General features: G+C 58.0%; 116 protein-coding genes, 3 tRNA genes and 5 pseudogenes (1 of these 124 running past the window's edge). 79 read left to right on the top strand and 45 right to left on the bottom strand.

The window, feature by feature from the left end:
- The 7 genes from A1WC_RS28315 to gstA form a co-directional block, all read left to right on the top strand.
- Positions 1-222: hypothetical protein (locus A1WC_RS28315; protein WP_016161194.1), on the top strand; the 222-nt coding region annotated here is incomplete at its 5' end.
- Positions 223-1275, top strand: a complete 1053-nt coding sequence (gene rsxD, locus A1WC_RS11560; RefSeq protein ID WP_012968049.1) for an electron transport complex subunit RsxD — start codon at positions 223-225, stop codon at positions 1273-1275. It begins immediately after the preceding gene.
- A gap of 10 nt (positions 1276-1285) precedes the next feature.
- Positions 1286-1906 carry an electron transport complex subunit RsxG gene (rsxG, locus tag A1WC_RS11555; protein WP_032691405.1) on the top strand — a complete coding sequence of 207 codons (621 nt, stop codon included), beginning with the start codon at positions 1286-1288 and terminating at the stop codon, positions 1904-1906.
- Positions 1907-1908: 2 nt separating this feature from the next.
- Positions 1909-2607 (top strand): electron transport complex subunit E, encoded by a 699-nt coding sequence (locus A1WC_RS11550; RefSeq protein ID WP_008804642.1) that lies wholly within the window; start codon positions 1909-1911, stop codon positions 2605-2607.
- A gap of 1 nt (position 2608) precedes the next feature.
- Positions 2609-3244 carry an endonuclease III gene (gene nth / locus A1WC_RS11545; RefSeq protein WP_008804641.1) on the top strand — a complete coding sequence of 212 codons (636 nt, stop codon included), beginning with the start codon at positions 2609-2611 and terminating at the stop codon, positions 3242-3244.
- A 601-nt stretch (positions 3245-3845) separates the two neighbouring features.
- Positions 3846-5351, top strand: coding sequence for a dipeptide/tripeptide permease DtpA (dtpA, locus tag A1WC_RS11540; protein ID WP_012968048.1), 1506 nt, complete (start codon positions 3846-3848; stop codon positions 5349-5351).
- 110 nt (positions 5352-5461) lie between these two features.
- Complete coding sequence (gstA, locus tag A1WC_RS11535; protein ID WP_016161195.1) at positions 5462-6067, top strand: glutathione transferase GstA; 606 nt, start codon at positions 5462-5464, stop codon at positions 6065-6067.
- A 42-nt stretch (positions 6068-6109) separates the two neighbouring features.
- Here gstA and pdxY read toward each other — a convergent pair whose 3' ends face one another.
- The 5 genes from pdxY to anmK all read right to left on the bottom strand — a co-directional run bounded on the left by pdxY (position 6110) and on the right by anmK (position 10684).
- Complete coding sequence (gene pdxY / locus A1WC_RS11530; RefSeq protein ID WP_016161196.1) at positions 6110-6970, bottom strand: pyridoxal kinase PdxY; 861 nt, start codon at positions 6968-6970, stop codon at positions 6110-6112.
- 60 nt (positions 6971-7030) lie between these two features.
- On the bottom strand, positions 7031-8305 hold the full coding sequence (gene tyrS / locus A1WC_RS11525) for a tyrosine--tRNA ligase (protein WP_012968045.1): 1275 nt from the start codon (positions 8303-8305) through the stop codon (positions 7031-7033).
- A gap of 124 nt (positions 8306-8429) precedes the next feature.
- Positions 8430-9086, bottom strand: coding sequence for a pyridoxamine 5'-phosphate oxidase (gene pdxH / locus A1WC_RS11520; RefSeq protein WP_032691199.1), 657 nt, complete (start codon positions 9084-9086; stop codon positions 8430-8432).
- 57 nt (positions 9087-9143) lie between these two features.
- Positions 9144-9467, bottom strand: coding sequence for a C-type lysozyme inhibitor (mliC, locus tag A1WC_RS11515; protein ID WP_032691200.1), 324 nt, complete (start codon positions 9465-9467; stop codon positions 9144-9146).
- 92 nt (positions 9468-9559) lie between these two features.
- Positions 9560-10684: an anhydro-N-acetylmuramic acid kinase gene (gene anmK / locus A1WC_RS11510; RefSeq protein ID WP_008804634.1), complete on the bottom strand. Its 1125-nt coding sequence runs from the start codon at positions 10682-10684 to the stop codon at positions 9560-9562.
- Positions 10685-10952: 268 nt separating this feature from the next.
- Here anmK and slyB point away from each other — a divergent pair, with 268 nt between their 5' ends.
- On the top strand, positions 10953-11420 hold the full coding sequence (slyB, locus tag A1WC_RS11505; protein WP_008804633.1) for an outer membrane lipoprotein SlyB: 468 nt from the start codon (positions 10953-10955) through the stop codon (positions 11418-11420).
- Positions 11421-11641: 221 nt separating this feature from the next.
- Positions 11642-13003, top strand: coding sequence for a GGDEF domain-containing protein (locus A1WC_RS11500; RefSeq protein WP_016161199.1), 1362 nt, complete (start codon positions 11642-11644; stop codon positions 13001-13003).
- 36 nt (positions 13004-13039) lie between these two features.
- On the opposite strand, the gene slyA is transcribed toward A1WC_RS11500, so the two are convergent.
- Complete coding sequence (gene slyA / locus A1WC_RS11495) at positions 13040-13480, bottom strand: transcriptional regulator SlyA (protein WP_008804631.1); 441 nt, start codon at positions 13478-13480, stop codon at positions 13040-13042.
- A 172-nt stretch (positions 13481-13652) separates the two neighbouring features.
- Here slyA and A1WC_RS11490 point away from each other — a divergent pair, with 172 nt between their 5' ends.
- The 3 genes and pseudogenes from A1WC_RS11490 (at position 13653) to A1WC_RS0125170 (ending at position 16827) form a co-directional block, all read left to right on the top strand.
- Positions 13653-13889: a DUF1656 domain-containing protein gene (locus A1WC_RS11490; RefSeq protein WP_004143834.1), complete on the top strand. Its 237-nt coding sequence runs from the start codon at positions 13653-13655 to the stop codon at positions 13887-13889.
- Positions 13890-13899: 10 nt separating this feature from the next.
- Complete coding sequence (locus A1WC_RS11485) at positions 13900-14796, top strand: HlyD family secretion protein (protein ID WP_016161200.1); 897 nt, start codon at positions 13900-13902, stop codon at positions 14794-14796.
- Positions 14796-16827: pseudogene (locus A1WC_RS0125170) on the top strand (FUSC family protein). Before A1WC_RS11485 ends, A1WC_RS0125170 begins: the two are co-directional and overlap by 1 nt.
- Here A1WC_RS0125170 and sodC read toward each other — a convergent pair.
- From sodC to A1WC_RS11470, 3 genes are all read right to left on the bottom strand, one after another.
- On the bottom strand, positions 16820-17341 hold the full coding sequence (sodC, locus tag A1WC_RS11480; protein WP_008804628.1) for a superoxide dismutase [Cu-Zn] SodC: 522 nt from the start codon (positions 17339-17341) through the stop codon (positions 16820-16822). The pseudogene A1WC_RS0125170 and the gene sodC sit on opposite strands and share 8 nt — an antisense overlap.
- Before the next feature lie 69 nt (positions 17342-17410).
- The gene (locus tag A1WC_RS11475; protein ID WP_008804627.1) at positions 17411-18307 is read right to left on the bottom strand and encodes an aldo/keto reductase; all 897 of its coding nucleotides are present in this window, start codon (positions 18305-18307) and stop codon (positions 17411-17413) included.
- Positions 18308-18355: 48 nt separating this feature from the next.
- On the bottom strand, positions 18356-18598 hold the full coding sequence (locus tag A1WC_RS11470) for a DUF1289 domain-containing protein (RefSeq protein ID WP_008804626.1): 243 nt from the start codon (positions 18596-18598) through the stop codon (positions 18356-18358).
- Between the two features lie 139 nt (positions 18599-18737).
- On the opposite strand from A1WC_RS11470, the gene A1WC_RS11465 reads away from it, so the two are divergent.
- The 5 genes from A1WC_RS11465 to rnt all read left to right on the top strand — a co-directional run bounded on the left by A1WC_RS11465 (position 18738) and on the right by rnt (position 22859).
- Positions 18738-19337: a TetR/AcrR family transcriptional regulator gene (locus A1WC_RS11465; RefSeq protein WP_016161203.1), complete on the top strand. Its 600-nt coding sequence runs from the start codon at positions 18738-18740 to the stop codon at positions 19335-19337.
- A 53-nt stretch (positions 19338-19390) separates the two neighbouring features.
- Positions 19391-20488 carry an alkene reductase gene (locus A1WC_RS11460; protein ID WP_012968038.1) on the top strand — a complete coding sequence of 366 codons (1098 nt, stop codon included), beginning with the start codon at positions 19391-19393 and terminating at the stop codon, positions 20486-20488.
- 65 nt (positions 20489-20553) lie between these two features.
- Positions 20554-21600: an IS481 family transposase gene (locus A1WC_RS11455; protein WP_016161204.1), complete on the top strand. Its 1047-nt coding sequence runs from the start codon at positions 20554-20556 to the stop codon at positions 21598-21600.
- Positions 21601-21666: 66 nt separating this feature from the next.
- On the top strand, positions 21667-22074 hold the full coding sequence (gene gloA, locus A1WC_RS11450) for a lactoylglutathione lyase (RefSeq protein ID WP_002907764.1): 408 nt from the start codon (positions 21667-21669) through the stop codon (positions 22072-22074).
- 137 nt (positions 22075-22211) lie between these two features.
- Positions 22212-22859 carry a ribonuclease T gene (gene rnt, locus A1WC_RS11445; RefSeq protein WP_008804623.1) on the top strand — a complete coding sequence of 216 codons (648 nt, stop codon included), beginning with the start codon at positions 22212-22214 and terminating at the stop codon, positions 22857-22859.
- Positions 22860-22906: 47 nt separating this feature from the next.
- Here the strand turns inward: rnt and A1WC_RS11440 are convergent, their stop codons facing one another.
- Positions 22907-23254, bottom strand: coding sequence for a Grx4 family monothiol glutaredoxin (locus A1WC_RS11440; protein WP_002907768.1), 348 nt, complete (start codon positions 23252-23254; stop codon positions 22907-22909).
- Positions 23255-23594: 340 nt separating this feature from the next.
- Here A1WC_RS11440 and A1WC_RS11435 point away from each other — a divergent pair, with 340 nt between their 5' ends.
- Positions 23595-24467, top strand: coding sequence for a C40 family peptidase (locus A1WC_RS11435; protein WP_012968037.1), 873 nt, complete (start codon positions 23595-23597; stop codon positions 24465-24467).
- Here the strand turns inward: A1WC_RS11435 and A1WC_RS11430 are convergent.
- On the bottom strand, positions 24422-24907 hold the full coding sequence (locus tag A1WC_RS11430) for a helix-turn-helix domain-containing protein (RefSeq protein ID WP_008804621.1): 486 nt from the start codon (positions 24905-24907) through the stop codon (positions 24422-24424). The two genes, A1WC_RS11435 and A1WC_RS11430, sit on opposite strands and share 46 nt — an antisense overlap.
- Before the next feature lie 482 nt (positions 24908-25389).
- Between A1WC_RS11430 and sodB the strand changes: the two genes are divergently transcribed.
- Complete coding sequence (gene sodB, locus A1WC_RS11425) at positions 25390-25971, top strand: superoxide dismutase [Fe] (RefSeq protein WP_002907771.1); 582 nt, start codon at positions 25390-25392, stop codon at positions 25969-25971.
- 62 nt (positions 25972-26033) lie between these two features.
- Here sodB and A1WC_RS11420 read toward each other — a convergent pair whose 3' ends face one another.
- Together A1WC_RS11420 and A1WC_RS27500 are read right to left on the bottom strand one after the other, a co-directional pair.
- Positions 26034-27200 (bottom strand): MFS transporter, encoded by a 1167-nt coding sequence (locus tag A1WC_RS11420; RefSeq protein ID WP_016161205.1) that lies wholly within the window; start codon positions 27198-27200, stop codon positions 26034-26036.
- Positions 27201-27367: 167 nt separating this feature from the next.
- Positions 27368-27460 (bottom strand): YnhF family membrane protein, encoded by a 93-nt coding sequence (locus A1WC_RS27500; RefSeq protein WP_012968036.1) that lies wholly within the window; start codon positions 27458-27460, stop codon positions 27368-27370.
- Positions 27461-27752: 292 nt separating this feature from the next.
- Between A1WC_RS27500 and purR the strand changes: the two genes are divergently transcribed.
- Positions 27753-28778 (top strand): HTH-type transcriptional repressor PurR, encoded by a 1026-nt coding sequence (gene purR, locus A1WC_RS11410; RefSeq protein WP_004202888.1) that lies wholly within the window; start codon positions 27753-27755, stop codon positions 28776-28778.
- 19 nt (positions 28779-28797) lie between these two features.
- Here the strand turns inward: purR and punR are convergent, their stop codons facing one another.
- Positions 28798-29709, bottom strand: a complete 912-nt coding sequence (gene punR, locus A1WC_RS11405) for a DNA-binding transcriptional activator PunR (RefSeq protein ID WP_012541515.1) — start codon at positions 29707-29709, stop codon at positions 28798-28800.
- Positions 29710-29821: 112 nt separating this feature from the next.
- Here punR and punC point away from each other — a divergent pair, with 112 nt between their 5' ends.
- Complete coding sequence (gene punC, locus A1WC_RS11400) at positions 29822-31003, top strand: purine nucleoside transporter PunC (protein WP_012541514.1); 1182 nt, start codon at positions 29822-29824, stop codon at positions 31001-31003.
- Between the two features lie 293 nt (positions 31004-31296).
- Positions 31297-32445 (top strand): cyclopropane fatty acyl phospholipid synthase, encoded by a 1149-nt coding sequence (cfa, locus tag A1WC_RS11395; protein WP_008804616.1) that lies wholly within the window; start codon positions 31297-31299, stop codon positions 32443-32445.
- 35 nt (positions 32446-32480) lie between these two features.
- Here cfa and A1WC_RS11390 read toward each other — a convergent pair whose 3' ends face one another.
- Positions 32481-33116: a riboflavin synthase gene (locus tag A1WC_RS11390; RefSeq protein ID WP_012541513.1), complete on the bottom strand. Its 636-nt coding sequence runs from the start codon at positions 33114-33116 to the stop codon at positions 32481-32483.
- Positions 33117-33345: 229 nt separating this feature from the next.
- Here A1WC_RS11390 and mdtK point away from each other — a divergent pair, with 229 nt between their 5' ends.
- A complete protein-coding gene (gene mdtK / locus A1WC_RS11385) occupies positions 33346-34719 on the top strand; it encodes an MdtK family multidrug efflux MATE transporter (RefSeq protein WP_016161206.1) in 1374 nt (457 codons plus the stop codon).
- A gap of 177 nt (positions 34720-34896) precedes the next feature.
- Positions 34897-35292: pseudogene (gene asr, locus A1WC_RS27230) on the top strand (acid resistance repetitive basic protein Asr); the annotation flags it as partial.
- A gap of 312 nt (positions 35293-35604) precedes the next feature.
- Here asr and A1WC_RS11380 read toward each other — a convergent pair.
- Complete coding sequence (locus tag A1WC_RS11380) at positions 35605-36183, bottom strand: TIGR00730 family Rossman fold protein (protein WP_008804612.1); 579 nt, start codon at positions 36181-36183, stop codon at positions 35605-35607.
- Between the two features lie 255 nt (positions 36184-36438).
- Here A1WC_RS11380 and A1WC_RS11375 point away from each other — a divergent pair.
- The 3 genes from A1WC_RS11375 (at position 36439) to A1WC_RS11365 (ending at position 36677) form a co-directional block, all read left to right on the top strand.
- A tRNA-Val gene (locus tag A1WC_RS11375) sits at positions 36439-36515 on the top strand.
- 4 nt (positions 36516-36519) lie between these two features.
- Positions 36520-36596 (top strand) — tRNA-Val (locus A1WC_RS11370).
- A gap of 4 nt (positions 36597-36600) precedes the next feature.
- Positions 36601-36677: transfer RNA gene (locus A1WC_RS11365), tRNA-Val, on the top strand.
- A 1310-nt stretch (positions 36678-37987) separates the two neighbouring features.
- Here A1WC_RS11365 and A1WC_RS11360 read toward each other — a convergent pair.
- Complete coding sequence (locus tag A1WC_RS11360) at positions 37988-38740, bottom strand: SDR family oxidoreductase (protein WP_016161208.1); 753 nt, start codon at positions 38738-38740, stop codon at positions 37988-37990.
- A 98-nt stretch (positions 38741-38838) separates the two neighbouring features.
- On the opposite strand from A1WC_RS11360, the gene A1WC_RS11355 reads away from it, so the two are divergent.
- Positions 38839-39765 (top strand): AraC family transcriptional regulator, encoded by a 927-nt coding sequence (locus tag A1WC_RS11355; RefSeq protein WP_016161209.1) that lies wholly within the window; start codon positions 38839-38841, stop codon positions 39763-39765.
- On the opposite strand, the gene A1WC_RS11350 is transcribed toward A1WC_RS11355, so the two are convergent.
- The gene (locus tag A1WC_RS11350; RefSeq protein WP_016161210.1) at positions 39762-40646 is read right to left on the bottom strand and encodes a LysR substrate-binding domain-containing protein; all 885 of its coding nucleotides are present in this window, start codon (positions 40644-40646) and stop codon (positions 39762-39764) included. The genes A1WC_RS11355 and A1WC_RS11350 overlap by 4 nt on opposite strands.
- 156 nt (positions 40647-40802) lie before the next feature.
- Between A1WC_RS11350 and A1WC_RS11345 the strand changes: the two genes are divergently transcribed.
- Both A1WC_RS11345 and A1WC_RS11340 read left to right on the top strand, forming a co-directional pair.
- Positions 40803-41318: a hypothetical protein gene (locus A1WC_RS11345; protein ID WP_016161211.1), complete on the top strand. Its 516-nt coding sequence runs from the start codon at positions 40803-40805 to the stop codon at positions 41316-41318.
- Between the two features lie 7 nt (positions 41319-41325).
- Positions 41326-42162 (top strand): MBL fold metallo-hydrolase, encoded by an 837-nt coding sequence (locus tag A1WC_RS11340; RefSeq protein ID WP_016161212.1) that lies wholly within the window; start codon positions 41326-41328, stop codon positions 42160-42162.
- Positions 42163-42233: 71 nt separating this feature from the next.
- On the opposite strand, the gene A1WC_RS27950 is transcribed toward A1WC_RS11340, so the two are convergent.
- A complete protein-coding gene (locus A1WC_RS27950; protein WP_012541503.1) occupies positions 42234-42383 on the bottom strand; it encodes a hypothetical protein in 150 nt (49 codons plus the stop codon).
- Positions 42384-42784: 401 nt separating this feature from the next.
- Here A1WC_RS27950 and A1WC_RS11335 point away from each other — a divergent pair, with 401 nt between their 5' ends.
- The 4 genes from A1WC_RS11335 to A1WC_RS11320 all read left to right on the top strand — a co-directional run bounded on the left by A1WC_RS11335 (position 42785) and on the right by A1WC_RS11320 (position 45446).
- A complete protein-coding gene (locus A1WC_RS11335; protein ID WP_012968028.1) occupies positions 42785-43219 on the top strand; it encodes a winged helix-turn-helix domain-containing protein in 435 nt (144 codons plus the stop codon).
- Positions 43220-43264: 45 nt separating this feature from the next.
- A complete protein-coding gene (locus A1WC_RS11330; RefSeq protein WP_016161213.1) occupies positions 43265-43981 on the top strand; it encodes a hypothetical protein in 717 nt (238 codons plus the stop codon).
- A gap of 84 nt (positions 43982-44065) precedes the next feature.
- The gene (locus A1WC_RS11325; RefSeq protein WP_004202908.1) at positions 44066-44275 is read left to right on the top strand and encodes a YdgH/BhsA/McbA-like domain containing protein; all 210 of its coding nucleotides are present in this window, start codon (positions 44066-44068) and stop codon (positions 44273-44275) included.
- Positions 44276-44429: 154 nt separating this feature from the next.
- Entirely contained in the window at positions 44430-45446 is a 1017-nt protein-coding gene (locus tag A1WC_RS11320; protein WP_016161214.1) for a zinc-dependent alcohol dehydrogenase family protein, read from the top strand.
- A gap of 36 nt (positions 45447-45482) precedes the next feature.
- Here A1WC_RS11320 and A1WC_RS11315 read toward each other — a convergent pair whose 3' ends face one another.
- On the bottom strand, positions 45483-46118 hold the full coding sequence (locus tag A1WC_RS11315) for a carbonic anhydrase (protein ID WP_008804599.1): 636 nt from the start codon (positions 46116-46118) through the stop codon (positions 45483-45485).
- Positions 46119-46367: 249 nt separating this feature from the next.
- Here A1WC_RS11315 and A1WC_RS11310 point away from each other — a divergent pair, with 249 nt between their 5' ends.
- Complete coding sequence (locus A1WC_RS11310) at positions 46368-46997, top strand: LysE family translocator (RefSeq protein ID WP_008804598.1); 630 nt, start codon at positions 46368-46370, stop codon at positions 46995-46997.
- Between the two features lie 4 nt (positions 46998-47001).
- On the opposite strand, the gene A1WC_RS11305 is transcribed toward A1WC_RS11310, so the two are convergent.
- Positions 47002-47772, bottom strand: a complete 771-nt coding sequence (locus tag A1WC_RS11305; protein WP_016161215.1) for a DeoR/GlpR family DNA-binding transcription regulator — start codon at positions 47770-47772, stop codon at positions 47002-47004.
- A gap of 90 nt (positions 47773-47862) precedes the next feature.
- Between A1WC_RS11305 and A1WC_RS11300 the strand changes: the two genes are divergently transcribed.
- The 13 genes from A1WC_RS11300 (at position 47863) to A1WC_RS11240 (ending at position 60290) form a co-directional block, all read left to right on the top strand.
- Complete coding sequence (locus A1WC_RS11300) at positions 47863-48246, top strand: VOC family protein (protein ID WP_016161216.1); 384 nt, start codon at positions 47863-47865, stop codon at positions 48244-48246.
- Positions 48247-48277: 31 nt separating this feature from the next.
- Positions 48278-48961 (top strand): CatA-like O-acetyltransferase, family 1, encoded by a 684-nt coding sequence (locus A1WC_RS11295; RefSeq protein WP_016161217.1) that lies wholly within the window; start codon positions 48278-48280, stop codon positions 48959-48961.
- Positions 48962-49231: 270 nt separating this feature from the next.
- The gene (locus tag A1WC_RS11290) at positions 49232-50458 is read left to right on the top strand and encodes an SfnB family sulfur acquisition oxidoreductase (RefSeq protein WP_008804594.1); all 1227 of its coding nucleotides are present in this window, start codon (positions 49232-49234) and stop codon (positions 50456-50458) included.
- Position 50459: 1 nt separating this feature from the next.
- Positions 50460-51134 carry a methionine ABC transporter permease gene (locus tag A1WC_RS11285; protein WP_008804593.1) on the top strand — a complete coding sequence of 225 codons (675 nt, stop codon included), beginning with the start codon at positions 50460-50462 and terminating at the stop codon, positions 51132-51134.
- 32 nt (positions 51135-51166) lie between these two features.
- Positions 51167-51943, top strand: coding sequence for a MetQ/NlpA family ABC transporter substrate-binding protein (locus tag A1WC_RS11280; RefSeq protein ID WP_008804592.1), 777 nt, complete (start codon positions 51167-51169; stop codon positions 51941-51943).
- Between the two features lie 52 nt (positions 51944-51995).
- Complete coding sequence (locus A1WC_RS11275) at positions 51996-53039, top strand: methionine ABC transporter ATP-binding protein (protein WP_016161218.1); 1044 nt, start codon at positions 51996-51998, stop codon at positions 53037-53039.
- A 148-nt stretch (positions 53040-53187) separates the two neighbouring features.
- Positions 53188-54924, top strand: a complete 1737-nt coding sequence (locus A1WC_RS11270; RefSeq protein ID WP_016161219.1) for an ABC transporter substrate-binding protein — start codon at positions 53188-53190, stop codon at positions 54922-54924.
- A 12-nt stretch (positions 54925-54936) separates the two neighbouring features.
- Complete coding sequence (locus A1WC_RS11265; RefSeq protein WP_008804589.1) at positions 54937-55896, top strand: ABC transporter permease; 960 nt, start codon at positions 54937-54939, stop codon at positions 55894-55896.
- Entirely contained in the window at positions 55893-56843 is a 951-nt protein-coding gene (opp4C, locus tag A1WC_RS11260; protein ID WP_012541495.1) for an oligopeptide ABC transporter permease, read from the top strand. Before A1WC_RS11265 ends, opp4C begins: the two co-directional genes overlap by 4 nt.
- Complete coding sequence (locus tag A1WC_RS11255) at positions 56840-57820, top strand: ABC transporter ATP-binding protein (protein WP_008804587.1); 981 nt, start codon at positions 56840-56842, stop codon at positions 57818-57820. The genes opp4C and A1WC_RS11255 overlap by 4 nt, the downstream gene beginning before the upstream one ends.
- Positions 57817-58788 (top strand): ABC transporter ATP-binding protein, encoded by a 972-nt coding sequence (locus A1WC_RS11250; RefSeq protein ID WP_008804586.1) that lies wholly within the window; start codon positions 57817-57819, stop codon positions 58786-58788. Before A1WC_RS11255 ends, A1WC_RS11250 begins: the two co-directional genes overlap by 4 nt.
- A gap of 377 nt (positions 58789-59165) precedes the next feature.
- Complete coding sequence (locus A1WC_RS11245; RefSeq protein WP_008804585.1) at positions 59166-59684, top strand: anti-virulence regulator CigR family protein; 519 nt, start codon at positions 59166-59168, stop codon at positions 59682-59684.
- A 117-nt stretch (positions 59685-59801) separates the two neighbouring features.
- On the top strand, positions 59802-60290 hold the full coding sequence (locus A1WC_RS11240) for a DinB family protein (protein WP_016161220.1): 489 nt from the start codon (positions 59802-59804) through the stop codon (positions 60288-60290).
- A 36-nt stretch (positions 60291-60326) separates the two neighbouring features.
- Here the strand turns inward: A1WC_RS11240 and A1WC_RS28175 are convergent.
- The 3 genes and pseudogenes from A1WC_RS28175 to A1WC_RS11230 all read right to left on the bottom strand — a co-directional run bounded on the left by A1WC_RS28175 (position 60327) and on the right by A1WC_RS11230 (position 63053).
- Positions 60327-60582: pseudogene (locus tag A1WC_RS28175) on the bottom strand (transcriptional regulator).
- 681 nt (positions 60583-61263) lie between these two features.
- Positions 61264-61377: pseudogene (locus tag A1WC_RS28180) on the bottom strand (LuxR family transcriptional regulator); the annotation flags it as partial.
- A gap of 143 nt (positions 61378-61520) precedes the next feature.
- Positions 61521-63053, bottom strand: a complete 1533-nt coding sequence (locus tag A1WC_RS11230; protein WP_016161222.1) for an MFS transporter — start codon at positions 63051-63053, stop codon at positions 61521-61523.
- Between the two features lie 116 nt (positions 63054-63169).
- On the opposite strand from A1WC_RS11230, the gene A1WC_RS11225 reads away from it, so the two are divergent.
- Positions 63170-64087, top strand: a complete 918-nt coding sequence (locus tag A1WC_RS11225; RefSeq protein WP_016161223.1) for a LysR family transcriptional regulator — start codon at positions 63170-63172, stop codon at positions 64085-64087.
- A gap of 61 nt (positions 64088-64148) precedes the next feature.
- On the opposite strand, the gene A1WC_RS11220 is transcribed toward A1WC_RS11225, so the two are convergent.
- Both A1WC_RS11220 and A1WC_RS11215 read right to left on the bottom strand, forming a co-directional pair.
- The gene (locus A1WC_RS11220; RefSeq protein WP_008804580.1) at positions 64149-65675 is read right to left on the bottom strand and encodes an APC family permease; all 1527 of its coding nucleotides are present in this window, start codon (positions 65673-65675) and stop codon (positions 64149-64151) included.
- 14 nt (positions 65676-65689) lie between these two features.
- A complete protein-coding gene (locus A1WC_RS11215; RefSeq protein WP_004898667.1) occupies positions 65690-66460 on the bottom strand; it encodes an SDR family oxidoreductase in 771 nt (256 codons plus the stop codon).
- A gap of 428 nt (positions 66461-66888) precedes the next feature.
- Here A1WC_RS11215 and A1WC_RS11210 point away from each other — a divergent pair, with 428 nt between their 5' ends.
- The 3 genes from A1WC_RS11210 (at position 66889) to A1WC_RS11200 (ending at position 70146) form a co-directional block, all read left to right on the top strand.
- A complete protein-coding gene (locus tag A1WC_RS11210) occupies positions 66889-67944 on the top strand; it encodes a phosphotransferase enzyme family protein (RefSeq protein WP_227667618.1) in 1056 nt (351 codons plus the stop codon).
- On the top strand, positions 67934-69271 hold the full coding sequence (locus A1WC_RS11205; protein ID WP_016161225.1) for an aspartate aminotransferase family protein: 1338 nt from the start codon (positions 67934-67936) through the stop codon (positions 69269-69271). Before A1WC_RS11210 ends, A1WC_RS11205 begins: the two co-directional genes overlap by 11 nt.
- Before the next feature lie 92 nt (positions 69272-69363).
- Complete coding sequence (locus A1WC_RS11200; RefSeq protein WP_004898673.1) at positions 69364-70146, top strand: DeoR/GlpR family DNA-binding transcription regulator; 783 nt, start codon at positions 69364-69366, stop codon at positions 70144-70146.
- Between the two features lie 15 nt (positions 70147-70161).
- Here the strand turns inward: A1WC_RS11200 and A1WC_RS11195 are convergent, their stop codons facing one another.
- The 4 genes from A1WC_RS11195 to A1WC_RS11180 form a co-directional block, all read right to left on the bottom strand.
- The gene (locus A1WC_RS11195; protein WP_016161226.1) at positions 70162-71151 is read right to left on the bottom strand and encodes an isopenicillin N synthase family dioxygenase; all 990 of its coding nucleotides are present in this window, start codon (positions 71149-71151) and stop codon (positions 70162-70164) included.
- A 20-nt stretch (positions 71152-71171) separates the two neighbouring features.
- Positions 71172-72590 (bottom strand): amidohydrolase family protein, encoded by a 1419-nt coding sequence (locus A1WC_RS11190; protein ID WP_008804574.1) that lies wholly within the window; start codon positions 72588-72590, stop codon positions 71172-71174.
- Positions 72591-72601: 11 nt separating this feature from the next.
- Positions 72602-73591, bottom strand: coding sequence for an ABC transporter substrate-binding protein (locus A1WC_RS11185; RefSeq protein WP_016161227.1), 990 nt, complete (start codon positions 73589-73591; stop codon positions 72602-72604).
- A 294-nt stretch (positions 73592-73885) separates the two neighbouring features.
- Positions 73886-74785, bottom strand: a complete 900-nt coding sequence (locus A1WC_RS11180) for a LysR family transcriptional regulator (protein ID WP_004202952.1) — start codon at positions 74783-74785, stop codon at positions 73886-73888.
- Between the two features lie 207 nt (positions 74786-74992).
- Here A1WC_RS11180 and A1WC_RS11175 point away from each other — a divergent pair, with 207 nt between their 5' ends.
- From A1WC_RS11175 to A1WC_RS11125, 11 genes are all read left to right on the top strand, one after another.
- Positions 74993-75961 carry a PDR/VanB family oxidoreductase gene (locus A1WC_RS11175; RefSeq protein WP_016161228.1) on the top strand — a complete coding sequence of 323 codons (969 nt, stop codon included), beginning with the start codon at positions 74993-74995 and terminating at the stop codon, positions 75959-75961.
- Positions 75962-75972: 11 nt separating this feature from the next.
- Entirely contained in the window at positions 75973-77256 is a 1284-nt protein-coding gene (locus A1WC_RS11170; protein ID WP_016161229.1) for an amidohydrolase family protein, read from the top strand.
- On the top strand, positions 77246-77725 hold the full coding sequence (locus A1WC_RS11165; protein WP_016161230.1) for a RidA family protein: 480 nt from the start codon (positions 77246-77248) through the stop codon (positions 77723-77725). Before A1WC_RS11170 ends, A1WC_RS11165 begins: the two co-directional genes overlap by 11 nt.
- A complete protein-coding gene (locus A1WC_RS11160) occupies positions 77722-78603 on the top strand; it encodes a creatininase family protein (RefSeq protein ID WP_016161231.1) in 882 nt (293 codons plus the stop codon). The genes A1WC_RS11165 and A1WC_RS11160 overlap by 4 nt, the downstream gene beginning before the upstream one ends.
- Positions 78603-79586 carry an ABC transporter substrate-binding protein gene (locus A1WC_RS11155; RefSeq protein ID WP_016161232.1) on the top strand — a complete coding sequence of 328 codons (984 nt, stop codon included), beginning with the start codon at positions 78603-78605 and terminating at the stop codon, positions 79584-79586. The genes A1WC_RS11160 and A1WC_RS11155 overlap by 1 nt, the downstream gene beginning before the upstream one ends.
- Positions 79583-80413, top strand: coding sequence for an ABC transporter ATP-binding protein (locus A1WC_RS11150; protein WP_004175785.1), 831 nt, complete (start codon positions 79583-79585; stop codon positions 80411-80413). The genes A1WC_RS11155 and A1WC_RS11150 overlap by 4 nt, the downstream gene beginning before the upstream one ends.
- Before the next feature lies 1 nt (position 80414).
- Positions 80415-81230, top strand: coding sequence for an ABC transporter permease (locus tag A1WC_RS11145; protein WP_004175779.1), 816 nt, complete (start codon positions 80415-80417; stop codon positions 81228-81230).
- 26 nt (positions 81231-81256) lie between these two features.
- Positions 81257-82678: an FAD-binding oxidoreductase gene (locus A1WC_RS11140; protein WP_016161233.1), complete on the top strand. Its 1422-nt coding sequence runs from the start codon at positions 81257-81259 to the stop codon at positions 82676-82678.
- A gap of 384 nt (positions 82679-83062) precedes the next feature.
- Complete coding sequence (locus A1WC_RS11135; RefSeq protein WP_008804564.1) at positions 83063-83539, top strand: hypothetical protein; 477 nt, start codon at positions 83063-83065, stop codon at positions 83537-83539.
- A 1-nt stretch (position 83540) separates the two neighbouring features.
- Positions 83541-83969, top strand: coding sequence for a hypothetical protein (locus tag A1WC_RS11130; protein ID WP_016161234.1), 429 nt, complete (start codon positions 83541-83543; stop codon positions 83967-83969).
- 32 nt (positions 83970-84001) lie between these two features.
- On the top strand, positions 84002-84304 hold the full coding sequence (locus tag A1WC_RS11125; RefSeq protein ID WP_051975541.1) for a hypothetical protein: 303 nt from the start codon (positions 84002-84004) through the stop codon (positions 84302-84304).
- A gap of 90 nt (positions 84305-84394) precedes the next feature.
- On the opposite strand, the gene chrA is transcribed toward A1WC_RS11125, so the two are convergent.
- From chrA to A1WC_RS11105, 4 genes are all read right to left on the bottom strand, one after another.
- Positions 84395-85762, bottom strand: a complete 1368-nt coding sequence (gene chrA, locus A1WC_RS11120) for a chromate efflux transporter (RefSeq protein ID WP_016161235.1) — start codon at positions 85760-85762, stop codon at positions 84395-84397.
- Positions 85731-86690 (bottom strand): chromate resistance protein ChrB domain-containing protein, encoded by a 960-nt coding sequence (locus A1WC_RS11115; RefSeq protein WP_016161236.1) that lies wholly within the window; start codon positions 86688-86690, stop codon positions 85731-85733. The genes chrA and A1WC_RS11115 overlap by 32 nt, the downstream gene beginning before the upstream one ends.
- A 128-nt stretch (positions 86691-86818) precedes the next feature.
- Positions 86819-88012: an MFS transporter gene (locus tag A1WC_RS11110; RefSeq protein ID WP_223168491.1), complete on the bottom strand. Its 1194-nt coding sequence runs from the start codon at positions 88010-88012 to the stop codon at positions 86819-86821.
- Between the two features lie 186 nt (positions 88013-88198).
- Complete coding sequence (locus A1WC_RS11105) at positions 88199-88447, bottom strand: tautomerase family protein (protein WP_004175772.1); 249 nt, start codon at positions 88445-88447, stop codon at positions 88199-88201.
- Between the two features lie 60 nt (positions 88448-88507).
- On the opposite strand from A1WC_RS11105, the gene A1WC_RS11100 reads away from it, so the two are divergent.
- Positions 88508-88969, top strand: a complete 462-nt coding sequence (locus tag A1WC_RS11100; protein WP_009307678.1) for a winged helix-turn-helix transcriptional regulator — start codon at positions 88508-88510, stop codon at positions 88967-88969.
- Between the two features lie 177 nt (positions 88970-89146).
- A complete protein-coding gene (locus A1WC_RS11095; RefSeq protein ID WP_016161238.1) occupies positions 89147-90364 on the top strand; it encodes an MFS transporter in 1218 nt (405 codons plus the stop codon).
- Positions 90365-90446: 82 nt separating this feature from the next.
- On the opposite strand, the gene A1WC_RS11090 is transcribed toward A1WC_RS11095, so the two are convergent.
- Positions 90447-91355: a DUF535 family protein gene (locus A1WC_RS11090; RefSeq protein WP_016161239.1), complete on the bottom strand. Its 909-nt coding sequence runs from the start codon at positions 91353-91355 to the stop codon at positions 90447-90449.
- Between the two features lie 290 nt (positions 91356-91645).
- On the opposite strand from A1WC_RS11090, the gene A1WC_RS27240 reads away from it, so the two are divergent.
- Positions 91646-91786, top strand: a complete 141-nt coding sequence (locus A1WC_RS27240; RefSeq protein ID WP_002908189.1) for a hypothetical protein — start codon at positions 91646-91648, stop codon at positions 91784-91786.
- Between the two features lie 48 nt (positions 91787-91834).
- Here A1WC_RS27240 and A1WC_RS11085 read toward each other — a convergent pair whose 3' ends face one another.
- Positions 91835-92725: a LysR family transcriptional regulator gene (locus A1WC_RS11085; protein ID WP_012541468.1), complete on the bottom strand. Its 891-nt coding sequence runs from the start codon at positions 92723-92725 to the stop codon at positions 91835-91837.
- 140 nt (positions 92726-92865) lie between these two features.
- On the opposite strand from A1WC_RS11085, the gene A1WC_RS11080 reads away from it, so the two are divergent.
- The 6 genes from A1WC_RS11080 to A1WC_RS11055 are packed head-to-tail and all read left to right on the top strand — an operon-like array spanning position 92866 to position 98590.
- Positions 92866-93573, top strand: coding sequence for a CoA transferase subunit A (locus tag A1WC_RS11080; RefSeq protein ID WP_016161241.1), 708 nt, complete (start codon positions 92866-92868; stop codon positions 93571-93573).
- 1 nt (position 93574) lies between these two features.
- On the top strand, positions 93575-94231 hold the full coding sequence (locus A1WC_RS11075; protein WP_008804553.1) for a CoA transferase subunit B: 657 nt from the start codon (positions 93575-93577) through the stop codon (positions 94229-94231).
- Positions 94232-94240: 9 nt separating this feature from the next.
- A complete protein-coding gene (locus A1WC_RS11070) occupies positions 94241-95422 on the top strand; it encodes an acetyl-CoA C-acetyltransferase (RefSeq protein ID WP_016161242.1) in 1182 nt (393 codons plus the stop codon).
- Between the two features lie 11 nt (positions 95423-95433).
- Positions 95434-96357 (top strand): 3-hydroxyacyl-CoA dehydrogenase family protein, encoded by a 924-nt coding sequence (locus tag A1WC_RS11065; protein WP_012541464.1) that lies wholly within the window; start codon positions 95434-95436, stop codon positions 96355-96357.
- Between the two features lie 44 nt (positions 96358-96401).
- A complete protein-coding gene (locus tag A1WC_RS11060) occupies positions 96402-97796 on the top strand; it encodes a GntP family permease (RefSeq protein ID WP_196531753.1) in 1395 nt (464 codons plus the stop codon).
- A gap of 23 nt (positions 97797-97819) precedes the next feature.
- Positions 97820-98590 (top strand): 3-hydroxybutyrate dehydrogenase, encoded by a 771-nt coding sequence (locus A1WC_RS11055; RefSeq protein ID WP_016161243.1) that lies wholly within the window; start codon positions 97820-97822, stop codon positions 98588-98590.
- 19 nt (positions 98591-98609) lie between these two features.
- On the opposite strand, the gene A1WC_RS11050 is transcribed toward A1WC_RS11055, so the two are convergent.
- The gene (locus A1WC_RS11050; RefSeq protein WP_008804549.1) at positions 98610-99482 is read right to left on the bottom strand and encodes a LysR family transcriptional regulator; all 873 of its coding nucleotides are present in this window, start codon (positions 99480-99482) and stop codon (positions 98610-98612) included.
- 106 nt (positions 99483-99588) lie between these two features.
- Between A1WC_RS11050 and budA the strand changes: the two genes are divergently transcribed.
- The 3 genes from budA to A1WC_RS11035 are packed head-to-tail and all read left to right on the top strand — an operon-like array spanning position 99589 to position 102851.
- A complete protein-coding gene (gene budA, locus A1WC_RS11045; protein WP_008804548.1) occupies positions 99589-100368 on the top strand; it encodes an acetolactate decarboxylase in 780 nt (259 codons plus the stop codon).
- A gap of 9 nt (positions 100369-100377) precedes the next feature.
- Positions 100378-102057 (top strand): acetolactate synthase AlsS, encoded by a 1680-nt coding sequence (gene alsS, locus A1WC_RS11040; protein ID WP_016161244.1) that lies wholly within the window; start codon positions 100378-100380, stop codon positions 102055-102057.
- 23 nt (positions 102058-102080) lie between these two features.
- The gene (locus A1WC_RS11035; RefSeq protein ID WP_008804546.1) at positions 102081-102851 is read left to right on the top strand and encodes a (S)-acetoin forming diacetyl reductase; all 771 of its coding nucleotides are present in this window, start codon (positions 102081-102083) and stop codon (positions 102849-102851) included.
- A gap of 95 nt (positions 102852-102946) precedes the next feature.
- Here A1WC_RS11035 and sfnG read toward each other — a convergent pair whose 3' ends face one another.
- Positions 102947-104074 (bottom strand): dimethylsulfone monooxygenase SfnG, encoded by a 1128-nt coding sequence (gene sfnG / locus A1WC_RS11030; protein WP_012541461.1) that lies wholly within the window; start codon positions 104072-104074, stop codon positions 102947-102949.
- A gap of 669 nt (positions 104075-104743) precedes the next feature.
- Positions 104744-105610, bottom strand: coding sequence for a LysR family transcriptional regulator (locus A1WC_RS11025; protein WP_016161245.1), 867 nt, complete (start codon positions 105608-105610; stop codon positions 104744-104746).
- A 107-nt stretch (positions 105611-105717) separates the two neighbouring features.
- On the opposite strand from A1WC_RS11025, the gene A1WC_RS11020 reads away from it, so the two are divergent.
- Complete coding sequence (locus A1WC_RS11020; RefSeq protein ID WP_016161246.1) at positions 105718-106698, top strand: quinone oxidoreductase family protein; 981 nt, start codon at positions 105718-105720, stop codon at positions 106696-106698.
- Between the two features lie 375 nt (positions 106699-107073).
- Here A1WC_RS11020 and A1WC_RS11015 read toward each other — a convergent pair whose 3' ends face one another.
- From A1WC_RS11015 to A1WC_RS11000, 4 genes and pseudogenes are all read right to left on the bottom strand, one after another.
- On the bottom strand, positions 107074-108111 hold the full coding sequence (locus A1WC_RS11015) for a S66 family peptidase (RefSeq protein ID WP_016161248.1): 1038 nt from the start codon (positions 108109-108111) through the stop codon (positions 107074-107076).
- Between the two features lie 178 nt (positions 108112-108289).
- On the bottom strand, positions 108290-108652 hold the full coding sequence (locus A1WC_RS11010) for a TonB family protein (protein ID WP_016161249.1): 363 nt from the start codon (positions 108650-108652) through the stop codon (positions 108290-108292).
- Between the two features lie 195 nt (positions 108653-108847).
- Positions 108848-109348 (bottom strand): annotated as a pseudogene (locus A1WC_RS11005) (dihydrodipicolinate synthase family protein); the annotation flags it as partial.
- 47 nt (positions 109349-109395) lie between these two features.
- Positions 109396-110091, bottom strand: coding sequence for a B3/4 domain-containing protein (locus A1WC_RS11000; protein WP_012967971.1), 696 nt, complete (start codon positions 110089-110091; stop codon positions 109396-109398).
- 43 nt (positions 110092-110134) lie between these two features.
- Here A1WC_RS11000 and A1WC_RS10995 point away from each other — a divergent pair, with 43 nt between their 5' ends.
- The 3 genes from A1WC_RS10995 to A1WC_RS10985 all read left to right on the top strand — a co-directional run bounded on the left by A1WC_RS10995 (position 110135) and on the right by A1WC_RS10985 (position 111805).
- Positions 110135-110737 (top strand): helix-turn-helix domain-containing protein, encoded by a 603-nt coding sequence (locus tag A1WC_RS10995; RefSeq protein ID WP_004175741.1) that lies wholly within the window; start codon positions 110135-110137, stop codon positions 110735-110737.
- Positions 110738-110799: 62 nt separating this feature from the next.
- The gene (locus A1WC_RS10990) at positions 110800-111261 is read left to right on the top strand and encodes a GNAT family N-acetyltransferase (RefSeq protein WP_016161251.1); all 462 of its coding nucleotides are present in this window, start codon (positions 110800-110802) and stop codon (positions 111259-111261) included.
- A 25-nt stretch (positions 111262-111286) separates the two neighbouring features.
- The gene (locus tag A1WC_RS10985) at positions 111287-111805 is read left to right on the top strand and encodes a GNAT family N-acetyltransferase (protein ID WP_016161252.1); all 519 of its coding nucleotides are present in this window, start codon (positions 111287-111289) and stop codon (positions 111803-111805) included.
- A 265-nt stretch (positions 111806-112070) separates the two neighbouring features.
- On the opposite strand, the gene ccmI is transcribed toward A1WC_RS10985, so the two are convergent.
- Both ccmI and A1WC_RS10975 read right to left on the bottom strand, forming a co-directional pair.
- Positions 112071-112913 (bottom strand): c-type cytochrome biogenesis protein CcmI, encoded by an 843-nt coding sequence (gene ccmI / locus A1WC_RS10980; RefSeq protein WP_016161253.1) that lies wholly within the window; start codon positions 112911-112913, stop codon positions 112071-112073.
- On the bottom strand, positions 112910-113303 hold the 3' portion of the coding sequence (locus tag A1WC_RS10975; protein ID WP_014599186.1) for a cytochrome c-type biogenesis protein. 53 nt of this gene lie beyond the right edge of the window; the window shows 394 of its 447 coding nt (coding positions 54-447); its start codon lies beyond the right edge, outside the window; its stop codon occupies positions 112910-112912. The genes ccmI and A1WC_RS10975 overlap by 4 nt, the downstream gene beginning before the upstream one ends.

Below are 113303 nucleotides of genomic sequence, written 5' to 3' on the forward strand. Positions count from 1 at the left end.
GCGCCGGTGGAAGCCCCGGTAGCCGAGCCGGTCGACCCGCGTAAAGCCGCGGTGGAAGCCGCCATCGCCCGCGCCAAAGCGCGCAAAGCCGAACAGCAGGCCGCACAACCGGATCTCGCGTCAGCCGCAGCCAATGACGACCCACGCAAAGCGGCCGTCGCCGCGGCGATCGCCCGCGTTCAGGCGCGTAAAGCAACACAGCAGGCAGTTAACGAGGAATAAATGGTTTTCAGAATCGCAAGCTCCCCCTATACCCATAACCAGCGGCAGACCTCGCGTATTATGCTGCTGGTGCTGCTCGCCGCCGTGCCTGGCATTGTGGTCCAGACCTGGTTTTTCGGCTGGGGTACCGTACTGCAGATTGTCCTCGCCGCATTGACGGCCTGGGCAACGGAAGCCGCTATTCTCAAACTGCGCAAACAGCATATTGTGGCGACCCTGAAGGACAACTCCGCCCTGCTCACTGGCCTGTTGCTGGCGGTGAGTATTCCACCGCTGGCCCCCTGGTGGATGGTGGTGCTCGGCACTGCCTTTGCCGTGGTGATCGCCAAGCAGCTGTACGGTGGATTAGGCCATAACCCCTTCAACCCGGCGATGATCGGCTACGTCGTGCTGTTGATTTCATTCCCGGTACAGATGACCTCCTGGCTGCCTTCATATGAAATTGCCGCCCAGGTTCCGGCGTTCAGCGATGTGCTGCAGATGATCTTCACCGGGCATACCGCCGCCGGGGGCGACATGGCCAGCCTGCGACTGGGTATCGACGGCATCAGCCAGGCCACCCCGCTGGATACCTTTAAAACCTCTCTGCATGCCGGGCATAGCGTCCAGCAGGTGCTGCAATTGCCGGTTTACGGTGGCGTACTGGCGGGCCTCGGCTGGCAGTGGGTGAATATCGCCTGGCTGGCGGGCGGTCTGTTCCTGCTGTGGCAGAAAGCGATCCGCTGGCATATTCCGGTCAGCTTTCTCGTTAGCCTTGGGCTGTGTGCCACCCTCGGCTGGTTATTCTCGCCGCAAAGCCTGGCGTCGCCGCAGATGCATTTGTTCTCTGGCGCCACCATGCTCGGTGCTTTCTTTATTCTGACCGACCCGGTGACGGCTTCAACAACCAACCGCGGCCGCCTGATCTTCGGCGCCCTCGCCGGCCTGCTGGTGTGGCTTATTCGCAGCTTCGGCGGTTACCCGGATGGCGTGGCATTTGCCGTTCTGCTGGCGAATATTACCGTGCCGCTGATCGATTATTACACGCGCCCGCGCGTGTACGGCCACCGTTGAGAGAGCGATGATGTTAAAAACGATGCGAAAACACGGCGTCACGCTGGCGCTGTTTGCCGCCGGATCCACCGGGCTGACGGCGGCGATCAATGAACTGACGAAAAGCACTATCGATCAGCAGGCGGCCCTGCAGCAGAAAGCGTTATTTGATCAGGTCTTACCCGCCGACCGCTATAATAACGATCTGCTCAAGAGCTGCTATCTGGTCAGCGCCCCGGCGCTGGGCAAAGGCCAGCATAAAGTGTGGATAGCCAAAAATAACGACCAGCCGATCGGCGCGGTGATGGAAGCCACCGCGCCAGATGGCTATTCCGGGGCAATACAGCTGTTGGTTGCTGCCGATTTTAGCGGCACGGTCCTCGGCACCCGCGTGACCGAGCATCATGAAACGCCGGGCCTGGGCGATAAAATCGAGCTTCGCCTGTCGGACTGGATCACCCATTTTGCCGGGAAAGTCATCCACGGTCAGGGCGACAGCCATTGGGCGGTCAAAAAAGATGGCGGCGATTTTGATCAGTTCACCGGCGCCACCATCACCCCCCGGGCGGTGGTCAATGCCGTTAAGCGCGCAGGGCTGTATGCACAAACGCTGCCTGCGCAACTTCCTGAATTCACCGCCTGTGGAGAATGACCATGAGCGAAGTTAAAGACGTCATCGTCCAGGGCCTGTGGAAAAATAACTCCGCCCTGGTTCAGCTGTTAGGGATGTGCCCTCTGCTGGCGGTCACCTCGACCGCCACCAACGCCCTCGGGCTGGGTCTGGCGACCACCCTGGTGCTAACCTTAACCAACCTGACCATCTCCAGCCTGCGCCGCTGGACGCCGGCGGAGATCCGGATCCCCATCTACGTGATGATCATCGCCTCGGTGGTGAGCGTCGTGCAGATGCTGATCAACGCCTATGCCTTCGGCCTCTATCAGTCGCTGGGGATTTTCATCCCGCTTATTGTGACCAACTGCATCGTGGTCGGCCGCGCCGAAGCCTTTGCCGCCAAAAAAGGGCCGGCGCTGTCGGCACTGGATGGCTTTTCTATCGGCATGGGCGCCACCTGCGCGATGTTTGTGTTGGGCTCCCTGCGCGAGATCCTTGGCAATGGCACCCTGTTTGACGGCGCCGACAGCCTGCTTGGTAGTTGGGCAAAGGTGCTGCGCATCGAGGTTTTCCATACGGATACCCCCTTCCTGCTGGCTATGCTGCCGCCAGGCGCCTTTATTGGCCTCGGCATGATGCTGGCGGTAAAATACCTCATCGATGAACGTAGCAAGCAGCGGAAGGCGCAAGCGGCCCGGGCCGTTTCTGTCGCCCCGTCTGACGTGACAGGGAAAGCGTAACATGAACAAAGCCAAACGCCTGGCGATCCTCACCAGGCTACGGGAAAACGATCCCCATCCCACTACCGAACTGCATTTCAGTTCGCCGTTCGAGTTGCTGATTGCCGTTCTGCTTTCTGCGCAGGCCACCGATGTCAGCGTCAACAAAGCGACAGCCAAACTCTATCCGGTGGCCAATACGCCCGCAGCGATGCTGGCGCTGGGGGTGGATGGGGTGAAATCGTATATCAAGACTATCGGCCTGTTTAACAGCAAAGCGGAAAACGTCATCAAAACCTGCCGCATCCTGCTGGAGCAGCACAACGGCGAGGTGCCGGAAGACAGAGCGGCGCTGGAGGCGCTGCCCGGCGTGGGCCGTAAAACCGCCAACGTGGTACTAAATACCGCCTTTGGCTGGCCGACCATCGCCGTGGACACGCACATCTTCCGCGTCTGCAATCGGACGCAATTCGCCCCTGGCAAGAACGTTGAGCAGGTGGAAGAGAAGCTTCTGAAGGTGGTCCCCGCCGAGTTTAAGGTCGACTGTCATCACTGGTTGATCCTGCATGGACGTTATACCTGCATTGCCCGCAAACCGCGCTGCGGCTCCTGCCTGATTGAAGACCTCTGCGAATTTAAAGAGAAAGTCTACGCCTGATCCCTTCTTCTGAGCCATAACTTAACCCTGAGTTATGGCTCAAATTTGTGCATTTAACCCGCCGTTAACACCAGAAAATGTCTCTTATGATGGGTAATAATCCGGCTATATAACGAACAATCAGTGCTTTCATTTTTTCTCGATGCAAAATTTCTATACATTTGTGATCGAGATCATGCTCGCAACTTTATGTTGATTACATGTTGTGAAAATGAAAACAAATGTCAGGCAATACAACGATTGAGCAAAGATTACCAGGATAATAGACCATTAATTTTTAGGATAATGGACCATATCACTACTCATGAGGTCAATCAGTAGAATATATCGCCTTTTTAACGAAATCAGACTGATGAAAAAGATAAAAATAGCAATCATAACGAAACGGTGAAATTTAACTCTGGATAACATTCATATGTCCGGAGCATTATGCCACCCACATTATGTGTAACAGTTTATTACAAAGGCCTTGCCTGATGCGCCAGGATAGTGAACATTACCTGCCGTTTTCCCTCCCAAAATAACTATAAAGGCGGCGGTCCAACGAGATTGCGCCCCGAACACCCCCCAGTAAATATGGGATGTAAAAAAAGAGGTATATGTGTCTACTGCAAACAATAAACCAGCAGAAAGCGTGAGTCTGAACGCTTTCAAACAACCACGCGCGTTCTATCTCATTTTCTCGATCGAGTTATGGGAGCGTTTTGGTTATTACGGCCTGCAAGGGATCATGGCCGTTTACCTGGTAAAACAGCTGGGTATGTCGGAAGCGGATTCCATTACTCTGTTCTCCTCCTTTAGCGCGCTGGTCTATGGTCTGGTTGCTATTGGCGGCTGGCTGGGCGATAAAGTGCTGGGCACCAAACGTGTCATCATGCTGGGCGCTATCGTGCTGGCCATCGGCTATGCGCTGGTGGCCTGGTCCGGCCATGATGCTGCCATCGTCTATATGGGTATGGCGACCATCGCCGTCGGTAACGGTCTGTTCAAAGCCAACCCGTCCTCCCTGCTTTCTACCTGCTATGACAAAAACGATCCCCGTCTGGACGGTGCATTCACCATGTACTACATGTCCATCAACATCGGTTCGTTCTTCTCGATGCTGGCAACCCCGTGGCTGGCCGCTCGCTTCGGCTGGAGCGTGGCGTTTGCCCTCAGCGTGGTGGGGATGGTGATCACGATTATTAACTTTGCCTTCTGCCAGAAATGGGTAAAACAGTACGGTTCGAAACCGGACTTTGCCCCGGTACACATGGGCAAACTGCTGGCGACCATCGCTGGCGTGGTGGTGCTGGTCGCCATCGCCACCTGGCTGCTGCACAATCAGGGCATCGCACGTATGGTGCTGGGCGTCGTCGCACTGGGTATCGTCGTGATTTTCGCCAAAGAAACCATCGGTCTGAAAGGTGCCGCGCGTCGTAAAATGATCGTCGCCTTCCTGCTGATGGTAGAAGCGATTGTCTTCTTCGTGCTGTACAGCCAGATGCCAACCTCTCTGAACTTCTTCGCGATTCGTAACGTTGAGCACTCGATCCTCGGTCTCGCCTTCGAGCCGGAACAGTATCAGGCGCTGAACCCGTTCTGGATCATGATTGGTAGCCCTATTCTGGCAGCCATTTATAACAAGATGGGCGACCGCCTGCCGATGCCGCACAAGTTCGCTATCGGCATGGTACTGTGCTCCGGCGCGTTCCTCGTCCTGCCTTTAGGGGCGAAGTTCGCCAGCGACGCCGGCATCGTCTCGGTTAACTGGCTCATTCTGAGCTACGCGCTGCAGTCTATTGGTGAGCTGATGATTTCCGGCCTCGGCCTGGCGATGGTCGCTCAGCTGGTTCCGCAGCGTCTGATGGGCTTCATTATGGGCAGCTGGTTCCTCACTACCGCCGGCGCGGCGATCATCGCCGGGAAAATCGCCAACCTGATGGCGGTGCCGGAAAACGTCACCGATCCGCTGGTGTCGCTGGAAGTGTACGGCCACGTGTTCCTGCAGATTGGTATCGTCACCGCGGTTATCGCCGCCCTGATGCTGCTCACGGCGCCGAAGCTGAACCGTATGACTCAGGACGACAGCGCGGACCTGAAAGCACGCGAAACCGCGGCAGCCTGACGCCGCAGGGAAAACCAATTATTTTTAAGCCGCTAACGTTAGGTTAGCGGCTTTTTTTTTACCCCTGGCGGGACTAACATACAGAAAACTGCAGCCACGAGGAGTTACGCATGAAACTGTTCTACAAACCCGGCGCCTGTTCCCTGGCCTCGCATATCGCCCTGCGCGAAAGCGGCCTGGATTTCACGTTGCAGAGCGTGGACCTGGCCAAAAAACGGCTGGAAAACGGGGATGATTATCTGCTGATCAACCCGAAAGGTCAGGTGCCGGCGTTGCTGCTGGATGATGACATCCTGCTCACTGAGGGCGTGGCTATTATGCAGTACATCGCCGATCAGGTGCCGGACCGCCATCTGCTGGCGCCAGTGGGCTCCATTGCCCGCTACCAGACCCTGGAGTGGCTGAATTACGTGGCCACCGAGCTGCATAAAGGCTTTACCCCGCTGTTCCGCCCGGATACCCCGGAAGACTATAAGCCTGTCGCGCGGGCGTTGCTCGAGAAGAAACTGCAGTATGTTGATGAGTCGCTGGAAGATAAACAGTGGCTGACCGGCCATCGCTTTACTATCGCCGATGGCTATCTGTTCACCGTGCTGCGCTGGGGCTATGGCATAAAACTGGATATGGCTGCCTATGGTCATATCGACAGCTGGATGGCGCAGGTGGCAGCGCGTCCGGCGGTGGCGGCCGCACTGGCGGCTGAAGGCTTAAAATAAGGCCTGAACCTGCCCGGCGGACCGTCGGGCAGGCCCGGGGAGTTACAGCCGGGTGGCGCTGAAGCAGTGATCCGGTACGGCAATGCGATCCTGCGCCGCCACCACCTGCAGTTCATACTCTTGCATGTTTTTGGTGGTGAGCATGATCTCGTACACCGCGGCGGTAACGTGCTCAAGCGCATCGCGCAGGCTGGCACCCTGCAGCAGTTTCACCAGCAGCAGTCCACTGGTCACATCGCCGACGCCAACCGGCTGACGCAGGCCAAAATCCACCAGCGGCCGACTGATATGCCAGGCTTCTTCGGCCGTCACCAGCAGCATCTCAAAACGATCCATGCTCAGACCAGCGCGGGAAAGATGCTTAACCAACACCACCTCCGGCCCCTGGGCAATCAGCTCCCGCGCAGCAGCTACCGCCTCGCTGACGCTGGTGACCGGATGACCGCACAGGATCTCCAGCTCAACCAGATTCGGCGCAATAATATCGCTGGCCGGCAGCGCATAACGCACGTGGAATTCCGCCACGCCGGGCGCGACGATGCACCCTTTCTCCGGATGGCCCATCACCGGGTCACAAAAGTACTTCGCCGCCGGATTGGCCGCTTTCACCTGACGCACGATACCGAGGATATGCTCGCCCTGTTCAGCGGAACCGAGATAGCCGCTCAGTACCGCATCGCAGGTCTGCAGCTTGTCGATGTCGGCAATGCCCTGGACGATCTCCGTCAGGTGCGAAGGCGGCATCACGCAACCGGTCCATTTACCGTATTGCGTATGGTTGGAGAACTGAACGGTATTCAGGGGCCAGACATTGGCGCCCAGACGGCGCATCGGAAACTCGGCGGCACTGTTGCCGGCGTGGCCAAACACAACGTGAGACTGAATGGCGAGGATGTTCTTCATTTTCTTACCACAACCCTAAAAAGAAAAAGGGCGTGGTTTCCCACGCCCTGGTTTTATTTTTTATTTCCAGCAGACCAGGCAGTAATTCTTTTTACCGCGACGCAGTAAGGTGTAGCGGCCGAACAGACGGTCGCTGTCGCTGAATACATATTCCGGGTCGGCCTGTTTTTCACCGTTGATGGTCACCGCGTTCGAGGCAACGGTTTTACGCGCCTGACCGCGGGACGGCTGCAGCTCGGAATCCACCAGCGCCTGCAGGAGATCGGCACCTTTTTCCATTTCGATCATCGGCACGCCATCCTGCGCCAGTTGTTCGAAATCTGCTTCGCTCAGGTCGCTCAGGTTACCGTTGAACAGGCTTTCGGTAATGCGCTTCGCCGCTTCCAGGCCTTCTTCGCCGTGGACCAGGCGCGTCACCTGCTCAGCCAGCACGTACTGGGCGCGCGGCGCTTTACCGCTGTTTTTGTCTTCTTCTTCCAGAGCATTGATCTCCGCCATGTCCATAAAGGTGAAGAACTTGAGGAAGCGATAGACATCAGCATCCGCGGTGTTGATCCAGAACTGGTAGAATTTGTACGGACTGGTTTTCTTCGGATCCAGCCACACGGCGCCGCCTTCGGTTTTACCGAATTTGGTGCCGTCTGCTTTGGTGATCAGCGGAACCGTCAGGCCAAACACCTGGTTCTGGTGCAGGCGACGGGTCAGATCGATACCGGAGGTGATGTTGCCCCACTGGTCGGAGCCGCCGATCTGCAGCGCTACGCCGTGCAGCTTGTTCAGGCAGGCAAAGTCGTACCCTTGCAGCAGGTTGTAGGAGAACTCGGTAAAGGAGATACCCTGATCGTCACGATTCAGACGCTGCTTCACCGCTTCTTTGTTGATCATCTGGTTAACAGAGAAGTGTTTGCCGATATCGCGCAGGAAGGTCAGCACGTTCATGCTGCCAAACCAGTCATAGTTGTTCGCCGCGATCGCCGAGTTGTCGCCACAGTCAAAATCAAGGAACGGGGCCACCTGTTTGCGGATTTTATCCACCCACTCCTGCACGGTATCCTCGGTATTTAGCTTACGCTCAGCGGCTTTAAAGCTTGGGTCGCCAATCAGACCGGTTGCGCCGCCCACCAGCGCTACAGGTTTATGACCTGCCTGCTGGAAGCGTTTCAGGCATAACAATGGAACAAGATGCCCCAAATGCAAGCTGTCAGCGGTAGGATCGAAGCCGCAATAGAGCGCGATCGGGCCTTGCGCCAGTCGCTCTGCTAACGCTTCCTCGTCCGTCACCTGGGCTACTAGCCCCCGCTCTTGCAATTGTTTAATCAAGTTACTGCTTGCCATCAAATTCTCCATGTATAAACGACTGCACCTCTGCCGGTACACGACTTTTCGCCAGATGCGAAAAGTACATAGAATAAAGCGCCGGCCCTTTCAGCGCCAGCGCTTCGATAACTAATTTCGGCGTTTACGGTGCCAGGCGGTCTATTTTCCAGGCGCCATTATCACGCTGGTATAAAAAGCGGTCATGCAGCCGATGTTCGCCCCCCTGCCAGAACTCCATCTGCTCGACGCTGACGCGGAATCCGCCCCAGAAACTCGGCAGCGGCACTTCCCCCTGCTGGAATTTCTGCTTCAGCTCGAGGAATTTGCTCTCCAGGATCCCGCGGGCGGAAATGCGACTGGACTGCTGGGAGACCCAGGCGCCGATTTGGCTATCGCGCGGACGGCTGTGGAAATATTTGACCACCTCCAGCGTCGACAAGCGCTCCGCTTTGCCGAACACCATCACCTGGCGCTCCAGCATATGCCACGGAAACAGCAGGCTCACCTGGGGATTTTTTTCAATCTGATGGGCTTTGCGGCTGCCAAGGTTGGTATAAAACACCAGCCCTTTTTCATCGTAATGCTTCAGCAGCACAATACGCTGGTAAGGTTGGCCGCGCTCATCAACGGTAGCAACCACCATCGCGGTCGGGTCTGCGAGTTTCGCGTCACAGGCCTGACGCAGCCAGCGTTCAAACAGCGGCAGGGGTTCAGCAGGAAGATCGTGGCGACGCAAACCGCCACGGGTATATTCACGGCGCAAGTGCGCGATTTGCTGGAGTTCGTCGTTATCAGACATGGCCATTGAGGATGTAGTCATAAGGTGGCGTTATTGTGCGCCCCCCCGACAGAAATCTCAACGTTTGGCCGTCTGCAGCTGACAGTTATCGAGGATGATGCGATCGCGTTTATAGACGGTAGCGGTATCGCCCTTCGACCAGAAGACGTAGACGCCGTCGGTGTAGCGCGCCCCCGAAGCCGACAGCCCCTCAGCCAGGTTCAGTTGCTGATTATCATAGATAAAACTCACCTGTTGGCGGGTGTTATTGCGATGGACCGTTAACGGTTTCTGGTCGCATTGATACTCCAGCGTGTCCGTCTGCATCCGCTCGACAAACTGGTTGTAGTAGCTACAGCCCGCCAGCATAAAAGGTACAACTGCGATAAGAATTTTTTTCATTCGTTTGCCTTCGACTTTCCCGGTCACGGAGGGCACTCCGCCCTCCGCTTAACTTGTCCAGTTTACCGGTCGCGCCGTGTTTAAGATTTCAGTTAACTCCGATTCTGCGGCGGGTTAGCCGGGAAAATGGCGCCCAGCACCGTGGCTTCGCTGGCGCCGGTCACTGAGGGAAGATTACCCGGCAGCCCAGCCAGCGTGCGCCAGGCCAGCCAGGCAAAGGCCAGCGCCTCCATATCATCGCCGCTGATCCCCGCCTCATCGGTGGTGGAGACTTCGGTTCCCGGCAGCAGTGCCGCCAGGCGCGCCATTAACAAGGGGTTACGCGCGCCGCCGCCGCACACTAACAAACGCTCGCAGCCGCCGCTTAACAATACCTGCTCACTGATGGTCACAGCGGTTAATTCCGCCAGCGTGGCCTGCACATCCTGCCCACGCAGTCCCGAATAACGGGCCAGATGTTTTTCCAGCCAACCGTAATTGAAATATTCACGACCGGTGCTTTTCGGCGCCGGTAAAGCAAACCACGGATCGCTCAGCATGTCCTGCAGCAGCGGCAGCAGCACTTTACCTTCGCTGGCCCACTGGGCATCCTTATCATACGGTTTACCCTGCTGACGCCAGATCCAGGCGTCCAGCAACATATTTCCCGGCCCGGTATCATAGCCGCGCACCGGCTGCCCCGGCACCAGCAGCGACACGTTGGCGATGCCACCGATATTCAGCACCATCCGCCGTTCAATGGGATGCGCCAGCAGCGCATGATGAAATGCCGGGACCAACGGCGCCCCCTGCCCGCCAAGCGCCATATCACGCCGGCGAAAATCCCCCACCACCGTGACTCCGGTATGCGCGGCGATCTGGTTGTTGTCGCCGATTTGCAGCGTGTGCGGCGCGTCGCCTTGCGGTTCATGCCATACGGTCTGTCCATGGCAGCCGATAGCGATAACGTCGGTGGGCTTGAGATTTTCCTGGCGCATCAGCGCCAGTACGGCATCGGCAAACAGCCGCCCCAGACGAGTGTCCAGACGCCCCAGTTGTGAGAGGGTCAACGACTGGCCCTGGCAAATCGCGAGGATCTCTTCTTTTATTGGGTGTGGTATGGGCCAGGTGAGACTGGCCTGCTGCGCCACGATGTTTTCGTTGATGGCGGCCAATACGACATCGATACCATCAAGGCTGGTACCGGACATAACGCCAATAAAGCGACCCGATCTCATACGTTTTTCCTTCATTCCATGACCCTCGTATACGCCTCACTCCACCATAAAGCGCCCGCTAATGCTATGTTGTTATAATACTTTTTAACAATAGAGCGACATTTCAGAGAACACCGTAAAGAACCGGCGTTTAGTTTAGGTTGAAGCATCATTAATTATTATTTTTTGTATAGTCAGGGCGGAAGCTATGCCCGCCGGCGACTAAATGCCATATAATTAACCGTATGGACGTTCAATTGAACACCTTCGGTGAACAGGAGATTCATAAATGATTTTACGTGTTTTGGCTGTATCGATGATTGGTTTTACGCTCGCAGGCTGCGTGAGCAGCAGCGGCCTGTCCGGCGACGTTTATTCCGCATCTGAAGCCAAACAGGTGCAGAGCGTAACTTACGGTACGATTGTGCATACGCGCGCCGTGCAGATCCAGAGCGGCGACGACAGCAATGCCATCGGCGCCATTGGCGGTGCTGTGCTCGGCGGGTTCCTCGGCAACACCATCGGCGGCGGTACCGGACGCTCTCTTGCCACCGCGGCTGGCGCTGTCGCGGGCGGCGTCGCAGGCCAGGGCGTTCAGGGTGCAATGAACAAAACCCAGGGCGTAGAACTGGAAATCCGTAAGGATGATGGCAACACCATTCTGGTGGTGCAGAAACAGGGCAGCACGCCGTTCTCTGTGGGTCAGCGCGTCGCCATTGCCGGCAGCGGCAGCCAGGTCACCGTTTCTCCTCGATAACCCCCCCTTGCGATGCGGCCCGTTGCGCCGCATCGTATTTTTCAGCCGCGGTTATTCCACCGTAATAGATTCGTATTAGCAATCAGATATATTATATTCAAGTAGTTCATCAATCATTGCGCCTGCGCAATATCTTATCTCACCGCCCCCACTACTCTCAGATTGTCATAATACTTTGTCGACTGAACGTCGCTGTTGCTTTTCTCTCTGGGATCTTGCCTATGCTCAAACATGTCAATCATGTTGCTAAACGTTTTATTATATATGTTTTTATTTGCTTACTGGCCGGGTTCGGCATTGCCGGAGTGACCGCTTTTTTTCATACCAGTTTCAGCACTACCTCATCAATATTATTTCCTCTACTGACCAGCTTTCTGATGGTCTTTCATATTACTATTGCCTGTTTTATGGGCATGAAATACTGGAGCAGCAAGCGCCGCCTGTACCTTACACCTGTTGCTTTCGGCTTTGCCTGTTCAGCGCTGCTGATGCTGGGCACCCTCAGCAGCTATCCGGACTGGCTTACCTGCAGCACGACCCCGGTCATTAATCAAAATGACGCCGTTATCTATTATTTCTTTCGCAATATAATGATGGCTGTATTATTCATGTCATCTATTGTTTTGTATTACTTCCGCCAGCGCATCATGCACTCGCTGAAAGCACACATAATTACATTCGCGGCATGTATCGTTTTTACATTAACAATTATTTTTTTATCGTGGGTGTACTCCAGCCACTCGCCGTGGCTGAGCGTCAATTTTATCGACGATCTTAGCCATACCTTCACGCCACTGTGGCAAAGTATTATCGGCTGGCTGCTGATGGCTATCTGGTTTATCACGCTTATTTTATTAATTAGCCTGAGTAAATTACGCAATATTTTCTGGTTTAGCGGCGCTTTTTTTTGCAGCGCTTATCTTTACACCCTCTTCCAGCTAGTCTCCACCGCCGGGGACCTCGATCAGACCTGGTACCAGGCGCGTTTTTTCGAAACGCTTTGTACCCTGTTCCTGATTCTGGTGCTGCTGGTCGACGTCTTTATGCTCTACCGTGAGTCTAACCATAAGTATGTCAACTCGTACCAGAACTCGATTCGCGACCCGTTGACCCGGCTTTATAACCGCAGCTTCTTCTACGACACCCTGAACCAGCAGCTGGCGAAGGTAAACCCCCAGCATCCGCTGTCAGTGATTATCAGTGACCTCGATCATTTCAAACGCATCAATGATAACTATGGCCACGTCGCCGGCGACAAGGTGATCCAGTTTGCCGCCTCGGTACTGGAGAACCATTCGCGCGCGGATGACGCTGCTGCCCGCATTGGCGGTGAGGAGTTTGCCCTGCTGCTGGTCAACACCGCCGAGAAAGACGCCCTGGCGATCGCCGAGCGTATCCGCTTGGCCGTCAACGCTGAGCAACACCCTCTGCCGGAGCGAATGACCATCAGTATGGGGTTGTATACGACGCGCGATAGAAGCGTGAGCGCAGAAACGTGCGTCGAGCGCGCAGATGCGGCTATGTATGAAGCGAAAAACAGCGGGCGTAATAGGGTGGTGGTCTGGCGTCACCCTGGCGACTAAAAAAAACGGCCCGGGGCAACCCGGGCCGCTAAAAAATTAATCTTTTGCCTGGAGATCGAGGATATTTTGTTCAAGTTTACGAATTAAGTGGAGCAACGTTTCCACTTCCTGCTTTGACACCCCCGACAGGATTTCATCGCGGGTCTTGCCTATCACCTCTTCCATCTCATTGATCAACGGTTCAGCTTTTTCAGTGAGCTTGATGCGTTTGGCCCGCCGGTCGCTTGAACAGGTCTGGCGAGAAATAAGCCCTTTCTCCTCCAGCTGATCGAGCGTGCGCACCAGCGACGGCTGTTCAATGCCGATGGCTTTCGCCAGCTGGATCTGCGACTGCTCAGGCGGCAGCTGGTGGATGTTATGCAGCGTGACCCAGTGAGTCTGCGTTAACTCCAGAGGTTTCAGGCGATGGTCGATTAGCGCGCGCCAAACGCGGACTAAACGTGCCAGATCAGAACCAAGTGGCGATTCCAATTTCATCTCCTTATAATTAGCTTGCTAAGTTATTATACTGATTTTAGAATAGTGTGCAGCATTTGAATTATCAAAACAAATGAATTACTTGATTCAACAAAAACCAAAACAATGATTTACACTGTTATAGCGTAGCACGCTCTGAGGTTACCCCTGTAATGGCAAAGGATTTTTGCTTGTGAAACTGAGTCTTAACACATCCGGATTGCCGCTGCAGGACCTGGTGTTCGGCGCGTCCGTCTATTTCCCTCCGCTGTTCAAAGCCGTCTTATTAGGTTTTTTTATCTGGTTGTTTTTACATCGTCAGCTGCGTGACTGGATGTATGCCGGCGACATCTGGCATCCCCTGCTGATGGATCTCTCGCTGTTCGCGCTCTCGGTCTGTCTGGCCCTGGTGTTACTGATTGCCTGGTGATCTCCTTGCTATGAAAAAACTAAAATATCTGTCAACGCTGTTGGTTGCGGCCATCGCCCTGATCGCCGCATGGCTGTTATGGAATTTCTACACCCAGTCCCCCTGGACCCGCGACGGCAAAGTGCGTGCAGAGCAGGTCGGGATCACCCCTCAGGTCTCCGGTAGCATTCTGCAGTTGAACGTGACGGACAACCAACGGGTCAACGCCGGGGATGTTCTGTTCACTATCGACGACACCCCCTACCGTATCGCCGTGCTGAACGCCCAGGCGCAGCAGGCGAAAGCGCAAGCCGAGGTGGCGAAAGCGCAGGCTGAGCAAACGAAGGCCGCCAGCGAGGCACGTCGTCGTCGCAACCTGTCGCAGAATGCGATCTCGGCTGAAGATCTTGAGAACGTCAACACCGCGCTGAATACGGCCACCACCAACCTGGCGGCCGCCAGAGCGGGACTGGGCGTCAGCGAAGCGATGCTGAAACATGCGCAATGGCAGCTAAGCCAAACAACGGTCAAAGCGCCAGTGGACGGCTGGGTGACCAACCTCTCCACCCGCGTCGGCGATTACGCCACTACCGGCCACCCGGTCTTTGCTCTGGTAGACAGCCACTCGTTTTACGTGCTGGGCTACTTTGAAGAGACTAAACTGCGTCATATCCGCATCGGCGATCCGGCGCAGATTATTCTCTACAGTAATCAGCAGACGCTGCACGGGCATGTCGCCAGCATCGGCCGGGCAATTGTCGATCAGAGCGTGGAACAGGGAACCGGGCTGGTGGCCAACATCAAACCGAATATCCCCTGGGTGCGTCTCGCGCAGCGCGTTCCGGTGCGGATTGCCTTTGATACGCTACCGGCGGACGTCACTCTGGTCTCCGGCACCACCTGCACTGTCTCGATCGGCGGGCAGTAATGAATCTGCAGGCCCTGTCGTGGCGCACACTGCCCTGGGTTAAAGCCACCCGTCCACAGTGGCGATACGCGTTGCGTAACGGCATCGCTATGTGTCTCGCGTTAAGCATCGCCTACGCGCTGGATCTCGATGAGCCGTACTGGGCGATGACCTCCGCGGCAGTGGTCAGCTTTCCCACCGTCGGCGGCGTGATCAGTAAAAGCTTTGGCCGCATCGCCGGCAGCCTGCTCGGCGCCTGCGCCGCCCTGCTGCTGGCGGGCCATACGCTGAACGATCCCTGGCTGTTTCTGTTCAGTATTTCCGGCTGGCTGGCGCTGTGCACCTGGGCCTGCGCGCTGTTCACCAACAACGTGGCCTACGCCTTTCAGCTTGCCGGCTATACCTGCGCCATCATCGCGTTTCCGGTGATTAACATCAGCGACAGCTACGAACTTTGGGTGATCGCTCAGTCGCGCGTCTGCGAAGTCATCGTTGGGATCCTCTGCGGCGGACTCATGATGATGATCCTGCCCAGCACCTCCGACGGCAGCAACCTGCTGACGGCCCTGAAAACCATGCACGCCCGGCTGCTGGAGCACGCCAGCCTGCTGTGGGTGCCGGAGACGACGGATGCCATCCGCACCGCTCACGAAAGCGTGATTGGTCAGATCCTCACCATGAACCTGCTGCGCATCCAGGCCTTCTGGAGTCACTACCGCTTCCGTCGGCAGAATCCCCTGCTGAACTACCTGCTGCATCAGCAGCTCCGAATGACCAGCGTCATTTCCAGTCTGCGACGTATGTTGCTGAACTGGCCGGACGCGCCGGCGAACACTCGTCAGGTGCTGGAGTCGCTGCTTGCTGAACTCGCTGCTCCCCATGCTGACAGCTATCATGTCGCCCGCATTCTGGCGCCTCTGGCGCCGCCGCCGGATGCCGGATGCCGATTACCGTCATATCGCCTTTTGGGCGCGACTGCGCTATTTCTGTCGCATTTATCTGGAAAGCAGTCGCTGGATCCGCCGGGTAGAGAATGCGTCGGCGATCGCCGAGTTCAACGTACCTTCGGCGCCAGCCCTGGCCCGCCACACCGACCAGGCAGAGGCCTTGCTCAATGGCATCCGTACTTTTTGCGCGCTGGTGGCGATTGGCGCATGGGGGATCAGCACCCAGTGGACCAGCTGCGCGGCTGCCCTGACCCTGGCCTCCATCTGCTGCGTGCTCTATTCGGTCTCGGCTTCGCCGTTTCGATCGCTGACGCTGCTAATGCAGACCCTGGTGCTGCTGTCGCTGTTCAGTTTTGTGGTGAAGTTCGGCCTGATGGTGCAGATAACCGACCTGTGGCAGTTTCTGCTATTTCTGTTCCCGCTGCTGACCACCATGCAGTTGCTCAAGCTACAGTGGCCCAAATATGCCGGCCTGTGGGGACAGCTTATCGTGTTTATGGGCTCGTTTATCTCCGTCACCAATCCGCCGGTGTACGACTATGCGGCTTTTTTCAATGATAACTTAAGCAAGATTGTCGGCGTGGGCTTTGCCTGGCTGGCTTTTGCGGTGCTCAGTCCGGGATCGGATGCCCGCAAAGGGCGACGCCATATCAGAGCGTTACGGCGTCACTTTGTCGATCAGCTCAGCCGACATCCCCAGCACAGCGAACATGAATTTGAATCGCTGGTGTACCACCATGTCAGCCAGCTCAGTCAGAGTAAAGATGCCCTGGCACGGCGCTGGCTACTACGTTGGGGGGTGGTGCTGCTCAACTGCTCGCACGTCGTCTGGCAGCTTCGGGAATGGGAAACCCGCTCCGATCCCCTCGCCCAGGTGCGCGACCTGTGCATCAATTTGCTGCGCGATGTGATGAGCGAGCGCGGCGTGCAGCAGCGCCCGCTGGCCTCCACCCTGCAGGAGCTGCTGCGGATCTGCGACGTCCTGAACCACCATCATCAGCCAGCGGCCCGGGAGCTGGCCGCCGCAATCTGGCGACTGTATTGCGCCCTGTCACAGCTGGAACAGGCCCCGATCGCCGGCACGATTGGCGAAAAGACTACTTAATCACCCCGCAGGCAAACCGCTCGCCGCCGCCGCCCAGCGGCTGCGGGTTGTCGGCCATATTATCCCCGCCCACGTGGACCATCAGCGCTTTCCCCTTCACCTCATCCAGCGTTTTCAGACGTGGGGCAATAATTGGCTGGTCGGCCACGCCCGCGTCGTTGACCACCAGCAGAGGCAAATCGCCAAGATGCCCGGTGCCCAGCGGCCCTTCGTGTTTCCCGGTATGTTGCGGGTCATAATGTCCGCCCGCCGCCCCGGCGGCCACCGCTTTGCCCTCTTTCATCGCCGGCTGGCAGCTGCCTTCGGCATGAATATGAAAGCCGTGCTTGCCCGGCGGCAATGCCCGCAGTTCGGGGGCGAACTCGAGGCCGCGGTCGGTTTCGGTGATTTTTACACTGCCGATGGACTGCCCGACGCCCTGGGGGGTCACGAGATTAAGTTGAACATCTTCACTGACGGCCTGTGCGCCAGCGCAAAATGCGAGGGATAAGATCGCGAGAATACATCGTTGCATAACACCTCCGGATGGCTGTCTCCCTGTTAAGTGTAAACCAGGAACGTCTTTCCGGAGGCGAAATGCCCGTTACGGTACGTCGTAACCGAGCGCGGCTTTGCGGATACGGAACCACTGCTGACGGGTCATGCTAAGTTTTTCGGCCACGATCGCGGAACGCACGCGTTCGATTTTGCCCGAGCCGATAATCGGCAGCGGCTGCGAGGGCAGACGCAATATCCAGGCGTAGACCACCTGCTCGATGCTGTCGGCATTGAGCTCATGCGCTACCTGCGCCAGCTCATCGCGCAGCGGCTGGAAGCCCTCTTCATTGAACAGGCGTCCGCCGCCAAGGCAGGACCACGCCATCGGACGAATACGCAGCTGCTGCAGCTGATCGAGCGTGCCGTCGAGCAGCAGCGGCTGATGCACCGGCGAGATTTCGACCTGATTGGTGGCCAGGGTAAACGGCAGGCGCGACTGCAGAAGAGTGAACTGGGCTGGGGTAAAGTTAGATACGCCAAAGTGGCGCACTTTTCCGCTGTGATGCAGCGCGAGGAACGCCTCAGCCACTTCATCGGCATTCATTAGCGGATCCGGCCGATGGATCAGCAGCAGATCGAGATGGTCCGTCGCCAGATTACGCAGCGATTGCTCAGCGCTCAGCACGATGTGGTCGCGGTCGGTGATATAGTGGCCGATGGTGTTTTCAGCCCGCGCCCGGGTGGCGATGCCGCATTTGCTGACAATTTCCATGCGATTACGCAGATGCGGCGCCAGCTTCAGCGCTTCGCCAAAGGCAGCCTCACACTGATAATCGCCATAGATATCGGCGTGATCGACAGTGGTTACGCCTAAATCGAGATGCTGTTCAATAAAGCTGACCAGCTCGCCTGGCGACATTTTCCAGTCCATCAGACGCCAGTAGCCCATCACAAAACGCGAAAATTCCGGCCCCTGGGGAGCCATAGCAATACGCTGAACCATAACCGCTTCCTCAATAAAAAAGTGTACTGAGTATACGTACTTTTTGGTTTAAAACAGTGAGGGTTGCTGCGGTTCTTCCGCCGGTTCCGGCTTGTTCGCGCGTATTTTGCGCAGCAGCCGTTGGCGGCAGAGACGCAACACCTCCTGTTTCTGCGCATCGCTCATCGTTTGCCAGTTAAAACGTTCCTCACGGCTGCGGAAACAGCCGCGACAGTAGCCGCGCTCGTCGGTCTGACATATTCCCCGGCACGGGCTCTGCACCGGAAAAAACTCTAACTGCTCTGCCACCACACGTCTCCTGTCCCCTCGTCTCCTTTCATTGAAGACGTTTCCCCGCGCCGACGCAAATTTTGTTCACTACGTGCTGCGCCAGCTAACATTTTTCCGCCGACGCTTGCATTAGACCAATCGGTCTACTACAGTGTGCTCCATGAACAGACACAGCGAATGCGATACCCGAGAACATATCCTGGTCACCGGCGAGCAGCTCTGCATGCATCGCGGTTTTACCGGAATGGGCTTGAGCGAACTTCTGAAGACGGCGGAAGTGCCTAAGGGCTCTTTCTACCATTACTTCCGCTCTAAAGAAGCCTTCGGCGTCGCGCTGCTCGAACATCACTACACCGGATATCTGCAGCGCCTGGTCGACCACTTCGATCATGGCGACGGCAACTATCGTGACCGCCTGCTGGCTTATTATCAGCACACGCTGAATCAGTTCTGCCAGCAGGGGATTATTAGCGGCTGTCTTACCGTCAAGTTGTCGGCAGAGGTTTGCGACCTGTCGGAAGATATGCGTACCGCCATGGACCATGGTGCCAGTCAGATTATCGCCCTGCTGGGCGACGCGCTGGAGAAAGGACGTCAGGAAGGCAGTCTGGCGTTTGACGGCGAGGCCATGACCCTGTCGCAGATGCTGTATTCCCTGTGGCTCGGGGCCAACCTGCAGGCCAAAATTACGCGTAGCGCAAGGCCGCTGGAAAGCGCCCTTGCCCACGCCAAACAGATTATTGCGGCGCCTGCGGTATAACAGGCGTTTTTATTTCATCAGTTACTAGACGACCGGTCTACTCAGGAGTCACTATGTCGGAAGCAAAATTATTCAGCCCGTTGAAAGTCGGTGCGGTCACCGTCCCTAATCGCGTATTTATGGCGCCGTTGACGCGTCTGCGCAGCATCGAGCCGGGCGATATCCCTACCCCGCTGATGGGCGAATACTACCGCCAGCGCGCCAGCTCCGGCCTGATCATCACCGAAGCGACGCAGATTTCTGCCCAGGCCAAAGGCTATGCCGGCGCGCCGGGCCTGCACAGCCCGGAGCAGATTGCCGCCTGGCAGAAAATCACCGCCGGTGTTCATGCGGAAAATGGCCGTATCGCCGTCCAGCTGTGGCACACCGGGCGTATTTCCCATAGCAGCCTGCAACCTGGCGGCGGCGCGCCGGTAGCGCCTTCCGCGCTGAGCGCCGGTACTCGCACCTCCCTGCGCGATGAAAACGGCCATGCTATTCGCGCCGACACCTCGATGCCGCGTGCCCTGGAAACCGAAGAGATCCCGGGGATCGTCGACGATTTCCGTCAGGCGGTCGGCAATGCCCGTGACGCTGGCTTCGATCTGGTTGAGTTGCACTCGGCCCACGGCTATCTGCTGCACCAGTTCCTCTCGCCGTCGGCGAACCAGCGTACCGATCAGTACGGCGGCAGCGTGGAGAACCGTGCCCGTCTGGTACTGGAAGTGGTCGACGCAGTGAGCAAAGAGTGGAGCGCTGACCGGATCGGCATCCGCGTGTCGCCGATTGGTAGCTTCCAGAATGTGGATAATGGCCCGAACGAAGAAGAAGACGCGCTGTATCTGATTAGCGAACTGGCGAAACGCGGTATCGCCTATCTGCACATGTCCGAGCCGGACTGGGCGGGCGGCAAGCCGTACAGCGAAGCCTTCCGTCAGAAAGTTCGCGACCGCTTCCCGGGCGTGATCATTGGCGCTGGCGCCTACACGGTAGAAAAAGCTAACGATCTTATCAATAAAGGGCTCATTGATGCTGTGGCCTTTGGCCGCGATTACATCGCCAACCCGGATCTGGTGGCCCGCCTGCAGAAAAAAGCGGCACTCAACCCGCAGCGCCCGGAAACCTTCTATGGCGGCGGCGCGGAAGGCTACACCGACTACCCTACGCTGTAATCCCTCCATGTGTAAGTTCACACAGATATTGCAAATACCTCAGGGTTAATAAGGGGGGTTACCTGATGTTGATGCAACATGTCGGAGTAGGCTATTTTGGGTATTACCGAGCAACTGCTTATGCGATGAAACACTCCCTTATGCCTGAGATTGCGAAGTTAAGAATGAAAGCCCTGAACTTCTGGGATCAGCATGGTATCCGTGCCGCAGCTGATGCATTTGGCGTATCAACACGAACGCTCTACTGGTGGCGCCAGTTGCTTCGCACCGGTGGTCCTCAAGCGCTTATTCCAAGAAGCAAAGCCCCGCTGATTCGCCGTTCAAGGCACTGGCACCCTGATGTGCTCAAGGAAATCAGGCGCCTGAGAACTGAACTACCCAATCTCGGCAAAGAGCAGATTTTTGTCAGGCTGAAGGCATGGTGTGAACTGCGGCATTTTACCTGTCCCAGCACGTCAACCATTGGAAGGATCATTGCCGGAGCTCACGATAAAATGCGGATGGTCCCCGTACGCCTAAGTGCCAGAGGCAAAGTCAGGTTGATAAAAAAACGCTCAGTGAAGCCCAGAAGGCCGAAACAGTACCGCCCGGTAAAAACAGGCGAACTCATAGGGATGGACGCGATTGAACTCAGAATGGGGGATCTGCGCCGCTATATCATTACCATGATCGACGAGCACAGCGACTACGCGCTCGCCCTGGCAGTTCCTTCACTCAACAGCGATATCACCAGCCATTTCTTCAGCAAGGCCACAAAGCTCTTTCCTGTTGCTATCAAACAGGTTGTCACTGACAACGGTAAGGAATTCCTTGGAAACTTTGATAAAACGTTGCAGGAAGCCTCGATTAAACACATCTGGACCTATCCGTACACACCGAAAATGAATGCGACCTGTGAGCGATTTAACCGGACACTTAGAGAACAATTTATTGAATTCAATGAATTGTTGCTTTTTGAAGACCTGAATTTGTTTAATCAAAGAATGGCTGAATATCTGGTGCTGTATAACAGCAAAAGGCCACATAAATCACTCGAACTAATGACGCCAGTAGACTATATTTTACGTGAGAGTAAAAATTGCAATATGTGGTGGACCCATACACTCCATTGATAGCGGCGACGTATCGCCGCTATACTCAAGGTTCTGATCTATCAAATAAACTGCATAGGGGACATTATGCGCTTACTCCACACCATGCTGCGCGTTGGCGACCTGCAACGTTCTATCGACTTCTATACCAACGTGTTGGGCATGAAGCTGCTGCGCACCAGCGAAAACCCGGAATACAAATACTCCCTCGCCTTTGTCGGCTACGGCGAAGAGAGCGAAACCGCGGTGATCGAACTGACCTACAACTGGGGCGTGGACAGCTATGAGCTGGGCACCGCCTACGGCCATATCGCGCTGAGCGTCGACAACGCCGCCGAAGCCTGCGAACGGATCCGCCAGAACGGGGGCAACGTCACCCGTGAAGCCGGCCCGGTAAAAGGCGGCACCACCGTCATCGCCTTCGTGGAAGATCCGGACGGTTACAAAATCGAGCTCATTGAAGAGAAAGATGCCGGCAAAGGTCTGGGCAACTAACGCTTCCCGAGCCAGGCCTCTTTAATGCCATGGCTCGCCCGGGCGCTGCGGCGCCCGTTGTTTTCACCCCTGCCTGCTGCAAGCCGCGGCAAAATTTGCCATAATGCGCGCTACTTTTTTCCAGCTAAGAGAATCTGATGTCCGAGAATGCTCAACTGAATGGTCTGTGCGACCGTTTCCGCGGTTTTTATCCGGTGGTGATTGATGTTGAAACCGCAGGATTTAATGCCAAAACCGACGCTCTGCTGGAGATCGCCGCCATTACGTTGAAGATGGATGAGCAAGGCTGGCTGATGCCCGATGAAACGCTGCATTTCCATGTTGAACCTTTCGAGGGCGCCAATCTGCAGCCCGAAGCGCTGGCCTTTAACGGAATTAACCCGCACGACCCGGAGCGCGGCGCCGTCAGCGAATACGATGCCCTGCATGCCATCTTCAAAATGGTACGCAAAGGGATGAAAGAGAGCGACTGCAGCCGGGCGATCATGGTGGCGCACAATGCGACCTTTGACCACAGCTTCACCATGACCGCCGCCGAACGCGCGGGGCTTAAACGCAATCCGTTCCATCCGTTTGTTACCTTCGACACCGCCGCGCTGAGCGGGCTGGCGCTGGGCCAGACGGTGCTGTCGAAAGCCTGTATCGCCGCGGGTATGGCGTTCGATGGCGCGCAGGCCCACTCCGCCCTGTACGATACCGAGCAGACGGCGCAGCTGTTTTGTGAGATTGTGAACCGCTGGAAGCGTCTGGGCGGCTGGCCGCTGCCCGTGGCCACCCCGGAGTGATAAAAAAAGCGACTTCCAGGAAGTCGCTTTTTTACGGATGGCGGGAATTACTCCGCTTTCGGCTCGTCGGTGTGGTACTTCGCCGCCGTCTCTTTGATCAGCTGCTGCAGTTCACCGCGCTGGTACATTTCGATGACGATATCGCAGCCGCCCACCAGTTCACCGTCTACCCACAGTTGCGGGAAAGTCGGCCAGTTGGCGTATTTAGGCAGCTCGGCGCGGATATCCGGGTTCTGCAGAATATCAACGTAAGCAAAACGTTCGCCACAGGCGGACAGCGCCTGAACGGCCTGGGCAGAGAAACCGCAGCTTGGCAGCTTCGGCGACCCTTTCATGTACAACAGGATCGGGTTTTCAGCGATTTGGCGTTGGATCTTTTCTAAAGTCGAGCTCATTGTCGTGCTTCCTTAAACTTCTTTCTACGGCAGTAACTTGTCATTGTAGCGTCCTGTAGGCAGGACGGATAATAACATTTTTTTCACTATTCATATTTTATCTTCTGTTGCGCGAAGTTGCCTTAAAAATATCATTTTGCCGTCGCAGGCGGGCGCTCATTGCGCATTTTCTGTGCGAGGCGGTCAATGTCTGACGCGTTTTCTTGCAATCGTTAACCAATCGACATTTTTGATACAAAAGAATATTAACTTTCCGGGTTTTTATGCTTTAGAATCATTCCGGTTTGTCATTCATCGTCAGGCATTTGTACATGTCTGTAATTAATCAGGGGATTGCTCAGTGGCGCGGCTAAACAAAATCGCGATATCGCTCTGTGCATTACTGTTCACATCTATCTCATTCACGCCACTGGCTCAGGCGTCAGGGCATACGCACGCCTCCGCTTCGCCAAAGGCGTTGCCCGCGAAAAGTGGCTCAGAGCGCAAGAAAAAAGCTACCAGTCAAAAAAGTAAAACCACCGCTAAAACCACCAGTAAAAAGTCCTCGAGCACCCGGCTCCCTTCCCGCACTACCGCAGCAAGCCAAACCGCACTTCATCGTCAGGCCGCCGGCGCGACGAAAAAATGCGTGCTGCGTAAAGGTTATAAAAAGCAGTGCGCGAAAACGGTCGCCGCCAGCGCCGAGCCGACCCTGGCGCTGAACAGCGTCAAAAGCAAATGCGTGGTGCGTAAGGGCTATAAAAAACGCTGTAAACCTGAGGCCAGCGATGCGAATTTAACGATCGCCGACGCCCATAAAGTCCGGGTGCAGAAAGCGCAAAGTACCGCCATGAACAAATTGATGGGCCAGTTGGGTAAACCCTATCGCTGGGGCGGCACCTCGCCACGTACCGGCTTTGACTGCAGCGGACTGGTTTATTACGCCTATAAGGACCTGGTCAAAATTCACATCCCGCGTACGGCTAATGAAATGTACCACCTGCGCGATGCGCGTCCGGTGGATCGTGATGAACTGCAGAGCGGCGATTTGGTCTTCTTCCGCACCCGCGGACGCGGTACTGCCGACCACGTTGGCGTCTACGTCGGCAACGGGAAATTTATTCAGTCACCACGCACAGGTCGTGATATACAAATCACCTCCCTGAGCGAGGATTACTGGGTTCGCCATTATGTTGGCGCTCGTCGCGTCATGACGCCGAAAACCATTCGCTGATCCTGGTCTGCCGCTACGGCGGCAGACCGCCTCACCTGCGCGTCTTTCCCTTCTACCGTCAAAGGATACTGCATATTCATCTCCTTGCCCGGCGCTTCCCGACGATAGCGGGTGGGCGACATACCAAAGTGACGGTGAAAGGTCCGGCAGAAAGCGGCCTGTCCGTCGTATCCCAGGCACTGAGAAATACTCTGTATCGACGCTTGCGTCTGCGTTAAATAGATTGTCGCAATGGTCATTTTTCGCCGACTGACGTAGTTCGCCAGCGTGCAGCCTGTCACCATGGCGAACTGCCGCTGGAAATACCAGTGCGAATAACCGGACTTTTTCGCAATCGTGCTGACCGGCAGGGTGTCTAAAATATGGGCTTCGATCCAGTCAACGATCCCCTGTACAACCGGGATCATCTTCGGGCTCACCACCTCACCTGTTTTTGCCATCGTAGCCATCCTGTGGGAAATTCATGTCGGCGGTCATATTTGTCATACAAATAGCAAAATAGACAATGAATTATTGGCATAGCGGCGATTGCCTGGGCGCATATTTTAATTAAACCATTAATTTTAAAGACATATCACCCTCAACCATGATGCGCGGCTGCGATCGTCAGAGAAAAACAGAAGACGTTAAACCTTCCCTGCAAGAGTCGGAAAAGCGCAGACGGCGTCTCCTTATACATTTTTGCAACATCTGCGAGCGGTTTGACGCCTCGCCCCGTAGAAAACGGTTAAGCCTTCATCAGTTGCGCCTGCGGCAATAGCCTTTATCGTTGTAAGGCTTTTCACTGCTTGCGGCAAATGTTAACATTCTCAATACAATAACAGCCCGTGACGCGACAGCGTCGGGTGGCCAGAACACGATTCTGATGAAAACCTCATCTTGTCAATGTGAGCTAAAACAAAAAGTTATAAGGAGAGTAGCAATGTCGTTTGAATTACCTGCATTACCATATGCAAAAGACGCCCTGGCGCCGCACATTTCCGCAGAAACCCTGGAATATCACTACGGTAAACACCACCAGGCGTATGTCACTAACCTCAACAACCTGATCAAAGGCACTGCGTTCGAAGGCAAATCTCTCGAAGAGATCGTCCGCACTTCTGAAGGCGGCGTATTCAACAACGCAGCCCAGGTCTGGAACCACACCTTCTACTGGAACTGCCTGGCGCCGAACGCCGGCGGCGAACCGGAAGGCGAGTTAGCGGCCGCGATTGCCAAATCCTTCGGCAGCTTTGCGGATTTTAAAGCCAAATTTACCGATGCCGCAGCGAAAAACTTCGGCGCGGGCTGGACCTGGCTGGTCAAAAATGCCGACGGCAGCCTGGCTATCGTCTCCACCAGCAACGCCGGTACCCCGCTGACCACCGACGCGAAGCCGCTGCTGACCGTTGACGTCTGGGAACACGCCTACTACATCGACTACCGCAATGCCCGTCCAAGCTACCTGGACCATTTCTGGGCGCTGGTTAACTGGAAGTTTGTTGCGGCCAACCTGGCGGCATAAACGACAAACCGCAGCAGGGTCTCCCCGGCTGCGGTTTTTTTTAGCCCTTCCCTACACTCGCGTTACTGGCGGGCAAAGGCCTCTTCCGGCTGCGCTCGTCCGCTGAACCAGACCAGCAGCAGCGCCAGACCGGCGATAATCGCCCCCATCACCGGCACAAACGCATAGCCCAGTCCGCCAGAGATCACCGCCCCACCGGCGGCGGCGCCCAGCGCGTTGCCGAGGTTGAACGCGCCGATATTCACCGAAGAAGAGAGCCCCGGCGCTTCATGCGCCACGCGCATGACCCGCATCTGCAGCGGCGGAACCACCGCAAAGGTTGCTGCGCCCCAGACAATCATGCTGATGGCCGCTCCGGCCTGGGATTGCGCCAGCAGCGGGATCGCCAGCATGATCGCCATCAGCAGCAGAAGAAAGCCTTTCAGCGTGCCAGAGACCGACCGGTCGGCGAATTTGCCGCCCAGATAGTTGCCCAGCGAAAAACCAACGCCAATCAGCACCAGCATCGCGGTAATAAACAGCGATGAAGCGTGGGTCAGCGTATTGAGCACTGGCGAGATATAGGTATACAGCGTAAACATTGCCCCGGCACCGAGCACGGTAGTCAGCAAGGCGGAGAGTACCTGCGGGCGTAGCAGGACTGAAAGCTCTTTTTTGACATCCGGGCGCTCACCGGCGCTGCCCTTCGGCAGAGAGAACCACAGACTGACCATCGCCAGCAGGCCTAACCCCGCGGTGGCCAGGAAGGACATCCGCCAGCCGATGGTTTCGCCAAGCCAGGTGGCCGCCGGTACACCGCCGATGTTGGCGATGGTGAGCCCCATAAACATCGTGGCTACCGCGCTGGCCTGCTTATGCTTTGGCACGACGCTGGCTGCGACCACTGACCCCAGGCCAAAGAAAGCACCGTGGTTGAGGCTGGTAATAATGCGCGACAGCAGCAAGGTGGTGTAATCCGGCGCAATGGATGACAACAGGTTGCCGACGGTGAAGATCCCCATCAGAAAAATCAGCGCATTGCGCCGCGCGCGATGTGACAACAGCAGGGTCATCAACGGCGCGCCGACCATGACGCCGATGGCATACGCACTGATCAGCATTCCCGCCACTGGGATTGAGACGTCCACACCTTTCGCAATCACCGGCAGCAATCCCATTGGGGAGAACTCGGTGGTACCGATGCCAAAGGCGCCGATCGCCAGCGCAAGTAAAGGAAAGTTGATTTTCATTCAATGACTCCATCAGACCGTCAGAGACGACGGCGTAACATCAGAAGTCAAAAGCATGACATCAATCACAAAAAAACAAAAGTGAACGAAATGACAAAAGATTTTTGCAGAATTGATAATAATGGCGGGATACGGGGAGGAGGCCGCGCTCCTCCCTCACTGGAACATTAGTGCAGTATGGCGGTCAGGCTGAAAGCGACGATCACGCCGAGGGCAATAACCGTGGTGATCAGCGAAAACTTTAAATTGGTATCCATCATTTTTCCCTCTTGTTATCCCCACACCAAAAGTGAGCTTGCTCATTTTTGCACAAAAAATCGCAAAAATCTTCCGGGATTTAGGGCGATGCACATTTTTGCTCTTCCACTTTGCCCCAAGATCGGACAAAATCCCACGCTAATTTAAAAGCGTATCGGCCATTGACCCCTTCCTGTCGTTCTGTGTCGTTTTCCCGACGTGATGCAATGTTGAAAATTGTATTCAGGGTGTGTGTAGGCAAACGTTTACGTATCGATGATCAGGCGATCAGGTCAAGGCATGGAGTGAGATGTAATGGCAACTATTAAAGATGTAGCGAAGCGCGCAAACGTTTCCACTACAACTGTATCACATGTAATTAACAAAACCCGTTTCGTTGCCGAAGAGACGCGCAATGCGGTGTGGGCGGCGATTAAAGAGCTGCACTACTCGCCGAGCGCCGTGGCCCGCAGCCTGAAAGTCAATCATACAAAATCGATTGGTCTGCTGGCGACCAGTAGCGAAGCCGCCTATTTTGCTGAAATTATTGAGTCTGTTGAAAAGAGCTGCTTCCAGAAGGGCTACACCCTGATCCTCGGCAACGCATGGAACGATCCGGAAAAACAGCGCGCCTATTTGTCGATGATGGCACAGAAGCGTGTCGACGGCCTGCTGGTGATGTGTTCCGAATATCCGGATTCGGTATTGAGCATGCTGGAAGAGTATCGCCATATCCCGATGGTGGTGATGGACTGGGGCGAAGCAAAAGCCGACTTCACCGATGCGGTGATCGATAACGCCTTCCAGGGCGGCTATATCGCCGGACGCTACCTGATTGAACGTGGCCATCGTGAAATCGGCGTGATCCCGGGTCCGCTGGAGCGCAACACCGGCGCAGGCCGCCTGGCCGGCTTTATGCAGGCGATGAAAGAGGCGCATATCAGCGTGCCGGAAAACTGGATTGTGCAGGGCGACTTCGAGCCGGAGTCCGGCTACCGCGCTATGCAGCAGATCTTAAGCCAGCAGCACCGTCCGACGGCGGTGTTCTGCGGCGGCGATATCATGGCGATGGGCGCTATCTGCGCGGCGGATGAAATGGGGCTGCGGGTGCCGCAGGACATTTCGCTGATCGGTTATGATAATGTGCGTAACGCCCGCTATTTCAGCCCGGCGTTAACCACTATTCATCAGCCGAAAGATTCCCTGGGCGAAGCCGCATTTAACATGCTGTTGGATCGTATCGTTAATAAGCGTGAAGAGTCGCAGTCTATCGAAGTTCATCCTCGTCTGGTCGAACGCCGCTCCGTGGCGGATGGCCCGTTTGTCGATTATCGTCGGTAAGGCATCTGGCGGGCGCGGATCACTCCGGCGCCCGCAGCCATTCCCGATTCAGCGTGTCGCTGTCCCCCAGATAGTCCAGCATCCAGTTCAGCGCCGGTGAGGCATCACTCTGCTGCCAGGTCAGACAGCAGGCGGCATCCGGGAACGGATTCTCCAGCGCCAGCGCGGTCCACACGCCGCGATCTACCCATGGTCGGGCGAAATGGCTCGGCACCATGCCGACGCAGAGGCCCGCCGACAGACAGGTGGCCGACGATTCCCAGTCGGGGACCACCACCCTCTTCTGGTTATCCAGCAGCCAGGTTGTTCGTTTGGGCAGTGAACGTGACGTATCCTCCCGCACCAGCGACGGCCAGTTACGCAGGACATCATCGCTCAGGGGTCCCTCCATCTTCGCCAGCGGGTGATCGCTCGCCACCACGCAGTCCCAGCTCAGCATCCCCATATCGCGAAACGCATAGCGGCCCCCGACCGGAATAGATCGCGTTGCGCCAATCGCCAGTTCTACACGGCCGTCGGCCAGCGCATCCCATACGCCGTTGAACACTTCCTGGAAAACGATGAGCTCGACGTCGGGAAAATGGCGATAGAAATCGACGATCATCTGGCGCATCCGCGCCGGTTTCACAATATCATCCACCGCGATCGACAGCTGCCCGCGCCAGCCGTTGGCGATTTGCTGGCACTGCTGGCGGGTGATCTGCATTTTTTTGATAACAGAGCGCCCTTCCTGTAAGAACCAGACCCCTGCGGGCGTCAGCTCCACATCACGATGGCGGCGCTCAAACAAGGGAACGGCCAGCCACTCTTCAAGCTGACGCACGGTATAGCTGATGGCGGAGGGCACCCGGTGCAGCTCCTGCGCGGCCGCGCTGAAGCTGCCGTTGCGGGCCACGGCATCAACCACTTCCAGAGAGTATTCAGACCACATTTTCTGCCTGCAAAATTTTTGAATGCATGTGACAAATATTAGCGTTTCACAAGCCACAATGCACTCCCTACACTCTGCGGCATCGTACCTGTACTCCAAAAATGAGAACGTTATGTCACAACCTGGGAAAGGATTTTTAGTCTGGCTGGCAGGCCTGAGCGTGCTGGGCTTTCTGGCCACCGATATGTACCTGCCGGCGTTTGCCGCCATGCAGCAGGATCTCAATACCTCCGCTGCCTCCATCAGCGCCAGCCTGAGCCTGTTCCTCGCCGGCTTCGCGCTGGGGCAGCTGTTCTGGGGGCCGCTGTCGGACCGCTATGGGCGCAAACCGGTGCTGTTGAGCGGCCTGGCAATTTTCGCGGCCGGCTGTCTGGGGATGCTGTGGGTGCACAACGCTACCCTGATGCTGGCGCTGCGCTTTTTGCAGGCGATTGGCGTCTGTGCCGCGGCCGTTACCTGGCAGGCGATGGTCACCGATTACTATCCTGCCCAGCGCACGAACCGCATCTTCGCCACCATTATGCCGCTGGTAGGACTGTCGCCAGCGCTGGCCCCGCTGCTGGGTAGCTGGCTACTGGTGCACTTCGAGTGGCAAGCCATCTTCGCAACCCTGTTTGCCATCACTCTGCTGCTGATGCTGCCTGCCCTGCGCCTGAAGGCAGCCGCAAAGTCGGTAGCAGTGACGCAGCAGAAGATCACCTTTCTCGCGCTGCTGCGCTCCCGGGAATACAGCGGCAACGTCCTGATCTACGCCGCCTGCTCCGCCAGCTTCTTCGCCTGGCTTACCGGTTCACCTTTTATCCTGCACGAAATGGGCTATGGCCCAACCGCTATCGGCCTGAGCTATATCCCACAGACCATCGCCTTTCTGGTGGGCGGCTATGGTTGTCGCGCGCTGCTGCAAAAATGGTCAGGACAACAGATGCTGCCGTGGCTGCTGGTGGTCTTCGCCGTCAGCGTTGCCGCCACCTGGCTGGTCGGCCTGCAAACGCATGCCTCGCTGGTGGCGTTAATGATCCCGTTCTGCATGATGGCGGTGGTCAACGGCGGGATCTATCCCATTGTGGTCGCCCAGGCGCTGAAACCCTTCCCGCAGGCAACGGGCCGCGCGGCGGCGCTGCAGAATACGCTGCAGCTGGGATTGTGCTTCCTGACCAGTTTGCTGGTATCGGCGCTGATCGCCACGCCGCTGCTGACCACCACCAGCGTGATGCTGGTCTCGATTGGCTTAGCCGGAATCGGCTATCGCCTGCAGCAAACGCCGGAGCTGACCCCCCACTCTTCCCACGCGTAACGCCCATCGCCGTTGCCCGGACCAGTCGTTAGCATGCTAAGAAAATTTTATTGAAAGCCAGTACTTAGCGTCCTATACTGGATCCGGGTTCACATAAATAGAAAATAGTTAAATATTAACGGATGCAGGATGCCTCCGTTTCACCATGGAAGGCCTTTCGGCAAGGGTTATCTCCCTTCCTCTGTTCTACGTCGGATAGCGACTTCACGGATTATCCGTGAGATTTCTCACAAAGCCAAAAAAGCGTCTACGCTGTTTTAAGGTTCTGATCACTTGGGCGTGATGGAGAAGCTATGAGTTCATCGTGTATAGAAGAAGTAAGTGTACCAAATGATGACTGGTACCGGATTGCAGCTGAATTATTGGGCCGTGCGGGAATAGAAATCAATGGCTCCGCGCCGTCAGACCTGCGAATTAAAAACCCTCTTTTCTTTAAACGTGTCCTGCAGGAGGGGTCGCTGGGGTTAGGCGAAAGCTATATGGACGGCTGGTGGGACTGCGAGCGTCTGGATATATTCTTCCACAAAGTGCTTCGCGCCGGACTGGAAAAACAGCTCCCTCACCATTTCAAAGATACACTCCGCATCGCAGGCGCTCGCCTGTTCAATCTGCAAAGTAAAAAACGCGCCTGGATTGTTGGCAAAGAGCATTACGATCTCGGCAACGATCTCTTCAGCCGAATGCTTGACCCCTACATGCAGTATTCCTGCGGATACTGGAAAGAGGCGCAAACCCTCGAAGCGGCGCAGCAGGCTAAACTGGACCTCATCTGTCGTAAGCTGGAGCTTGAGCCGGGGATGCGGGTACTGGATATCGGCTGTGGATGGGGCGGGCTCGCCGAGTATATGGCGCGAAATTACCAGGTCAGCGTTGTCGGCGTGACCATCTCCGCCGAGCAGCAAAAGATGGCCCAGGCGCGCTGCGCTGATCTTGACGTGGAGATTCGGCTCCAGGACTATCGCGATCTGCACGACAGCTTTGACCGTATCGTCTCCGTCGGTATGTTCGAGCACGTGGGACCGAAAAATTACGCCACCTACTTTGAGGTCGCGGATCGTAATTTGAAACCCAACGGCCGTTTCTTACTGCACACCATCGGTTCCAAAGTCACCGACCATAACGTCGACCCGTGGATCGATAAATATATCTTCCCCAACGGCTGTCTGCCGTCGGTTCGGCAGATCGCCGATGCCAGCGAGAAGCACTTTGTGATGGAAGACTGGCATAACTTCGGCGCCGATTATGACACCACCCTGATGGCCTGGTATGAGCGTTTTCTCGCCAGCTGGCCGGAAATTGCCGATAACTATTCTGAACGTTTCAAACGGATGTTCAGCTATTATCTGAACGCCTGCGCCGGCGCCTTCCGCGCCCGTGACATTCAGCTCTGGCAGGTAGTGTTCTCGCGCGGCATTGAACATGGGCTACGCATCGCCCGCTAACAAAATCTCCCCCGCTCACCGGCGGGGGATTTTTTTCAGGCTTCATTCACCTTAGACGCAACGTCTTTCGCGGCCAGCACGCGTTCAACCGTATCGACAACCGCCTGAGTTTGCGGGTCAATCTCAATATTGACGCGGTCACCCAGCTTTTTCGCGCCCAGCGTGGTCCGCTGCAGCGTTTCCGGGATAAGATGCACGCAGAAGCGGGTTGCCGTCACCTCGCCCACCGTCAGGCTAATGCCATCAATACCGATGAAACCTTTATAAAGGATATATTTCATCAGCGTCGGATCCTGCACTTTAAACCAGATCTGACGGTTATTTTCGGAAGTGAGGATCTTCACGATTTCCGCGGTGGTCATAATATGGCCGGACATCAGATGCCCGCCGATTTCATCACTGAATTTCGCCGCCCGCTCGACGTTCACTTCATCCCCGATCTGAATATCGCCGAGGTTGGTAATCCGCAGCGTCTCTTTCATCAGATCGAAGCTGATGTGCGCGCCGTTTATTTCGGTCACCGTCAGGCAACAGCCGTTATTGGCTACCGAGGCGCCGGTTTCCAGCCCCTCCAGCATATGCGCCGGTAGCTCCACCACATGGGTGCGAAAATTGGGTTTATCATCAATGGAGACCACTTTCGCGGTTCCCTGAACAATACCAGTAAACATGTTAGGCTCCTGTTGAAAATCATGACGGTATCATTACCGTTTTCGCTATCGGGAACAATAACAGGAGGGCAAAGCGGTTGCCAGCGCGCTTCGTGCCTCGACTCTTTTTTCACTGGCTTAATGGCTAATCCTCGCTACAATAGACTGGAAATTCCTCATTTTTATCCCCTTGCTGCCAGTTACGGCGGCTTTTTTAGTCTCAAAATAACAACAAAATAAAGGTGTTCACGTGCAGAAGTATTTCGTTGAAGCGCGTCAGTTATTAGCTCTGGCTATACCCGTCATCCTTGCGCAGGTGGCGCAGACAGCGATGGGTTTTGTCGATACCGTGATGGCGGGTGGCTACAGCGCCACGGATATGGCCGCCGTGGCCATCGGGACCTCCATCTGGCTGCCGGCGATCCTCTTTGGCCACGGGCTGCTGCTGGCGCTGACCCCGGTGGTGGCGCAGCTTAACGGCTCCGGACGGCGGGATCGCATCGCACAGCAGGTGCGTCAGGGCTTCTGGCTGGCCGGCTTTGTCTCGGTGCTGATTATGGTCGTGCTGTGGAACGCCGGCTATATCATCAGCTCCATGCATAATATCGACCCGCTGTTGGCTGAGAAGGCGGTTGGCTATCTGCGCGCGCTGCTGTGGGGCGCGCCGGGCTATCTGTTCTTCCAGGTTGCCCGTAATCAGTGTGAAGGGCTGGCGAAAACCAAACCCGGGATGGTCATGGGCTTTATCGGCTTACTGGTCAACATTCCGGTGAACTATATCTTTATCTATGGTCATTTCGGCATGCCCGAGCTGGGCGGTGTCGGCTGCGGGGTAGCGACTGCTTCGGTTTACTGGGTGATGTTCGCCAGCATGCTGTGGTGGGTGCGTCGGGCGCGTTCGATGCGGGATATCCGCTGCGCCGAGCACTTCAGCCGCCCCGATTTCGCCGTCCTGTTACGGCTGGTGCAGCTGGGGCTGCCCATTGCTCTGGCGCTGTTCTTTGAAGTCACGCTGTTTGCCGTCGTCGCGCTGCTGGTCTCCCCGCTGGGGATCATTGACGTCGCCGGTCACCAGATCGCGCTTAACTTCAGCTCATTGATGTTCGTTCTGCCGCTATCGCTGGCGGCGGCGGTCACCATTCGCGTCGGCTTCCGTCTCGGACAAGGTTCAACGATCGATGCCCAGGTTTCGGCCCGCACCGGCGTGGGCGTGGGCGTCTGCCTGGCGGTATTTACCGCTATCTTTACCGTGCTGATGCGTGAACAGATTGCCCTGCTGTATAACGATAATCCCGAGGTGGTGCTGCTGGCCTCACACCTGATGCTGCTGGCGGCTATCTATCAGATCTCCGACTCCATCCAGGTGATCGGCAGCGGCATTCTGCGCGGCTATAAAGATACCCGGTCTATCTTTTTTATTACCTTTACCGCGTACTGGGTGCTGGGTTTGCCGAGCGGCTATCTGCTGGCGTTGACCGATATGGTTGTGCCACGCATGGGGCCCGCCGGTTTCTGGTGTGGATTTATCATCGGCCTGACCTCCGCCGCCATCATGATGATGCTGCGGATGCGTTTTCTACAGCGCCAGCCCTCCAGCATCATCTTACAGCGCGCCGCGCGCTAGTCCCTGCAAAGCCCGCCCCTCCGGCGGGCTTTTTCGTTCTCCGGCATTGCGACCACGTTGTACATTCCGTTACTCCCCGACACCAAAGACTCACTGATGGCACTCCCCGAGACGCATATAGTGTGGTCAACAGCCCCGCAGTGGGGTTACTCAAGAAACCAATTCGAGGATTTCAGAATGAAAAAAGTATTAGCTCTGGTTGTTGCCGCTGCTATGGGTCTGTCATCAGTTGCTTTCGCTGCCGATGCCGCAAGCGCCACCCCGGCCGCAGCTGCCAGCCATACCACCGTTCACCATAAGAAACATCACAAAGCGGCCGCGAAACCGGCAGCCGAGCATAAAGCCCATGCGCCTAAGAAACACCACAAAGCGGCCGCGAAACCGGCAGCCGAGCAGAAAGCCCAGGCGGCGAAGAAACACCACAAAGCCGCTGCAAAACCGGCTGCTGAGCAAAAAGCCCAGGCGGCGAAGAAACACCATAAAGCCGCTGCGAAACCGGCAGTCGCGCAGAAAGCCCAGGCGGCGAAGAAACACCATAAAGCCGCTGCGAAACCGGCAGTCGCGCAGAAAGCCCAGGCGGCGAAGAAACACCATAAAGCCGCTGCGAAACCGGCAGTCGCGCAGAAAGCCCAGGCGGCGAAGAAACACCATAAAGCCGCTGCGAAACCGGCAGTCGCGCAGAAAGCGCAGGCTGCAAAGAAACATCATAAAGCGGCACACCACGCAGTTAAACCGGCGGCATAATGGTCAGGGCGTTAAGGTGATAAACCGGCGCTGAACAGCGCCGGTTTTTTTTTCAGGAGGACATCATGCTGCAACGCTATCGCTTCGAATTGCTGCTGTTACTGCTCATCGTCTGCGCGCTGTTTACCCTGCGCTTGATGTTTAAATAGCGGGCTGCTGAACCCATTTACGGGCCGGCGGCGTATAGTCGCGAAAACCGGCGATAATCTCGTCTGCCGAGGTAGCAAACGGCAGCATCTCCGCGTAGCGCGGGTGCATAAATCCTTCCCGTACCATGTTGTCGACCATCGCCTGAAGCGGATCGTAATAACCCTTGATATTCAGGAACGCGCACGGTTTCTCATGGATCCCCAGTTGCGCCCAGGTCCATTGTTCGAAAATCTCTTCGAGCGTCCCCGCCCCGCCCGGCAGGGCAATAAAGCCATCCGCCAGCGCCGCCATTTTGGTTTTCCGCTCGTGCATATCCTCGACCACATGCAGCTCCGTCAAGCCGCGGTGGGCAATTTCCCGCTCCACCAGGCCGCGCGGCATCACGCCGATCACCACGCCACCGGCCTCCAGCGCCGCATCGGCGACCGCCCCCATCAGACCGACTTTGCCGCCGCCATAGACAAGCGCCAGCCCCTGCTGCGCCAGCGTACGTCCGACCAGACGGGCGGTGTCGAGATACAGCGGATGTTCGCCAGCTGAAGAACCGCAAAAAATACCAATCGATTTCATCTTCGTTATGACTCCTTCTCTTCTGGTGGCCGATAATTTAACACAACGGCAACCGTACCGCGCAGAGTTAGACTGGCAGAAAAAAGGCGAGTCATGACGCTCGCTGGCGAAGAAATATCCTTGTGGTTCAGTAAAATATATCCGGAATGGGTAAAAGTTCCGCAATCGCATGCAATGTGCAAGAAAAGTGACGTTTACCTCTTGCCACATCCTCTCCCTGCCGCTAATATGCGTCCCCGTTGTCACCACAACATTGCGTTCGTAGCTCAGTTGGTTAGAGCACCACCTTGACATGGTGGGGGTCGTTGGTTCGAGTCCAATCGAACGCACCATAATGCGTTTATAGCTCAGTTGGTTAGAGCACCACCTTGACATGGTGGGGGTCGTTGGTTCGAGTCCAATTAAACGCACCATAATGCGTCTGTAGCTCAGTTGGTTAGAGCACCACCTTGACATGGTGGGGGTCGATGGTTCGAGTCCATTCAGACGCACCAATCAGTTATCCTTCTGTAATTTCTGTGTTTTATCACCTGCCCCCCGATGGTATTGCTGACTTAAAATGTTGTGTATTGGCAAAGATTTTTCCTTGCATATTCCACACTCGTGCAGGGGAAGCCAACCCTTTTAAGTACATTTTTGAGCACATCGAAATGGCGCTTTAAGCCACAAACGGTGGGGAATGTGTCATTGCAACAAGGCATTTTTTCCCGGCGGAAAACATTTCAGGCTTTAAAACTCCGGGCACTGACGTGACAGAATACTGCAGACAAAACAAAGGTGACGACTATGCCATTAACCGACACGGCCATTCGTAATGGCGGCTACTCCCCCAAATGACTCGCTGACCGATATGGATGGCCACTCCCTGTCTGTCAGCAAATCAGGAAGCAAAAATGGCACTTTCACTACTATCATAACGGAAAACAATGCAGCATAAGTTTCGGCCTCTAACCTGAAATTTCACTCAGTGTGGCCCGAATTTTACGTCATGAAGCCCGTTCACAAATTGCACAGGGTTTCGTTCCTCAGATTCAGACAAAATTAACGCTGGCAAAACGACACTTCAAGTATTTGAAAGGGCACCCATCACACTCATATTTTTACTCCACAGTCATGAGCATCAAAAATCGATCAACAGACCACGCCGTTTAATTTTTAATGATAATCATTCCATTCATCATAAATATATGCATATGAAAATCGATATATCAGATACCCCACCAGGAATTCCACAACTGAAAGTAAACCCTAGAGAAATTTATATTCATTTACTGAGAAAAAAAAAGACCAGCCAGCCAGCGCGATATCTGAAGTACCTAATCCCATACCTGCTCCCCTGATAACACGGGAAAGTATGATGAGTAATGTTCGTTTTATCTTCATAATCCACCAAAGAAATATTCCGTACTGAAAACTATTCCCTGGCGTAAAAAAGCGAGCGCGCGGTACAGCAGGGATGAAACCCTGCCATAGTAGAATAAAGAAAGTCCAGCCCCGACCGGGCCAGACTAACTTTTTAAGATTAACGCCCGAATTACATTGAGAATTTACATATAAAAGACCTGAGCCATTGATGATGTCATAATATGGCGGGCGGTTCGCACATATCCAGAATAAGCGGCGAAAACGCACCATGAAATACATTGCTTTTCTGATTTACATCAGTAAGCGCCGCCTGACCGTTATGTCGTATAACCCGCTAATATTATCCAGACGATACTGACAGGGATAATATTCCCCGGCCATAAAGCGCAGCGGCAGCTTGCGCACCTACCGTCTGACAGACAAGACCCGCATATTGTCTTCAGACACGGCGAAGACTGGCCTGCGCCATCGCCAGGGCATCTTCCCCTGCCGGCAGCCGCGAAGGGGCATCAGGATCGTGCACCATTCGCCAGACGGCCTGAGCCACATCCGTCGTCTGCGTCACGCTGGCGTTATCCTGCATGCTGTCGAAGATCTGCTGGCCGAGCGCCGCATAGCTCTCCGGGAGCTGGCCCATCGTTCGACGAGCGTTTTCCCCGAAGCGGGTCTGGGGAGCGCGTCCCGGCAGGATCAACCCGACGCGAATATTAAAAGCACGAAGCTCCAGCGCCAGCGACTCCGTGAAGGCATTCACCGCCGCCTTACTCGCGGTGTATACCGCCAGCAGGGGCATCGGTTGCAGGGTGACCGCCGAGGTAATATTAACGATCGTCCCGCTTCGGCGCGCTCTGAACCGGGGGATCACCGCCTGGGTCATGGCAATCGTTCCCAGGGTATTGGTGGCAAACAGGTCTGCTATCGCCTCGCGCGACGCGCCCTCCAGGGCATTAAGCATCCCCACCCCGGCGTTGTTAACCAGCACATCAATCTCTCCGGCTTCGGCAATGGCCTCTGCGATACTCTGCGCCGAAGTGACGTCAAGACGCACCAGCCGCAGACGGTCGCTGGCGGGCAACACACCTTCCTGCGGAGCGCGCATCGTGGCAATAACCTTCCAGCCTTGCTCGAGAAAATAACGCGCCGTCTCCAGGCCAAAACCCGATGAACAGCCGGTGATCATTATCGTTTGCATATCTCTGTCTCCGAATGGCTTCTTCCTTTTGATCATAGACAGGCCGTGTCGGACGATATAGGGTCAATAATCCATCATTCTTTAGCAGGAGTCCGGAAATGAGCGATCCGTTGGCGGAGGTTATTGCCATGCTAAATCTCAGAGCGGTGCTGACCAAAACCGTTGAGGGGGCGGGAGACTGGCGAGTGATACGCTCGGACCAGGGGTTGTCATTTTATGGCGTCGTGCTGGAAGGCGGCTGTCGGCTGGAAATAGACCAGCATGAGCCGCAGATCCTGCGCGCCGGGGATTTTATTCTGATCCCGGCGGCGTACCGCTTCGCGCTAACCAGCCTGACCCCGCCCCCTTCACCGGCGCTGGAGACCATCCCGGTGCAACTGGCGGAGGGACACTTTCGGCTTGGAGCCCTCGACAAGCCTGCGCAGATGCAGGCGCTGATTGGCCACTGCGCTTCCGGTTCAACGAACGCCAGCCTGCTGGCCTCGCTGTTGCCAGCCTTTGTGGTGGTCCGCAATCAACCGCGGCTGGCCACCTTTGTCGGGCTGCTGAAAGAGGAAGCGAAGGCGGATCGCGCGGGCAAATCTTTCGTTCTGGCGCGGATGGTTGAGCTACTTTTTATCGAGGCCATCCGTTCCTCCGGCACGCTCGCCACCCCCGGTCTGATGCGCGGGCTGAGCGACCCGCGGGTCGCCCAGGCAATCCGCCTGCTGCATCAGGCCCCCGCCAGACGCTGGACGGTCAACGCCCTGGCCGCCGACTGCGCGCTGTCTCGCTCGACGTTATTTGAACGCTTTACCGACCTGACCGGGATGACCCCGATGGGCTATCTGTTAGGCTGGCGAATGACCCTGGCCATGCAGTGGCTGAGCGAGACGGGCATCAGCATTGCGGATATCGCCGAGCGCATCGGCTATGGCTCCGCCAGCGCGTTCAGCGTAGCTTTTACCCGCTATACCGGGATATCGCCGGGGAAATATGCCCGCCAGCGGGCGACGCTAAATGTCTCCGGGCCAGCCCTGACTTAACCGGCTGCAATCTCCGTCTGCAGCCAGCGCTCAAACACCTGCAGCGCCAGCTCTCCCTCCCCGCCACCGGGTTTGATCAGGCAGAAGCGCTTAGCCAGCGTCGGGGAGCCCGGCCACGGGGCGACCAGCGTCCCGGCGCGCAGCTCACTTTCCACATACATCTTCGGCACCAGCGCCACCCCCTGCTGGCTCAGTACCGCGGCGATGGCCATCTCATGCAGATCGTAGCGCGGCCCCTGCGCCGGATTATCCAGCACCAGCCCGCATTCCCGGGCATAGAGCAGCCAGGCGTCAGGGTTCTGCCGCCGGTGAATGCGCGGCAATCGGTTCAGTTGCCCGGGGAGATCATCATTCGTCAGCAACGCCGCATGACAGACCGGCAGCAGATACTCCTCGAACAAAAAGGTCACATCCATGCCAGTCCACGCCGGGTGATCAAAATGGATGGCGGCATCAAAACCGCTGCCCGGGAGGATGAAGGGATCGCTGCGGGCGGCAATATTGACCACGATATGCGGATGCTGCGCTGCAAAGCGTCCAAGCCGGGGGATTAACCAGCGGCTGGCAAAGGTGGGGAGCACGGCGATCTCCAGACTATGTCCATCGGAGGGCATCCCGCTGACGTCGTGGGTGTCCCGCTCCAGACGGGCGAGGATCTCGCGGACCTGGCGGGCATAGCGGGCGCCAGCCGGATTGAGCCGCACCCGGCTCCCCGTCCTGTCGAAGAGTTTACTGTCGAGGAGCGCTTCCAGACGGGCAATCTGCCGGCTGATGGCCCCTTCCGTTAACGCGAGTTCCGCCGCCGCGCGGGCAAAGTTGCCGTGACGGGCAGCGGCCTCAAAAGCCAGTAGCGCAGCGCTGCTGGGGATTTTACGACGCATAGCCAATGCTCCTTGTGCAGGCTCACCGAAAGTCAGTGACAGAATATCACTGACCATTGAATTAACATCGTTTTTCAGCGCCATTTTTAGCCGATAGGATGATGAAAAGTCACTAAAGCGCTTTGCGCGCTCAATCATCTGTCCAGCGAGGTCACTATGCTCTATGTCGTCGAATGCGCCTACACCGATCCCCAAAGCGAAACAGCGTGGAATACCTTTTACAATCAGGAAAAACTGCCGGCGCTGGTCTCTGTGCCCGGTTTTTACGCCTCACAGCGCTTCCGCGCCCTCAACGAGGAGTGCCCCCGCTACCTGGCGCTGCACGATATCCACGATGCTACCGTCATCGACAGCGACGCCTACCGCCGCAACGGTGGCGGCCATTTTGCCCGCTGGCAATCGGCGATCACCGACTGGCACCGCCACCTCTATGTTGCAGATAGCGGCGTGCGGGAGGTCCGGTCTGATGAGGTGCTCCTGCTGAGCGATACGCCTCAGACGCTACCCATCTCCCCGGCAATCGTCCTGCTGCCTGGCGGCCTGGCGACGCAACAAACCCGGTATGCCGTCATCGTCCCGCGTGACGACCTGCATCACCTGGCCACGGCTGCCGCCGTCTTTATCTATCAACCCATCACCGCCCGGTTACGTAACCCGGCGCAACGCGCGTGAGGTCGCCATGACACCAGCTCCCTTTTATACGTTGACCGCAGGCGACCTGACGGTGACCGCCGTAAGTGATGGTCAGATGTCGGCGCCACTGTCCTTACTCTCGGGTATCACGCCTGAGGAGGCGGAGCGCCTGCAGCGGAACGCCGGGTTAGCCTCACCGGAGGCCATTGCGATCGGCGCCTATCTTATCCGCGGACGCGGGCATACCGTACTGGTGGATACCGGCACCGGGGGAGTCAATGGCGTCGGCGGTGCGCTTATCGCCAATCTGGCGCTGCTCGGCGTACGCCCTGAGGAGATTGACACCATCCTCCTCACCCACGCGCACCCGGATCACATCGGCGGGTTGCTGACGGCAACCGGCGCCCCGGCGTATCCCAACGCCACGGTGTTCCTGCCTTCGCGGGAACGCGCTTACTGGGTGGCGGCATCCACACTGGACAACGCCAGCGATCGCGGCCGGCGCAACGTGCTGCTCGTCCACCGCGTACTGGCAATCTGCGCGGCGCAAATTCGCGAAGTTGATGGTGAGGAGACGGTCGCCGGGATCCACCCGTGCCCTCTGCCCGGCCATACGCCCGGCCATACCGGGTATCGTCTCGAGGCGGGCGATACCTCGCTGCTGATCTGGGGGGATATTGTCCATTTCCCGACCATTCAGACCACCCGGACGTCGGTGTCGATCGCCTTCGACGTCGATCCTGAACAGGCCCGACAAACCCGGGAATGTCTGCTGCGCCAGGCCGCCAGCGAACAATGGCTGATCGCCGGCATGCATCTTGGTCTGCCCGGCTTTGCCAGGGTGGTGGAGACGCCTTCTGGTTATCTGTTGCAGTCGGTGTAAAGGTCGCAGAGGTAAGCCCTGCTTGTCCGCAGGAACAAGCAGGGCTTTATGTCAGGGGGTTGGGCAGGCCGCTAACTGCGGCTTTTCCAGGCTTTTTTGCTTTTGCAGCTGGCTTTGGTGGCGACCCACGGGTGGCGTAGCTGAGTCAACTGAAGATCCTGGGAGGCCGGGCTGGCCGACCAGCGTTTGTTACACAGAGGCTTACGAGTTGCAATGACCATAAAAACGCTCCTGAAAAGTAATGAACAATTCCCTGGGTAGTTCCATAAGTTCAGAATCAGCTTATCATCGCGTAACGGAAGTTATTTCAATCTTTGTTTTACTATGTAAATGGTGAAAGCCTCCTGAAATGAGCAAAATTGATCTAGATCAATATAAGTGCATTTAGTTTTTCCTGACACCTATATATTCAACCGCTTACCAGCGGCTGACGTTTGTTTAAGACTTTTCCTATACCATACAATCCTGCATAGCAATAATCATTTATCAGATTTTTATTCTACTTATGTATACAAACATGGTTATTTGTTTTGATTATTCTAACAAATAAAATTCACTTGGTCAGTCAGCAGCAGGCAGGTACTCTGCACCGGCAATAACTGGATTTGTCAGGGAGTGGTGGATGACTAAGGGCTATAAACTGCTTGGCTATAAGTTAGCAGATAATATTTTCTACTGCCTGCATCATCGGGAAATTATCGCGCTGCGAGGGACGCGAACGCAAGTTCAGCTACGCAGTACCATGGCCTGTTTACTGGAATATCTGTTGGCGCATGGCAGAGAACGGGTGGTCAGCGATGAAGAGTTGATGATTAACGTCTGGGAAAAAAATAACCTTCGCCCGTCTGCGCAGCGATTATGGCAGGTTATTCAGACGTTAAAATCCCGTCTTAGCCAGGCAGGCGTTGAAAGCGCATTAATTATTCGGGTCAAGTGCGCAGGGTATTATATTAACAATGCTGTCGTAGCCGAAATTTACTCATTCAAACCACCGGGCATGATGAATTATATTAATGCCTCGCCTGCTGATATGAATAAACTTCTGGTACGCAGCTAATCCCCTCTCCGCGCCGTTTACATCGCTTGTAACAGGGTTTATCCGTTGAATATTTTAATTCACAGCAATAATCTTTTTTTTAATATCGGCCTCGCCCAGTGTTTCAGAGATATTCAGGAGACCCTGCCCGGGCTGAACATTATTCATTCGCTGCCACTCAGCCATTTTCCCGATCCGGCTGGGCTGGATGTGATTATTTTATCGCTGGAAAACTTTCACGATTATCAGGCCGCCGCTGAATTAGCCCTGCGTTATCAGAGTCTGGTGGTCGGCTTTACCTCGGCCGGCAACGTGAGGCGCGGACGCGCCTTTTTCGCGGATACCCTCCTGTGGGTTAGCCAGCGGGAAAGCGTTCCGGAGGTTGGCCGCCTTTTGCGCAGGCTGGCCGATCGTCGCTGGCCTCTGTTGCCGCGTCATCAGCGTCAGAGTACCTCTTCCCGTCAGCGAGCGCCCCTCAACCTTCTGGAAAGGCGGATAATCGCCGCCACCATGAAGGGACAGTCGGTGAATCAACTGGCGGCCACGTTGGGGATCAATCGCAAGCGAGTCTATAACGGACTGGAACGGATTAAGGTTAATTTTCACCTGGTCAGCCATGCTCATTTTCATCATTTTATGATCTCCGGGCCAACGTTTAACCCGCTCTCACCCGACCTTGCCAGTTATACGCCAGGGGCAAAGCCTGCCCGACAGCGGCAGGCCGCGTTGCACGCGGCGAAAAATCATTCATATTATTTGAATAAGATTCGCAAATTGTTTTGATTTTAGTCTGCAACATTCAAGCGTATTCTTTACCACATCAGGGCGAAAAGCCCTTTATCAGACACCAGATTAAGGAATACGACCATGAAATCCATCAAAACTTTCGTTGCAGTTGCGGCACTGTCTCTGTTCTCTTCTGTCAGCTTCGCCCAGAGCGTCAGCGCTACCGCCTCGACCCTGGACCGGGCTGAAGCAAAAATCGCCGCCCAGGCCGCGGAACAGGGTGCATCCTATAAAATCACCAGCGCCCAGTTTAATAATCGCGTCCACATGACGGCTGAACTGAGCAAATAAGCCTTTTAGCCGTTAGCGATAAATACAGCGCCGTTTTTAACGGCGCTGTATTTTTTTCCGCCTTTCCCTTTTCAGCGTTTTGCCGACAGGCATGCTGTGGCGCTCGCTCCATTCCCGACCAATACTGACTGTATCCTCCAGAAAAGAGAGCCTGATGATGAAAGCCTGGACAGTCAAAAAACCCGGTTCGCTTGAGAACCTGCAGCTTGTCGATCTTGCTGACCCCGGGGCGCCCGCTGCAGGAGAGATCCGGGTGGCGCTGCACGCCACCTCGCTGAACTACCATGATTTGCTGGTCGCAACGGGGGTAATTCCCACCGCCGATCGGCGGATCCTGATGGCGGATGGCGCCGGCGTGGTGGAAGCGGTTGGCGCCGGAGTGAACGAATTTCAGCCGGGTGACCGGGTGGTCGCTGGCTTTTTCCCGCAGTGGCTGGATGGCCGCCCCGGTCCGCTGGTGAGCGACTTCAGTCAGACCCCGGGCGATGGCGCGGAGGGGTTCGCCTGCCAGTATGTCGTCAGGCCGGCCAGCCATTTTACCCATGCGCCTGAGGGGTGGAGTTTCAGGGAGGCGGCAACCATCACCACCTCCGGTCTTACCGCCTGGCGTGCGCTGGTCGTCGAAGGACGGTTAAAAGCAGGCGATACGGTGCTGACGCTTGGTACCGGCGGCGTGTCGATAACCGCCCTGCAGCTGGCGAAAAGTATGGGCGCGCAGGTGATCGTCACCTCGTCGTCAGATGAAAAACTCGCCCGCGCTCGCGCCCTGGGGGCCGATCATCTCATCAATTACCGCACCACCCCGGCATGGGGCGCCGCGGTGCAGGATATCACCGGCCATCGCGGGGCCGATCTCATTCTGGAGCTGGGCGGTCCGGGCACCCTGGGGCAGTCGTTCAAGGCGGTCAGTGTTGGCGGACACATCGCCCTGATCGGCGTCCTGACCGGCTTCGAGGGCCATGTCCCCACCCATCTGCTGATGAGTAAACAGGCCCGACTGCAGGGGCTGGTGGTAGGTAATAGACGGCAACAACAGGACTACGTCAACGCCCTGAACCTGCAGGCGTCGCGGCCGGTTATCGATAAAGTGTTTGATTTTACAGCCTTACCGGATGCCTTTCGCTATCTGCAAAGCGGCGCCCATTTTGGCAAAATTTGCGTGGAGTGGTGAGGGGATGAACAGGGCCTCCGTGCCCTGAGAACGGCTTTATTCGAAGAAGACGTCCGGATTTTCCGACAGCGAAACAAAGGATTTCGTGTTTTTATCCAGCGCCTGAATGTCGCCGCTTTCAATGTCGTAGAACCAGCCGTGCAGGCGCAGGGTATGATCGCGCAGACCGACCGCCACCGACGGATGGGTTTTGATGTTGTTCAACTGAGCGATGACGTTTTCCTGCACCATGCCGTTGACCTTATCGGTTTCGCTGGCCCAGGTTTTCTTTTCCACCACTGCTTTCGCGGCATCAGCATAGCGCAGCCAGTGGGACACCGCCGGCATCGGCTCAAGGCACTGGCAAGTGGCGATCGCTTTCATCGCGCCGCAGTTGGAGTGGCCGCAGATCACGATATCCGTCACGCCCAGCGCAACGACGGCATATTCGATGGTAGCAGAAACGCCACCTGGCTCCGGCCCGAAAGACGGCACGATATTCCCGGCGTTACGAATGACAAAGAGCTGTCCCGGCTCCTGCTGGGTTACCAGTTCAGGCACCAGACGGCTGTCTGAACAGGAGATGAAAAGCGCTTTGGGATTCTGGCTGGAGGCCAGGCTACGGAAGAGCTCTTTACGCTGGGGGAAGATCTCTTTCTGGAAGTTGAGGAAGCCCTCAATGATATGTTGCATAGCAGTGTCTCTTCTCTGTAGTTATTACGGTATGACAAAGATCACAGTTATTCAGTTTACCATTGATGACAAGAATGGGAATCGTTATTCAAACAGTTGCGCAGAAAACGCGCGCCGCCACCGCCCGCGCCGCCCTGCCTTATCCACACCTTTTTGACGTGATTTCCTGAACCAGTTTGCTACTCTGTCTACCCCAACCGTTCACAGGTTACCGACCGCCTGCCGGCGGCGGACATCACAGGAGTCGCTATGTTCTTATCCAGCCTGATGGCCATTGCCGCGGTGCTGATCATGGGCGTGATCAGTCCCGGCCCAAGCTTTATCTTTGTCGCGCGCAATGCCGTCGCTCGCTCACGCGTGCACGGTCTGGTGACCGCCCTCGGTACCGGCGCCGGCGCCGCCATTTTTTCCATTATGGCGATGCTGGGCCTGCAGAAGGTGCTCACCGCGGTGCCGGAGCTGTTCATTGGCCTGAAAGTAGCGGGCGGGCTCTACCTGTTATGGCTGGGCTATAAGATTTTCCGCGGGTCGGCGCAGCCGATGGACTTTTCCGCCAGCGGCATGGCTGGCAACCATTCGCTGCTGAAGACCTTCCGCGATGGGCTGTATACCCAGCTGAGCAATCCCAAAACCGCGCTGGTGTTCGCCTCAATTTTTACCGCTCTGCTGCCAGCGCAGATCCCCACCGCGTTTTACTATATCGTGCCGCTGATGAGCTTTCTGATTGACGTCAGCTGGTATTCGCTGGTGGCGCTGGTGCTGTCTGCCGATCGACCGCGGCGCGTCTACCTGCGGCTGAAGCGGCGGATCGACATCGCCACCGCGACGGTGCTGGGGGCGCTGGGCCTGCGGCTTATCGCCACCTCCCTCACCCGCTAACGGGTTACACGGTATGGATGCGAATATCGTGCTGCTGAAAGGCAACGCGATATTCTCGACTGATGTTCTCTTCCACCACCAGCACATCGATATCGCTGCTCGCGGCCACCACAAACCGTGCCACTGCCGGAATTTTATCCGAGGTCAGGCCGACGATAATTTCGCTGCACTGCTTAATCACCGCTTTCTTGAACTCGCAGTCGGCGTAGTCAAAACCGGTCAGGCCCGACTCTGGCGCCATGGCGCAGCCGCCGATAAAACCCTGGTCGAATAACATGCCCTGCACCTGAGCCACCGCCGCGGCGCCGACGCACCCGCCGCTCGCCCGCTGCACCTGGCCGCCGAGGATCACCACGTCATACAACGGTTTTTTCACCAGTACCGCGGCGATCTCCGGGGAGTTCGTTACCACCGTCAGCGCCAGCTCAGCGGGTAGCGCCTCGGCCATCGCCAGATTGGTGGTCCCGGTATCGACGAAAATCGTGCCGCCGGGCTTCACCAGCCTGGCACACTGTTGCGCGATCCTGACTTTTGTTGCTCGATTTTTATCTTTCCGTTCACTGTAGTCCCCGGCTTCCGGCAGGCTCAGCACCGCCCCGCCATACACCTTTTTACAGAACCCTTCGCGACTGAGTTCATGCAGATCGCGGCGGATGGTGTGCTCCGACACCTGAAGCCGCGCCGCCAGCTCCGCGCACACCACTCTGCCATTTTCCTGCAGGATCTGGCAAATCAACGCTTGTCGCTGTTGGGGAAAAGCAGCATAATCGAGCACGAAAACTCCTTAAATTATCAAAAACGAGCAACAGCAAGCATGATCGTCTGCGCTGCTTTGATTGTCAATGTTCCTGCCCGGAGGTTTACCATGAAAATTGCCCATTTCGCCCTGTGGACCCAACAGCTCGACGTCCAGGCCCGCTTCTGGGTGGAGTTCTTTGCCGCCAGCATCAATGAAAAATACCTCAGCCAGACCAACCCCGGCTTTGCCTCCTATTTCGTCACCATCGACGACGAGGTGGTGATCGAGCTGATGACCAAGCCTTGCCTGCAGCCGGCCTGCGCGGATAATAACCATACCGGCTGGGCGCATCTGGCCCTCTCGGTAGGCGGGGCGGAACAGGTCGATGCCCTCGCCCAACGCGCCGAGGATGCGGGGATACTGGTTTCGCCGCCGCGTACCACCGGCGACGGCTATTATGAGGCGGTGATCGCCGATCCCGATGGCAACCTGATTGAAATCGTCGCATAGTCAGCAGACCGCCAGTATTCAGGAGGCATTCATGGCACGTTACCGAATTATCGACACCGCGACCTGGCCCCGCCGGGACCATTTCACCTTTTACCGACAATTTGCCAACCCCAGCTTTAACCTCTGTGTCCCGATAGCGGCGCAGCGCCTGTACGAATGTGCGAAGGACCGTCGGGTCTCGTTTTTTCAGCTCGCGCTCTATGCGCTGCTGCGCGCGGCAAACGGAGTACCGCAGCTACGGCAGCGCGTGCGCAATGATGAGGTGATTGAATATGACAACCTGGCGGTAATGACGCCGGTGATGACCGTCGAGGAAGGATTCCGCCAGGTATGGTGCGACAACGCCCCCGAGTTCACCGCCTTCAGCGATGCGGCAACGCCGAAGATCGTCGCGGCAAGAGAGACAACGCCGGCGCCGCTCATCGTCGATGGCGAGCATTTTATCTGCGCCAGTTGTCTGCCGTGGCTCCACTTCACCTCGATGACCCATGCGGAATATGCCGTAGGCGCGGCGGTGCCCGCGCTTACCTGGGGGAAACTACAGAACGGCGTGATCCCGGTGGCCGGGCGGTTTAACCATGCCTTCGTCGACGGTCTCCACGCCAGCCGCTTTTTTGCTCTCGTAGAAGAGGGATTTAGCGACCCCGAGCGGCTCTGGCAACCGTTAACCGAGACCGCACCCTCACTGCTCGCCCCTGCGGCAAAGAAACGCTGAGGCCCTCGCCACGCTCACCGCCTGACTTCCTTCCTTCGGTCCGGCGGTCGCTTTCCTCTCCTGTTGCCTTTGCAACAGCCGGCGCAAAACGGCGCTGCATTTGCAGCAGTCCGCTCCATCAGCTGACATAGCCAACCCGCTTCCTATCACGACTGCGCCTTCCTCTCTCACTGGCACGTGTTTTGCTTACCCACACATATAACCCACAGGAATTATGAATTATTTATTTATCTAATTTTTGCATAAGCTATTCACTGAATAAGAGAGAAGATGATGTCAGCCAGTTCACCCGCACAGCCTTACACCCAGTCCACGCCGCAGGCGCATATTATTGCCAGCGATGCGGAAGCCCTCGCCATCGCCCATGAGATCGCCGCCGTGCTCAAACCCGGCGCCGCCGAGCGCGACCGGACGGGCATTGTCCCGGCGGAGATCGTCAACACCTATTCCAACAGCGGACTGTGGGGCATCACGGTGCCGCGCCGCTTTGGCGGCGCCGAGGTCTCGGCCGCGACCCTCGCGCAGGTTATCGCCATTCTCTCTGCAGCGGATCCGTCGTTAGGCCAGATACCCCAGAACCACTACTGCCTGCTGGAGGATATTCGTCTGCAGGGTAGCGACGACCAGCAGGCGTTCTTTTTCGCCCAGGTATTACAGGGCTATCGCTTCGCCAATGCCCTGTCGGAAACCGGGGGGAAAACGGTCCTTGATATTCGTACCCGTATCGAGGAAGGCGCAGACGGTCTGCGGATCAATGGCCGTAAAGGCTACTGCACCGGCTCGCTGTACGCCCACTGGATTGGCATTCTGGCGCTGGACGCCGACGACCGCGCCCAGCTCGCTTTCGTCCCCCAGAACAGCCCGGGGCTGACGGTGGTCAACGACTGGGCGTGCCTCGGTCAGCGCACCACCGCCAGCGGCACCGTGCTGGCCGATAATCTTCCGGTTAATCCTTTCCACCTTTTCCCAACCTGGAAGTCCTACGCCAGCCCGACTCTTGCCGGCCCCTTCGCCCAGTTGACCACCGCGGCAATAGATGCCGGGATCGCCCGCGCGGCGCTGGACGATACCGTGGCGTTTGTGCGCCACAGCGCCCGGCCGTGGATCGACGCCGGTGTGGCGCAGGCGAGCGACGATCCGCTGACTATCTACCATATCGGTCAACTGGACAGCCGCCTTGCCGCAGCCGACGCGCTGCTGGAGCGGGCGGGACGGGTGCTCGACCGCTATAAAAATGACCTCAGCGAGGAGCATGTCGCCGAGGCGTCGCTGGCCGTCGCCCGCGCCAAAATCTGGACCACCGAAGTGGCGCTGGAGGCCGCCAGCCGCCTGTTCGAGCTGGGGGGTACTCGCGCCACCGGTGAGTCGCTCAACCTCGACCGCCACTGGCGCAATGCCCGGGTGCACACCCTGCACGACCCGGTTCGCTGGAAGTATCAGCTGCTTGGCAACTGGGTGCTGAACGGCATTCGCCCGCAACGACATGACTGGAACTGATATGACGAGTCTGCTGGCGTTTTTCGCGGAAATCGACTGGAACGATGTGGCCCAGGCCGCCCTCGATACCCTTACCATGCTGGCCTGGTCGCTGGGATGGACCGTACTGCTGGGGCTTCCGCTGGGGATTGTGCTCTATCTCACCGGCGAGCCGCGTTTGCTGTACGCCCCGCGCCTTTACCGCCTGCTGTCATTGTGCGTCAACGTACTGCGATCCCTGCCGTTCATCATTTTGCTCATCGTGATGATCCCGGTGACCACGTTGCTGACCGGCACCTCGCTGGGGGTGGAAGGAACCATTCCGCCGCTGGTCGCCGGCTGCGCCCCGTTCTTCGCCCGGCTGGTGGAAACCGCCCTGCGCGAAGTGGAGCACGGCCTGGTGGAGGCCAGCTGGTCGATGGGCGGCAGCACCTGGCAGCTTATCTGGCACACGCTGCTGCCGGAGTCGCGGGCCGGGCTGATCGCCGCCGTGACCGTGACGGCCATTTTGCTGGTCGACTACACCTCGATGGCGGGGGTGATCGGCGGCGGCGGGCTGGGCGATCTGGCCATTCGTTTTGGTTATCAGCGCTTTCAGACTGACGTGATGGTGGTCACCGTCCTGATGCTGATTGCGCTGGTACAGCTTCTGCAAATGAGCGGCGACCGCCTGGTGCGCTACGTCAGCCGCAAATAACTTACCCTTCTTGGTTTCAGGAAATCACTATCATGAAAAAATCCATTATTGCCGCCGGACTGCTGGCCCTCTTCTCCACCGCAGCGCTGGCTAACGAGACGCTGATCGTCGGCGCCACGCCGGTGCCGCATGCGGAAATCCTTGAATTTGTGAAGCCGGTGCTGGCAAAGGAAGGCGTCGATTTACAGGTCAAGGTGTTTAACGATTTTATTCAGCCTAACCAGCAGCTGGCGGAGAAACACCTCGACGCCAACTACTACCAGTACCGGCCGTTTCTCGATAACTATAACCAGACCCGCCACACCAACCTTGTACCGGTGGTGGGAGTGCATATCGAGCCCTTCGGCGCCTACTCCAGCAAATACACGACCCTCGCCGCGGTACCTGACGGCGCCACGATCGCCATCCCTAACGATCCGGTGAACACCGGCCGCGCGCTGGTGATGTTAAGCAACGCCGGGCTGATTACCCTCAAGGATCCGCACAACCCGCAATCGGCAACCAAGGACATCACCAGCAACCCGCATCACTTTAAGATCCGCGAACTGGAGGGCGCCATGCTGGCGCGCGCGGTGAAGCAGGTCGACCTGGCCTTTATCTTTGCCAACTATGCGCTGGAGGCCGGTATCGACACCGATAAAGCGTTGCTGGTGGAAAAAGGCAGCGATCTGTACGTCGAATATCTGGTGGCGCGCCCGGACAACATTCAGGACCCGGGCATTCAAAAGCTGGCGCAAGCGCTGCATTCGGACGCGGTTCGTCAGTTCATTCTTACGCGTTATCAGGGCAAAATTTTACCTGGATTCTAATCACCGCGGGCAGCGGCGTCAGCCGCTGCCCGGGCTAACGGAGCGCATCATCGTGACGCATATCCCCGCCCCACCGACCCACATTGAGTTTGCTGGTATCAGCAAAGCCTATCCTAACGGCGTGCAGGCGCTACAGGACATTGACCTGACCATCCGTCAGGGCGAAATTTTCGGCATCATCGGCCGCAGCGGCGCCGGAAAATCCACCCTGCTGCGCCTGTTTAATCGTCTGGAAAATGCCGACAGCGGCGAGATGTTCATCCACGGCGAGTCAACCGTGCGCTACTCCACGCGCCAGCTGCGCGATCTGCGTCGGCGGGTGGCGATGATTTTTCAGCACTTTAACCTGATGGCCACCAAAACCGTGGCGCAGAACATCGCCTTGCCGCTGAAGATGGCTGGCGTCCCGGCCGGCGAACGCCAGCGTCGGGTCAGCGAGATGCTTGAGCTGGTGGGCCTCAGCGCGCTGCGCGACAGCTACCCGGCCCGCCTCTCCGGTGGCCAGAAACAGCGGACCGGCATCGCCCGGGCGCTGGTCACTCAGCCGGAAATTCTGCTGTGCGATGAGGCAACCTCGGCGCTGGATCCGGAAAACACCCTGTCGGTGCTAACCCTGCTCAAGGAGATTAACCAGCGCCTGGGCCTGACAATCGTGCTGATCACCCACGAAATGGAGGTCATTCGCACCCTCTGCGATCGGGTCAGCGTGCTTGAGGGCGGGCGCATTGTCGAACAGGGCGATGTCTGGCGCGTGTTTGGCAACCCGCAGCACCCGGTGACGCGCGCCATGCTCGGCCTGCAGCACCCCGATTGCCCGGAGGCCGGGCCAGCGCTGCGCGACGGCGAGCAAATCGTGACCTTACGTTTTGACGGCAGCAGCGGTCGCGAACCCAATCTGCAGCATATCGCCAGCCTGCTGGGAGGCGACGCCCGACTGCTGTACAGCAACTGCGAGCGCATTCAGGGCCGGGTGATCGGCCAGCTGCAGGTCCGGCTGAGCGGGCCGCTGGTCGCCAGCGCGCTGGCGCAGGATGGCTGGGTCGCAGACAGCATTCTGACCCACCATCATCAGACAGCGGAAACCACTGCTTCTTAGCCATCGAATGGGATTATATTCCCGATCCTTTGCTAAGGATAATTAGTTATAAATCATAGCGTTTCAGTGTTAGACAGGGCGAAGTGCGCCTCTTATCTTTCGTCATGAATTGTAAATAACCACGCAATTATTTGATGAGGTAGCACTTTTGTCCAGATTACAACAAGGATTAAAAACCCGAAAAACCCGCTTCGCCCTGGCGCTAAAAGTGGCCCTGCTCGGCGGCGTGGTAGCATTTTCTTCTGTTGCCCATGCGGAAGGGATCCTGAAAGAAGGCATCACCCCGGCCACCGACGCCAGCCAGATCCCGGCCAGCGCCAAACTGCGGAAAGACACGGTGGTGGCCGGGATCTCCGAGCCGCAGGGGATCTTTAACCCCTACTTTTTCGTCAACGGCTGGGATGAGAACGTGACTAACGTCATTTTTTCACGCCTGATTGACTGGGACAGTCAGGGTAAACTGGTCCCGGGACTGGCGGAGAGCTGGACGGTCAGCCCGGACAGTAAAGTCTATACCATCAAATTGCGCCCTGGCCTGACCTTCAGCGACGGTTCACCGCTGACGGCGGAAGATGTCGCCTTTACCCTGACGGTCCTGCTCGACCCCAAATATGATGGCGATACCGACATCACCCTGGCCAATATCGCCGGCGGCGCGGACTACAAAGCCGGCAAAGCTGACAGCGTCAGCGGCCTGAAGGTCATCGACCCGCTCACCCTGCAGGTGACCACCACGCAGCCAGGCGCCACCACGCTGGCCAAAATTGGCGGGCCGGTGCTGTCGAAAGCCTGGTACGGCAAAGGATATCAGCGGGGAAATCTCGACTATCTGCGTTCACTGCACGGCAAGCCACTGGGCAACGGCCCTTACGTGTACGACAAATACATTCCCGGTCAGGAAATACGCTTCCATGCCAATAGCCATTTTTACCGCGGAACGCCGCCAACACCGCGCTTTATCTACCGCGTGACCAATCCGTCGACCAACTTCCAGCTGTTCCAGACCGGGGAGACCGACTATGACGCCTTTACCTCACGCCCCGACGATATTGAGCAGCTGAAAATGCTCGACTTCGCCAACATTAATCTTTACGGCTCCAGCGACTACAGCCAGGTGGAGTTCAACGTGCATCGCCCGGCGCTGCAGGATAAGCGCGTGCGCCAGGCGCTGATTTACGGTCTGGATCGGCAGAAGCTGATCGACGTGGTCTATCAGGGGTACGGCAAAGTCGCCATCGAGCCGATCGCCCCGATCTCCTGGGCCTTTAACGCTGAAGGCGTCAACCCTTACCCTTACGATCCGGCACAGGCCAAAAAACTGCTGGATGAGGCCGGCTGGAAACCTGGCGCCGACGGTATCCGCGCCAAAGACGGCCAGCGCCTGGAGCTGACCCTGCTGGTGAGCAAGAAGGTGCTCAACGACGCTCTGATCCCCATCGCCAAGGAGAACTGGCGGCAGATTGGCGTACTGCTGAAGCCGCAGGTGGTGGATTTCAATGCCCTGATGGCGCAGCGTAAAGCCGGAAATTACGATCTGGCCTCCTTTAGCACCAGCACCCTCAACGACCCGCACGATGGGGTATGGGATTTTTACAGCAGCGAAGCTAAAGAGTCCGGCTACCATAACGCGGAAGTCGATAAGCTGATTAACGCCGGCAACGCGGTGCTCGACATTGAACAGCGCAAGCCGATCTACCACCAGCTGTATAAAGTGCTGGCCGACGATCCGCCGGTGATCCTGCTTGGCTATCGCAACATTCTTTCCGCCAGCAGCGCCCGCGTCAGCGGCTTTAAACCGGATATCTACAACGGCCTGACCGGCAGCCTGCCGGATGTAAAAATCGTCAAGGAAATCCCCCTGGCCGCCGGGTTAACCGGCGGCTGATGTGAGACCGTCATGAAAAATTTCATCCTGAGGCGCTTGCTGCAAACGCTGCCGATGCTGCTGCTGGCCTCCTTCATTATTTTTATGCTGTTTGCCAAAACCCCCGGCGACTTTATCGATGGCAATATCACCCTGACCGCCGCCCGCGCCGCAGAGCTGAAGGCGATCTACGGCCTCGACCAGCCGCTGTTCACCCGCTACCTCCACTGGCTGGGACAGCTGCTGCGCGGTGATTTAGGCTTTTCACTGCAGTATCAGATCCCGGTCAGCCAGTTGCTCAACCAGTACATCTGGAACTCTTTTCTGCTGGCCAGCGTCGCGCTGGTCTTTTACTGGGGCATTGGCCTGGCGGTCGGCGTGGTTTCTGCCCTGCGACCCGGCTCCTGGTTTGATCATCTGGTGAGCGTCGCGGTGTTTGCCGCCATGTCGTTCCCCACCTTTTTCCTCTGCCTGCTGCTGATTAAATGGTTCGCCGTCGATCTCCACTGGCTACCGGTAGGCGGGATGACCAATACCGGCAGCGACGAGAGCGGCTGGCAGTATGTGCTGCAAGTGGCCGCCCACCTGGCGCTGCCGGTGCTGGCGCTGGTGATGCTGCAGGCGGGCAGCCTGACGCGCTATGTGCGCGCCAGTATGCTCGACGTGGTGAAAATGGATTTTATCCGTACCGCCCGCGCCAAGGGATTGCAGGAGCGCACGGTGATCCTCAAGCATGCCCTGCGCAACGCCCTGCTGCCGATTATCACCCTGCTGGGCTTCGAGCTGCCGGGGCTGTTCTCCGGGGCGATCATTACCGAAAAGGTGTTCAACTGGCCAGGGGCAGGCCACATCCATATCGACTCGCTGGCCGCCCGCGACTATCCGGTGCTGATGGGGTTTACCCTGTTTCTGGCGGTGCTGACGATCGTCGGGAATTTGCTCGCCGACGTGCTGTACGCCTGGGCCGATCCGCGTATTCGGGTGAGGTCATGATGATCCTGTCTTACTTTGCTTCCCGTCGCCGCCAGCGGCAGGCGGCTATCCCGGCGCTGGCGCATATTCCCCCCTCTCCCTGGCGCCAGGGGTGGCGACAGCTGCGCCGTAACCGGCTGGCCATGTTCTGCCTGATCCTGCTGGCGGTGATGGCGGTATGGTGCGTGCTGGGGCCCGTCTGGTCGCCATGGAGAGATGATGCCACCGATGCCCTGAGCATCAACCAGCCGCCCGGGGCGGAACACTGGCTCGGGACCGATTTTCTTGGTCGCGATGTCTACACCCGCCTGCTGCTGGCCGGGCGCATCTCGCTGATTATCGGCCTGCTGACCATGGTGATGTCGGTGTGCCTCGGCTACCTGCTCGGCGCCCTCTCGGGTTATGTCGGCGGGTTAACCGACAAACTGATCATGCGGGTGGCCGACCTGGTGATGACTATCCCCGGGTTACCGCTGTTGATCGTCGCCGGGGCGATGCTTTCTGAGCTCGATTTTTCCCCGGACTCGCGCATTTATATGGTGGTGGTGATGCTCAGCCTGCTGGAGTGGCCCCGACTGGCGCGGCTGGTGCGCGGACAATGTCTCTCCCTGCGCGAACGCGATTTTATGCTGGCCACCCAGGTGCTGGGCCTGTCGGCGCGTCGCCGGCTGTTTGGCCACCTGCTGCCGAATACCATTCCGATTCTGGTGGTGATGGCGACCATGGCCGTCGCCAACGCCATTCTCAGTGAATCCGCGCTGAGCTATCTCGGCCTCGGCGTGGTACCGCCGACGCCGTCATGGGGCAATATGATGGATGCTGCCAATAGCCTGATCGATTTCCAGCGCCGCCCCTGGCTGTGGATGCCGCCGGGCATCGCCATCTTTATCACCGTGATCGCCATCAACGTGCTGGGCGACGGCCTGCGCGACGCCATGGATCCCAATATGAAACCGAGGCTGAAATGACCACGCCGTTAGTCTCCTTTAATCATCTCTCCGTCTCTTTCGCCGGCGAACGCACCCGCGTGCGCGCGGTGCAGGAGGTCTCTTTCACCATTCAGGCCGGACAAACCGTTGGCGTGGTGGGCGAATCCGGCTGCGGCAAAAGCGTCACCGCCATGGCGCTGATGGGTCTCCTGCCACCGCAGGCGGCGCGCATCGACGGCGGCGAGATCCGCTTCGCGGACCGCGATCTGCTGCGGCTGAAAGCCAGACAGATGGCCGACCTGCGCGGCCACCAACTGGCCATGATCTTTCAGGAACCGATGTCGGCCCTGAACCCGGTGTTGACCATCGGGGAGCAGCTGTGCGAACCGCTGATCCGCCACCTCGGCGCCACGCCGAAAGCCGCCTGGCAGCAGGCCATCCAGCTGTTAAGCGAGGTCGGCCTGGCGCGCGGCGACAGCCTGATGACCCGCTATCCTCACCAGCTTTCCGGCGGCATGCTGCAGCGGGTAATGATCGCCATGGCGCTAAGCTGTCAGCCCAAACTGCTGATTGCCGACGAACCGACCACCGCGCTGGACGTCACCGTGCAGGCGCAAATCCTGCGCCTGCTGCGCGACCGGGCGCGGGCCAGCCAGATGGCGATGATGCTGATTACCCACGATCTTGGAGTGATCGCGCAGATGGCCGAGCAGGTAGTGGTGATGTATGCCGGACGGATCGTGGAACAGGGCGCCACCGCAGAGGTGCTACGGCATCCGCAACATCCTTACACGCGTGGGCTGATCGCCTCCCGCCCGGTGCCGGGTGAGCGGCGTCGGCGGCTGTACTCTATTCCCGGCCAGGTGCCGGATCTGGCCGCTCTGCCGGCGGGCTGCGCCTTTGCCGGGCGCTGCGAGCGGGCGACGGCGCGCTGTCGGGAGGCGATTCCGCCGCTGCTCGGCGAGCGCCAGCGGGCCGCCTGCTTTTACAGCGAATTTGCGGAGGCGACAGCATGAGCGAACGCTATGTTATTGAAGTGGATGGATTGAAAAAATATTTTCCGCTGCGCGACGGCCTGTTTGGCCAGCAGACCGGCGAGCTTCGCGCGGTGGACGGCGTCAGCTTTAACATCCGTCCGGGCACCATTTTTGGCCTGGTGGGCGAGTCCGGCAGTGGTAAAACCACCGTCGGCCGGACCCTGCTTGGCCTGTATGAGAAGAGTGCTGGCAGCGTGAAATTTCACGGTCAGGAGCTGGCCGACCTGACCGCGCCTGCCCTGCGCGCCATCCGGCCCAGAATGCAGCTGGTGTTTCAGGACCCCTATAGCTCGCTGAACCCGCGGCTGCGTATTGGCGACGCGATTGGCGAAGCCATGCTGCAGCACAAGCTGTGCACCCGCGATGAGCTGTATGACCGGGTGATCGCCGTGATGAAGATCTGTGGCCTGGCGCCGGAGCACTATGCCCGCTTCCCGCATCAGTTCTCCGGCGGCCAGCGCCAGCGGATCGGTATTGCCCGGGCGCTGATCCTCAATCCGGATTTTATCGTCGCCGATGAGCCCATCTCGGCCCTTGATGTGTCGATTCAGGCGCAGATCATCAATTTGTTTTCCGACCTGCGCGACGAGCGCGGCGTCACGTTCCTGTTTATCTCCCATGACCTCGGGGTGGTGGAACATTTATGTGATGATGTGGCGGTGATGTATCTGGGACAGCTGGTGGAAAGCGCCAGCCGCGATGCGCTGTTCAGCCGCCCCCTCCATCCCTATACCCGCGCCCTGCTGGCCGCGGTGCCCACCCTCGATCCGCACAGTGAACCGCAGGCGCTGATGCAAGGTGAGATCCCGGATCCGGCCAATCCGCCCCCCGGCTGCCGCTTTTCATCCCGCTGCCCGCAGGTCAGCGAGCGGTGCAGGAGAGAAGCTCCGGCGCTGCGCGAGGTGGCCCCGGGCCATCGGGTCGCCTGCCATGGGGTCGCGTCCTGAGCACAGTCGATGGGGTTATTTATTTCTAAACAACCGTCCGATTGTGCACGGCAGCGCCAGGATTTACTATCCGCCCCGTCTTGTGAGACGCGTTATGAATGAAGCGTAATATTTTTGTTCATTTTTGCCCGATGGCTTCGGGCATTTTTTTCTCTACGCCCGGGAGCGATCCTGTCGGCAACACATTTAGCGGGGCGCGGTCGCCCGTCTGTCAAAACGCAGCAATGGAATTGCTTGTCCGCGTCCCGCTATCCCTTTCCCTTTATCTTCCCCGCCGGTGATTAAAAACCGGCAAAAAATAAGAAATGATGAGATTGCCAGGGGTATAGCTTTCTCTTATGTTTTAAGCGTGTACTCCCCATTCAGGAAACAACATCATGCTTAAGCGTCGCACTCTCAAAACAGCACTGGCGGCGGTTATTTCTCTTGCCGTCATGGCCGCGCCGGCGTATGCCAATCCGGGTAATGGCAACGGTAATGGCGGTGGTAATCACGGGAACAGTGGTAACCATGGCAATAGCGGCAATCATGGCAATAATGGCGACCATGGTAATAAAGGCCAGAATAAAGGTCAGTCTGCTGACGAGCATGGCAACCGCAAAAACTATGGTAAACCCGACCACGTCGACAGCGATATTAGCTTCTCACGGGCGCGCTCCCTTGCCGTGAACTACGGTCTGGTCGGCTATCAGGCGCTGCCTCCGGGTATCGCCAAAAATGTTGCCCGCGGCAAACCGCTCCCTCCGGGTATCGCGAAAAAGACCCTGCCGGCTTCCATGATTAACGACCTGCCCTATTATCCAGGCTATGAATGGCGCGCGGTCGGCGATGACCTGGTGCTGGTCGCCCTGAGCACTGCCATCGTGACCGCCGTGATTAACGGTGTGTTTGACTAAATCACCAGCTTATTGAAAAGCCTCGCCCCGGCGAGGCTTTTTTGTGCCTGGCGCTGGAGAATGACAACTCACTGGCATAATCGCTAAGATAATGGCTCAACCAACCCGGGACAGACTATGGACAAAGACACAGTAGTGACGCTGTTGAAATACAAGCGCTGGATTGACCTTGCCACCTTACAGGCGATCCGCGCCATTGACGGTACGGTATATGGCGAAAAACGTCACCTGACCCTCAGGCTGATGAACCATATCCATGTCGTTGACATGATTTTCCGGGCGAACCTGCGCGGCAGGCCGCACGGTTACACCGCGCTGAATACCCCCGAGACGCCAACCGTTGATGCGCTGGAAACGGCCATGACCGCTTGTACGGACGAATACATTCAGTACGTCAGCGCCATGACCCCCGCCGATTTCCACGAACGTATCGCCTTCAAATTTGTCGACGGCGGTGACGGCAATATGACCGCGATGGAGATGCTGAACCACATGCTCTTTCACGGCGCCTATCACCGTGGGGCGGTGGGCTGGATGATTGGCGAATGCGGCGGTGTGCCGCCGAAAGAGGTGCTGACGGTTTTCCTGCGCGACCATCATTCCTGAGGATGCGAAACCATCAGCCGTGAATCGCGCGGAGGATCAGCAGAAGTTCTGCCTGATGACGAGTATGGGTTTTCCGGTACAGGGCGCTGAGGTGGGTTCTGATGGTGGCGATGGATACGCCCAGATGTAAGGCGCATTCATCCGGGGTCATGCCCCGCACCAGCAGCTCCGCCACCGCATTCTCGGCGGGCTTGACGTTAAACAGCTCCATCAAGGCGCTGCCGGTGAGAAACGGCTCGGGAATAATCACGCAGGCGACCCCGGCAAGACGGGCTGCCGGGATCACGAGGATCGGTTTCGGCTGACGCCCGGCGGTATAGCACAGCCCTGCCTTCGGCGGCTCTGCCGTCCGGGTGGCCTGCTCGATGGCGCGTTTGAGTTTTTTACTGTCGGTATTGAGGCACAGCGTATCGCCCCCGCTATACCAGGAGAGGCGGGCGTTGGCGCGCAGGTAGCGTTCGGCATGCGCGCTGGCGTAGAGAATTTTACCGCCATGATCCACCAGCCATACCGGGTAGATCCCGTTGTCCATCACCGCGCTCTGGTATTTTATGGTGTCCCGCAGCTGTTCAAAGCGGGCGTGAAGCTGGCAGGCGGTTTTTAACGCCGGGATCAGGCGCCTGAACAGTTCAAACTGCACCGGCTGCGGATAAGCCGCCGTATTGGCCGTCATCAGTGACAGATAGGTGGCATAGCCATTGATGGTGCACAGCTTGACGCTGGTGAGATGATTCAGGTCGTTGGGGTGATGAAATTCATTGTAATAGACGCTGCCGGCAATAAACTTATCGCCTAAATATTCCCGGTCCCGATATATTTGCCCGACCGGTAACGCGGTCAATATTTTTTCGGCGGGATCGATAGCCAGAAATACATCGCGATAGGCGGTAAAGACCTTCTCCTCGAGCAGGAGTGAATCAGTCAACAGATGGGCATTGCCTTTGTCGTAAAACAGAAATGCCGCGTACTGATGGCCGGTCAGTAACGCCAGTTTCTGCAATGCCGATTTCCACAAATCGGGATCCAGGGTGGCCGTCAGCACCGTTTCCAGGATCTCGATGTAAATCAGTTCCGGATCAATCGCCATACCGCCACCTGTGAGTCACTGTTTCCGCGGCCGGGGCGGCGCATGTGGCCGCTCTAATCAGCATAGTTCCGCCAGTGAAACAATGACAGTTCAGGTTCGCTGAGCAGCCCGGGAAGCGTGACGCCACCGCGCTATCAAGGGGTTCAGGATCCACTGTCGCGGGTTTGGATAGCGCCCGCCTTCCGGCATAGCGTCCGCCAGACCATCAGGGCGCACACCAGGGTGACGACCGCCAGCCCGCTAAACAGTAGCGTATAAGCAGAGTCATAGCTCTCGCGCAGCGCCCGGAGGGAAAAGTCAGGCAAAAGCGCAGCCGCCTGCGGCATATTGCCAGCCCCCAGCCAGCCCGCGGCGCGGTCAATCACCTCAGGCGCATACCCGTGAACGCGACTTTGCAGGGTCAGGTTATTGCTTGCCGTTAATACCGCCGAAACGACCGCCAGGGCGATCCCCTCGCCGGCAACGCGAACGGTATTGAACAGGCCTGCCGCCATACCGGCTTTCGCCATCGGCACAGCGGAAATCGCCAGGCCGTCCATCAGCCCCCAGGGAAACGCCGCCCCTGCTCCACAGAGGATCAGCGCCAGCACCAGCTGCGGGAGATGGTGGCTGTGAAAAGCGTTCCCCAGCAACAGCAACCCGACGGAGGCCATCATCAGTCCCGCCGTGGACACGTGCCCCGGTGAAAACCAGCGGGTGAGCAGGGCCGCAACGGATGGGAAAACCAGCATCGGCGTGGTCAGCGCCATCAGATACAGTGCGCTCTGCGACTCACTCATCCCCTCTCCGCCCATAAAATGCAGGGGAACAATAATCAGCAGGACAACGTAGCAACAGCAGGTGGCGACAGGCAGCAACAGTACGCCGACAAAACGCGGATGGCGTAGCAGGGAGATGTCCAGCACCGGGTTGTTCACCCTCTGGCAGCGCACGACAAACGCCGCGAACAGCCCCGCCGACGCGATGAACAAGGTCAACGTCGGCAGCGATAAAAAACCACAGGCAGGAATGACCATGAGCGATGAGGTAAACAACATCAGGGCCAGCGTAAACAGGGTTAAGCCGAGGTTGTCGGGTGTCCGCGGCTCGCTTTTTTCTGCCGCAGGCAGATACGCCAGTCCGATAAGCAGCACCCCTGCCGAAAGCAGCGCAAACAGGGCGTATACGCCGCGCCAGCCCACCACGTCGGTCATGAAGCCGATCAGCAGCGGGCCAAACGCCAGGCCGGCGCCGAACACCGTGCCCAGGATGCTGAATGCCCGGATCCGCTGAACGCCGTCATACAGCTGGGCCAGCGCCGCACTGCCGCTGGCTAAAATCATCGCCGCGGCCAGGCCCTGCAGAGCTCTCAACACGCCTGACAGGAAGAGATTGTGCGTCAGGCAAAACAGCAGGCTGCTCAGGCAAAACAGCGCGGCGCCGGCGATAAAAATACGTTTTCTGTCGATGGCATCCGCCGTCACCCCTGCGGCCAGCAAAAAGCTGCCGAAAGTCAGCATAAAGCCATTGGTCAGCCACGACAGCGCAGCGGGAGAGCCGCTCAGCGACTGCTGTATCGCGGGGGTGGTCATGACGCCGCCGGTAAAACTTAACGGCAGCAGCAAGGCCGCCATAAAGACAGAAAGCGCGGCCAGGGCGCTGGCGTATCGGGAAGGTGTTCTGGCGGTGAGTAACATCGGGCGGCCCTCATCAGTCGGCAAGAAATGAATAAACTGTCGCCATCCTATTGCGGATGTTAATGCCGATAAATAGACTGAAAATATCTTCTTAAGAGACATAAGGTTTATAATCAATGGACAGCCTCACCTCGCTGACGTCCTTTGTCCGCACCGCCGAAACGCTAAGCTTTGTTCAGGCCGCCAGGCTGCTGGGCATATCTGCCTCGGCGGTGGGTAAGAATGTCGCCCGGCTTGAGCATAAACTGGGGGTCCGGCTGTTCAACCGCAGCACCAGAAACGTCAGCCTGACGGCGGAGGGGGCCGCATTTCTGACGCGCTGCCAGAGTATCCTGGAGCAGATCCAGGAGGCCGAGTCAGAGCTGACCAGCAGTCTCTCACAGCCCACCGGCAAACTGAGGATTTCACTGCCCGTCATTGGCTACCGCCTGTTGCTCCCCGCCCTCACCGCCTTTACCCGTCTTTATCCGCAGGTTGAACTGGATCTCGACTTTAGTGACCGGCTGGTCAATCTGATCGATGAAGGATTTGATGTTGCTATCCGTAGCGGTGAATTAGCGGACTCCCGCTTGATCGCCAGAAAGCTGGGGGGCTTTCGTTTTGTGCTCTGCGCCAGCCCGGCCTATCTGGCGGAATACGGGCCCCCCGACTCGCCAAAGGAATTGGCGGCGCACAAGTGCATTTTTTTCCGCTTCCCCGCGACGGGGCTGATCCAGCCCTGGGAACTGCGCAATATGCGGCTGACGGGAGATTTCAGGGCCGCTGCCGTTGTAACGGTCAATAACATTGAGGCCGCCATTCGCTTAAGCGCGGCGGGGATGGGCATCGCTTATGTGCCTGATTTTGTCGTGCGCGAGGCCATGGATGAGGGACAACTGCAGGAGGTGTTGCCCGGCTGTTGCGTCAAGGATGGGCATTTCTCGGTCCTGTGGCCCGCCAGCCGCTACCTGTCACCGAGAATACGCTGTTTTATCGATTTTATGGCTGCGGCAGAGATACCTTTGTCACCCGCATCGGCGCCCCCTCCCCTCTGAAAAGCCCTGCGCCGGATATCCTGCCGCCCGGCCAGCGAAAGCCGGCGGCAGGTGCGCATCATCAATCATCCGTCAGTACAATGCGTCCTATAACCCGGTACTTTTGCGCATCAAAGAGGTAAAACCAGACCGCGATGGCGGCGCCAAAGCAGAAGCAGGCCAACACGATCCACGGAATGGCATGATAAAAGGAGGAGCTGGCGGCAGCGCCCGCGGCAAACGCCATATTTTTGAATAACAGGTAGACGATATAGATCATCCCCATCCCCCCAAGCAACGGCGCAACGCCTGTTTTAAACCAGTGTCCTTTGCCAATATTTTCTTTATTGCCGTGGAAGTAAACGATCACCGCAAAGGCGCAAAGCGCCTGGACAATCATAATACCCATCGTACCCAACAGCGCCAGCAGGGTGTAAATATCCGCGTAAGGATCTTTACCGGTGATAAAGAACAGCAACACAATCAGCGTGGCGATAACGGTCTGCACCGTAGAGGCAACATGGGGGGAGCCGTGGCGCGAGTGTGAACGACCCAACGTGCGCCCGGCAAACGGAAACAGATTTTCCCGCCCGAGCGCGTAGAGATAGCGCGCCGCGCAGTTATGAAACGCCATCCCGCAGGCAAAAGAGCCAGTGATCACCAGCAGCTTAAACACCCCGACCGCCCACTCCCCCAGATACTGGCGAGCCGGACCGTAGAAAATCTCTCCTGCGCGGTTAGGATCCTGCGCAAGGGCAATAGCCTGCTCCGGTCCCGTTCCGGCAATCGCCATCCACGAAATGAACACGTAGAACACGCCGATACCAATCACGCCCAGCAGGGTAGCCAGGGGAATGATCTTTTTCGGGTTCTTCGACTCTTCACCGTACATTGCCGATGACTCAAAGCCCACCCATGACCAGAAGGCGAAGAATAATCCAATTCCGGCACTGGCGCCGACCACCCCTTTCGCCGGGGTAAAGGCGTTCAGAGGGTTGATCGACTCGGGGACAAAACCCTGTGGCCCTCCGCCATGGATCAGCACCGCCACCGCGACGGCGGTGAGGATCAATATTTCCAGTACCAGGCACAGGCCGAGCACCCGGGAAGTGAGCGAAATATCGAAATAGCTCAGCACTCCGGTAGTCATTAGCATGGCGAAGGCGAAGATGAGCCAGGGGATATGTACGCTGAAGACCGTATTGATTAAATCCTCACAGAAAAAGGCGAAGATCCCGACCAGCGCAGCCTCAAAGACAATGTAGGTCATGGTCACCGTCACTCCTGACGCCATGCCAACGATCCGCCCAAGGCCGTGCGAAATAAAGCCATAAAATGCGCCGGTAGCGGTAATAAACCTGGCCATCTGCGCATAGCCGATGGCAAACAGGGCAAGGATAAGGGTGGCGACCATAAACCCCGCGGGCGCAAACTGACCATTACCACTACCCACCGCGATCGGCACATTGCCCAGCATCGCAGTGATCGGCGCTGCCGTGGCGATAGTCATAAACAGCACCCCGCCAAGGCCTACCGCATTTGGCCGCAGCCGCTGCACAACATGTTTTTCCGCCGCTGGCGCGGGATTGGCAAGAATTTCATTGCTCATGATGAACGCTCCGTTCAGTTCAGGCACGCGGCGGATTCAGGCAGGATCTGCCCACCGTCAACAATTAGCGACTGGCCGGTGATGTAGCCAGCCTGACGGGAGGCGAAGAACAGCGCTGCCGCAGCAATATCTTCCACCGTTCCGAGGCGTTTGAGCGGCACGGCGCTGGCCATCCCGGCGATATAGTCCTCGCCCATATCCCTCAGCCCTTCCGTGACGATATTCCCCGGCAGGACGGCATTGACGGTAATGTTGTCGCCGGCCAGTTCCAACGCCGCGCTACGCATAAAACCCAGCTGGGCCGCTTTGCTGGCGGCATAGTGAGCCCAGCCCGGATAGCCCGTTACCGGCCCGGTAATCGAAGAGGTGAGGATGATGCGACCATACTCTGCACGTTTCAGCCATGGCAGCGCGGCCTGAACAGTTAAAAAAGTCCCTTTACTGTTGATCGCCTGCACCTCATCCCACTGCTGTTCGCTCATGTCTGCCAGCGGCGCCGAAGGAAAAATCCCCGCGTTGCAGCAGACAATATCCAGACCACCCCACTGCTGTGCGGCTTCTGCCACACAGGCTTTTACCTCTTCGGCATGACTGACGTTGCAGGTCAGACCGCGTAGCGTTAATCCCTGCTCCGCCGCCTGGCCGATCGCGCTATCGATACGCGATGGTGTGCGGGCGGTAATGGTCACCTTCGCCCCGGCGCGGGCAAAGCCGAGTGCAATGCCAAGACCGATCCCACTACTCCCGCCGGTCACCAGCACATGTTTGTTCATAAAATCTGACATCATTTTTCCCCGTCTGTGAAAGTTCTGCGATCCCATCCGTTTGGCCTGGCCGTGCAGCGATCTCCGTCGCTGGCAGGAAAAGAATAATCACGTAAATGTTGAATGTTAAACATTTTAATGTGAGATTTCAGCATAAAAATAATGCGCTATGATTGGGCACAAGACTGGTGCAACAGACAGATTAATTTACCTAAATATATCAATGAATTAACAATAAACTTCACGCTCTGATTACGCCTGAATGAGAAAAACACACATTATACGTTCCGTTATGGTGCAACCGACTAAATCCAGCCAACTAAATCACACTAACTTACTGTTAATAAAATAATTAATAAACAAAAAGCATAATTGAAGCGCAACAGGAAACAAAAAAAACCTCACACATCTTGCAAATTCCGCAACCACAACATAAAAATGTGTTAAGCGTGTCATTTCAAATTGAGGACAGCATGTTTAACGACGAGTATGTAACAACACTTACCCTGAAGCTGCGGCCGCTCCTGCCCCGCTGGGGCCTCAACGAAGGCGCAGAGATTGGCCTGCTGACGGTTTCAGAAAATGCCACGTTTCTGGTCAGCGATAAGATGACGCAGAGAAAGATCGTGCTGCGAGTGCATCGCCCAAACTACAGCTCAGCGGTGGAGATCCATTCTGAGCTGATGTGGCTAAACGCCCTGCATGCCCGGGGAGATATCAACATCGCCGTACCGCTTGTACTGGATGATGGGACCTGTATCGCCAGCCTCATCGACGGCGAAACGGTCACCCACGTCGTGGGATTCACCTTTGTTGCGGGCAGCGAACCTGATACTGGTAGCCATCTCACCGGCTGGTACCATGCCCTGGGACGGGTTGCGGGAGAACTGCACAGGCACAGCGAAGGCTGGGTAAAACCCGAGGGTTTTCATCGCAAGGTGTGGAACACCGAGACGATTATCGGACGTCATGCCTGGTGGGGCGACTGGCGGAAGATGACGCAACTGAGCGCCGACGATATTACGCTGTTGGAGGCGGTGGAGGCCACAGTGGTCGCCAGACTGGAAGCGTACGGACAGGGCGCCGACCGCTATGGGCTGGTGCACTGCGACATGCGGCTGGCCAACCTGCTGGTGAATGATAATTCGCTGACGGTGATTGATTTTGACGACTGCGGCATCTGCTGGTTTGGCTGGGATTTTGCCACCGCCGTCAGTTTTATTGAAGACGACCCGGCCCTTGCGGACTACCGCGCTGCGTGGCTTGCGGGCTACCGTAGCGTCCGTCCCTTCAGTCAGCAGGACGAAGTGATGCTTCCGGTGCTGGTGATGCTGCGCCGCTTACAGCTGACGGCCTGGCTGGCCAGCCATAGTGAGACAGCCACCGCCCGTCGCTACAGCCCGCAATGGGGCGCCATCACCGTACGCCTGGCCCAGGCGTTTCTCCTCCAGGCGTCACCGCTTAGCGCTACCGTTAACTGCAAGGAACCTGCTGATGAACAATAAAACCCCCATTCTTCAACTGAACCGTTTTGACGCGTTGACCGGCGTGGCCGACGAAAACCTGAGCCGACAAATTGCCCGTCGCCACGCCACCCAGGGGACCGGTTCGGTGCTGTTTTATCCACAACCGATCGTCATGGCGTCGGCCTCCGGAGCCTGGATGGAGGACTCCGCCGGCAACCGTTATCTGGATATGTATAACAACGTGCCGGGCGTGGGGCATTGTCATCCGCATATCACCCAGGCGATGGTGCGCCAGGCCGGGTTACTGAACACCAACACCCGCTATCTATTCCCGGTACTGGAGCAGTACGCGGACAGCCTGCTGGCGACGTTCCCCGCCGGGCTGTCGAATGTGATATTTACCTGCACCGGCAGCGAGAGCAACGACATCGCCCTGCGGATGTCCCGCTTTATCAGTGGTCGGCAGGGGATCATCGTCACCGAGAGTGCCTATCACGGCAATACAACGGCGGTGATGGAGGTCTCTCCCTCCGGGCACAAAGAGGCCCTCCTGCCCCCGTGGGTGCATACCATTCCCGCCCCTGACCTGCGCAGGCTGTCAGCGGGCCAGACGCTGTCTGACCTCTTCGCCGCCGACGTTGAGCGCGCCATGGACGAGCTGGATGAGCGGGGCTACGGCTGCGCGGCGCTACTGGTGGATACCATTTTTTCCAGCGACGGCGTTTTCGCCGATCCGCCGGGATTTCTGGCTCAGGCGGTAGCCCGCGTACAGGCCCGGGGCGGACTGTTTATCGCCGATGAAGTCCAGCCGGGCTTTGGTCGGACAGGCTCTCATTTCTGGGGCTTCCAGCGTCACAGTGTGCAACCGGATATCGTCACGCTCGGCAAGCCAATGGGGAACGGTTTTCCCATGGCCGCGGTGATCACGCGCCCGGCTATTCTGCAGGCGTTCAGCGAAAAGACCGAGTACTTCAACACCTTTGGCGGTAACCCGGTGGCTGCCGCCGTGGGCCTCGCGGTACTGGAGGTGATTGAACAGGAGGCCCTGATGAACAACGCCCAGCGCAACGGGGACTATCTGCGTGCCGGACTGCGCCAGCTGGCCCAGGATTTCCCGGCCATCGCCGACATTCGCGGCGCCGGACTGTTCAACGCCATCGAGTTTGCCCGGCCAGACAGCGGAGAGCCGGATCCGCAGCTGACGAGTCGCGTTATCTATCACCTGAAGCTTGAGGGCGTGCTGATTGGCGCGGCCGGTCGCTTTGGCAACAGCCTGAAGATCCGTCCGCCGCTGTGCTTCAGTCGCGATGATGCAGATTTCTTCCTCGAACGGCTGGCGAAAGTCATGGGCCGCCTGAACGGATAGTCTAACCGACAGGGCAAACATCCAGTTTGTTTGCCCTCGGCGTGCAGGTATATTAACGGCATCAGCGACTTCAGGGAGAGTAACCAGCGTTCATGTCGAAGAGAAAAGAAGACCGTCAGCAACAGATCCTGCGCGAACTGGCTGAGACCCCGACCCTGCGGATTGGGGATATGGCGCGCACCCACGGTGTCTCTACCGAAACCATCCGTCGCGATCTCGACGAACTGACCCGCCGGGGCGTACTGAACCGAACTTACGGCGGTGCGGTGCGGGCCATGAACAGTGAACCGACGGTCACGGAGCGCCACCAGCTGTTTACCGAAGAGCGCGAGCGCATCGCCCGAGATGCCGTCCATTGTATGCGCGAGGGCAAAATATTCATGATCGGCTCCGGCGCCACCACGGTACATGTTGCCCGCCGGATGGCCAGCGAGCTGCGGGATATCACGGTCATCACCCACGCCTTCGGCGTCGCAACGGTGCTGTCGATGAATCCAACCATCCGGGTGATCGTCGCTCCCGGGGAGTACTGCGCTACCGAAGGGGCAATGACCGGTGCGCAGACGCTTCAGTTCCTCAGCCAGTTCACGGCGGACTATACGTTACTGGGGGCCAGCGGTATCGCCGCCGATGGGCCAAGCGAGGCGTTAATCGACAGTGGAACGGTTTACCGGGCGATGATCCAGCGCGCCGCGAAGAGCATTGTCGTCGCCGACCACTCGAAGTTCGACCTCACCTATCCCTACCACTACGCGGGCTGGTCGGGCATCAGTCGTTTAATTACTGACCAGCCCCTGCCCGACCATCTCGCTACTGTACTCGGCCGGGAAAAGGTGGTCGTGGCGCGTGGTCATGCCGCTCCTGAACAGCAGTGACCCGCGCCGGTACGTTTACCCTTTGGCAAAATTGGCCTGGATCCGCTGCTGCAGATAATCCTCGGCGCTGATGGGCGGGTACTTTCTCTGCGGCCCGAGGATCTCGACATCTTTATTGGCCTGGCAGAAAAACGCCAGGCTGTAGCGCGGCCCCTGATATTCGTGGGGCAGCGGATTTCTCACCCGGTGGAAGTTAGACGGCAGCTGGTCGTCGCTCCAGCGCATCAGCATATCGCCGATATTGCAGGTGATCACCTCCTCGCGCGGCTCAATGCTGGTCCACTGCTGGCTTTCGCGGTCTTTACCAGGACAAACCTGCAGGCCGCCCTGGCCGGGGCGCTGGAACAGCAGCGTCAGGCAGTCAAAATCGGTGTGCGCGCCGGCCCGCCACATCCCCTGCTGCGACTGCTCGGTCGCATAGTAATGCAGCATGCGCAAGGTGCTCTGGTAGGTGTCTCGCAGCGGATCGTGCGCGGTGGTGAAAAACGATTCCGGAAAACCAAGCTTCAAAGCAAAGCAGGAGAGGATCTTCATCCCCAGCTGCCAGCACTGCGATTCAAACCCGAGCATCGTCTGCTGGAATGCTGGCAACTCCCGATCGCTGGGCCAGCGCCCGGCCATCAGCGGCCGGGTGATCTGATACGACTCTTTTTGATCCGGCGTGCGGGTCGATGGCCGAACCTGCGCTTTGCTCTCCCAGCCGGCGTTGCCGGCCAGCGGATACTGGCGCTTCACCTCGTCGGGCAGGTCGAAAAACGCCTCGGTCATGCTGAACGCCTGGCGGATATCCGCCAGCGGAATACCGTGGTGGCTGACCTGGAAGAAGCCGATCTCCACCGCCGCCTCCCACAGTTGTTCGGCAATGTCATTTTTTCTTTCGGCAAAGTTCGACAGGTCGATACAGCGCACTTCGCGGGCGAAGGTCTCTTCGCCCTGGGCGCCCATCAGCGCCTCTTTTTCCAGTTCCTGTAAGGCGTAGCGTTGATTCTGAGTGGTTGCGTTCATCGTCATTATCCTGTTATCAGTTAAACAGCGGCGCGCTGCTGGAGGGTACGGACGGCCGCCAGCGCGTCGTGGCGCATCGCGTCAAGGTCGAGACCGGGAATGGCGTCGTCTTCCACGATGGGGCGGCCATTGAGCAGCAGCGCCTTCAGCGCGGCGCGCCCACCGCAGGCCACCGGCCCAATGGCCATATCATGCAGGCCGAAGTAGCGCGGATCGTCCAGCCGGTAAATGGCGAGGTCCGCCTGCATGCCGACCTGCAGGGTGCCGGTCTGCGCTAAGCCAAGGATCTGCGCGCCGCCGGCGCTGCCCCAACGCACCACATCCTCCACCGTGGCCGCATCGGCTCCCCCCTCGAAGGTGCCCCCGGCGTAGCGCGGCTGCGCCAGCATCCCCTTGCGCGCGCGTTGCAGCAGCCATGCGGCATGGGCTTCGCTTTGCATATCCGCCGCTTCATTGGAGGCAGCGCCGTCCACCCCCAGCGAGACCGGGACCCCGGCCTGCTCCAGCGCCAGCAGATCGGCGATGCCGCTGCCCAGCCGGCCGTTGCTTTGCGGGCAGTGGGCGATGCCGGTTCCGGTGCGGCCCAGCAGGGCAATCTCCTCCGGCAGCAGCTTCACCAGATGGGCAAACCACACGTCATTTCCCAGCCAGTCGTGTTCCGCGCAGAACTGAACCGGCGTCATGGCGAATTTCTGCCGCGCGGCGTCGAGATAATCGACGGTTTCCGATAAATGGCTGTGCAACCGGATCCCCAGCTGGCGGGCCAGCTTCGCCATCTCCCGCAGCTGGGCGCCCGGCGCGGAGTGCAAGACGGTAGTGGGCGCCATCACCACCCGGCGCAGAGAATCGGGCCGGGGGTCGTGATAGCGGCTGACCAGCCGTTCGATATCCGCCATATAGCCGTCGAAGGTTTCCGGACGCAGCGCCACAGGCAGATCCTGTTCCACCGCCCGACCCTGGGTCGCCCCACCCCGGCACAGAACGATGCGCATCCCCAGCGCTTCCCCTTCGCTGAAGACAATCTCCGAGGTATCGAAAGGCATATCCGGCCAGTAAAGGTAGTTGTGATCCGCCACGCTGGCGCAGCCCGAGCGCAGAAGCTCCACCAGGCCGATGCGCACCGCCAGACGAAAGGTATGTTCATCGAAAGCCGCGCGAAAGCGGTACGGCGTAGCGCTCAGCCAGGCCGTCAGGCTCTGGTTCAGCCCCTGCGGCTCGCCCTTCAGCAGCGACTGAAAAAGATGGTGGTGCGTGTTCACCCATGCCGGATAGATCACACAGTCGCGGGCATCGATCTGTCGCTCTTCCGGCAGCGGCGTCAGGCTGCCGATGGCGGCAATCTTGCCGTCGCGGATGCGAATATCCGGCCCGGCCAGCCGCGCCGCCTCTCCGGGCAGACCGCTGAGGATGGCATGGGCATTTTTAATCATTAATGACATGGCGTCGCTCCTCAGGGTTTAACCTGCATGGCCTGAACAAATTCGGTGGTGTAGGCCTGTTTCCAGTCGGTGGCCGCCGCCAGCAGACCGGCGCTGACCATAAAGTCGCGGGTCTTCTGCCAGCGCGCGTCGGTCATCGTCCCCCAGCCCTGGCTGGCGGCATCCCCGCCGTCGATCAGGTGATGCTCACGGATCTGGGTCACGCCCCAGGCGAGCAGATCGTCGGTCATTTTCGGATTGTCCTGCTTAATCAGCGCATTTCCCGGCGCCGGATCCTTGAGATAGCTCACCCAACCCTCCATTGAGGCGCGGACGAACTTCGCCATCGCCGCTTTCCGCTCGGCGATGGTGTCCGGGCGGGCGATAAGGATGCCGCCATACGGGGGATAGCCGTGCTCGGAAAAGAGGAAGAAGTTCGCCTTCACCCCGGCCTTCTGCACCTGGAACACCTCGGAGCTGACATAGGCCTGCTGGGCGACAGCGTCATCGACGACAAAGGGTTGAATATTGAAGGTATAGGGGCGAACCTGAGCGTCGCTCAGCTGGTATTGCGCCTTCAGCCACGGCCACCACGTCGCCTGACCGGAGCTGGAGACCAGAAGCGTTTTGTCTTTCAGCCCCTGCAGGGAGGTGACATCGGCGTGGGTCAGCAGCCCCTGGGGATCGTACTGAAAGGGCGCGGCAATGGCCTTTGCCTGGAAGCCGCGCTGAATGCCTTCCAGCAGTTGCAGATCGTAACCGATGATCACATCGGCCCGCTTCGACAACAGCAACTGCATGCCGTTGACCTGGGGTCCGCCGGAGCGGATCTCGACGTCGAGACCATATTTTTTGTACAGCCCAGTGGCCTGGGCCTGATAATAACCCCCCTGCTCAGCCTGAGCGTACCAGGAGGTCAGCAGAACGATTTTCTCCTCGGCCTGAATGGCCAGCGAGACACCGCCGAGAGCCATCAGGCCCAGCCAGCGAAAGCCCCGGGGAAGGCGTGCACGACTTTTCATTATCCCTCTCCTCTTCATGCCGGGAGAGGGGCGAGCAAACCACGGCTCAGCCTCCCATCCCGGTCAACATTGAACCGCGACATGGTGACTGAGCAATGTCCCGTATGGATAACCCGTACTGACCGCTTCTACTCACACTCAGCTATACAAAAACAATGCCAGATTTGATTGTCCCGCGAGCAGCCGCGATAAATCGCCTGCGCCGCCGCCCACGGGCATGCAACCTTTGATTCATGCACACCAAAAACGCACCATCATGGTGCGTTAATGAATGATTTTAGTGCCTGCCCGGTCTCACAGCTGACTGAAGAGCATCTCCAGCTGGTTCAACATCATCGAGGCGGCGAGGGAAAGCTGGCGGGCGGGCGAGACGCACAGCGCCAGCGTGAAAGGCTTAAGCTGCGGATCGGTTAGCGGTACAAACGCCAGCTGGCCGGACTCGATCTCATCGAGAATATCCAGCCGGCACAGGATGCCGATGCCCATCTGCTCTTTGATCAGGGTGCGGATCATGTGAATGTTATTCGACACCGCCACCTCCTTCACCTCGTTGCCGCTGATATTCACCAGCGCCTCCACCGGCTCGCTGATCATCAACGGGGCGGACGGCAGGATAAACGGGTAGTCGATGCACTGACTAAAGCGCACGGCGCTGCGGCTGGCCAGCGGATGGCCGGTCGGCACCACGATACCCATATTCATCTCGGCAAACGCCCGCACCTGCAGTTCGCGGGAGGTCTGGGGATTGAGCATGATGCCGAAATCCGCCTCGCCGGAGATCAGCGCCTGCTGAATGTGGATATTGTTGATGGTGGTCAATGTAAAAGAGATGTTGGGATAATGTTTATGCACCTCTTTGAGCATCGTCGAAAAAAAATGCCGGTTAATGGCATCGATGGTAGCGATGCGCACATGCCCCCGCCGCAACCCGCGCAGGTCATCCAGCTGTTCGCAGACCCGGGTAAAGTCCTTTTTCCAGTTATTGGCCGCGTGCAGGAGTAGCTCCCCGGCGGCGGTCAGCCGCAGCCCGGTGGGGTGGCGCTCGAAGAGCGGCATCGCCAGCTCCTGTTCCACGCGCAAAATCTGACGGTCGATGGAAGACGCCGACACATGCAGCGCCTCTGACGCTTTACGAAACGATCCCTGACGGGCCACTTCGGTGAAATAGAGCAGAAATCGGGAGAAGGCAAACATAGTTTGGGTGCTCTCTTTTTTGCAACGGGTTGTGCGAATCAAAGCTCTGGACGCAACAGTTTTATCACAATACCGTAGCATTCATAGCGGAGAAACGATCGTTTCACCCATTTTCTTGCACGCCGGACAGTTTACCGCGAAGAGGAGTTATCTCTTCGCCGACCCTGGCCGCCCTGCAGACAGCGGAATGAGGGAGAGTAAACGGTAATGCACAGCCACGATCTTATTTCGGTCTCGGTCGGGGAAATACGCCCCAATGGAGAGGGAAATCTATCATTAATATTGCAGGCGGCGGCCGGGGAAATATTACCGGCCTACTCTGCCGGGGCGCATATCGATATTATTATTCCCGGCGTTGGCCCCCGGCAGTATTCCCTGTGCGGCACGCCTGACCGCAGTAATACTTATGAAATTTGCGTCAGGCTGACTGACACCTCCACCGGCGGCTCACGCTATTTGCACCAGCAGGTGAAATCCGGCGATCGGCTCGCCATTTCGCCTCCGCGCAACCATTTTCCCCTGCCGGAGGCCGGGCGCTACCTGCTGTTTGCCGGCGGTATCGGCATCACGCCGTTGCTGGCGATGGCTGAAGCAATTGCCGCCAGAAAGGGGGCGCTGGAGCTGCATTATTATGTCGCCAGCTCGCGCCAGACGGCCTTCTCCCCGCGCCTGACCCAGCTGGCTGCGGGCGGCACGGTGGCGATCCACTGTAGCGAGGAAGGCGCGTCGTTTCGCCAGCGGATCCCCGCCTGCTTAACCACACCCGATCCTGATACCGCAGTGGTCGCCTGCGGCCCGGAGGGTTTTATTCAGCGACTGCAGTCGGTCATGGAGGAATATCGCTGGTCGCCGTCGCAATTCGTCTTCGAGCGTTTTACTCCCGCGGCGGAAAATAATACTGCGGCGAAAAATGCGTTTTATATTGAACTGGCCTCCAGCGGGCAGCGCCTGCAGGTCGCCGCGGATCAAACCATTGCTCAGGTATTACAGCACGCCGGCGTGGAAGTGATGCTCTCCTGCGAACAGGGAATGTGCGGGTCGTGTATTACCGGGGTCCTCAACGGGCTCCCCGAACACCGGGACAGCGTGCTGACGGCGGAAGAGAAAGCGGGCAACGACCAGATCACGCTCTGCTGTTCGCGGGCGAAATCGCCGGTTCTGGTTTTGGATCTGTGAGGAGACTGACGATGACGTTCCCCTCCTCTTCCGCGCCGCTCGCCGGTATCAGCCGCGCCCGACTCCCGGCCTGGGCGCTGCCCGACGGCTGGCCGACGCGGGCCAACGGTGAACCGCTGCTGGCGGACCTGGCCTTTCGCGATGGACGGATCGCCGCCGTGACGCCGTCCGTCGAGCCGGCTTCCGGCCTGTGGGACCTGGCGGGGGCGTTGACGCTCCCCGGCCTGGTGGAACCCCATGCCCATCTGGACAAAACCTTTACCATTGAACGCTGCCGTCCGGCGCAGGCCGGGCTGCTGGCGGCGATCCACGCCATGCACGAGGATCGCCAGCACTGGACCAGGGCTGATATTCAACGTCGGGCGTCCGCTGCGCTGGCCCGGGCGGCAGCAAATGGCGTGACCCATTTGCGTAGCCATATCGACTGGTTTACCGCCGACGCACCGGACGCCTGGCAGGAGATCGCCCGCCTCGATACCGTCGGCATCACCCTGGAGCGGGTGGCGCTGGTCCCGCTGCCCCTGTTTCGCGATCCGGCGGACGCCGGGGCCATTGCCCGAACGGTCGCCACCAGCGGGGAGGTCTGCCTGCTGGGCGGCTTCATCCACTCCTCCAACTGGGACGCCGCCGCCATGGCAAACCTGCTGGATAGCGCGGCCCGCTGGGAGCTGGATCTGGATTTGCATATTGATGAGGAGCTCAGCGAAGTGTCTCAGGGGCTGACCTGGCTGGCGGACCATCTCTCCCGCCACCCTTTTCCCGGGCATATCTGCTGCAGCCACGGCTGCGCGCTGGCCGCTGGCAGCGACCAACAGGCGGCGCCGATCCTGCGCCAGCTGGCGGCGCACGGCGTCACGCTTATCGCTCTGCCGATGACCAACCTGCTGCTGCAGGATGCGACGTTCGGTCGCACGCCGCGCCAGCGGGGGATCACGCTGCTGCACGAGGCGCAGGCCGCCGGCGTGGCCACCCTGCTCGGCTGCGACAACGTGCAGGACGCTTTTTGTCCGGCGGGAAGCTACGACCCGCTGGACACCCTGGCCTGCGGCCTGTTCAGCGCTCAGCTCAGCAACCTGTTCGACCGGCAGTCGCGGCTGATCTGCGATCGCGCGGCGCTAACCGGTTCGCCGGCAGACGCGGCGCCCTTTGCCATCGGCGCGGCGGCCAGCGTGGTGATTTTCCCGGGTAGCGACCGTTTTACCTGGCCTTTAAACAGCGCCGCCCGTCTGGTGGTTAACCACGGCAGGTTAACGCACCGGCGCGTGTGGCAAGAGGAGATGGCACATGAGTCTTGAAGCAGGCGCGGGGGCGCCGCTGGCGCGGTATGCCGCCTGGCGCAGAGCCGGCGATTTTATCTTTCTCTCCGGCATTATTCCGGTCAATCCCCTGACCGGCACCATCGTCAACGGCTTTCAGGATGTGCCTGAGCCGGTGCGAGAGCTGCTGGGGGCGACCGGTGAATTTTCGACCGATGCGAAACAGGGCCCGATCCTCGCCCAGAGCTGGTACGTCCTGGAAAGCATCCGCCGCACCGTGGCGTCCGCAGGAGGGCAGATGAGCGACGTTATCAAGCTGGTGCAGTACTTTCGCAACCTTGACCATTTTCCCTATTACAGCCGGGTCAGGAAGCTGTTTTATCCCGACCAGCCGCCCGTTTCCACCGTGGTCCAGGTCAGCGAAATGCTGCCCGACGCCACGGTATTGATTGAAGTCGAAGCGACCGTCTGGTTACCCCAGCCAATTCACTCCGAGGCACCGCGATGATTAACGGTTACATTCCTGCAGCGCGCTTTCTCCCTTTTCTGAGCTGGACGGACGTGGCCGCCCTGCCGGATAAAAGCAATACGGTTATCGTCCTCCCCACCGGGGCGATCGAACAGCACGGCCCGCATCTGCCCTGCTCGGTGGACAGCGTGATATCTTCCGGCGTGGCGGGCCATGCCCTCGCCCGGCTGCCGGCGGCGATCCCGGCCTACGCCATCCCGCCGATCGTCTACGGTAAGTCCGAGGAGCATCTGCATTTTCCCGGCACCCTGACCCTCAGCGGCGATACGCTGCTGCATACCCTGCTGGAGATCGCCGAATCCCTCTATCGGGCCGGTTTTCGCAAGCTGCTGATGATCAACGGCCACGGCGGCCAGCCGCAGATCCTGCAAATCGCCTGCCGGGAAATGCGCCTGCGCCACGGGGATTTCATCGCCATCCCGCACGATGTGTTCAACGTACCCAACTGCGAAAAACAGTTTCTCAGCCCGCATGAACAGCGGATGGCGATGCACGCCGGACATAGCGAAACGGCGCTGATGCTGGCGCTGGCCCCGGAGTGCGTTCATATGGAGCGGGCGGTCGCCAACTTCCCGCCGGAATTCCCCTGCCCGACCCTGTCGAAAGGCCGCCCGGCGGCGGCGTGGGCGTCCTATGACTTTGGCCCCAGCGGGGTGATTGGCGACCCGACCCCGGCGACGCGGGAGCAAGGCGAAGGGCTTCTCGACTCCCTCGCCGCCAGCTGGGCGCAAGCGATCATCGAGATCCACCGCATGGCCTGGGTCGAACGTCACGAACCGACCTGGGGCAAACAGCACTGGCACGGCTTTGTGCAGTCCCTACCCCCCTCTTTCGCTGCTGAATCCAAGGAGCCATGATGAATACCAGACCGACGCTCGTTTTTACCCTGCTGACCGTGGCCGCCCTCGCGACCTCAGCCTCCTGCTTCGCGGCGGAGAAGTTTACGTTTCTCACCAACTGGTATGCCCAGGCCGAGCACGGCGGGTTTTACCAGGCCCAGGCCACCGGGCTGTATCAGCACGCCGGTCTCGATGTCGAGATTAAAATGGGCGGCCCGCAGATCAACGTCATGCAGTTGATGGCGGCCGGTCAGGCCGATTGTACCCTTGGCGACAACGGTCAGGCGCTGGAGACCTGGCAGGCCGGGGTGCATGCGGTGACCGTCGCTACCGTGTTCCAGCACTCGCCGACGGTGTTTATCACTCATAACAAAGTGGAGAACCCGGCGGAGCTTAAAGACAAAACCTTCCTGCTCGCTACCGAGGCCTATACCTCTTTCTGGCCGTGGGCGAAGAGCGAGCTGGGTCTGGCTGGCAGCAAAGTGCGCCCCTATACCTTTAACGTTCAGCCGTTCCTCGCCGATAAAAACCTGGTGCAGCAGGGCTACGTGACCTCCGAGCCGTTCTCCGTCGCCAAAGGCGGGCAGCCGTTCTATGTCTATCCGCTCAGCGACTGGGGATATCCGCCCTACGGCAACTCGATTATCTGTATGGCCGACACCATCCGCAAACGTCCGGCGGCGGTGGCGGCCTTCGTCAAAGCCTCCATGGAGGGCTGGAAAAGCTACCTGCAGGATCCCACCCCCGGCAACAGTCTGATCGCTAAAGCAAATCCGCAAATGAGCGCCGAGCAGATCGCCTTTGGTATTGCCCAGATGAAGCAGTACCAGCTGGTGACCGGCGGCGATGCCAAGACCGGCGGCATCGGCATCATCACCGAGCCGCGGCTGAAGAAAACCTGGGACATGCTGGTGAAAAACAAGCTGATCGACGCCAGCAAGGTGCCGTTTGAGCAGACTTACACCCTGGAGATGGTCAAAGACGCCGGAGTGATGCCATGAATACCGCCCCGAAACTGACCGTGATGAGCGACACCCGCTTTACGCCCGCCTCTGCCACCCCGGCCATCGAGGTGCTGTCGGCGGAGAAAATCTACAGCAACGGCACCCGGGCGCTGCTGCCCGTCAACCTGACCATCAATCAGGGGGAGTTTATTACCCTGCTCGGCCCGTCCGGCTGCGGGAAGAGTACGCTGCTGAAGATGGTCGCCGGCCTGGTGGAGCCCAGCGACGGCAAGCTGATGCTGTGGCGGCGCGATAGTCGGGAGAAAGCCCAGCATCCGCTGTCGTTCGTCTTCCAGGAAGCCACCCTGATGCCGTGGAGCAGCGTGCGCAATAACGTCAGGCTGCCGCTGGATCTGGCCGGCGTGCCGCGCGCGGAAGGTAATACCCGGGTGAGTGAAGTCCTTGAGCTGGTGGGGCTGGGCAAATTCGCCGACGTCCTGCCGCGCGAACTCTCCGGCGGCATGCAAATGCGCGTCTCCATCGCCCGCGGCCTGGTCACCAGGCCAAAGCTGCTGCTGATGGATGAGCCCTTCGGCGCGCTCGATGAAATCACGCGTAATAAACTCGACAGCGACCTGCTGCGTCTCTGGCAGGAGCAGAACCTGACGGTGGTGTTCGTCACCCACTCGATCCACGAAGCGGTGTTTCTCTCACAGCGGGTGATCATGATGGCGGCCCGTCCCGGACGGGTGGTCGAAGATATCGCCATCCGGGAGCCGTTCCCGCGCAGCGAGGCGTTCCGCGTCAGTCCGGCCTTTTCCCTGTATGCCCGTCAGCTGCAGGACAGTCTGTTGCAGGCCAGCCAGTCCGGTATGGAGTCATAATATGAAAAACACAACCTCAACGCCGTGGGTCCAGCATCCGCGTTTTCTCAAAATTCTCTATCCGACCCTCGTCGCGGTGGCGGTGGTGCTCCTGTGGCAGGGCGCGGTGAGCTATTTCCGCATCCCGGCCTTTCTGGTGCCGTCGCCGCTGGTGATGCTGGAAAGCCTGTGGACGCATCTCACGCCGCTGCTGCTGGCGCTGCTGTTCACCCTCAAGATCACCCTGATCTCGTTTCTGCTGTCGATTGTCATTGGCGCCGCGGTGGCGTTTATCCTGGTGCAGAACCGCTTTGTGGAAACCGCCCTGTTTCCGTATATCGTGTTTTTGCAGGTGACGCCGATTGTCGCCATCGCCCCACTGATCATCATCTGGGTGAAGGATGCCACGCTCTCGCTGGTGGTGTGCGCCACCCTGATGGCGGTGTTTCCCATCATCTCCAATACCACTCAGGGCCTGCGCAGCGTCTCCCCCGGCCTGCTGAGCTATTTTCGCCTCAATCACGCCAGCCGCTGGCAAACGCTGGTGCGGCTGCGTATCCCCTCGGCGCTGCCCTATTTCTTCGGCGCGCTGCGTATTTCCAGTGGGCTGTCGCTGATTGGCGCGGTGGTGGCGGAGTTTGTCGCCGGGACCGGCGGGACCAATACCGGTCTGGCCTATCAGATCCTGCAGGCTGGCTACCAGCTGGATATCCCGCTGATGTTTGCCGCGCTGCTGCTGATCTCTCTCGCCGGGATCGCGCTGTTTGGCGTGATGTCCTGGGTTTCGCGCCGGGCGCTCAGCGCCTGGCATGAAAGCGAAGCCGTGCAATCTCATTAATATTTTGCTGACGAACAGGAAGAAAAATGATGACTGATGAGCAGCGTCAACACGCGGTCGCGGCGATCCAGCAGGCACTCCCAACGCTGGAGTGGACCTTACAGCCGGCGAAGATCAAACGGCTTTCCCGCGATTTTCACTGGTTCAGTCCGGTACTCACTGAGCAACTGGCGGGGAAACAGGCGGACGCGGTGGTTCGCCCACGCGACGAAGAGGAGCTGCGCCAGCTGGTCGCCGCCTGCGCGCAGCACCAGCTGCCGCTGACGCTGCGCGGCAGCGCCACCGGCAACTATGGCCAACTGGTCCCCCTCGAAGGCGGGCTGCTGGTCGATATGACCGGACTCAACCAGATCGTCGCCCTCGGCAACGGCACGGTGCGCGCCCAGGCCGGCATTCGTCTGGCAGACATCGAAACCGCCGCCCGCCCAACGGGATGGGAGCTGCGCTGCATGCCGTCGACCTACCGACTGGCGAGCCTGGGCGGCCTCTACGGCGGCGGGTTCGGCGGCATCGGCTCCATCAACTATGGGCCGCTGGCGGCGCCCGGCAATGTGCTCAGCGTCAAAGTGATGACCGTCGAGCCGGTCCCCCGCGTGCTGACCGTCCCGGCTCCCGAAGCGCTGCTGCTGCATCACGCCTACGGCACGAACGGCATCATTCTGGAGGTTGAGCTGGCGCTGGCGCCCGTGCACCAGTGGATAGAGCGCCTGGACGTGTTTGACGATTTCGCTGATGCGCTGAACTATGCCAACGCCTGCGTCCGCTCGCCGGGGCTGGTAAAACGTCAGGTCGCGCTGCTGGCCACGCCGATTGCCGACTACTTTAGCCACCTCAAGGATCGTTACCGCACCGGGCAGCATGCGGTTATCAGCCTGATCGCCGAGGAGAGCGAAGGACTCTGCGCCAGCCTGTTACAGCGCCATCGCGGGAGCAACGCCATCCGTCAGGCCAGCGACGAGGCCCGGACGCAAAACGCCTCGTTAATGGAATACTGCTGGAACCACACCACCCTGCATGCGCTCAAGGTGGACAATACGCTGACTTATCTCCAGACGGCGTTTGATCCGCTGCGCTATCCGCAGCAAATTTTACAGATGGAGCAGCACTTCGCCGGGGAGGTGATTTCCCATATTGAATTCCTGCGCGATATCGAGGGCAACGTCACCGCCAGCGGTCTGCAGTTGGTGCGCTATACCACGCCCGCGCGGCTCAACGCCATCATGCAGATATTTCGCGACAACGACGTCAAAATTAACAACCCCCACGTGCTGCAGGTTGAGGACGGCAAACAGGGCGTGATTCGCCCCGACGTCGTGGCGGTGAAACAGTCTCTCGACCCGGCGGGATTGCTTAACCCCGGCAAGCTGCGCGGCTGGGCGCTGCGCGACCAGCTGGAACTGGACAGCAACCCGCTGGCGCTGGCCACCCGCGAAACCCCCACGACCTGATCGCCCCATTCCGGGGCGCGCTAACCGGTCGCTGGCCCGCTTCTCTTCCTCCTACCCGCGCGGCGAGTTTTTTTACGCCACTCATTCATATGAATGAGTGGCGTCTCTGTTTCCTCCGTTATACTCATCAAAAAAGCGACGATAAATTTATTATCACGGGTTAATTCCACGGTTCAGTTTTCGTGTCGAATTAAATAGTTATTCCGAACACGCTCTGGCGGATTATTTATTACGCGCTGTCATTTTATTACAACTTGCCGATTACCGGCCTGAACGACAAAAATGACCGTATAATGAGTCGACATAAATTTTCCCCTATGAATTAAGCACATGATAAAAACGTTGTAAATTATTTTTATTCAACACAGCAATAGTGAGGATAATATGAGCGATGCCATTTCTTCGCAACTTGAAAACATCATTACGATGCTGATCGCCATCAGTATCGCCTCGGAAAGACTGGTAGAGATAATCAAAGGGTATTTTCCCTGGCTTAATCTGGAAAATCAGGATCCGGTCATCGAAGGACGACGCAAATCAGCCCTGCAGATATTAGCGGTGGTTGCCGGTATTCTGACGGCGTTTTTGACCCAACCTTTCGTCGCCGGCAGTTTCTCGGCCATTAAACATCCGGACCTGATGACATTATGTATTGGCCTGATGGCAAGCGGCGGATCGGCGTTCTGGAACGTCATTCTTAATTATCTGTTGCAAGTGAAAAACCTGAAAAAGCAACAAGTCAGCAGCGTGAAAGCGGATCCAGTAGCCGATCCTGCCCCCCCTTCTCCGGTTTATCATGACGTGGTTCCTGGCGCAGAGCCGGTCAGCTCAAACCCCTGTTTCAATCCGGAGGGTAAATAACATGGTATGGCGTGTCGCAAAGAGTCTGCTGATACTCAGAGATCAGATTAATCAATATGCTCCGCATCGCAACAAGGACAGCGATGGCACCATTGGTGATGAACATCATGCCCACACCAACTCGGATCATAATCCGCAGGTGATAGATGGAAATATTGGTGTGGTAACGGCTATCGATATTACCCACGATCCTCAAAATAAATGTGATGCTCAGGCGATTGTCGATGCGTTGGTCGCCAGCAAAGACAAACGAATTAAATATATTATCTGGAACAAACGGATCATTAGCGCTTCTGTCCAGCCTTGGGTATGGCGGGATTACCATGGCGTCAGCCCGCACGATAAACATTTCCACTTATCCGTGGTGCCGGTGAAAGCGCTGTACGATTACACCTTACCGTGGCTGTTATTTAATCCACATAAAGAATGATCCAGTTTTTTTCCGATTACCGTGAGGCGAATATGACTCAACAAATCGACATTGAGAAAATAAAAGCGGCACTCAACGCCATTGAAGAACTCGAACAGATTGCCCGTTCAACGCAGCCGGCCGATATTAAAAATTTTTGTGTGGAATATAACAAAACATGGAAAAAGAAAGTGGATACCCTGCTGGCACTGATTATTGATGAACCCATCAGTTCGCTGTTAGTTAAACTGGTGCCTTACTTACCCACACTGCTGGTGATTATTAACATGCTAAAGGCGGGCGTTGAGCAATATTGTCAACTGCATCTCGCGGAGGAGCCTCCCGTAGATAAATAATTGCCACCCATCCGGCCAGGGCCTGCTCAGGCACTGGCCTCCCTCCCCAATCCCCCATCTGTCCACGTTTCTCTCAGCCCAACGCCGACCTTATCCTGCGCCGGACAGTCCCGCCATATGGACGATAAGCCCTACTGCGGCGGCGGCGGCCAGTACCCAGGTCAGCTTCCACTTATAACGAAACAGCAGCCCGGCGGCGCCCAGGGCTATGGCTGCGGACCACGGGTCGAAACCGGACGGTCCCCAGACGCTATGCCAGATAAAAAACAGCGCCAGATTCAGGATAACGCCCACCACCGCGGCAGTGATGGCGGTCAACGGCGCGGTAAATCCCACCTTATTATGGGTCGTTTCAATAAACGGCCCGCCGGCGAGAATAAAGATGAACGAGGGCAAAAAGGTAAACCATGTCACCAGGCACGCCGCCGCGATGCCCCCCAGCAGCACATCATCGACGCCCAACACCGCTTTGGTGTAGCCGCCGACAAACCCGACAAAGGTCACCACCATGATCAACGGTCCGGGGGTCGATTCCCCAAGAGCGAGGCCGTCCATCATCTGCCCTGCCGTCAGCCAGCCATAGTGGGTCACCGCCCCCTGGTAAACATAAGGTAAGACGGCATATGCCCCGCCAAAGGTCATCAGCGCGGCTTTGGTAAAGAACCAGCTCATCTGGGTCAGCGGATGCGCCCAGCCCAGCATTAGCGTCAGGGCGGCCATCGGCACCAGCCACAGCAGCATTCCGGCGATCAGCACCTGAGAGGTGCGCCGCCAGCTGAAAATGGCATGGGCCGGAATCGGCGTCGTGTCATCAATGATGGCGGCTCCGCCAGGGTGACTCTGCGCACGGTGGGCGTCCGCTTTGCCGAACGTCGTCGGCGCCAACCGTCCGCCGATAAAACCCACCAGTGCCGCGGCGAGGACGATCAGCGGAAAAGGAACGTTCAGCGCAAAAATAGCGACAAAGGCAGCGGCAGCGATGGCCCAGTAGGCGCCATTTTTCAGCGCCCGCGAGCCGATGCGGTGCGCCGCCTGCAATACTATCGCCGCTACGGCGGGTTTGATGCCATAAAAGATCCCCGCCACCACGGCGACATCCCCCCAGACGAGGTAGATCCACGCCAGGGCGATGAGTAACACCAGCGAGGGCAAAATAAACAGCACCCCGGCGATGACGCCTCCCCAGGTTTTATGCATCAGCCAGCCGATATAGGTCGCCAGCTGCTGGGCCTCCGGGCCGGGCAGGACCATACAAAAATTGAGCGCATGCAGGAATCGCCCTTCCGAGATCCAGCGTCGGTTATCCACCAGCTCCTGGTGCGTCATGGCGATCTGTCCGGCAGGCCCGCCGAAGCTGATGAAGCCAAGCTTGAGCCAAAAGCGAAATGCCTGCCAGAAGGAGACGGAAGCGACGACGGAAGGACTGTCACTCTGCGGAAGAACGACCGTTTTGCTCATGATTGCCAGACCTCATTTCACAGGACCTCAGTAAGCCGTCGAACAGCGAGCAAGCTGCCGCCAGCAGTTGGTCATCGTCCGTAATGGTTTCCCGCAGCCCTGCAAGAATGCTTTCTACCCCCGCCGCCTCCGGGGTCGGTACCCCACCGACGTCCAGGAAGTGGATCAACCGTCCCAGACTGTCGGGGATCACCGCGTCCAGCGCAAAACGCCGGACCAGTACTTCGAAGGTCACCAGCGTGCCGACATGGCTGAATGGCGCGCCGTCAAAATCAAAACCGACCGCTGTCGCCGGACAGTCCTCAGGCGCGGCCAGCCACAGGAACCGCGCCTCGTCGTCAATAAAGCGCCGGATAAGCCAGGCGCTGGCCAGACGATCGACCCACGGGCGTCGGCGGGTGGCCCACAGCCGGCCGCGAAAGGCGCCTCTGTCCAGCAGGCTCAGTTCGCCCGCCACCGACTGCGGCTCGTTCGGCGATAGCCGCTGATTAATGACCTGCTCGATAGTGGCCAGTCGCTCAGCGGCTTGCTCCCGGGCGGCCCCCGGAAAGAAATCAATGGCCTCGATCCGCCGGTAGTCACGCTGAATTTTACGCAGTTGTTTGAGCTGAGCCGCCAGTTCGTCGTTGGATAACGTCCCCTGCAGCGCCTGCAGATCCTGCAACAGCGCGTCGTACTGTTCACGACGATCGAATAGCGGCCTGAGCGCCTCTTCTTCCGCCGCCTCAATCGTGAAAACATACCCGGTCCCCCCTTCCGCGCGGATCGCCTGGCAGGTGCTGAGGAAAGTGTCATAGCCCTGGCGCACGTCAGGCAGCAGATAGACCCCATCGCGCAGGACCGCTGCCCCGCTCTGCTTCAGGGTTCGCCAGACACGCATGCGCAGCGTGGCTTGAGACGTTGTCAGGTTAAGGATCAAGAGATGCATTGTCATGTTGTAGAGATTACTACAGCATGTAGCGTCTGTGACGTTTTTACGCGCAAGGAGTCAGATGAATTTCAGCAATGCATAGCTGAAAAAAGCAAAAGACGGCCTGCGCAGCGGCAGGCCAGGCGCTAAGCGCGGGGTGGGGATAAGGGGCGCAGCAGCAGGGTCAACAACGCCACCGCAACCGGGACCAGGGAGCCCCACAGCACGGCGTTCCAGCCGAAGGCGTTGAGCAGAACCCCGGACGAAAACGACCCCACGATCATCACGCCGAAGACCAGAAAATCGTTGAGCGACTGAACCTGGGTCTTCTCTTCCGGGCGGTGGAAATCGATGATTTTCGCCGAGGCGCCGGTGAAGCCAAAGTTCCAGCCGATGCCGAGCAAAATCAGCGACAGCCAGTAATGATACACGCCGAGACCGCTCAGGCCGACCGCCACCGACGCGGCGGTGATCAGCAATCCCGCCGCCGCCATTCGCACTGCGCCGAAGCGCTGGATCAGCCGGCCGGTGAAAAATCCCGGGCCGTACATCGCCATCACATGCCACTGGATCCCAAGGTTGGCGGCCTGCTGGGAAAGACCGTGCATATGCATGGAGAGCGGCGCGGCGGTCATCAGAAAATTCATCACCATATAGGCCACCGCGCCGCTGAATACCGTGGTGGCAAAACCCGGCTGGCGGACAATCTCGCGCAGCGGCCGCCCTCCGCGCACGCTGGCCGCGGTGGGCTCCGCCGGCGTCACCCCTCTCAACAAAAAGGCGGCCAGCACTGCAACCAGCGCCTGAGCGAGGAAGGTGACGGCGAAGATATGTGCCGGCCAGAGGTGCATGGTGCCGGTGACCAGCATCGGGCCAATGATCCCGGCGGCCACACCGCCGCCCATCACCAGCGACAGCGCACGGGCGCGACGCGCCGGGGCGACGCCGTCGGTGGCGGCAAAACGAAAACTGAGCGCCACGGCGGCATAGGCGCCGCCAAGCATCGCGGCGAGACAAAACAGCAGAAAAGAATTCAGCACTACCGCCAGGGCGGCCGCCAGTCCGGTCACCATCCCGGCGCCGGTGCCGAGCCTGAACGCCGCTTTACGGCCCCGCGTTCGCGCCAGCGCGCCGAAAGGCAGAATGGAGGCCGCCATCCCCAGCACAAACAGGGTGATCGGCAGCGTGGCCAGCGACGGGCTGGGGGCAATCGCGTTACCCACTATCGCGCCGGTAGCGTAGAAGACCACCGAGTTGGCGCCGGCCAGCGCCTGAGCGGCAGCCAGGCGAAAGATGTTTTTGTTCTGCACCGCCAGCGGCAGCATGTGTTCTGTAGACATCCGTTGTTTTCACCGGTTTGAGAGTGGCGCCAGGCTGGCCGTCTGGCATCGCGCCCTGTTTGTTGGGTTCCCTGACCGTTACCTTAGCCGCAAAATACGCTTTTGCACCATAGCGAATCGCAATATTACCCGGCGATCTGGCCCCTCTTCTGCGTCAGATCGCCGGGCCGGGCTTCGCCGCGCGTTTTATTCCGGGGATCCGTCGCGCCGCGCGGCGGCAAATTTCGCCGCGATCATTGCGGCCGTCGGCTGGACGCCGCCCAGACTCCACTGCTCCGGGTCATGTTCGTCAATGCGGATCCAGACGGACTGACGGAACTGCGGATCGCCCTGCCCCTCAATCTCCACCAGCAGATCGGTCATCCGTCGCAGCAGCTCACTTTTCTGTTCCGCGGTCATGATCCCTTTAATGGTTTGCACGTTAACAAATGGCACGCTATTCTCCTTAGCATCTAGGTCTAAAATTCAAACTCAGAGTAGAAGGTCAATCTCGCGATGTCAAAAAATAAATCACTGCCCTACCTCGACCCGGCGCTGTGCGGCCTGGCGGAAGGGGCGAAAATCCTCGGCGACCGCTGGGTGCTGTTGATCCTCCGCGAGGCGTTTTACGGCGTGACGCGCTTTGAAACGATGCTGTCGCACACCCATATTACCCGCCAGACGCTCACCACCCGGTTAAAAACCATGACCGAAACGGGATTGCTCAGCAAAGTGCCCTACCGGGAAGCCGGCTCCCGCGAACGGTATGAATATGTTCTGACTGATAAAAGCCGTAGCCTGGCGCTGGTGCTGTTCGCCCTGATGGAATGGGGCCATCAGCACGTGCTGCACAGTGCGCCGCATATAGCATTGGTGGACAGCGCCAGCGGCGAGGCTGTCCATCCGGGGTTTATTACTGCCAGCGGCACCGTGGCGAGCCCCGCCGCCCTGCAGATCGTCAAGGCAGACGAACGCTAATAGCGCCGCTACAGAACTTTCGTACGCCTCTGGCGAAAGCCGCCGCAAGCGGGTATGTTGCATAGCCACGGTACCCGACGAGCGCGGGACATTTTTGTTTCATCGAACGGTGCGATAAAGGATGAAGGTATCCGGTGACCATTCCGACGCGCAGATCGCGCATGCTAAAGGTAGAAAATGTCGCTTCGTTCTCTGCGGGCTTTATGTCTGACCAGCTTTTTTATTGCCGACGTGCGCGACGGCCTCGGCCCGTTTCTGGGGATCTTTCTCACCCAGCGTCACTGGCAGGCGGAGGACATTGGCCTGCTGATGTCCGTCGGCGGTATCGCCGGCCTGCTGGCGACCCTGCCCGCCGGCTTCATCACCGACAGCTCGCGGCATAAGCGCTTGCTGCTGGCCGGGGTCTGCCTGGTGATCACCCTCACCACCCTGCTGCTCTGGTTTAGTCAGAAGACCAGCGTGGTCGCCCTCTCGCAAGTCGCCAGCGGCATCTGCGCGGCCTTTGTCGGACCGCTGATCGCCGGGATTACCCTCGGTCTTGCCAGACAGCGCGGCTTTAGCGCCCAGATGGGGAAAAACGAAGCCTTCAACCACGCGGGGAATTTCTTCACCGCGCTAATGGCCGGGGCTATCGCCTGGTACTGGGGCATCGGCGGCATTTTCATTCTGATGGCCTGTACCACGCTGCTTACCCTGGTCGCCCTGCTGGCGATCCGCGGCGGCGATATCGACGATGACGCCGCCCGCGGCATCGAAGCGGCATCCACGCCCTCCCTGCCGGGGTTTGCCATCCTGTTCCGCCATACGCCGCTGCTGATCGCCGGCGTAACCCTGATGCTGTTCCATCTCGCCAATGCCGCGCTGTTGCCGATGCTGAGCATGCGGATCGCCGCCGCGCCGGGACACCTCAATCCCGGACTGTTTGCCGCCGCCACGGTGATTATTTCGCAGGTGGTGATGATCCCGGTGGCCATCCGGGTCGCCGGCAGCATCGACAAATACGGTTACTGGCGATGCATCCTGCTGGCGCTGCTGATCATGCCCATCCGGGCGGCGCTGGCGGCGTCCAGCGACGCCCCGGCGATGATGGTCCCGGTGCAAATTCTTGATGGCCTGGCGGCAGGGATTTTGGGGGTGGCGGTGCCCAGCTTTATCGTCTCGCTGCTGCGCGGCAGCGGGCACGTTAACGCTGGACAGAGCGTGGTGATGCTGATGCAGGGCGCCGGGGCGGCAATGAGTCCGGCGTTAACCGGGTCTATCGCCGGGCACTACTCCTATGCCACCGCCTTCGGCGTGCTGAGCGTTATCGCGATTGTCGCCCTGATGGTATGGTGGCGCAGCGCTACGCTGCTCACCGTCTCCGCGTCACCGCCAATCGGCGAGAGCGGGCAGTAACCTACGGCACAGCGACCTGGGGAGAGAGGAAATCGCCAGCCGGGTAGCAGCCCCCTGCAGCCCGGCTGGCGTATGAGAGGCGTTAATTCACCCGTGCTTGCAACGTAATGTGCTGCAGGGCGTTCGCCATATCTATCTGAATCAGATCCTTGACACCTTCGCGCTTAATAAACTGGCTCCGGTGCTTACTTTTCACCTCTTCAATACTTTTTTTGATCTCTTGCGCCGGTAATTTATACCAGCCGCGAGCCTGTTTCTCACCACCCATTTCCAGCCACAGCGATGAATAACTGGCTTTCACCAGATCGCTTTTCACGTGGTAATCGGAATCGATCGCGTAGACCGTGGTGATGCTGAAATAACGCAGGAAACCATACAGCACGCTCATGATGATATTTTTCGGCCGCGCGCCATGCAGCTCTTTAGTCAGCACCTTCACTTCGTCATTGGTGATATCTTTTCCGCCCTGGATGCCGCCAATATAGGCGCGGCCATCGTCGGTACAGGAAAAACAGACGCTATAGACGCGCCGGTCACCGAGAAACAGCTGCAGCATCAGCTCGCCCTCCTCCTGAAACGGCGACGCCAACAGTTTAACGTCAAGATTATCGCCATTTTTCAAAGGAATAGAGAACATCGCGCGACCAAAATCTGCCACATTGTACAGCTGCGGCAGGACATCAGGGTGAAACGTTTTCTCAATAAAATTCAGTGAACCGTGGGCAATATCCAGCTTGCGTCGTTTTGACAGCCGTTTATTGAGATACGCTTTAAACGGTTTATCCTCAAAAGGCACCAGCCCTTTGGTCACGGCGGTCAACCGCGCACACTGATATTTTGCACAAAGTTCTTGATATTCTCTGTATTTACCTCCTGCGAGCGAGAGCTCTCTGCATTTTCGTAAAACTTTTTTATAGTTTATTTTGACCTGACCGATCACTTTATTATGTTTACGCCATTCTTTGATGGCGCCTGCAACAGTATGTTCCATTGATTAAGATCCATAGATTCATCCATAATCGCGGCCATATTAACATAAAAGCTTTTCGTCAACGCTTAATTACTCCTTCGTTGTCCTTTCATTTAATATATACACAGGAAATCATTCTGTATGGTGATTAATAAAGCCAACTCCCGCCTGTCAACGGTTATTTATAGTAGGGAAAGCCTGCCGCCCCGCGACTTAACGCTCTGTGCGTTCGGCGCGGAGAGCGGCTACATCCGCTGGCGGTTTTGCCCTATACTTGACGCTGATTAAAAACCAGCAACGATAGGTAACTTATGGAAATTGATCTCGACAACCTGGTCTTCAGCGGCCTGGATGAAGCAGAAGAACGCAACGCGGAGCGTCTGGAAGAAGCGGACAAAAAAGCGCAGGCGATCGTTGCCGATGACGATTGCGGCGACGCCTGCAAAATCTGATTGTCAAACCGGCCAGCAGGCCGGTTTTTTTTTGCCCCTCCCGCCTGCTCAGGTCGGCAAGAACCCTTTCAGCGTATCCAGCAGCGCCTGCGCCGCCTTCGACAGCGGCATATGACCGGCATGGATCGCACCGACGCACTTCTCAATCGGCGGATCGCTGAGCGGGATGCAGACGGCCCCCAGGGAGGTCATCTGCGTTTTACACAGCGCCGGTACCGCGCTGCCCCCCAGGCCGCTGGCCACCATTCTCCCCACCGTCACCAGTTGGTGACTCTCCAGCGCTACGTCCAGCTGGCGACCGCTGCGCGCCAGCGCCTCCTCCAGCATCAGGCGTACCGCCGAGGGACGCTGCAGGGTAATAAAATCGAGGGTCAACAGCTCCTGCCAGGTGAGCTGCTTTTTCTTCGCCAGCGGGGATTGCCGGGGAACGATCGCCACGAAGCGGTCCACCGCCAGCGGGGTAAACAGCAGGTTGTGGGTGGGCGATGGCTCGAAGGCAATACCCATCTCCACTCGCCCCTCGCGCACCATCTCGATCACCTGCTCATTAATCACGTCATGCACCGTGACGTTCACGCCGGCATAGCGGTCGCGAAAGGCCTTCAGCGCCTCCGGCAGGACGTTGGCGGCAAACGACGGCATCGCGGCCACCGAAATTTTACCCCGTTGCAGGGTAAAGCTCTGACGCATGGCCTCCTCGACGTTATCCCAGTCGGCCAGCAGCTGACGGGCCATCGGCAGAAAGAGTTCCCCCTCCTGGGTAAGGGTCACTTTGCGGGTGCTGCGCTGCAGCAGCGCGCCGCCCAGCGCCTCCTCTAACCCTTTGATGGTCAAACTGAGGGCTGGCTGCGACAAATTGAGCCTTTCGCTGGCGTGGGCGAAATTCAGAGTGTGAGCTACCGCTAAAAACGCGCGTAACTGTTTGACACTCATTCTCATTTTTCTTCCTGTTAACTAATTGAAAAAAATTAGTTAACAGGAAATTAATTAAAATTCCAAATGAGTGGGTCACAAATTCAAAATTATCAAATCAGTCTCCAGCGCCAATGATAAGGCTATCGCAAGGCAGGAGAGACAAGATGGCAGGACTGGATAAACGCGTCGCCAGCTATGAAGCGGCGCTGGAAGGGTTAACGGACGGCATGACGCTGCTCGCCGGCGGTTTCGGCCTGTGCGGCATTCCCGAGAACTTGATCGCCGAGGTGCAGCGTCGCCAGGTGCAGGGGCTGACGGTGGTCTCCAATAACTGCGGCGTCGACGGCTTCGGTCTCGGTATGCTGCTGGAGTCACGCCAGATCAGCAAGGTGGTGGCCTCTTACGTCGGGGAGAACGCGCTGTTTGAACAGCTGGTGCTGAGCGGCGAGCTGGCGGTTGAGCTCACTCCTCAGGGAACGCTGGCCGAAAAAATTCGCGCCGGCGGCGCCGGGATCCCCGGTTTTTACACCGCCACCGGGTATGGCACCCCGGTCGCCGAAGGCAAAGAGGTGCGCCAGTTCGACGGCAGGCACTACATCCTTGAAGAGGCGATCCGCGGCGATTTCGCGCTGGTCAAAGGCTGGAAAGCCGACTGGTACGGCAATGTGGTATATCGCCATACCGCGCAGAATTTCAACCCGCTGATGGCCACCGCCGGGCGTATTACGGTGGTGGAGGTGGAAGAGATTGTACCGCCGGGCGAACTGCCGCCCTCCGCCATCCACACCCCGGGGATCTATGTCGACCGGCTGATCGTCGGGCAATTCGAAAAACGTATTGAACAGCGCACCCTGCGCGCCGGAGGGAAGTGAGATGCTGACCCGTGAACAAATGGCGATGCGCGTCGCCCAGGAGCTACGCGACGGCGACTACGTCAACCTCGGGATCGGTATCCCGACGCTGGTGGCCAATTACATTCCCGCCGGTATTGAGGTGATGCTCCAGTCGGAGAACGGCCTGCTGGGGATGGGCGAATTTCCAGACGAAGCCACGATCGACGCCGACATGATTAACGCCGGCAAGCAGACCGTCACCGCGCAAACCGGGGCGGCCATCTTCGACTCCGCTCAGTCGTTCGCCATGATCCGCGGCGGCCACGTTGACCTGACCGTTCTTGGCGCCTTTGAGGTCGACGTCGCGGGCAACATCGCCTCATGGATGATCCCTGGAAAAATGGTCAAGGGGATGGGCGGCGCCATGGACCTGGTAGCCGGCGCGCAGAACATCATCGTGGTGATGACCCACGCCTCAAAAAACGGCGAATCCAAACTGCTGCCGCAGTGCACCCTGCCGCTCACCGGCGTGGGCTGTATTCGCCGGGTGCTCACCGATCTGGCCCTGCTGGACATTGTCGACGGCACGTTTGTCCTGCGCGAAGTGGCCCCGGGAGTGAGCCCCGACGAGGTGATGCGTAAAACGGCGGGACGACTGATCGTGGCCGACGATGTGCGCGAAATGCGCTTCAGCTAAGGAGAGACCATGACCGATATTGCCATTGTTGCTGCAGTACGCACTCCGGTCGGCAGCTTTCGCGGCGCCTTCGCCCCTCTTTCCGCCGTCGACCTCGGCGCGGCGGTGGTGCGCAGCCTGCTTGAACGCGGCCAGCTGCCCGCCGCGGCGGTCGACGAACTGATTTTCGGCCAGGTGCTCACCGCCGGCTGCGGGCAGAACCCGGCGCGCCAGACCGCGCTGCGGGCTGGCTTGCCGATCGACACCCCGGCGGTCACCGTCAATCTGGTGTGCGGCTCCGGGCTGAAAGCGGTTCAGCAGGCGGTGCAGGCGATCCGCTGCGGCGACGCCGAGATCGTCATCGCCGGCGGCCAGGAGAGCATGAGCAATGCCCCCTATCTGATGCACGGCGCCCGCGACGGCCTGCGTTTCGGCCACGCCAGCCTGCAGGACAGCATGATTCTGGACGGCCTGTGGGACGCCTTTAACGACTACCACATGGGCATTACCGCCGAGAATCTGGCTGATGCCTTCGACATCAGCCGTGAGCGCCAGGATGCCTTTGCCGCCGGGTCCCAGCGCAAAGCGGCGGCCGCCATCGCCGCCGGACGCTTTCGCGAGGAGATCGTCCCGGTCAGCGTCCCGCAGGGCAAAAAGCCGCCGCGTGTCGTGACTGACGACGAGCAACCGCGCCCGGAGACCAGCGAGCAGCAGCTGGCCCAGCTGCGCCCGGCGTTTCGTCCCGCTGACGGCAGCGTCACTGCCGGAAACGCCTCGTCGCTGAACGACGGCGCCGCGGCGGTCCTGCTGATGCGCGTCGATAAAGCGCACGAGCTCGGGCTACCGGTGCTGGCGCGCATTGTCAGCTCAGCGGTCGCCGGGGTCGACCCATCGGTGATGGGCATCGGCCCGGTGAGCGCCTGCCGTAAAGCGCTGCAGCGCGCCGGCTGGACGCTGGACGAGGTGGATCTTATCGAAGCTAACGAGGCTTTTGCCGTCCAGGCGCTGGCCGTCGGTCAGCTGCTTGAGTGGGATAGCGAGAAGGTCAACGTCAACGGCGGCGCCATCGCCCTTGGCCATCCCATCGGCGCCTCCGGCTGCCGGATCCTCGTCAGCCTGGTGCATGAGATGCAGCGCCGGAGCGCCAGCAAAGGGCTGGCAACCCTGTGCGTCGGCGGCGGCCAGGGCATCGCCATGACTCTACAACGTTAACAGGAGCCACTATGTTTACACCACGCCTGGCGGTACTCGGCGCGGGACTGATGGGCGTAGGCATCGCCTGCCATTTCGCCCGTCACGGTCACGTCGTCCGCCTGTATGACACCGACCCGCAGCGTCTCGCCGAGGTTCCGGCGGTGGCCAGCGCCATCCTGCGCGAGCTGGAGGCGAGCGGCCAGCAGGATCCCGCCGACCGCGACGCTGTGCTGGCCCGTCTGACCCCTGCTTCGACGCTGAATGCCCTGACCGATGCCACGCTGCTGATAGAAGCGATCCCCGAGCGGCTGGCACTGAAGCACGCCCTGTATGCCGAACTGGAAACGCTGATCGCCGACGAGGCGATTATCGCCAGCAACACCAGCGGCCTGCCGCCGGACTCGCTGGCGCAGGGCATGCGCCACCCTGAACGGCTGCTGATCGCCCACTTCTGGCATCCGCCGCACCTGATCCCGCTGGTGGAAGTGGTGCCCGGGAGCGCCACACTGCCCCATCTGGCGCGCCAGGTGAGCGACTTTTGCGCCGCCTGCGCGCTGGAAGCGGTGGTGCTCAATCGCGCCGCGCCGGGCTTTGTCGGCAACCGGCTGCAGTTCGCCCTGCTGCGCGAAGCGCTGCATATCGTCCACAGCGGCATTGCCTCTGCCGAGGTAGTGGACCAGGTGATGCGCGCCTCGCTGGGCCGCCGCTATGCGATGGTCGGCCCGCTGGAGGCAGCGGACATGACCGGGCTGGCGACGGTCCAGGATATCTGCCAGCACCTGCTGCCGGAGCTGGCCAGCGGGAGCGAGATGATGTCGCTGGTGGCGGAAAAGGTGGCGCGAGGCGACACCGGCGCCCGCAGTGGACAAGGCTTTTACCGCTGGGATGAGGCGCGGCAACAGCGCATCCAGTCGCGCCGGGAACATCAGCTTCGCTACGCCCTGAAGCCCTAGTATCGCGTTCTGTACCCCTACAATAACAATGAGAGTGAGACGTCGTGATGAGTGTGATAATTGCCCTGGCCGCACTGGCGTTACTGATGCTGGCGGCCTACCGTGGATACAGCGTGATCCTCTTTGCGCCGATCGCCGCCCTCGGCGCGGTGCTGGTCACCGACCCGGGCGCGGTCGGCCCGGCCTTTACCGGCCTGTTTATGGAAAAAATGGTCGGCTTTGTGAAGCTCTATTTCCCGGTGTTTCTGCTGGGCGCCGTGTTCGGCAAGCTGATTGAGCTGTCGGGATTCTCGCGGTCGATTGTCGCCGCCGCCATCCGCATCCTCGGACGCCGCCACGCGATCCCGGTGATCGTGCTGGTGTGCGCCCTGCTGACCTACGGCGGGGTGTCGCTGTTTGTGGTGGCTTTTGCCGTCTACCCCTTCGCCGCCGAACTGTTTCGCCAGAGCGGGATCCCCAAACGGCTGATCCCGGCCACCGTCGCCCTCGGGGCATTCTCGTTTACCATGGACGCCCTGCCCGGCACGCCGCAGATCCAGAATATTATCCCCACCAGTTTCTTCGGCACCAACGCCTGGGCGGCCCCCTGGCTGGGGCTTATCGGCTCGCTGTTCATTATCATCTTCGGTTTGCTGTGGCTGGAGCGTCAGCGCCGCAAAGCGCAGGCCCGCGGCGAAGGCTATGGGACCGACCTGCAAAATGAGCCGGAGACCCCGGATGACATCGATCTGCCGCATCCGCTGATCGCTATCGCCCCGTTGCTGTTAGTGGGGGTGCTGAATCTGCTGTTTACCCACTGGATCCCGCAGTGGTACGGCGCCAGCCATGAGCTCACCCTGCCGGGTCTGGCGAAGCCTGTCGTCACCGAAGTAGGGAAAATCACCGCTATCTGGGCGGTGCAGGCGGCGCTGCTCTCCGGCATTGTGCTGGTGCTGGTCTGCGGCTATCGCAATATCCGCGGCCGGCTGGCGGAGGGGAGCCGAACGGCGGTGGGCGGGGCTATTCTCGCGGCGATGAACACCGCCTCTGAGTACGGATTCGGCGCGGTTATCGCCGCCCTGCCGGGTTTCCTGGTGCTGTCGAAAGCCCTCGCGGCCATTCCCAATCCGCTGTTAAACGAGGCGATCAGCGTCACGGTGCTGGCCGGGATCACCGGCTCGGCCTCCGGGGGGATGAGCATCGCGCTGGCGGCGATGTCCGAGACCTTTGTCGCCGCCGCCCACGCCGCCAATATTCCGCTCGAGGTCCTGCACCGTGTCGCCGCCATGGCCAGCGGCGGCATGGACACCCTACCGCATAACGGGGCGGTGATCACCCTGCTGGCGATCACCGGCCTGAGCCATCGCCAGGCCTACGGCGGTATTTTCGCCATCACGGTGATCAAAAGCCTCGCGGTACTGTTTGTCATTGTCACGTTCTATGTGACCGGCATTGTCTGATACCCGATTGAAGGAGTAATAAAATGAATTTGCACGGTAAAACAGCGCTGGTCACCGGCTCCACCAGCGGCATCGGTTTAGGGATCGCCAAAGTGCTGGCTCAGGCGGGCGCGCAGGTGATCCTCAATGGCTTCGGCGACAGCAGCCACGCCCGGGCTGAAGTCGCCGCGCTGGGTAAGATCCCCGGCTATCACGACGCCGACCTGCGCGACGTCGGGCAGATCGAGACGATGATGCACTATGCCGAAAGCACCTTCGGCGGCGTCGATATCGTGATCAATAACGCCGGCATCCAGCACGTCGCCCCGGTGGAGCAGTTCCCGGTGGACAAATGGAACGACATCATCGCGATAAATCTCTCCAGCGTCTTCCACACCACCCGCCTGGCGCTGCCGGGCATGCGCCAGCGCAACTGGGGGCGCATCATCAACATTGCCTCAGTGCATGGCCTGGTGGCGTCGAAAGAGAAATCGGCCTACGTCGCCGCCAAGCACGCGGTGGTCGGGCTGACCAAAACCGTGGCCCTGGAAACCGCGCGCAGCGGCATCACCTGCAATGCCATCTGCCCGGGCTGGGTGCTGACCCCGCTGGTGCAGCAGCAGATCGATAAGCGCATCGCCGAGGGGGTCGACCCGGAGCAGGCCAGCGCCCAGCTGCTGGCGGAAAAACAGCCCTCCGGGGAGTTTGTCACCCCGCAGCAACTGGGCGAAATGGCGCTGTTTCTGTGCAGCGATACCGCTGCCCAGGTGCGCGGCGCCGCATGGAATATGGATGGCGGCTGGGTGGCGCAGTAAGCCGCTGGCGCCGCGAAGATCAGAACATCGCCAGAAAGCGTTTCACTGTGCGTGAGCGCTCGAAGCGCCGCCAGGCAATGGCGATATCGGTCTTCAGCGGCGCCCCACTGAGCGGGTGATAGCTGACGTTCGGCTGTTGAATGCAGGTCATCGACTGCGGGACCAGCGCGAAGCCGAACCCGGCATTGACCATGCTCAGCGACGACGAAATCTGCGACGACTGCCAGGCACGCTCCATGTCGATCCCGGCGCGCAGGCAGCTGTTGTACACCAGCTCATACAGCCCGGGGGCCACCTCCCGCGGGAAGAGGATCGGCGCCACGTCGCACAGCTGCTCCAGGGCCAGGGTCGGCTGCGTCGCCAGCGGGTTATCGCGCGGCAGCGCGATGACCATCGGCTCCTCATCAATAATCCGCAGATTAAAGGCTTTACTGCTCTCGCACGGCAGACGGACGAAGGCGATATCCAGCTCGGCCTCGCTCAGGGCGGTCATCAGATTGGCCATATTGTCTTCCATCTGGTGCAGGGTCACCCCGGGGTGGTCGAGCTGAAAGCGGTGCAGCAACGTGAAGATTTGCGGATGGAAAGCATCAGAACTGGTAATGCCTAGCGACAGGCTGCCGTTCATCCCGCGCGCAATGCCCTTGGCCTTCTCCAGCGCCGCATCGCTCATGGCGAGGATCTGGCGGGCATCCTCATAGAACGACTCTCCCGCTTCCGTCAGCTCCACCCCGCGGGTTAAACGCCGAAACAGCGGGGTCCCCACCTCGCGCTCAAGTCGCTGAATTTGCTGACTTAAAGGAGGTTGTGAAATACCCAGTTCCTTGGCGGCCTGGGTGAAGTGCCGCGTCCTGGCGACGGCGACAAAATAACGAAGATAACGAAGTTCCATATCGAAAACGTCTCAAACCAGCATGGTTTCTATATTGGAACTGTGAGCTGAATCGGGTCAACATTTATTTAACCTTTCTTATATTTGTTGAACGAGGAAGTGGTATATGAATCACTCTGCTGAATGCACCTGCGAAGAGAGTCTGTGCGAAACCCTACGGGCGTTTTCCGCGCAGCATCCGGAGAGCGTGCTCTATCAGACATCGCTAATGAGCGCCCTGCTGAGCGGGGTTTACGAAGGCAGCACCACCATCGCGGACCTGCTGAAACACGGCGATTTCGGCCTCGGTACCTTTAATGAACTGGACGGGGAGCTGATCGCCTTCAGCAGTCAGGTCTATCAGCTGCGCGCCGACGGTAGCGCGCGCAAAGCCCAGCCGGAGCAGAAAACGCCGTTCGCGGTGATGACCTGGTTCCAGCCGCAGTACCGGAAAACCTTTGACCATCCGGTGAGCCGCCAGCAACTGCACGACGTTATTGATCAGCAAATTCCCTCTGACAACCTGTTCTGCGCCCTGCGCATCGACGGCCATTTCCGCCATGCCCATACCCGCACCGTGCCGCGCCAGACGCCACCGTACCGGGCGATGACCGACGTCCTCGACGATCAGCCGGTGTTCCGCTTTAACCAGCGCGAAGGGGTGCTGGTCGGCTTCCGTACCCCGCAGCATATGCAGGGGATCAACGTCGCCGGGTATCACGAGCACTTTATTACCGATGACCGCAAAGGCGGCGGTCACCTGCTGGATTACCAGCTCGATCACGGGGTGCTGACCTTCGGCGAAATTCACAAGCTGATGATCGACCTGCCCGCCGACAGCGCGTTCCTGCAGGCCAATCTGCATCCCGATAATCTCGATGCCGCCATCCGTTCCGTAGAAAGTTAAGGGGTTCACATGGACAAACAGTATCCGGTACGCCAATGGGCGCACGGCGCCGATCTCGTCGTCAGCCAGTTGGAAGCGCAAGGCGTACGTCAGATCTTCGGTATCCCCGGCGCCAAAATCGACAAGGTGTTCGACTCACTGCTGGATTCCTCGATTCGCATTATTCCGGTACGCCACGAAGCCAACGCCGCGTTTATGGCCGCCGCGGTCGGACGCATTACCGGCAAAGCGGGCGTGGCGCTGGTCACCTCCGGTCCGGGCTGTTCCAATCTGATCACCGGCATGGCCACCGCCAACAGCGAAGGTGACCCTGTGGTGGCCCTGGGCGGCGCGGTGAAACGCGCCGATAAGGCGAAGCAGGTCCATCAGAGTATGGATACGGTGGCGATGTTCAGCCCGGTCACCAAATACGCCGTCGAGGTGACGGCGCCGGATGCGCTGGCGGAAGTGGTCTCCAACGCCTTCCGTGCCGCCGAGCAGGGCCGCCCGGGCAGCGCGTTCGTCAGCCTGCCGCAGGATGTGGTCGATGGCCCGGTCAGCGGTAAAGTACTGCCGGCCAGCCGGGCACCGCAGATGGGCGCCGCGCCGGATGACGCCATCGATCAGGTGGTGAAGCTTATCGCTCAGGCGAAGAACCCGATCTTCCTGCTCGGCCTGATGGCCAGCCAGCCGGAAAACAGCGCGGCGCTGCGCCGTTTGCTGGAGGCCAGCCATATTCCGGTCACCAGCACCTATCAGGCCGCCGGGGCGGTGAATCAGGATAACTTCTCTCGCTTCGCCGGTCGGGTCGGGCTGTTTAACAACCAGGCCGGGGACCGTCTGCTGCAGCTCGCCGACCTGGTGATCTGCATCGGCTATAGCCCGGTGGAATATGAACCGGCAATGTGGAACAGCGGCAACGCGACGCTGGTGCATATCGACGTACTGCCCGCTTATGAAGAGCGCAACTACACCCCGGATGTTGAGCTGGTGGGCGATATCGCCGGCACCCTCAACAAGCTGGCGCAAAATATCGATCACCGGCTGGTGCTCTCCCCGCAGGCGGCGGAGATCCTCCGCGACCGCCAGCACCAGCGCGAGCTGCTGGACCGCCGCGGCGCGCAGCTGAATCAGTTTGCCCTGCATCCGCTGCGCATCGTTCGCGCCATGCAGGATATCGTCAACAGCGACGTCACGCTGACCGTGGACATGGGCAGCTTCCATATCTGGATCGCCCGCTACCTGTACAGCTTCCGCGCCCGTCAGGTGATGATCTCCAACGGCCAGCAGACCATGGGCGTCGCCCTGCCCTGGGCCATCGGCGCCTGGCTGGTCAATCCTGAGCGCAAAGTGGTCTCCGTCTCCGGCGACGGCGGCTTCCTGCAGTCGAGCATGGAGCTGGAGACCGCCGTCCGCCTGAAAGCCAACGTGCTGCATCTCATCTGGGTCGATAACGGCTACAACATGGTGGCTATTCAGGAAGAGAAAAAATATCAGCGCCTGTCCGGCGTCGAGTTCGGGCCGATGGATTTTAAAGCCTATGCCGAATCCTTCGGCGCCAAAGGGTTCGCCGTGGAAAGCGCCGAGGCGCTGGAACCGACGCTGCGCGCGGCGATGGACGTCGACGGCCCGGCGGTGGTGGCCATCCCGGTGGATTATCGCGATAACCCGCTGCTGATGGGTCAGCTGCATCTGAGTCAGATTCTGTAAGTCATCACAATAAGGAAAGGAAAATGAAAAAAGTCGCACTTGTTACCGGCGCCGGCCAGGGGATTGGTAAAGCTATCGCCCTTCGTCTGGTGAAGGATGGATTTGCCGTGGCCATTGCCGATTATAACGACGCCACCGCCAAAGCGGTCGCCTCGGAAATCAACCAGGCCGGCGGACACGCCGTGGCGGTGAAAGTGGATGTCTCCGACCGCGATCAGGTATTTGCCGCCGTTGAACAGGCGCGCAAAACGCTGGGCGGCTTCGACGTCATCGTCAATAACGCCGGTGTGGCACCGTCTACGCCGATCGAGTCCATTACCCCGGAGATTGTCGACAAAGTCTACAACATCAACGTCAAAGGGGTGATCTGGGGTATTCAGGCGGCGGTCGAGGCCTTTAAGAAAGAGGGGCACGGCGGGAAAATCATCAACGCCTGTTCCCAGGCCGGCCACGTCGGCAACCCGGAGCTGGCGGTGTATAGCTCCAGTAAATTCGCGGTACGCGGCTTAACCCAGACCGCCGCTCGCGACCTCGCGCCGCTGGGCATCACGGTCAACGGCTACTGCCCGGGGATTGTCAAAACGCCAATGTGGGCCGAAATTGACCGCCAGGTGTCCGAAGCCGCCGGTAAACCGCTGGGCTACGGTACCGCCGAGTTCGCCAAACGCATCACTCTCGGTCGTCTGTCCGAGCCGGAAGATGTCGCCGCCTGCGTCTCCTATCTTGCCAGCCCGGATTCTGATTACATGACCGGTCAGTCGTTGCTGATCGACGGCGGGATGGTATTTAACTAATAAAAAATAAGCTCTGACATGGCTTGCCCCTGCTTTCGCGCAGGGGCTTTTTTTTGGTTTGAGTGTAAGTGTAAGCATCCCGGGGAAACGAAGCATCAATACTTGAGGGCTTCTGGCACGACGTGGGCTATGGCAGGCTGAGATTGCTTTTCCAGCTCACGCACCCGAGGGATCACTTCCCTTCCGAAGAACTCGACTTCCTCCTGGAAATGCAGGAATGCCAGCAGCAGCAGATTGACGCCTGACTGTTTGAGCGCAATGATGCGCTCTGCAATCTGCTGCGGCGTGCCAATCAGGTTGGTTTTAAAGCCGTCGTTGTATTGCACCAAATCTTCAAAGCTGGATTTGGCCCAGTTGCCCTCGCCCTCCGGCGATGCGCTGCCGGCGTTTTTCACTTCGTGCTGGAACCCTTTCACCGCGTCCGGATTGGCGTTATCAATAATTTCCCGCAGCACCGCCTGCGCCTCTTTTTCGCTTTCACGCGCAATAACGAAGCCGTTAACCCCGATCTTCACCTGATGCTGGTTTTGTGCCGCCTTACGCCGGATGTCATCCACCTGTGCTTTGATGCCTTCAGGCGTGTTGCCGTTGGTGAAATACCAGTCGGAAACGCGCGCGGCCATGTCCCGCGCGGCACGCGAACTACCACCCTGGAAAATTTCCGGCAGCGGCGCCAGCGGCTTGGGCTTGAGGGAATAATCACGAAAGCGATAGAAATCGCCGGCAAAGGTAAAGCTGTCTTCGCGCCAGATGCCCTGCAGGCAACGGATAAACTCTTCTGAACGCAGGTAACGCTCTTCATGGTCTAGCCAGGGTTCGCCGATAGCTTTAAACTCACCACGGAACCAGCCGCTGACGATATTGACCGCGATGCGCGGGCCGTACAGATGACTGATAGTGGCGATTTGTTTTGCCGCCAGAGTGGGGTTCCAGGGGCCGGGAAGCAAGGCGGCGATCACTTTCAGATTTTCAGTTGATGCGAGTAGCGCCTGCGAAAAAGAGACCGACTCATGTTGGTTGTCGGCACCATAGCCGGCCGTAAAACGGATCTGCGTAAGCGCATAGTCAAAACCGGCACGTTCAGCAATTTGCGCCAGCTTACGGTTGTAGTCGATATCCCAACTGGTACGCTGCGGGATATTACTGATCACTAACCCGCCCGACACGTTCGGCACCCAATAGGCGAACTGCAGCGGATGATTACCTGGCTCTGAAATGGACATAGGGCACTCCCGTCATTGATGAATTTATCTGTCCGCCTTACAACGCGTCGCAGGCGAGTTGCTGTAGCCGCGAATTACCATCTTTCTATATAACGATTTTTGCCTTTCGAAAATAAAAAGATAGATTTTGGTTATAAAGGTGTTTGCAGAATGCATGCCAAAACAGGAGGCGAAATAATTTTTTAAAAACAGCTAATTATAAAAAAAGAAAGGAACTTATCTGCTGCATTTGCAACATGCCTGGTTACGCATATGTTGCAAATGCAACTTATACAACTTGCCGGAAGATAAATTTATCCTGACATTAATTTGGATAACAGGTCTGATTACGGATGCTGTCGTCTCTGACAAGCATGAAATAAGCAACTACGACGGCAGTTTCATTAACCCCGCAGTGGTTTCGTCGGCTGAGACCAGCTAAAGTCGAAAGGTCAAAAATACAGCCTTAACGTACAATATTTTTTGATATCCAAACTGCCCCCTTAACGGTACGTCTGTCTTCGACGGACTTCAGAACGGCAATGATCTGGTGTTCGATGAATCGGGCTTTACGCATGGTGATCTCCTCAGAGGACATAATCAGTATGTCGGAAGATCTCTAAACGTGAATGGTTCGTTTTACCGGGAAACCCTGCCAGTCATATAACATAAGTAATTAACAAGAAAAAATCAGATATCCTTGCCAGGTGGGCAGGACCGGCCAATGATTTCAGCCAGGAAATCCATCACCACGACAGCAGAGTGATCGCGCTTAATTTCAGGGTAGGCAACCAGCCAAATGTTCCTCACGGGCGAAGGCAGATTTTCCGGCAGCCTTACCAGTTCGCTGTCATTATCACCCATAAAGCAGGGTAAAGTAACGATGCCCAATCCTTTCCGGGCTGCCTGTTGCTGCGCCATCAGATCGCTTGCCCGAAAGATAACTCGTCGCCCGTTCAGCAGTGATTCCAGCCATTGCTGCTGCGTGACATGTGCAAGCGTGCTGTCATAAGCAATAAATACCCAATCTTCTTGCGGAATTTCTTGCCAGAACTGAGAAGCATAAAGACCAAAGCGCATGGTACCTATACGCCTTGTCATCAGGTCTGGATCGTCAGGCCTTTCCAGGCGAACCGCAATGTCAGCCTCACTTTTATTCAGAAGAACATGGTGCGAAACGCCGGATAATGACAACGTGATACCCGGATGTTTCCGGGTGAATCCTGCTATAGCAGGCGCAATGAGGTGTGCTGCAACGGCAGGTGACGCGCTGATATTTATAGGCACGGCCGGTTCGGCACACAATGACCTCGCCTGGATTCGAATACGGTCTGCAATACGGTACATTTCGTCAGCGCCGGAGGCGATAATCCGCCCATGCCCGGTAAGCGTGGTACGGCGTGGCAAACGCTCTGTGAGCCTCAGGCCCAGAGAACTTTCAAGGGCCGCAATCCGGCGGCCCACAGTGGCATGGTCTACGCCAAGTTCCCTGGCTGCGGCCGACAGGGAACCACACCGGGCAAGGGCGAAAAAAAAATGTAAATCCTGCCAGTCCATATCTCACCTCGTGTGCATTTTTACACATGTATGGTGCTTTTATACCTGTATTCTTCCTGTAATAAACTCATTTATAGTTTTCTCACTTTATAAGTGAGGAAAAAATAATGTCGTTAGCAATGATTATTAGCCAGCCGGGTGGACCTGAGGTTCTTAAAGCGGTGGAAAGAGAGCTAGTCAGTCCCGGTCCCGATGAAGTCAGTATCAGACACGAAATAATCGGCGTGAATTTTGTTGACATCTATTTTCGCTCAGGGCTCTACCCTCAGCCCTATCCCCAGGCGGTTCCTGGTTTTGAAGGGGCCGGAGTCGTCACAGCAACGGGCAGTAACGTCAGGTCCTTTGCAGCAGGAGACCGCGTTGCCTATACGGGAAATCCGATGGGCGCTTATGCTGAATGTCGCAATATACCTGCCAGCCGCCTTATCAGGATCCCGGATGGTGTGGACACTCGTACAGCCGGTAGTACGATGCTTCGGGGCCTTACCGCGCATATGTTACTCAACAAAGTAAGGGAAGTCAGGGCTGGCGACTGGATACTGGTTCATTCTGCTGCCGGAGGGCTGGGGCAGATAGTGACCCGCTGGGCAACGATGAAAGGTGCCAGGGTTATCGGTACAACGGGTTCACCGGAAAAAGTAGCAACGGCCCGCCTTGCTGGTGCGAGTGAAGTTTTGCTCCATACCGACGCTGCATGGCCGGACAAAGTCCGCGACATCACCGAAGGGTATGGCGTACATCTGGCCATCGACGGTATAGGAGGAACAATGCTCTCCAGAACGCTCGGCGTGGTCCGCCCTTTTGGCACTGTCGCCAGTCTTGGACAGCCTGCCGGCCCCATACCTCCCGTGCGGGTGGAAGAACTGGGATTTGCCCGATCTATAGCACTAATGCGACCAAGTTCACTCGCCTATTCAGATGATGCTGCGCTATACAGGAAAGGGGCTTCTGACCTTATGTCAGCGCTGTCGGCAGGACTTGAAAATCACATTGGCGCTGAATTTATCCTTACCGACGCAGCAGAAGCACACCGGGTTCTGGAGGCGGGTCATACAACAGGAAGCGTCATTCTCACGGTTCAGGCTTAAGACTCGGACGTGAATGAAACAAGAGACGCAGGCATCTTTAAAGAAATGCCGTATCAGTGACGTGACGACCAGGCTGGATTTATATCCCTTAAGGACAATCGTTCCCCCCTTGTCGTCTCCTTCAGGTACTGCCAGGGAGATATGCAAGAAATTAGATAAAAGGGGTGAGTCTGCTAAATTACTAACGTTCATACAATGTCCGCTCCCGGCACTCAGGCATTGCTTAATGCACGACGTAAACGATCGCCATGTTAAACGGCTATTTCTGACAAAGCGCGGCCCCTCTGAAGCGCCGTGAGGTCCGCTCTGAACGAAGAGCGGATCTTTAGTGCAAAAGAACAGCAAGACCCGCCTTTGTGATTAATACTGCCTTATCTACAACTGCTGAGTTACCCAGCTACCATTTTCAGCGAAAAATACCGTCGCATCGGCTCCATTTACCAGGGATATTTGAGGAGGCATGTGACCAATATCAACATCATAGAGTACGGGCACAGCAATATTCTCAAAAGCGGCTTTAAGGGCATCCAGATAATTATGTTTAGTCGGGTCGCTTACGTCGGGTGCAGCACTTCTGCCGATAAGAACACCATTTAAGTTATCAAACCAACCCTGTAATCGTAAGCTAAATAATGCGCGTGTTAATTCACACGGAGCCATTTCCACATTTTCAAAATAGAGGATTAGTCCTTGAGGGCTATTGCTCGCCTTGAACAAGGGCACATTCCCGAATGGTGTACCTGCTAACCTGGATATTATTTCGAGGCAGCCGCCGATCAGTTTCCCGCTAAATGTCAGAGAAGATGTAACACCATCAAGGCGTTTCCACTGTGTTTTTTGGGTCAGATTGAAACCTCCGTCTGACGCTGTTCCCCATTGATTTTCATCAGCTTGAAATGCTGTTGAAGAGTACTGTTTGATTACAGTTCCCCGATTCGATTCCAGAATTTCCCATACGGCCTGAGTGGTGGCATCTAACTTTTGAGCGCCAAGATCCATGAGGTTCGGCCCATGCAAAGTAGCCCAGCCCGATATCGTCGTCAGTGGGAAATGAAGTGTACTAAGATCTGAAAAGCCCACAAACCATTTTGGTTTAGACCGGGACAACAGATCAAAATCAATCAAATCAAGTAATTCCATCGCCAGATCACCGCCCCAAGGTGGCATAACAGCTTTTATATCTGGGTCAGTAAGATAAGACATTAATTCTTCAACGCGAGAAAATTTAGTGGCGCTTTTATTTTTGTGCTGCGAGCGTAAGCAGCGTCCTTCGCGGACCTGGTAACCTCTTTTCTTTAGGTTTTTTATGGCGAGTTCCAGTCTGGGATGCAGATGTTCAGGTACGCCAGAAGAGGGAGCGGTTACACCAATAACATCTCCTGGAGCCAGCCTGGGTGGAAAGAGGACACTCATGGATAAATCCTTTTCAGAACATATAGAATTCCATAATCCATAATTAAAGCCAGGATGTAAAATTAACAGGCGAACACTCCGCTTGTTTTTTCTATGAGCCTTTAAAAGGTCTGCTCATGGCACCCAAGGGACTTTACCGGCGTAGATGATGCGTCAGGCGACTAATCCTCAAAAGTGCTTACTGCTTATTCGCGGGACCGCCGTCTGATTTGGGTTGGATCATGACGACTACTCTTTTAGCTATTCCCGGTTTCCCCTTTTCAAAGCGCCATTTACTCATCATTTTCTCGATGATTTTATGTTCAAACTCCGGAGTCGTTGTCGATTCCAGTATCTTTACATTCTGAACTCTGCCATCTGAATCAACATCATACTGAATCCGCAGAGCATTCGGCAGGAGGTTTCCGTTCTTATCATGAGTGGTAATTGCTGCATTTGCAGAGGAAATGCTGCCTGAAGGTGTGCTGGCGCTGGCCGGTATACCGGCGCAGAGTGCCAGGAACAATGGCAGAATCAGGGTGAATAGTCTGATAGCTTGCATAAATCGTCCGAATTCCAAAATTAACCATGAATCTTCACGTTACCAACGGCGTGAGTGACAGGCTACCAGATGAAATGATCAGTGAATACCGCGTCTTCAGCGGCAATCCCTTTGACCTTCTTACCAGGCGCTTCGTACCACATCCATTCCCAAGGTCGTTTCACTATCAGGACTAGTGGGAGCTGAGCGAGTGTATCAATGATTCCTTTGCCAGCTGTCAGCTACGCTGTCCGGCTCGTCAGGGAACATGACCGAGCTAACACCCTTAAGTGATGAGAGACGACCATGGAGTTCGTCCGTAAAGGTAAAATGCGTCGTGCCCGGATTATCAGAGATACACACTGATACAGACAGGTGCCGGGTAACGGCCTCGAAGCGTGAGAAGACTTCTTCGTCACGGAGTGACTGGTAGCTGACCGCCGGGAGTAACAGGACATTCGCGACAGCTGCCTGGGCATCATCAGCCAGATGCAGAATGGCGTCGATACGGACCGATCCCACACAGACCATAACCGGGATGTCCCCGGCATGCTGTTTTGCCAGAGTGGCTACGCGCTTGCGCTGCTCCCGGGTCAGATAGGCGTAGCGTGCGGTTGACCCCAGGATGCCCATAGAATCAACCCGAGCATCTGTACGGCGGGAAAGCATATGGCTGAACTCCTTTTCATCCACGCCGCTGGCGGCTATTGGGGTTAATGTAAACGCCGATAACCGCTAAACATACCTGTTTCTCCTGAAGGATATTACTGCTGTTGTTCTTCGATGAGAGCAACGTCAAACCACAGGCCGGGCATCATTTTTTCCAGTCCGTCGGTCAGCATCTTCCCGGCTTCGTGCAGTTTCTCCAGCGGCATCTGCGGCAGGCTTTCCAGAATGAACCACATTTGCTGAGCGTCCACGCCCAGACGGGTTCTGATCCCCTGTCGCCAGTTCCAGCGGCGGCAGGTCACGCCGGTGTCATCACACCAGATAACCTCTCCTTGTGAAGGATATTCAACGGCCGTTTCACCCTCTTTGACGGTATCAAAAGGCTCTGTTCCGTTTGCCACAGCCAGACGTGGTGAACCCTGATAGGCAGAGATATTCTCCCCACCAACCGGTACGGCGTAGCGGAGACTCACTGCGTTATAAAGATCAACGATGGGATCGAGCGCGGGCATCGTTCCGTCACGTAATACGCGCTTACGTAACGCATCAGCTGAGCAAGGGGTGCGTTTAGGTTTAGCACCAAACTTTTGAAAAACGTCGGCCCAGGCTGCCAGATGAGATCCCGCCCATTCCGGTTCGCCGGCCAGAACGGCTTCACAGGCTTCCCGCAGCGCGATTTCTCCAGCGTCGGGATGAAGCACTGGCGCAGCTTTTACGCAGATACTGAGTGCCCGAAAACCTGGGGCAATACGATAAATTTCAGGGGCAATTGACGGAGAGACGGTTAACACGTGATAATCCTTTAATGACTAATTTATTCCATGATAATGACCGATGACCAAAAAAGTCAATTTAATGACCGATGCAAATGCTATCGTCAACACGGTGAATGAAGCCGTATCTCAGCGAATTAAACAGTATCGTAAGCAAAAGAAAATCTCCCTCGATGAACTCTCCCGTCGAGCCGGCGTCAGCAAGGGAGCGCTGGTTGAGATAGAAGGATGCCGGGCCAATCCCAGCATTGCTCTGTTATGCCGCCTGGCTACCGCGATGGGGGTTTCGGTGGCTGATTTTGTGGATGTCAGTTCCAAACCGACTGTGCATCTCATTGCTGAAGATGAGATCCCAGAATTGTGGGAAGGTGAAAAAGGCGGGAGAGCAAGACTGCTCGCAGGGTCGGGTGGGCCTGATATGACCGAGCTCTGGATGTGGGAAATGCAGCCGGGGGAAAAGTTTGCTTCACCGGGCCACACGGAAGGAACGCTTGAACTGTTTTATGTTCAGTCGGGCACGCTCACATTGGGGGTAAAGGACCATTTGTATCGGGTAAAAACCGGCTGTTCGGCAACGGCCAGAACGGACGTTCCTCATTTCTACGAAAACCAGGGGGAGAGCCCGCTGGTATTTATCATGACAGTACATGAGAAAACATCCTGAGTGGTTGCCCGGTATGCCTGTAGGGCTTGTCTCATCAAAGCAAGTTTGCAAGGAGTCGTTTAGTGGATAATCAGCATCTGCGTTTTACCCAAGGCCAGTATACTGTCACAACCGATCCCGCCTTTTTTCAGCAGGAAGCCATTCACGATTACCTCTCGCAATCGTCCTGGGCGCCTGGCATTGATGCTGAAACGGTCAGAATATCAATCCAGAACAGCCTTTGTTTTGCGCTTCTGGATGTAACAAGACAAATCGGCTTCGCCCGTCTGGTCACCGACTATGCCACTTTTGGTTATTTGTGCGACGTCTACGTGCTGAACGAGTATCAGAAAAGTGGTCTTGGTCGTTGGCTGATTGAATGCTGTCACGCCCATCCCGTGATGTCACGCCTGCGACGGATAATGCTGGTAACCTCTAGCGCGCCCTGGCTATACCAGAAGCTGGGGTATAACCCATTGAACCAACCAGATTTTGTCTGGCAAATCAATCGACCCGATATTTATCGTCAACCCGGGCAAAAGTAAGACTATTTTTTGAGAATAATGATAAATGTTAATCCGTAGGGCCCGTCCCTCTGATGCAGAAGAGCTTGCCATTTTAGCCGAACGCACCTTTAGAAAAACGTTTGAGGCGGGTAATACTCAGAAGGATATGGAGCTTCACTGCCAGGCAAGTTATTCAACAGATATTCAGTTGCAAGAAATCCTCAGAGAAGACTGGATTACATTAGTCTGCGAATACGAAAGCAAACTGATAGGGTATGCCCAACTGAGGTGGGAAGCATTTCCTCCCTGTGTAAATAGCATTCACGCCGGGGAAATCCTGTGTCTGTATATCGATGAACCTTATCATGGCAAAGGTTTTGCACAAGCGCTGATACACAAGTGCTTTGCTGAATTTGCGGCACAGGGATCGGATATTGTCTGGTTAGGTGTCTGGGAACATAACCCAAGGGCAATCTCTTTTTACCGTAAGCTTGGGTTTACCGAGGTGGGTGAACATATCTTCCAGGTTGGGACAGATCCCCAGAGAGATATCATTATGAAACGCTCAACGGGTGTTAGCTGAACAAACATTACGACGTCCGCTCTGGCACACAGCAGGCGTGATCGACACCAGGAGACGTCACGCGCTAGCGGCTAAGCGTAGCGCCGGCTCGGAAAATCCCGGATGGCGGCGCGTGGCGCCTTATCCGGGCTACGCGGTTGTGCCACTCTTGTGCCGTTATTTTGCCGGGTGGCGGCTGCGCCTGACCCGGCCTACAAAAACAGGGCCGCCCGTACTCTTCTGGTGGCATGCCCCTGGCCCGCGCCTGCGCAGCGCCGCCGGGCTGTTACTGCGCCTGCTGCTGCGCTTGCGCCAGCTGGCGGACGATCGCCTCGCGCCGCGCATCCCCTTCCGGCAGCCGGGCCAGTAACGCCTGCAGGGCTGCCACGGCTTCGGGGTAATCTTCATTACGCACCGCGCTCAGGGCCAGCATCTCCAGCACCGGCAGGCTGTTCGGCTGCCGCTGATGCAGGTCACGCAGCAGCAACTCGCCCATTCGAACCTGACCGCTATCCCCCGCCCGCACCAGCGCGCTGCCGTAATCGAAAGCCGCCGCCGGGTCATCCGCCGCCAGATCATGCGCCCGGCCAAAGGCGCCGATCGCCGTCTCGCCATCGTTCAACAACAGGCCAAGACGCCCAAGCAGCTGCCAGCCGGCGAGGTCGTTCGGCGTAGTCTGCAGGTGGCTGCGCAGCCCGAGCCGCAGCTCCGCCAGCTCATCCATACGCAGCGGCGCCGCCGTCGGGTCCTTAACCTGCTGCAACAGCGCAGGATAATGCCGTTCAGCCTGCTGCCAGAGCAGCACCTGGCCAATATCGCTGGTTTTCAGATACAGGCCCAGACTCAGAACCACCAGCAGCAGCGCGCCCGGAAGCAGCGCCCAGCGGCTTAGCGGGCGTTCGCCAGGCTGTGCCTGGGGCGGAATATCCGTCAGCAGCGTGCGCTGCAGCTCGACGACCAGCGCCGGGTTGTCCTCGCCGCTCTCCTGCGCCAGCTCCTGCAGACGCGACTGGTACAGGGCGCGGTTGAGGGTATCGCGGTCTACCGCCCCTTTGCCCGGCCACGGGAAGTACAGCAGCCCCAGCGCGCCAGCCAGCAGCAGCGCGACGATAACCACCAACAGGCTCATCGTTCTTTTCCTTCTTTCAATAATGCCGCCAGCCGCTGGCGCTCTTCGGCGCTGAGCGCCGCGTCAGGAATGTCGCGACGACGCGCGCGGGCGATAATCACCCCCGCGCCCGCCAGCACGAACAGCCCCGGCCCCAGCCACAGCAGCACCGTGCCCGCGGTCAGGGGCGGCTCGTAGCTGACAAAATGACCGTAGCGGGCCACCATATAGTCAACGATCTGCCCTTTCGTTTTCCCCTGCTGCATCAGCTCGTACACCTTCTGCCGCATATCAGCGGCAATCATCGCGTTTGAGTCGGCGATGCTGTTGTTCTGGCATTTCGGGCAGCGCAGCTGGGAGGTGATCTCGCGGAAGGCCTGCTCCTGGGCCTCATCCTTAAACTGCCAGGTG

Origin of the sequence: Klebsiella sp. KTE92 (assembly GCF_000398905.1) — a bacterium.
Taxonomy (GTDB): Bacteria; Pseudomonadota; Gammaproteobacteria; order Enterobacterales; family Enterobacteriaceae; genus Klebsiella; species Klebsiella variicola.

Bases quoted from the DNA above. Each gene is read 5' to 3' on its own strand.
- rsxD (WP_012968049.1), top strand. From the start codon at position 223: ATGGTTTTCAGAATCGCAAGCTCCCCCTATACCCATAACCAGCGGCAG.
- rsxG (WP_032691405.1), top strand. From the start codon at position 1,286: ATGTTAAAAACGATGCGAAAACACGGCGTCACGCTGGCGCTGTTTGCC.
- A1WC_RS11550 (WP_008804642.1), top strand. From the start codon at position 1,909: ATGAGCGAAGTTAAAGACGTCATCGTCCAGGGCCTGTGGAAAAATAAC.
- nth (WP_008804641.1), top strand. From the start codon at position 2,609: ATGAACAAAGCCAAACGCCTGGCGATCCTCACCAGGCTACGGGAAAAC.
- gstA (WP_016161195.1), top strand. From the start codon at position 5,462: ATGAAACTGTTCTACAAACCCGGCGCCTGTTCCCTGGCCTCGCATATC.
- pdxY (WP_016161196.1), bottom strand. From the start codon at position 6,970: ATGAAGAACATCCTCGCCATTCAGTCTCACGTTGTGTTTGGCCACGCC.
- tyrS (WP_012968045.1), bottom strand. From the start codon at position 8,305: ATGGCAAGCAGTAACTTGATTAAACAATTGCAAGAGCGGGGGCTAGTA.
- pdxH (WP_032691199.1), bottom strand. From the start codon at position 9,086: ATGTCTGATAACGACGAACTCCAGCAAATCGCGCACTTGCGCCGTGAA.
- mliC (WP_032691200.1), bottom strand. From the start codon at position 9,467: ATGAAAAAAATTCTTATCGCAGTTGTACCTTTTATGCTGGCGGGCTGT.
- anmK (WP_008804634.1), bottom strand. From the start codon at position 10,684: ATGAGATCGGGTCGCTTTATTGGCGTTATGTCCGGTACCAGCCTTGAT.
- slyB (WP_008804633.1), top strand. From the start codon at position 10,953: ATGATTTTACGTGTTTTGGCTGTATCGATGATTGGTTTTACGCTCGCA.
- A1WC_RS11500 (WP_016161199.1), top strand. From the start codon at position 11,642: ATGCTCAAACATGTCAATCATGTTGCTAAACGTTTTATTATATATGTT.
- slyA (WP_008804631.1), bottom strand. From the start codon at position 13,480: ATGAAATTGGAATCGCCACTTGGTTCTGATCTGGCACGTTTAGTCCGC.
- A1WC_RS11485 (WP_016161200.1), top strand. From the start codon at position 13,900: ATGAAAAAACTAAAATATCTGTCAACGCTGTTGGTTGCGGCCATCGCC.
- sodC (WP_008804628.1), bottom strand. From the start codon at position 17,341: ATGCAACGATGTATTCTCGCGATCTTATCCCTCGCATTTTGCGCTGGC.
- A1WC_RS11475 (WP_008804627.1), bottom strand. From the start codon at position 18,307: ATGGTTCAGCGTATTGCTATGGCTCCCCAGGGGCCGGAATTTTCGCGT.
- A1WC_RS11465 (WP_016161203.1), top strand. From the start codon at position 18,738: ATGAACAGACACAGCGAATGCGATACCCGAGAACATATCCTGGTCACC.
- A1WC_RS11460 (WP_012968038.1), top strand. From the start codon at position 19,391: ATGTCGGAAGCAAAATTATTCAGCCCGTTGAAAGTCGGTGCGGTCACC.
- A1WC_RS11455 (WP_016161204.1), top strand. From the start codon at position 20,554: ATGTTGATGCAACATGTCGGAGTAGGCTATTTTGGGTATTACCGAGCA.
- gloA (WP_002907764.1), top strand. From the start codon at position 21,667: ATGCGCTTACTCCACACCATGCTGCGCGTTGGCGACCTGCAACGTTCT.
- rnt (WP_008804623.1), top strand. From the start codon at position 22,212: ATGTCCGAGAATGCTCAACTGAATGGTCTGTGCGACCGTTTCCGCGGT.
- A1WC_RS11440 (WP_002907768.1), bottom strand. From the start codon at position 23,254: ATGAGCTCGACTTTAGAAAAGATCCAACGCCAAATCGCTGAAAACCCG.
- A1WC_RS11430 (WP_008804621.1), bottom strand. From the start codon at position 24,907: ATGGCAAAAACAGGTGAGGTGGTGAGCCCGAAGATGATCCCGGTTGTA.
- sodB (WP_002907771.1), top strand. From the start codon at position 25,390: ATGTCGTTTGAATTACCTGCATTACCATATGCAAAAGACGCCCTGGCG.
- A1WC_RS11420 (WP_016161205.1), bottom strand. From the start codon at position 27,200: ATGAAAATCAACTTTCCTTTACTTGCGCTGGCGATCGGCGCCTTTGGC.
- A1WC_RS27500 (WP_012968036.1), bottom strand. From the start codon at position 27,460: ATGATGGATACCAATTTAAAGTTTTCGCTGATCACCACGGTTATTGCC.
- purR (WP_004202888.1), top strand. From the start codon at position 27,753: ATGGCAACTATTAAAGATGTAGCGAAGCGCGCAAACGTTTCCACTACA.
- punR (WP_012541515.1), bottom strand. From the start codon at position 29,709: ATGTGGTCTGAATACTCTCTGGAAGTGGTTGATGCCGTGGCCCGCAAC.
- punC (WP_012541514.1), top strand. From the start codon at position 29,822: ATGTCACAACCTGGGAAAGGATTTTTAGTCTGGCTGGCAGGCCTGAGC.
- cfa (WP_008804616.1), top strand. From the start codon at position 31,297: ATGAGTTCATCGTGTATAGAAGAAGTAAGTGTACCAAATGATGACTGG.
- A1WC_RS11390 (WP_012541513.1), bottom strand. From the start codon at position 33,116: ATGTTTACTGGTATTGTTCAGGGAACCGCGAAAGTGGTCTCCATTGAT.
- A1WC_RS11380 (WP_008804612.1), bottom strand. From the start codon at position 36,183: ATGAAATCGATTGGTATTTTTTGCGGTTCTTCAGCTGGCGAACATCCG.
- A1WC_RS11360 (WP_016161208.1), bottom strand. From the start codon at position 38,740: ATGCAAACGATAATGATCACCGGCTGTTCATCGGGTTTTGGCCTGGAG.
- A1WC_RS11355 (WP_016161209.1), top strand. From the start codon at position 38,839: ATGAGCGATCCGTTGGCGGAGGTTATTGCCATGCTAAATCTCAGAGCG.
- A1WC_RS11350 (WP_016161210.1), bottom strand. From the start codon at position 40,646: ATGCGTCGTAAAATCCCCAGCAGCGCTGCGCTACTGGCTTTTGAGGCC.
- A1WC_RS11345 (WP_016161211.1), top strand. From the start codon at position 40,803: ATGCTCTATGTCGTCGAATGCGCCTACACCGATCCCCAAAGCGAAACA.
- A1WC_RS11340 (WP_016161212.1), top strand. From the start codon at position 41,326: ATGACACCAGCTCCCTTTTATACGTTGACCGCAGGCGACCTGACGGTG.
- A1WC_RS27950 (WP_012541503.1), bottom strand. From the start codon at position 42,383: ATGGTCATTGCAACTCGTAAGCCTCTGTGTAACAAACGCTGGTCGGCC.
- A1WC_RS11335 (WP_012968028.1), top strand. From the start codon at position 42,785: ATGACTAAGGGCTATAAACTGCTTGGCTATAAGTTAGCAGATAATATT.
- A1WC_RS11325 (WP_004202908.1), top strand. From the start codon at position 44,066: ATGAAATCCATCAAAACTTTCGTTGCAGTTGCGGCACTGTCTCTGTTC.
- A1WC_RS11320 (WP_016161214.1), top strand. From the start codon at position 44,430: ATGATGAAAGCCTGGACAGTCAAAAAACCCGGTTCGCTTGAGAACCTG.
- A1WC_RS11315 (WP_008804599.1), bottom strand. From the start codon at position 46,118: ATGCAACATATCATTGAGGGCTTCCTCAACTTCCAGAAAGAGATCTTC.
- A1WC_RS11310 (WP_008804598.1), top strand. From the start codon at position 46,368: ATGTTCTTATCCAGCCTGATGGCCATTGCCGCGGTGCTGATCATGGGC.
- A1WC_RS11300 (WP_016161216.1), top strand. From the start codon at position 47,863: ATGAAAATTGCCCATTTCGCCCTGTGGACCCAACAGCTCGACGTCCAG.
- A1WC_RS11295 (WP_016161217.1), top strand. From the start codon at position 48,278: ATGGCACGTTACCGAATTATCGACACCGCGACCTGGCCCCGCCGGGAC.
- A1WC_RS11290 (WP_008804594.1), top strand. From the start codon at position 49,232: ATGATGTCAGCCAGTTCACCCGCACAGCCTTACACCCAGTCCACGCCG.
- A1WC_RS11285 (WP_008804593.1), top strand. From the start codon at position 50,460: ATGACGAGTCTGCTGGCGTTTTTCGCGGAAATCGACTGGAACGATGTG.
- A1WC_RS11280 (WP_008804592.1), top strand. From the start codon at position 51,167: ATGAAAAAATCCATTATTGCCGCCGGACTGCTGGCCCTCTTCTCCACC.
- A1WC_RS11265 (WP_008804589.1), top strand. From the start codon at position 54,937: ATGAAAAATTTCATCCTGAGGCGCTTGCTGCAAACGCTGCCGATGCTG.
- opp4C (WP_012541495.1), top strand. From the start codon at position 55,893: ATGATGATCCTGTCTTACTTTGCTTCCCGTCGCCGCCAGCGGCAGGCG.
- A1WC_RS11255 (WP_008804587.1), top strand. From the start codon at position 56,840: ATGACCACGCCGTTAGTCTCCTTTAATCATCTCTCCGTCTCTTTCGCC.
- A1WC_RS11250 (WP_008804586.1), top strand. From the start codon at position 57,817: ATGAGCGAACGCTATGTTATTGAAGTGGATGGATTGAAAAAATATTTT.
- A1WC_RS11245 (WP_008804585.1), top strand. From the start codon at position 59,166: ATGCTTAAGCGTCGCACTCTCAAAACAGCACTGGCGGCGGTTATTTCT.
- A1WC_RS11240 (WP_016161220.1), top strand. From the start codon at position 59,802: ATGGACAAAGACACAGTAGTGACGCTGTTGAAATACAAGCGCTGGATT.
- A1WC_RS11230 (WP_016161222.1), bottom strand. From the start codon at position 63,053: ATGTTACTCACCGCCAGAACACCTTCCCGATACGCCAGCGCCCTGGCC.
- A1WC_RS11225 (WP_016161223.1), top strand. From the start codon at position 63,170: ATGGACAGCCTCACCTCGCTGACGTCCTTTGTCCGCACCGCCGAAACG.
- A1WC_RS11220 (WP_008804580.1), bottom strand. From the start codon at position 65,675: ATGAGCAATGAAATTCTTGCCAATCCCGCGCCAGCGGCGGAAAAACAT.
- A1WC_RS11215 (WP_004898667.1), bottom strand. From the start codon at position 66,460: ATGTCAGATTTTATGAACAAACATGTGCTGGTGACCGGCGGGAGTAGT.
- A1WC_RS11205 (WP_016161225.1), top strand. From the start codon at position 67,934: ATGAACAATAAAACCCCCATTCTTCAACTGAACCGTTTTGACGCGTTG.
- A1WC_RS11200 (WP_004898673.1), top strand. From the start codon at position 69,364: ATGTCGAAGAGAAAAGAAGACCGTCAGCAACAGATCCTGCGCGAACTG.
- A1WC_RS11195 (WP_016161226.1), bottom strand. From the start codon at position 71,151: ATGAACGCAACCACTCAGAATCAACGCTACGCCTTACAGGAACTGGAA.
- A1WC_RS11190 (WP_008804574.1), bottom strand. From the start codon at position 72,590: ATGTCATTAATGATTAAAAATGCCCATGCCATCCTCAGCGGTCTGCCC.
- A1WC_RS11185 (WP_016161227.1), bottom strand. From the start codon at position 73,591: ATGAAAAGTCGTGCACGCCTTCCCCGGGGCTTTCGCTGGCTGGGCCTG.
- A1WC_RS11180 (WP_004202952.1), bottom strand. From the start codon at position 74,785: ATGTTTGCCTTCTCCCGATTTCTGCTCTATTTCACCGAAGTGGCCCGT.
- A1WC_RS11175 (WP_016161228.1), top strand. From the start codon at position 74,993: ATGCACAGCCACGATCTTATTTCGGTCTCGGTCGGGGAAATACGCCCC.
- A1WC_RS11170 (WP_016161229.1), top strand. From the start codon at position 75,973: ATGACGTTCCCCTCCTCTTCCGCGCCGCTCGCCGGTATCAGCCGCGCC.
- A1WC_RS11165 (WP_016161230.1), top strand. From the start codon at position 77,246: ATGAGTCTTGAAGCAGGCGCGGGGGCGCCGCTGGCGCGGTATGCCGCC.
- A1WC_RS11160 (WP_016161231.1), top strand. From the start codon at position 77,722: ATGATTAACGGTTACATTCCTGCAGCGCGCTTTCTCCCTTTTCTGAGC.
- A1WC_RS11155 (WP_016161232.1), top strand. From the start codon at position 78,603: ATGAATACCAGACCGACGCTCGTTTTTACCCTGCTGACCGTGGCCGCC.
- A1WC_RS11150 (WP_004175785.1), top strand. From the start codon at position 79,583: ATGAATACCGCCCCGAAACTGACCGTGATGAGCGACACCCGCTTTACG.
- A1WC_RS11145 (WP_004175779.1), top strand. From the start codon at position 80,415: ATGAAAAACACAACCTCAACGCCGTGGGTCCAGCATCCGCGTTTTCTC.
- A1WC_RS11140 (WP_016161233.1), top strand. From the start codon at position 81,257: ATGATGACTGATGAGCAGCGTCAACACGCGGTCGCGGCGATCCAGCAG.
- A1WC_RS11135 (WP_008804564.1), top strand. From the start codon at position 83,063: ATGAGCGATGCCATTTCTTCGCAACTTGAAAACATCATTACGATGCTG.
- A1WC_RS11130 (WP_016161234.1), top strand. From the start codon at position 83,541: ATGGTATGGCGTGTCGCAAAGAGTCTGCTGATACTCAGAGATCAGATT.
- A1WC_RS11125 (WP_051975541.1), top strand. From the start codon at position 84,002: ATGACTCAACAAATCGACATTGAGAAAATAAAAGCGGCACTCAACGCC.
- chrA (WP_016161235.1), bottom strand. From the start codon at position 85,762: ATGAGCAAAACGGTCGTTCTTCCGCAGAGTGACAGTCCTTCCGTCGTC.
- A1WC_RS11115 (WP_016161236.1), bottom strand. From the start codon at position 86,690: ATGCATCTCTTGATCCTTAACCTGACAACGTCTCAAGCCACGCTGCGC.
- A1WC_RS11110 (WP_223168491.1), bottom strand. From the start codon at position 88,012: ATGTCTACAGAACACATGCTGCCGCTGGCGGTGCAGAACAAAAACATC.
- A1WC_RS11100 (WP_009307678.1), top strand. From the start codon at position 88,508: ATGTCAAAAAATAAATCACTGCCCTACCTCGACCCGGCGCTGTGCGGC.
- A1WC_RS11095 (WP_016161238.1), top strand. From the start codon at position 89,147: ATGTCGCTTCGTTCTCTGCGGGCTTTATGTCTGACCAGCTTTTTTATT.
- A1WC_RS11090 (WP_016161239.1), bottom strand. From the start codon at position 91,355: ATGGAACATACTGTTGCAGGCGCCATCAAAGAATGGCGTAAACATAAT.
- A1WC_RS27240 (WP_002908189.1), top strand. From the start codon at position 91,646: ATGGAAATTGATCTCGACAACCTGGTCTTCAGCGGCCTGGATGAAGCA.
- A1WC_RS11085 (WP_012541468.1), bottom strand. From the start codon at position 92,725: ATGAGAATGAGTGTCAAACAGTTACGCGCGTTTTTAGCGGTAGCTCAC.
- A1WC_RS11080 (WP_016161241.1), top strand. From the start codon at position 92,866: ATGGCAGGACTGGATAAACGCGTCGCCAGCTATGAAGCGGCGCTGGAA.
- A1WC_RS11075 (WP_008804553.1), top strand. From the start codon at position 93,575: ATGCTGACCCGTGAACAAATGGCGATGCGCGTCGCCCAGGAGCTACGC.
- A1WC_RS11070 (WP_016161242.1), top strand. From the start codon at position 94,241: ATGACCGATATTGCCATTGTTGCTGCAGTACGCACTCCGGTCGGCAGC.
- A1WC_RS11065 (WP_012541464.1), top strand. From the start codon at position 95,434: ATGTTTACACCACGCCTGGCGGTACTCGGCGCGGGACTGATGGGCGTA.
- A1WC_RS11055 (WP_016161243.1), top strand. From the start codon at position 97,820: ATGAATTTGCACGGTAAAACAGCGCTGGTCACCGGCTCCACCAGCGGC.
- A1WC_RS11050 (WP_008804549.1), bottom strand. From the start codon at position 99,482: ATGGAACTTCGTTATCTTCGTTATTTTGTCGCCGTCGCCAGGACGCGG.
- budA (WP_008804548.1), top strand. From the start codon at position 99,589: ATGAATCACTCTGCTGAATGCACCTGCGAAGAGAGTCTGTGCGAAACC.
- alsS (WP_016161244.1), top strand. From the start codon at position 100,378: ATGGACAAACAGTATCCGGTACGCCAATGGGCGCACGGCGCCGATCTC.
- A1WC_RS11035 (WP_008804546.1), top strand. From the start codon at position 102,081: ATGAAAAAAGTCGCACTTGTTACCGGCGCCGGCCAGGGGATTGGTAAA.
- sfnG (WP_012541461.1), bottom strand. From the start codon at position 104,074: ATGTCCATTTCAGAGCCAGGTAATCATCCGCTGCAGTTCGCCTATTGG.
- A1WC_RS11025 (WP_016161245.1), bottom strand. From the start codon at position 105,610: ATGGACTGGCAGGATTTACATTTTTTTTTCGCCCTTGCCCGGTGTGGT.
- A1WC_RS11020 (WP_016161246.1), top strand. From the start codon at position 105,718: ATGTCGTTAGCAATGATTATTAGCCAGCCGGGTGGACCTGAGGTTCTT.
- A1WC_RS11015 (WP_016161248.1), bottom strand. From the start codon at position 108,111: ATGAGTGTCCTCTTTCCACCCAGGCTGGCTCCAGGAGATGTTATTGGT.
- A1WC_RS11010 (WP_016161249.1), bottom strand. From the start codon at position 108,652: ATGCAAGCTATCAGACTATTCACCCTGATTCTGCCATTGTTCCTGGCA.
- A1WC_RS10995 (WP_004175741.1), top strand. From the start codon at position 110,135: ATGACCAAAAAAGTCAATTTAATGACCGATGCAAATGCTATCGTCAAC.
- A1WC_RS10985 (WP_016161252.1), top strand. From the start codon at position 111,287: ATGTTAATCCGTAGGGCCCGTCCCTCTGATGCAGAAGAGCTTGCCATT.
- ccmI (WP_016161253.1), bottom strand. From the start codon at position 112,913: ATGAGCCTGTTGGTGGTTATCGTCGCGCTGCTGCTGGCTGGCGCGCTG.